Raw genomic sequence first — 115,343 nt, 5'->3', positions numbered from 1 at the left:
GGCGAAGTCGACTCCGGCGACTACCTGGTCGGCATCGCCGCCCCGGCCGCCCGCGCCCGACTGGCCCTCCTGCTCGACGAACGCGGCCTGCGCGCCGTCACCCTCGTGCACCCGCGCGCGGTGATCTCGCCGGAGACCACGATCGCCGCCGGCTGCCTGATCCAGGCCAACGCGCACGTCTCCAGCAGCGTCACGCTGGGCCTGCACGCGCAGGTCCACTACAACGCCACCATCGGACACGACGCCGTGCTCGACACACGCAGCACGGTGTACCCGGGTGCGAACATCTCCGGCAACGTGCACCTGTGCGAGGACGCCACCGTCGGCAGCAACGCGGTGGTCCTGCAAGGGCTGACCGTCGGCGCCGGCGCCTTCGTCGGTGCGGGCGCCGTGGTCACCCGGGACGTACCGGCGGGCACCACCGTGGTGGGCTCACCCGCTCGACCGCTGCGCCCGCGCGAGGAGCGGCTCAGCTGAGCCGAGACCGGAACCACGCGACCGTCTGCGCGAGTCCGTCCCGCAACTCGACCGGCTCCGCGGTCGGGAACAGCGCGCGCAGGCGCGACCCGTCGGCCTGCGAATCACGCACGTCGCCGGGCCGCGGCGGCACGTGTTCGACCTCGACCGACCGCCCGAGCACCTGCGTCAACAAGTCGATCAACGCGTTCAGCGAAGTCCGCGAGCCGAACGCCAGGTTGACCGGGATGTCCGAGACCACCCGGCGCAACACCGCGTCGGTGAGCACAGCAGAGACACTGCCGATGTTGGTGAAGTCACGCGTCTGTTCGCCGTCGCCCTGCACGGTCAGCGGCCGACCGGCCAACGCCGCGTCCACGAACCGCGGAATCACCGCCGCATAGGCGTGATCGGCCGGCTGGCCGGGCCCGAACACGTTGAAGAAGCGGAACGGCAGCACCGGCAGGTCGTAGCAGTTGCCGTACGCGAGCAGATACGACTCGGTGGCCAACTTGCTGACCGCGTACGGGCTCAGCGGCGCGGTGCGCATGTCCTCTCGCTTGGGCAACTCGCGATTGGCGCCGTACACCGACGACGAGGACGCGGCCACCACGTGGATGTTCCCGGCCCGTCGAGCCGCCTCCAGCACCTCCAGCGTGCCGGTCGCGTTGGCGTGATGGCTGGCCAGCGGCGCCTCCACCGACCGGGGCACCGAGGGCAACGCCGCCAGGTGCACCACCGCCTCCGCGCCCGCGAACGCGTGATCGAGCAACTCCGGCTCCAGGATCGATCCCTGATGGAACGTCACCTTCAGGCCGGCCAGACTTTCGAGCGACCCCGTGGAGAGGTCGTCGACCACGTGCACGTCGCGCACGACGTCGTGGTCCTGCAACGCGGCGGCCAGATTCGAGCCGATGAAACCGGCGCCGCCGGTGATCACTACCTTCACAAAGTCCCCCCGGACCATCGTGCGGAACCATCCCCGCCGGTGCCTGTGTTTCGAACTCCCCCAAGTCCGACCCGAGGCCGGCCCACCCCCGGTTCCCGCACTGTACCCACGGCCCGCTTCACGAGAGGGCAAAACCCGGACAACAGGCCGGAACGTGCGCCACACTTTCCCCTATCTCGGACCCGGGACACCGCCCCGGGAACGAAGTTGGGGTGGGGGACACTCATGAACATGCCCAGGCCACGGCTGCGCAGAGCAACGATTCCAACGCTGTTCGCGTTGTTGCTCGCGCTCACCGTCGCGGCTCCGAACACACCGAAGGCATCCGCGGGGCCCTGTGACGCACCGGTCACCAACGCGGTCGTCTGCGAGAACAGCAAGACCGGCAACGCGCGGACCGAATGGGACGTCAGCGGCGCCGGCAGCACCTCCATCCAGGGCTTCTCCACCGACATCAGCGTCAACGCCGGTGGCCAGATCAAGTTCCGAATCGACACCACCGCGAGTTCCTATCGCGTCGATATCTACCGGCTCGGTTGGTACAACGGCAGCGGCGCCCGCAAGGTCTACACGATCCCCGCCTCGGCGGTGACCCCACGTCAGCAGCCGAACTGCGACACCGACAACCTGGTGACCGGACTGATCGACTGCTCGAACTGGACCGACTCCGCGTCCTGGACCGTACCCGCCGACGCGGCGTCGGGCTACTACATCGCCAAACCCACGCGCACCGACGGCTCTTCGGGCGCGAGCCACATCCCGTTCGTGGTCCGCAACGACGCATCGCACTCGGCGCTGCTGATGCAGGCATCCGACACCACCTGGCAGGCGTACAACGCGTACGGCGGCAACGACCTCTACACCGGACAGCCGGTGGGTCGGGCGTACAAGGTCAGCTACAACCGGCCCTTCACCACGCGCGCCGACAACCCCGCGGACTCGCTGTTCAACGCCGAATTCGCGATGTTGCGCTTCCTGGAACGCAACGGCTACGACGTCACGTACTCGACCGGTGTGGATACCGATCGACGCGGCCAACTGATCAAGAACCACCAGGTGTTCCTGTCGGTGGGCCACGACGAATACTGGTCCGGCGCACAACGGGCCAACGTCGAGGCGGCCCGCGACGCGGGCGTCAACCTCGCCTTCTTCTCCGGCAACGAGGTGTTCTGGAAGACCCGTTGGGAGAACGGCGGGATCAACGGCAACGGCCCCGCCCACCGCAACCTGGTGGCGTACAAGGACACCCACGCCAACCAGTCGATCGACCCGCTCGGCCCGTCCGTGTGGACCGGCACCTGGCGCGACCCGCGCTTCTCGCCACCCGGTGACGGCGGTCGACCGGAGAACAACCTCACCGGCACCATCTTCACCGTCAACTGCTGTACGACCGACATGAACGCCAACGGCGCCGACGGCCGGCTGCGACTGTGGCGGAACACCCGCCTGGCCACCCTCGGCCTCACCGCACAAACGACGCTCGGAAGCGGAACCCTCGGCTACGAATGGGACTCCGACCTGGACAACGGCGCCCGACCCGCGGGCCTGATCCGGCTCTCCACCACGGTCAAGTCCGGCATGTCGGTGCTCCAGGACCAGGGTTCGACCTACGCCGACGGCAGCGCGAAGCACAGCCTGACCCTGTACCGCGCACCCAGCGGCGCCCTCGTCTTCGGCGCGGGCACCGTGCAGTGGGCGTGGGGCCTGGACGTCTACCGGGTCGGCGCCAACGGCACCGTGGACACCGCGATGCAGCAGGCCACGATCAACCTCTTCGCCGACATGGGCGTGCAGCCCGGCAGCCTGATGACCGGCATGGTCGCGGCCGTCAAGAGCACCGACACCACGCCGCCCGTCTCGACCATCACCGCGCCCACCAACGGCGGCAGCCTGCCCGCGCACAGCAACGTGACGATCACCGGCACCGCGACCGACACCGGCGGCAAGGTCGGCGGCGTCGAGGTCTCGGTGGACAACGGCGCCACCTGGCATCCCGCCACCACCGGCCGGGAGAGCTGGACCTACGTGTTCACCACCGGCCCGGGCGGCTCGCTCACCATCAAGACCCGGGCCACCGACGACAGCGCCCGCACCGAAACCCCGTCCGCCGGCGCCACCGTCACCATCGGCGGCCCGCCGCAACCCGTCGTGTGCCCATGCACGTTGTGGACGCCGACCGACCAACCCTCGTCCGGGCCCGACCCGGACACCGCCGCCACCGAACTCGGCGTCAAGTTCCAGCCCGACCGGGCCGGCTTCATCACCGGAATCCGCTTCTGGAAGGACGCCGCGAACACGGGCACCCACACCGGGACGCTGTGGTCCTCGTCCGGCACCCCACTGGCGACCGCCACATTCCCCGGCGAAACCGCGTCCGGCTGGCAGCAGGTGAACTTCGGCCAGCCCGTACCGGTCACCGCCGGAACCACCTACGTGGCGTCCTACCAGGCACCCAACGGCAGATACAGCGCCGACCAGGGCGGCCTGAGCGCCGCGCACATCCGCGGCCCGCTCACCGCGCCGGCGAGCAACACCGCGGGCGGCAACGGGGTGTACCGCTACGGCACCGGCTTCCCGACCTCGACCTGGAACGATGCCAACTTCTGGGTCGATCCGGTGTTCACCACCTCCGCCACCACCCCGACCGGCCCCGCACCCGTGGTCACCGTGACCACCCCGGCAAACGGAGCGATCACCGCCCCGGTCGGCGGCAACCTCACCGCGACCTTCGACCTCGCGGTACAGCCCGCGACGATCGTGTGGTCGCTCACCAAGTCGGACGACAGCACCGTCGCCGGCACCGCGAGCTACAACGCCGGGACCAGGACCGCAACCTTCGATCCGACCGCCGACCTGGCCCCGGGCACGTCGTACACGGTCACCCTCAGCGGCGCGCAAACCGCCGAGGGCACCCCGATGGCTCCCCGGACCTGGTCCTTCACCACGGCCGGCGGCACGCCACCGCCGACCTGCAACCCCTCCTGCACGATCTGGCCCGCCACCGCGACGCCGGCCGTGCTCTCCGACACCGACACCACCGGCATCCAACTCGGCGTCAAATTCAGCAGCACCGTCCCCGGCACGATCACCGGACTGCGGTTCTACAAGGGCCCCGGCAACACCGGCACGCACACCGGCACGATCTGGTCCACCCAGGGCAGCATCCTGACCAGCGCGGTCTTCGGCAGCGAAACCGCCACAGGCTGGCAACAGGTGAACTTCACCCAACCGGTCCAGATCGCCGCCAACACCACCTACGTGGCCTCGTATTACGCCCCCCAGGGCCGGTACTCCTCCACGGAGGGCGGCTTGACCGCGGCGGGCGGCACCGGGCCGATCAAGGCAGCCGCGTCCGCAAGCGTCGGCGGCAACGGCGTGTACGTCTACGGGACCGGCTTCCCCACCAGCACCTGGAACGACAGCAACTACTGGGTCGACGTCGTCTTCACCACCAACTGATCACAGCGGTACCGGGCTTCCCGACAGGCTCGACACCGGGCCCCGAAACCGACCGACCGACCGACCGACGCGCAGCGGTACCGGATCCCCCGAGCGGCCCGGCACCGAGCACCGAACCGGCAGCCGGCGGCATCGATCCGCCGGCCGCCGGCCTCGGGAGGGCACGGCGACCCGACTTCGGCGCGCCGTGCGCACCTCCCGACCACACGAACCGACCGTCATGCCATTGAGGAGCACCAACTCGATGAAGGCTGCCCGCGCCAAGACCAGATCGGGTCACCGACAGCGCAGAGGGACGTGGACGAGCATTGCGTTCGCCGCGATCGGCGCGTTGCTGTTCACCTTGTTCGCACCGATCACCGCGGCCCAGGCCGCGCCATGCAGTCCGTGCTCGCTGTTCGCCGGCGCCGCCCCGACCGGCGCCGTGACCGACACCGACGCGGTGGCCGTCGAGGTGGGGGTGCGCTTCAGGCCCGCCGGCAACGGCACCATCACCCAGATCAAGTTCTGGAAGGACGCCGGCAACACCGGTACCCACACCGGCCGGATCTGGAACACCACAACCGGCACCGCGACTTCGGTGACCTTCATCGACGAGAGCGCGTCCGGCTGGCAGACGGCGACCTTCACGCCCCCGATCCCGGTCGCCGCCGGGTCCACCTACATCGCCTCCTACGTCGCACCGGTCGGCCGCTACACGGTCACCGACAACTTCTTCGCCACCGACCACACCGTCGAACAACTCGTCGCCCCGGCGAGCAACGGCACCCAGGGCAACGGCGTCTACACCTACAACCCCGGCAGCGGCATGCCGACCGACTCCTACCAGGCCGGCAACTACTGGGTGGACGTCTCCTTCGTGCCCGGCGCCGACACCACGCCGCCCACGGTCACCCAGACCACACCGGCCGCGGGCGCCACCGGAGTGGCCACCGCCGCACCACTGTCCGCGACCTTCAGCGAGCCGGTACAACCCGCCACCGTGCAGTGGGCGGTCGGCCGAACGGGCGGCCCGGCCGTCACCGGCACCACCACGTACAGCGGCAACACCGCGACCTTCCAGCCCACCACGGCGCTCGCCGTGTCCACCGGCTACACCGTCACGGTCAGCGGCGCCAAGGACGCCGCCGGCAACACCATGGCCGCCAAGTCCTGGTCCTTCACCACCGGCACCGGCAGCAGCCAGTCCGTGGAGACCAGCATCTGGACCGGCCCGGTCAGCCCGAGCACGCCCAACCAGACCGACAACAACAGCGTCGAGGTCGGCGTCAAGTTCCGCACCGCCACCGACGGCCAGATCAAGTCGATCAGGTTCTGGAAGCTCACCGGCAGCACCGGCCCGTACGCGGTCAGCCTCTGGGACAAGAACACCCAGACCCGCCTGGCCACCGTGCCCAACGTGAACCGGACCGGCAGCGGTTGGCAGACCGTGGACCTGCCCACCCCGATCACCGTGCACGCCGGCGTCACCTACGTCGCGTCCTACTTCGCGCCCAACGGCAACTACCCGGCCAACACCGGCTCGTTCTCCCAGCCCGTCGGCAACTCGATGATCACGGCCCTGGCCGACGGCGTCGACGGCGGCAACGGCGTGTACAAGTACAACGCCGGCAGCGTCTACCCGACGGACAGCTGGAACGGCAGCAACTACTGGGTGGACGTGGTCTTCAGCACCAACGCCGAGGACACCGTCGCCCCCGCGGTCACCGACATGACGCCGACACCGAACGCCAACGGCGTGCTCTCCGGCATCCAGCCCTCGGTGACCTTCAGCGAACCGCTCAAGCCCACCGGCCTGAGCTTCGTGCTCAAGCGCAACGGCACGGTCGTGCCCGCCGAACTCGAACTCGACAACCCGACCACACCGACCCAGCTCACCCTCAAACCGGACGCCGAACTGGCCTACGGCACGCCGTACACACTCACCGTGAGCGGCATCAAGGACCGATCCGACAACGCCATGCCGGATGCCACCTGGAGCTTCACCACCGGCCAGGCCCCGCCGACGCCGCCGTGCGACGCGCCCAACACCGGCCCGATCCTGGTGATCAAGGCCGACTCCAACCCGTTCAGCTGCTACTACACCGAGATCCTGCGCAGCGAGGGCCTCAACTCGTTCGCGGTCAAGGACGCGAGCACGGTCACCGCGACCGTACTGAACGGCTACACCACCGTCGTGCTCGGCGACTTCGCCCCCTCGGCGCAACTGGTCACCGACCTCACCACATGGGTCAACGCGGGCGGCAACCTGATCGCCATGCACCCGCGCGCCGCCCTGGCCGGCCTGCTCGGCCTGGGCACCTCCGGCGGCTTCCAGGCCAACCAGTACATGAAGGTCGACAGCGGCACCGCCGCCGGCGCCGGCATCTACAGCCAACTGAGCATGCAGTACCACGGGCCGGCCGACGTCTGGACGGTCCCCGGCGGCGTCGGCACGGTCCGGGTCGCGGATCTGTACACCCGCACCGGCACCAGCCCGCTGGGCCCGGCCGTGACCACCCGCACCGTGGGCAGCGGCACCGCGTCCGCGTTCACCTACGACCTGGCCCGCTCGATCGTGCAGACCCGCCAGGGCAACCCGGCCCAAGCGGGCGTCGAGAACGACAACTTCTCCGACAGCGGCGGCCCGCTGATGCGCGCCGACGACATGTTCTACCCGGACTGGATCGACCTCAGCCGGGTCCAGGTCCCGCAGGCCGACGAGCAGCAGCGCCTGTTCGCCAACCTGATCGAGCTCGGCAACCGCGCCAAGGCCCCGATCCCGCGGACCTGGTACCTGCCCGGCAACGCCGCCACCGCCGCGCCCGACCTGCTCAAGGTCGTGATGGTCTCCACCGGTGACAACCACGGCCAGAACCTCAGCGACATGCAGGGCAGGGTGACCCGCTACAACAACAACAGCTCCGACCCGGCGTGCGCGAGCCCGATCGCCGCGCTGCGCGACGCCGCGGTACGGAACTGGAAGTGCATGCGCGGCACCATCTACGTCTGGGGCCCGGGGCCGCAGGGCACCCAGGCGCCCTCGGTGTCCGACGTCCAGAACTGGACCGCGCAGGGCTTCGAGATCGCCCGCCACGTGGACCAGAACGGCAGCTGCCCGCAACTTCGCGCGGGCGCGTCCCAGACGGACATCAACGCCGGGCTCGGCGCGGTGTACGAGAACAGCCTGGACGACTTCACCCGCTACGCGCCGCTGAAGCCGACCACCAACCGCACGCACTGCCTGACCTGGCCCGACTGGAGCTCGAACGCCGCGATCGCCCGGGCCAAGGGCATCCGGCTCGACACCAACTACTACTACATGCCGGATTACTGGAAGAACACGTGGGGCGGGCCGCTGATGAAGGCAAGCCCCGGCTTCTTCACCGGTTCCGGCTTCCCGATGCGATTCACCGACCCCAGCGGTCAAATGATCGACATCTACCAGGGCACCACGCAGATCAACGACGAATTCCAGCAGGTCTATCCGGACACGTTCGACCAGCTCGTCAACGGCGCCAACAACGACGGCTTCTACGGCGCATTCGTGATGAACAACCACACGGACTCGGCGAGCGCCAACGGCGGAGTGGGCAACGTGGGCCAGCTCGACATCGAGCAGGCACTGATCGCCTCGGCCAAGGCGAAGAACGTCCCGATCGTCTCGGCCAAACAACTGCTGGACTGGACGGACGCCCGAAACGCCTCCACGATCACCGGCCTCAACCGGGTGGGCAACTCGGTCACCTTCACGGTCAACCAGAACGCGGCCGCGACCAACCTGATGACGATGTTGCCCACCACCGGTTCGGGCGGCACCGCCCTCACCGCGCTCTCCCGCGGCGGCTCGGCGGTCACGTTCCAGAAGACCACCGTCAAGGGCATCGAGTACGCCGTCTTCGACGGGACCTCGGGCGCATACACCGCGACCTACGCCAATCCGGTCGCGCCGCAGATCGCCCAGGCCAAGGCGGCCCCGGCCGCGGACGGCTCGGGCACGCTGACCTGGACGACCGACGTGCCCTCGACCACCGAGATGCAGCTGGGTACCAAGCCGGACCAGTTGTCGATCACCCAGAAGAGCGTGGAGACCGCGGGCGAGCACAAGGTGGCCCTGGGCGCGCTCAAGCCCGACACCACCTACTACTACCGACTCACCTCGGAGAACGCGAAGGGCGAGCGCGGCGTCTGGCCCGCCCCCGACGCCAAGCCCGCGGAATTCCGCACCCCCAAGGCCGACCGCAAGGCGCCGGTGATCAGCGACGTCTCGGTCAAGACCTGGCCGGACGGCAGCGCCGACCTGACCTGGAAGACGGACAAGCCCACGACCACGTCGGTGCTTCTGGGCGACACCCCGACGTCGGTGCGCCCGGTGTACGCGGACCGGAAGCAGTCGACCACCGAGCACCACGCCAAGCTCGGCCACCTCGGCTCGGGCAAGACGTACGCGTACCGCCTCGCGGGCGTCGACGCGGCCGGGAACGAAGGCACCTGGACGGGCGGCGGCGGAAAGAAGAAGGACACCGCGCGGCTGGTGATGCCCAGGCCGGGTGTCGCCGAGACCGGCGCCTTCGACTTCACCAACGGCACCGTGTCCGGGGGAGCGGTGAGCGGCGATCGGCCGGACGCGCTCACCCTGGACAGGGCCGCGACCGGTACCTATCTGTCGAAGCCGTTGGACGCCGGCCGGATGGTGACCTGGCTGGCCGGTGACTGGCAGGCCGAGATCCCCAAGGGCAGCACGCTGCGGGTATCGGTGCGGACCGGCACGACGGCCGTCCCGGACGCGAGCTGGACGCAATGGAAGGACCTGTCCCGACCGGGTGACACGGTCGGCAGCGCGTCGCGATTCCTGCAATACCGGGTGGAGCTCACCGGCGACGGTCGCGCGCTTCCCACCCTCAAGGGAATCGGCTTCACCCACGACGGCACGGTTACCACCACGCCGCCGGTGACCGAGGCGGGACCGAACACGCTGCCCGGCCCGAAACCCGTGACGGGGAAGGGGCGTTGACCCTCGGCTGAGCCCGCGGGGACGGTACGCACGGCCGGGCCCGGAGCGATTTGGCGCTCCGGGCCCGGCCGTGTACTGTTGCGAAGTCCGCCCGGGAGGCGAGCAAATCCATGATCACCGATTAGGCGATCGGGAATGCGCTCCGCTAAAGTCTACGGGCGCCGCCAAATGCCTCGGGGAATGCAAATTCCCGACGCCCGAAGCGGTGAGCAAAGCAGGCCGGAAGGACTGCTAGGCTCAGCGGGCCGGAAGCGGAAGAAACGCAAGTTTCGAAAGCGGAAGGCACGAAGCGAAGGACGAAAAGCGGGTCGCAAGATCTGCTAGAGTCCGGGAGGCGGAAAACGCGGGAACGCGGTGGAAGCCGAAAGCGAGGAAAGCGAAGCCGCCGAAACGGTGTGCTAAGCTGGAAACGCGAAAGCGAAACAAAAGAAACACGGCAAAACAGCAACACAAGCTACACACTGAACGTTAAACGCCCGGAGGGCGCGGTTGACTCCGCACCGAAGGAAGCGTCCGTTCCTTGAGAACTCAACAGCGTGCCAAAAGTCAACGCCAAAGAAACACCCCCGGCGCTGAGCGTCTTCCCACTCGGGGAGCAGCGGTCAGTGTTGGTGGTTCCTTTGAAGAAAATCCTGGGTCCTGTCAGTGGGCCCAGGTCACAGCAAGGACGCCGGCGACATACCTGGATTATTCCTCCGGGAGAGTCGCCGCTCACTTATTGTGTTCCACCGGATTACCGGTGAACATCAATGGAGAGTTTGATCCTGGCTCAGGACGAACGCTGGCGGCGTGCTTAACACATGCAAGTCGAACGCTGAAGCCCTTCGGGGTGGATGAGTGGCGAACGGGTGAGTAACACGTGGGCAACCTGCCCTGCACTCTGGGATAACTTCGGGAAACCGGAGCTAATACCGGATAACATCCTCCTCCGCATGGTGGGGGGTTGAAAGTTCCGGCGGTGCAGGATGGGCCCGCGGCCTATCAGCTTGTTGGTGGGGTAGTGGCCTACCAAGGCGACGACGGGTAGCCGGCCTGAGAGGGCGACCGGCCACACTGGGACTGAGACACGGCCCAGACTCCTACGGGAGGCAGCAGTGGGGAATATTGCGCAATGGGCGAAAGCCTGACGCAGCGACGCCGCGTGAGGGATGACGGCCTTCGGGTTGTAAACCTCTTTCAGCAGGGAAGAAGCGAAAGTGACGGTACCTGCAGAAGAAGCACCGGCTAACTACGTGCCAGCAGCCGCGGTAATACGTAGGGTGCGAGCGTTGTCCGGAATTATTGGGCGTAAAGAGCTCGTAGGCGGCCTGTCGCGTCGGATGTGAAAACTCGGGGCTTAACCCCGAGCCTGCATTCGATACGGGCAGGCTAGAGTTCGGCAGGGGAGACTGGAATTCCTGGTGTAGCGGTGAAATGCGCAGATATCAGGAGGAACACCGGTGGCGAAGGCGGGTCTCTGGGCCGATACTGACGCTGAGGAGCGAAAGCGTGGGGAGCGAACAGGATTAGATACCCTGGTAGTCCACGCCGTAAACGTTGGGAACTAGGTGTGGGCGACATTCCACGTCGTCCGTGCCGCAGCTAACGCATTAAGTTCCCCGCCTGGGGAGTACGGCCGCAAGGCTAAAACTCAAAGGAATTGACGGGGGCCCGCACAAGAGGCGGAGCATGTGGCTTAATTCGACGCAACGCGAAGAACCTTACCAAGGCTTGACATACACCGGAAACATCTGGAGACAGGTGCCCCTTTTGGTCGGTGTACAGGTGGTGCATGGCTGTCGTCAGCTCGTGTCGTGAGATGTTGGGTTAAGTCCCGCAACGAGCGCAACCCTCGTTCTGTGTTGCCAGCATGCCCTTCGGGGTGATGGGGACTCACAGGAGACTGCCGGGGTCAACTCGGAGGAAGGTGGGGACGACGTCAAGTCATCATGCCCCTTATGTCTTGGGCTGCACACGTGCTACAATGGCCGGTACAATGAGCTGCGATACCGCGAGGTGGAGCGAATCTCAAAAAGCCGGTCTCAGTTCGGATCGGGGTCTGCAACTCGACCCCGTGAAGTCGGAGTCTCTAGTAATCGCAGATCAGCATTGCTGCGGTGAATACGTTCCCGGGCCTTGTACACACCGCCCGTCACGTCACGAAAGTCGGTAACACCCGAAGCCGGTGGCCCAACTCGCAAGAGGGGGAGCCGTCGAAGGTGGGACCAGCGATTGGGACGAAGTCGTAACAAGGTAGCCGTACCGGAAGGTGCGGCTGGATCACCTCCTTTCTAAGGAGCACATAGCCGAATGTGACCATCTGTGTCACACGGTTGCTCATGGGTGGAACGTTGACTATTCGGTCCGTGACTGGACCCTGATTCGCAAGTACTGCCCGCGAGGGCGTGGAAAGCGATGGCGGGTAAGGGAGCGGGTCGGGCACGTTGTTGGGTCCTGAGGGAATGGGCCCGGCCCCACAGTCTTCGGGCTGTTGGGGCTGGTCTGTTGTCTCGGGAAGGTTCCGATCCTCGGACGGTCTTCGAACCGCCAGTCGCAAGATTGGTAGGCGTGGCCATGGTGTCTGTGGGAATCGGTTGTTGTTTGAGAACTGCACAGTGGACGCGAGCATCTGTGGCCAAGTTGTTAAGGGCGCACGGTGGATGCCTAGGTACCAGGAACCGATGAAGGACGTGGGAGGCCGCGATAGGCCCCGGGGAGCTGTCAACCGAGCTGTGATCCGGGGGTGTCCGAATGGGGAAACCCGGCAGTCGTCATGGGCTGTCACCCGCACCTGAATATATAGGGTGTGTGGAGGGAACGCGGGGAAGTGAAACATCTCAGTACCCGCAGGAAGAGAAAACAACCGTGATTCCGAGAGTAGTGGCGAGCGAAATCGGATGAGGCTAAACCGGTCACGTGTGATACCCGGCAGGGGTTGCGTGATCGGGGTCGTGGGAGTGTGCTTGATCGGTCTGCCGGCCGGTCGGCGAGTCAGAAACCGTACATGTAGTCGAAGGACATGCGAAAGGTCCGGCGTAGAGGGTAAGACCCCCGTAGACGAAACATGTGCGGCTTGCTTGCGCATTTCCCAAGTAGCACGGGGCCCGAGAAATCCCGTGTGAATCCGGCGGGACCACCCGCTAAGCCTAAATATTCCCTGGTGACCGATAGCGGACTAGTACCGTGAGGGAAAGGTGAAAAGTACCCCGGGAGGGGAGTGAAATAGTACCTGAAACCGTGTGCCTACAAGCCGTGGGAGCGTCGTCATCCGCGTTTAGTCGTGGGTGGCCGTGACTGCGTGCCTTTTGAAGAATGAGCCTGCGAGTTTGCGGTGTGTGGCGAGGTTAACCCGTGTGGGGTAGCCGTAGCGAAAGCGAGTCCGAACAGGGCGATTGAGTCGCGCGCCCAAGACCCGAAGCGGAGTGATCTAGCCATGGGCAGGGTGAAGCGCGGGTAAGACCGTGTGGAGGCCCGAACCCACCAGGGTTGAAAACCTGGGGGATGACCTGTGGTTAGGGGTGAAAGGCCAATCAAACTCCGTGATAGCTGGTTCTCCCCGAAATGCATTTAGGTGCAGCGTCGTGTGTTTCTTGCCGGAGGTAGAGCACTGGATTGTTGATGGGCCTCACCAGGTTACTGAGATAAGCCAAACTCCGAATGCCGGTAAGTGAGAGCGCGGCAGTGAGACTGCGGGGGATAAGCTCCGTGGTCGAGAGGGAAACAGCCCAGAGCACCGACTAAGGCCCCCAAGCGTGCGCTAAGTGGGAAAGGATGTGGAGTCGCAGAGACAACCAGGAGGTTGGCTTAGAAGCAGCCACCCTTGAAAGAGTGCGTAATAGCTCACTGGTCAAGTGATTCCGCGCCGATAATGTAGCGGGGCTCAAGCGCACCGCCGAAGTCGTGTCATTCGTGCATATAGCCAAGCCTTCGTGGTTCAGGCGTACGGATGGGTAGGGGAGCGTCGTGCAGCGAGTGAAGTCGCGGTGGAAACCAGCGGTGGACGCTGCACGAGTGAGAATGCAGGCATGAGTAGCGAATCACACGTGAGAAACGTGTGCGCCGGATGACCAAGGGTTCCTGGGGCAGGCTAATCCGCCCAGGGTAAGTCGGGACCTAAGGCGAGGCCGACAGGCGTAGTCGATGGACAACGGGTTGATATTCCCGTACCCGCTACGATGCGCCAGCGCTGAACCTCGTGATGTTAAGGCCGTGAAGCCGCCGGGATCCTTCGGGTGAACGGTTTTGGTGGAGCCGCCGAACCAATCGGGTAGTAGGTGAGCGATGGGGTGACGCAGGAAGGTAGTCCAGCCCGGGCGGTGGTAGTCCCGGGGTAAGGGTGTAGGGCGTTGTGTAGGCAAATCCGCACAACACGAGCCTGAGACCTGATGCCGACCCGATTGTGGGGAAGTGGATGATCCTATGCTGCCGAGAAAAGCCTCTAGCGAGTGTCGTGGCGGCCCGTACCCCAAACCGACTCAGGTGGTCAGGTAGAGAATACTAAGGCGTTCGGGTGAACTGTGGTTAAGGAACTCGGCAAAATGCCCCCGTAACTTCGGGAGAAGGGGGGCCATTGTTGGTGAGGAGACTTGCTCTCCGAGCTGGTGGTGGCCGCAGAGACCAGCGAGAAGCGACTGTTTACTAAAAACACAGGTCCGTGCGAAGTCGTAAGACGATGTATACGGACTGACGCCTGCCCGGTGCTGGAACGTTAAGGGGACCGGTTAGCTCTTCGGGGCGAGGCTGAGAACTTAAGCGCCAGTAAACGGCGGTGGTAACTATAACCATCCTAAGGTAGCGAAATTCCTTGTCGGGTAAGTTCCGACCTGCACGAATGGCGTAACGACTTCTCGACTGTCTCAACCACAGGCCCGGTGAAATTGCACTACGAGTAAAGATGCTCGTTTCGCGCAGCAGGACGGAAAGACCCCGGGACCTTTACTATAGTTTGATATTGGTGTTCGGTTCGGCTTGTGTAGGATAGGTGGGAGACTTTGAAGCTTTGACGCCAGTCAAGGTGGAGTCATCGTTGAAATACCACTCTGGTCGTGCTGGATGTCTAACCTGGGTCCGTGATCCGGATCAGGGACAGTGTCTGATGGGTAGTTTAACTGGGGCGGTTGCCTCCTAAAGGGTAACGGAGGCGCCCAAAGGTTCCCTCATCCTGGTTGGCAATCAGGTGTCGAGTGTAAGTGCACAAGGGAGCTTGACTGTGAGACCGACAGGTCGAGCAGGTGCGAAAGCAGGGACTAGTGATCCGGCGGTGGCTTGTGGAAGCGCCGTCGCTCAACGGATAAAAGGTACCCCGGGGATAACAGGCTGATCTTCCCCAAGAGTCCATATCGACGGGATGGTTTGGCACCTCGATGTCGGCTCGTCGCATCCTGGGGCTGGAGTAGGTCCCAAGGGTTGGGCTGTTCGCCCATTAAAGCGGTACGCGAGCTGGGTTTAGAACGTCGTGAGACAGTTCGGTCCCTATCCGCTGTGCGCGTAGGAGTCTTGAGAAGGGCTGTCCCTAGTACGAGAGGACCGGGACGGACGAACCTCTGGTGTGCCAGTTGTTCTGCCAAGGGCATGGCTGGTTGGCTACGTTCGGGAGGGATAACCGCTGAAAGCATCTAAGCGGGAAGCTTGCTTCGAGATGAGGACTCCCACCAACTTCGGTTGGGTAAGGCCCCCGAGAGACGATCGGGTTGATAGGCCGGGTGTGGAAGCCCTGTAAGGGGTGGAGCTGACCGGTACTAATAGGCCGAGGACTTGTCCTCAGTTGTTACGCGTCCACTGTGTGGTTCCCGAACCGCAATCGGTTTCGGGGAACCCGTTTTGATAATTGAATCACCGCATGTGATTTCTGGTTCACCGAACGGCCCTATTGTTGGGTTCGATGGTTTTCCGGTGGTCTTGGCGGAGAGGAAACGCCCGGTCTCATTCCGAACCCGGAAGCTAAGCTCTCCAGCGCCGATGGTACTGCACTCGAAGGGGTGTGGGAGAGTAGGACGCCGCCGGAATTTACGTGTGAAAGGCCCATCCCGAACAGGGATGGGCCTTTTGCGTTTCCCGGGCAATCCCGGGGTTCCCGGGGATTCCCCGGGGGTGCGCCGGCTCTTGGGTTCCGAGCTGCAGTGCGGTTTCGGTGGGCTTGGGCGCGGGTGGCTTTGTGCTCACCGGTCGGCGTGGCCTGGTGGAGATCGGCCCGGTCCCAGGGTCACCGGCGGTCAGGAGCCCTGGGCTCCCCGGCAAGACACGGGTGTTGCTTGCCGGAAAAGCGCTGGCAACGGCGCGGTGGGATGGGCGGCCCGGTCAGGTCCGCCGGGGAACCTTCCCGAGTGGGTCGCGCGTTCTCGGCCGGCGGTCGCGCTTGGATGGGCAGCGGGTGGCTTTGTGCTCACCGGTCGGCGTGGACCGGCGGAGAACAGCCCGGTCCCACGGTCACCGGCGGTCAGGAGCCCTGGGCTCCCCGGCGAGAGACAGGCCTCGCCCGCGGAGAAAAGCGCTGACAACGGCGCGGTGGGATGGGCGGCCCGGTCAGGTCCGCCGGGGGGCCTTCCCGGGTGGGCCGGGTGTTCTCGGCCGGCGGTCGCGCTTTGGTGGGCAGCGGGTGGCTTTGTGCTAACCGGTCGGCGTGGACCGGCGGAGATCGGCCCGGTCCCGGGGTCACCGGCGGTCAGGAGCCCTGGGTTTCCCGGCGAGAGGCGGGTGTTGCCTGCGGAGAAAAGCGCTGGCAACGGCGGAGCGGGTGGGCGGCCCGGTGAGGTTCGCCGGGGAGCCTTCCCGAGTGGGCCGGGTGGTTTCGGCGTGCGGTGGGCGTTCGGTGGCGAGGGCGGGGGGAAGTGGGGCGGGGAGTGGGCGGTTTCGGTCGCCGGAGTGCGAAATCCCGCCCGCAGAACGCGTTTTCACCGGCCGGTGATGCAAAACCGCAGGCCGGCGAAAGACTGCGGGTTGGAAAGCGTCTCGGGATCCGGATCGGGACCCGCCAGGCCCCCGAAGGAGTCTCCTCCCGGCCGACCCGACCCGAAACGCCCACCGAAACGGCCCGACCCACCCGGGAGGGTCCCCCGGCGAACCCTTCGGGAGACACGCCGGGTGGAGACGCTCCCAGGGGACTGGGAGGGTCTCCACCCGGATCGCGGAACCGCTCCTGGCGCACCGATTCTCTCCGACCTGCGGTTTTGCGCGACAGGACGGCGAAAGCGCCTGTCGCGGGCGGGGTTTCGCACTCCGGCGACCAAAATCGCCCACTTCCCCTGCCCTCGCCACCGAACGCCCACCGCGCGCCGAAACCACCCGGCCCACTCGGGAAGGTCCCCCGGCGGACCTGACCGGGCCGCCCACCCCTCCGCGCCGTTGCCAGCGCTTTTCTCCGCAAGCAACACCCGCCTCTCGCCGGGAGGCCCAGGGCTCCTGACCGCCGGTGACCGTGGGACCGGGCTGATCTCCGCCGGTCCACGCCGACCGGTGAGCACAAAGCCACCCGCGCCCGACCCGACCAAGACGCACCGCACGCCGAAACGGCCCGGCCCACTCGGGAAGGTTCCCCGGCGGACCTGACCGGGCCGCGCACCTCTCCGCGCCGTTGCCAGCGTCTTTCTCCGCAGGCAACACCTGCGTCTCGCCGGGAGGCCCAGGGCTCCTGACCGCCGGTGACCCTGGGACCGGGCTGACCTCCACCAGACCCCGCCAACCGGTGAGCACAAAGCCACCCGCGCCCAACCCCACCAAGACGCAACCCCCACGTCCCGCCCACGCGCCCCCCGATTGCCCCGGCCCACACAACCTCATCCCCGACCGCCCCCACCCACGTCGCCCGTCGCCCGCCGCTCGCGGCTCGTACCCTCGAAGTCCCAGGTGCAGGTAACAGACCATGTTCGGGAAGGTGTGCCGGTGGTTGACTCACGGCAGGGCACAAGTAGCGGGAACAGCGGGAACAGCGGGAACAGCGGGGACGGCAGGAATAGCGGGAACAACAAGGCCCGCCAGGCCCCAAAGGCCGACGCGCCCGACGCCAACCGCGCGCCCGACGCCACCCCCGCGCCCCGCGGCGACATCGGTCTGTTCGGGCCCGATTCGGTGACCTGGCAGTTGCATGCCGATCCGGTGATGTGGGTGGCCGGTGTCCGGGCGCTCTACCTCCAGGCGCTGCATCCGCGGGCTGTGCGCGGGGTCGTGCAGAACTCCGATTTTCGCAAGGACCCCTGGGGGCGGTTGATGCGGACCGCGGACTTCGTCGGGGTCACGACCTACGGGACGCGGGCGGAGGCCGAGCGGGCGGGGGCGCGGGTGCGGCGGATCCATGCCGTGATCAAGGCGGTCGATCCGGACACGGGGCAGCCGTACCGCATAGACGAGCCGGAGCTGCTGCGCTGGATCCACTGTGCCGAGGTCGGGTCGTATCTGTCGGTCGCCCGCCAGGCCGGATTCCCGCTCACCGACGAGCTGGCCGACCTGTACCTGGACGAGCAACGCCGCTCGGCGGAGTTGGTCGGGCTGCCAGCCGACGAAGTGCCGGGCTCGTTGGTCGAGCTGGATCGCTACTTCACCGGGATCCGGCCCGAGCTAGCGATGTCCGACGAGGCCCGGAGCGTCTTCGACTTCCTGCGTCGGCCGCCGGTGCCGTTCGTGCTCGTGCTCGGCCGCGAGGTGTTGTGGCGCCAGGTCGCGGAGTTGGCGTATGCGGCGTTGCCGCGGTGGGCGAAGGATCTGTACGGGCATCGCGGGCTGCCGTCGGCGGTGGCCGGGCCCGGGCTCAAGGGGCTGCGTCGGGTCGTGGGGGCGGCGACGCCGGTGATTCGCGCGGTGTACCCGTCGCCGCACATCAAGGGCGCGATGGAGCGGCTCGGGCCCGAGGTCGAGCCGTCGGCCGCGCGGCTGCCCGAGGTCGTCGTTGTCACGCAGACCACAGCGGGGGAGCCCGCCAATAAGTAAGGTGCCCTTTCTTTCTGCGCGCGCTGCCGTCACAATGTCAGACATTGTCAAGTAACCGGGCAGCTCGAAGGGAACCGCACGTGGCGAACGGCTTCTGGGCCCATGCGCAGGCCAATCCGGACCGGCTCGCGCTGGTCGACCCCGATGGCGCCGAGTGGACCGCGGGGGAGTTGTACGCGGCGTCGAACCGGCTCGTGCACGGGCTGCGGGCGGCGGGTCTGAGCACCGGCGACGTCTTCAGTGTGATCCTGCCGAACTGCGCCGAGTACATCGTGGCGTACATGGCGGCGGCACAGGCCGGGCTGTACATGGTCCCGGTGAACCACCACCTGGTCGGTCCCGAGATCGCCTGGATCCTCGCGGACAGCGAGTCCAAGGTGGTGATCGGCCACGAGCGGTTCGCGGACACGATCGTCGCCGCGGCGGACGAGGCGAAGGTGCCCGCGCAGGCGCGGTTCGCGGTCGGCGCGGTGCCCGGCTTCCGGCCGTTCGCCGAACTGACCGAGGGCCACTCGGCGGAGCCGCCGGCCGAGCGCAGCGTCGGCATGACGATGAACTACACGTCCGGCACCACCGGCCGCCCGCGCGGCGTGCGCCGGCCGCTGTCCGGGGGATCGCCCGAAGAGGCCCGCTACGGCGGCACGTTGCTGATCTACGGCGTCAAGCCGCACGACGACAACGTGCACCTGGTCGGCTCGCCGCTCTACCACACCGCCGTGCTCCAGCACGCGCAGCAGTCGCTGCACATCGGCCACGGCGTGGTGCTGATGGAGAAGTGGCGGCCGGAGGAGATGTTGCGCCTCATCGACCGCTACCGGGTCACCCACACGCACATGGTGCCGACCCAGTTCCACCGACTCCTGCAACTGCCCGACGAGATCAAGGCCAAGTACGACGTGTCGTCCATGCGGCACGCCGTGCACGGCGCCGCACCCTGTCCCGATCACGTCAAGCGGCGGATGATCGAGTGGTGGGGGTTGTGCGTCGAGGAGTACTACGCCGCCAGCGAGGGCGGCGGTACGTTCTGCTCCGCGCAGGAGTGGCTGGATCGGCCCGGGACGGTGGGCAAGGCGTGGCCGATCAGCGAGATCGGCATCTTCGACGACGACGACAACCGGCTGCCGGCCGGCGAGATCGGCACCGTGTACATGCTGATGCGGGCCGGGAAGTTCCAGTACCACAAGGACGAGGAGAAGACCCGCAAGGGCCGGATCGGCGACTGGTTCACCGTCGGCGACGTGGGCTTGCTCGACGAGGACGGCTATCTGTACCTGCGCGACCGCAAGATCGACATGATCATCTCCGGTGGCCAGAACATCTACCCCGCCGAGATCGAGAGCGCGCTGCTGCGGCACCCCGCGGTCGGTGACGTGGCGGTGTTCGGGATCCCGCACGAGGACTGGGGCGAGGAGGTCAAGGCGGTCGTCGAGGCCAACGAGGGCTTCGTCGCCGGCCCCGAGCTGGCCGCGGAATTGCTCGCGTTCTGTGCGGAGCAGCTCGCCACGTACAAGCGTCCGCGTACCGTCGATTTCGTCGACGCGATGCCACGCGACCCGAATGGGAAGTTGCAGAAGCGGCGGTTGCGCGATCCCTATTGGGAGGGTCGCGAACGGGCGGTCTGAGACGGAATACGAATACACCGCCCGGGAATTCCCGGGCGGTGTATTCGGCGTTCTCCTCGACCCGCCGATCGGTGCGACGAATCTTTTCGAACCACGTTTCGTGTTCCGCGTTCGGTGTTCCGAGCTCCGCTAGGCGGATTCGGGCGCACTTTCCGGCGCGGATGCCACCGCGAGTGCCCATTGCAGATCGGGCTTTCCGGTGGGCGTGCGCACGGTCTGCTCGACGGTGCGCATGACCCTGGGCACCTTGTATCCGGCAATCTTGGTGCGGCAGTGCTCCTGGACGTCCGCCAGGCTCGGCGTGCGACCCTCGCGCGGCTGTACGACCACCGCGACGGTCTGGCCCCAACGTGGATGCGGGACGCCGACCACGATCGCGTCGTAGACCTCGGGGTGGGACTTGACCGCGCCCTCGACCTCCTCGGTGAAGATCTTCTCGCCACCCGAGTTGATCGTCGCCGAGCCGCGGCCCAGCAGCGTGATCCGGCCGTCGCCCTCCAGCCGGGCGTAGTCGCCGGGCACCACGTAGCGGGTGCCGTCGGGGCCGGTGCGGAAGACCTCGGCGGTCTTGACCGGATCGCCGAGGTAGCCGAGCGGGATGTTGCCCTTGCGGCCGAGTCGGCCCACGACCCCGGCGGGCAGCGGGTTGAGGTCCTCGTCCAGGACGACCGAGTCGGGGACCGCCTTGACGGTGATCCCGCTCTGCTGCTCGGTCTGCCCCTTGACCGCGACGCCCACGCCGTTGGCGCCCGACTCGGAGGCGCCGATCGCGTCGCTGACCACGATGCCCAGGCGCTCCATGAACTCCTCCTTCAGCGACGGCGAGAACAGCGCCGCGCTGGAGGACAGGGCGAACAGGGAGGACAGGTCGTACGACTCGCGCCCGTCGCGCGGTTCGGCGAGTGACTCCAGCAGCGGGCGGGCCATCGCGTCGCCGGTGATCAGGATGACGTTGACCTTCTCGGCGACCACGGTCTCCCACACGCTGTGGGCGTCGAACTTGTCGATCAGCACCACGCGGTGGCCCTTGGCCAGGTTCTGCAGCACTCCCCACTGGGTCGCACCGTGCATGAGGGGCGCGATCGGGAAGGTGGTCATCTGGCCGTTGCGGCCCTTCTCGACCATCTCCTCGGGCCGGGATATGCGCTGACCGTTGGTGGGGTCGATGCCGCCGCCGAGGGCGAAGATCACGTCCTCCTGGCGCCACACGACGCCCTTGGGCAGGCCGGTGGTCCCGCCGGTGAACAGCAGGTAGAGGTCGTCGGCCGAGCGCGGCTCGAAGTCGCGCTCGGCCGAGCCGGCCGCCATCGCGTCCTCGTACCGCACCGCGCCCAGCGACTCGGCGGTGACCCCGTCCGCGGCGGGCTCGGAGCCGTCCTCGACCACGATCAGGTGACGCAGCGAGGCGACCTTGGGCGCGACCTCGGCGACCCGGTCGGCGAACTGTCGCTGGAAGACCAGCGCGACCGGCTTGGCCTGGTCCAGCAGATAGGCCAGCTCATCCGCGACATAGCGGAAATTCACATTGATGCAGACGGCCCGGATCTTGTAGATCGCGAGCATCGCCTCCGCCCATTCGATGATGTTGAAGGCGTAGACCGCGACATGGTCGCCCGGCTGCACGCCGGAGTCCCGGAGGTGATGGGCGAGGCGATTCGCCCGCTCCTCCAGAAGGGCATATGTGCGGCGTTCACCGTTCGCGACGATCGCCTCGCGTTCGGGGTATTCCCCGGCCGCGCGCTCGAAGAGGTCGGCAAGGTTGAATTCCATGGGCGGAGCGTAAGGCGTGAGCCGGGCGATATTCCAGAGGCAATATCGTTTGGATGGCCTCGGGAAACTGTGACACTGTCGACCGCCGCGAACACTTGACTGCGGCAAAGATGTGGGCTGGGGGTCGGCGTGTCCGGCCGCCCGCGCCCACGCCCACGCCCGCGTCCGCGCCCGCGCCCGGCGTCCACGGCCGAAGCCGACAGCCCCGCCGCAGCCGCGATCAGCGCGGCGCGTACTCCCGCAGGCGCGGGCGCGCGCTCGCCGCCACCAGCGCCACGCACACCCCGAGCACGGCGATCGGCACCCACGGCCAGCCGGCGAGCGCGTCGTCGGCGCTGTCGGTGCGGTCCTCGAAGTCGGCCCGGGCGGCGTCCGCGACCCGGCCCAACGCCGTCTGGTAGTCGTAGAAGTCGAAGGCCAGGTTGCCGCGGCCGACCTTGGTGGCCAGGCCGACGGCGACATCCAGCCGGCCCTCGGCGACCGCCGCGCGCAGCGCCTTGTCGTCCCGGCGGAAGGCATCCAGGCGGGAGGCCACGCGCTGGTCGGGCACGTTCCGGTCCAGCTGTGCGGACTTGGCGGCGAAGCTCTCGCTGTACGCCCGGGCGCGATCGGGCAGGATCACGAACCGGCTCTCGTCCGCGTTCGCGTCCGAGGCGGTCGCCCGGGTCCTGGCCAGCTTCAGGAACGGGTCGAAAGCCTGCGTCTGTGCGTCGCGCAGCCGGGAGGCGTGGTCGGCGAACAACGCGGCGGCGGTGCCGGTGAGCGCGGCCACCGCGATGGTCACCGCGGCCAGCCCCGGCGCCAGGATGCGGTGGAACCGGCGGGCCCATCGGATCTGGCCGACGATCAGCACGGCCACCAGCAGGGTGCCGACCGCTCCGACCGCCAGCGCCGCCCAGCGCGCGTGCGTGCGGTCGGAGTCCGCATCGGAGGCCAGCTTCTCCTCGGCGCCGCGCCCGAGCGCGTCGGCGGCCGGCAGCAGATCGTCGTGCAACAGACTGGTCGCGCTCGCGAAGTAGTTGAGCGCGGCCAACGGCGGACGCCCGGCCGGGCGGTCCTGGACCTGCTCGTCGGCCAGCCGCGCCTGCGCGACATAGGCGTCGTAGCGGCCGAGTCCGTCGATCAGCGCCCCCACGGTCGCCACGGGCGCGCCGCCGACGGAGAGCATCTGGATGTCGGCGGTGATCCGCGAGCGCCGTTCGCGCATCTGCCGCAGCGCCAACTGTCGGTTGCCGACCTGCTCGTCCGAGCCGACCAGGAGCACGTTGGCGACCTGGGCGTCGAGATCGGCGAGCGCGAAGTACAGGTCCGCCGCGACGGCGGCCCGCGGGGCCGAGGTGTCGGCGACCTCGTCGAGCCCGGATCGGGCGTTGCCGGCACCGACCGCGATCACCGCGGCCAGGGTGACGATGCCGATCAGGACCAGCGTGACGAATCCGTACACCCGAGCCGGAACCGCGCCCACCTGTCGCAACCGGCGCGGTCGTATTCGCGGCGCCCGTTCCGGAGCCGGCGCGACCGGCGCGACCCGCGGCGGCGATGGCACGTACGCGGGCGTCGGGGGCGCGGGTAGGGCGGTCGGGGCGGCCATGTCGAAACGGTAGACAAACGGCGCGAAGAGCCAACCATGAACCGATGGCGTCGATGCGAAGGCCGAGTGAACATCCGTGTGTTCGAAGGGTGTTCGGAAGACGATGCGCTGCCGGTCGGGAAGCGGGCCGGGAAGGGGCTGCGACTGACGCTTGGTCAGGCCCCGGTTGCGCCCAGTTGTGTCACCCGCGCGGATGAACCGAGCGACGTGTGCCGGCTATGCCCCCCGTTGGCCGCATTGGTGACGGTCGGATTCGCACTGCGAAGGGCTGTTGCGGAGCACTCGTTGGCATGTAGCGTTATCCGCGGTTGCAGCAGTAGATGTAGTTCCCTCGCACGTCCAACGCCTGCGGACATCAACAGCCGTGGGCGTTTTTCGCTCCTCACAGCGAGGGCATCCCGGGGTAACGCGGGGAGTGGGACCACTCGACGGTTCGCGACCCGGGCATCACGAGGTGTGGTGTCCGTGGGTTACGTGAAGGAATCAAGACATGGCCACCGGTACGGTCAAGTGGTTCAACGCCGACAAGGGCTACGGCTTCATCTCGCAGGACGACGGCGGCGCTGACGTCTTCGTCCACTTCTCCGCCATTCAGACGAACGGCTACCGTTCGTTGGAGGAGAACCAGCGCGTGGAGTTCGAGGTCACGCAGGGTCAGAAGGGCCCGCAGGCCGAGATGGTTCGCCCGCTCTGAATCGGTCCCGCGGCTCCGGCAACGGACCGCAGACCTAGCAAGGCCCGCGCCCGTGCAGGGTGCGGGCCTTGGGGCGTTTCACGGGCGGTGTCGGCCTGGCGGCCGATCCACCCGCCTTCCCGTCGCGTGCGGCCGGGCCGTGGGTGTGGCCGGCGGCATGGTGAGGGGCCACTAGCATGTCTGTATGGGTTTCCTGCGCCGCCGCCCCCCGTCCGGGCCGGATTTCGACGTTCTTGCCATCCCCTTCACCGACTGGCCCGGCTCCGTGGTCGTGGCCATGTTGCCGGGGGAGGACGGCAGTTGCCAGGGAATCTTCGTGCGCTACGACCTGCTGGCCAATCGCGGCCCGGCGATGCTGATCGGCAACCTGCCGCCCGGCTCGCCCGCGCGTGAGGAAGGCGTCGGCCGGATCGAGGCCCAGCAGCTGGTCGCGGCCCTGGGCCACGAGGAGATGCCCGAGGAGCTGTCCACCGAGGACACCCCGATCATGCTCGGCGACGACCTGCTGATCATCCGCAAGGTCAAGTATGCGGAGGGGCGCCTCGCCTGCGTGGAATTCGACCGCAGCGACAACGTCATGGTTCGCATCGTGACCTGGGACCGCCCGATCACCGACGACGTGTTCCAGTTGCTCAAGCCGATCCCCGCGGACACCTTCGGCGGCTGAACGCCCGCACCCCGGCGGGCCGCGGGACCGGAGCAGCCCCGCGCCACCCCCGAAACCGCAACCTCCGCAGCAGTCGCATCACGTGGAGCGGGTGGATACCCCACCCGAGCCACGTGCATCGTGAACCCGGGCGTGACGCCGAAGCCGCGTGGACCCGTCGGGGCCGTGCGGCCACGAGCATCGCTACCGGGTGCCGATCGCCGCGCGGACGGCCCGGCGGACCATGCCGCAGTCGTCGTGCAGCCTGCGCAGGAGACGGCGCTGGTCCTCCCCGACGGGGCCCACGTCGTTGAGCCGGATCTCGCGGACGAGCACCAGCATCAGGTTGACCAGGAACGCATCGCGCGAGAGCGAGCCCGACTGTTGGGCCGTCTGGATGATCTGGCGACGGGTCATCGGGTCCCGGGCCAACAGGGTCCACAGGACCGCCAGGTCGTAGCCGGGCAGGTGGTAGCCGGAGGACTCCCAGTCGACCAGCGCCGCCCCCTGGGCGGTCAGCAGCACGTTGGACAGGACCGCGTCGCCGTGGCAGAACTGCGCCGGCACCCGGCTGAGACCGCGCAGGAGTTGGGCCAGGTCGCCGGCGTCGCGGTCGGTGAGCAGGCCGAGCTTGTGGTAGCGGTCCACGCGAGCCGGGTAGTCGAACGCGAGCGGGAACGACCCGGGCGGGGGCTTCCACCGGTTGAGCGTGCCGAACGCGTGCAGCACGGCGCGGACGTCGGCGCGGGCCATCGCGGTGCTCGGGTGGCGTTCGTTCGCGGCGGGCCGGCCGGCCACGTGCTCCATCACCAGGATGCGCCGTTCCGGGTCGGCGGCGATCAGCCGCGGCACCCGGACCGGTGGCCGCTGCCGGGTGAAGGTGCGGTAGGCGTTGACCTCGTGCCGAAAGCGCTGGAGCCAGTGTGCCGAGGGGTCGGTCAGATACTTCACCACGACCGGGCCGCGGCCGACCGAACCGGACAGCAGCAGGGAGCGTGGTGTCCTGCGCAGCACGGCACCCGCGGTGAAGCCGGGACAGACCCGGGCCGCGAGCGCGGCGACCGCCTCCGGACCCGGAATCTGCTGTGCCATGCGAGGTACTCCCGGGCCCGCTCCGCCGGCCGGGGCCGGACCGGTGGCGACCGCGGCGTTCGCCGCGACCACGGTGTTCGTCGACGCCACCGTGCCGGGCGCCGAACCACCGGAAGGCGTACGCCTGTTCGGGCCGGGTGTGCCCGGCCGTGAAGTCGCGGAACCGGGATTGGTCGGGCGGCCGGGGGTGGTGGACGTCGTGGATGACATGTAGACCTTCCTGCGCTGCCGATGAGTGGATCCGGCCGCGCGACGGGTGGGGGCCCACGTGCCGGATCCACCATCCACAACACTCCGAGATCCGGGTGGTGATCCACGTGGCGAGCCCTGGCGAACCATGGCGAATCGGAGCCGGCTGCTCCGGACCGGGCTAGCCTCGGTCCGGCAGCGACCTCCGACAGGACGCTTTCGAGCCACGGTCCCCACATCAACGGGCGGTTTGCAATGCGCCGGGAACCCAACACCAAACTCGTGGACCTCTTCGCCCTGACCGGGTGGTCCAAGGGCGAACTCGCCCGACTGGTCAACCGTCGGGCCGCCGCGATGGGCCATCCCCAGCTTGCCACGGATACCTCCAGGGTCCGGCGCTGGCTGGAGGACGGCGAGCGGCCCAGGGACCCGGTGCCCCGGGTTCTGGCGGCGCTTTTCACCGAACGGCTCGGGCGTGTCGTCACCTCCGAGGACCTCGGCCTGACCGGCCGCCCCCGGCACAACACGCAGGTGGTGCAGGAAGACCTGCCGTGGAGCACCGAGCGCACGGTGACCGCGCTGACCGAGTTCACCGGCATGGACCTGATGCTCAACCGACACGGCTTCACGGGCAGCGGGTTCGCGCTCGTCGCGGGTCCGGCCCTGGTGGCCAATTTCGATCGCTGGCTCAGCCCCGGGCTCGGCATGTCCCACCCGCGTGGCGCGCCGGCCGATCCGGTGTCGTACGGGCTCGCCGACGCGGGGCCGATCGGCGCCGAGGAGGTCACCGCGCTGGAGAACGCGGTCACCGTCTTCCGCACCTGGGACGCCGATCGCGGCGGCGGGCTGCAACGCAAGGCGGTGATCGGACAGTTGAACGAGGTCGGCAACCTGCTGACCTATCCCAATCCGCTGCCGATCACCCGCCGGCTGTGGAACGTGGCGGCCAACCTCGCCGCGCTGGGCGGCTGGATGTCGCACGACGTGGGCCTGGATCCGACCGCACAGAACTACTTCGTGATCGCGGCGCACGCCGCCCGGGAGGCGGGCGACCTGCCGCGCGCGGCCGAGGCGCTCTCCCGCGCCGCCCGGCAGATGGTGCACCTGGAGCGCCCGGCCGACGCACTCGCCCTGATCGAGTTGGCGCAGCGTACGGCGGGCGAGCGGGCGGGGGCGACCACCCGCGCGATGTTCCACACCGTGGAGGCATGGGCACAGGCCGCGCTCGGCCGGGCCGCGGACTGTCGGCGCTCCCTGGGCCGGGCCGAGGCGGAGTTCGGCCGATCGCGCCCGGAGGAGGATCCGGACTGGGTGGCCTTCTTCGACTCGGCCGACCTGCACGGCATGCAGGCGCTGGTGTACCGCACGCTCGCCGAGGTGGATCCCACGGCGGCCGGTCGGGCCCAGGAACACGCGGAGAAGGCCCTGGAGTTGCGGGCCCGCGGACACGAACGGTCCAAGACCTTCGACCTGATCTCGCTGGCCTGCGCGTGCCTGCTCGACGGCCAACCCGACCGCGGCGCACACCACGCGCGCCTCGCGGTCCGGGCCGCCGGCGAGATCGGCTCCAAACGCACGTGGGACCGCCTGGAGGTGCTCCGCAAACTCACCGACCGCTACCGCGACGTCCCGGACGTACACGCCTTCCGCCAGGAACTGGCCGAGGGCTCCTGAACCACGACCGAGGCCGGGGGAGGCCCGATCAACCCCCGCCCGCACGTGCGACCTCCGCGGCCGTCCCACCCGACGCAACGGGTGGGCGGCACACCCGTCCCGAGCCGAGCGAAGCGCTATCGCACGCAGACCGCCATCACACACGCGTCGTCCTCGTACCGGGTGTGCCCGAGCCGACTCAGCACCACGTCCACGCACGTCCTGGCGTCCGCGCCGAGCAACTGCGGCCCCAGGCCCAGGAGTGCGCGGACCGCCTCCTCCGTGCCGCGCCCGCGCCGCTCGACCAGGCCGTCCGTGAAGATCAACAGCACGTCTCCGGACGCCAGTTCGACCCGGGCCTCGACGAACTCCGGTTCGTCCAGCGCGCCCAGCAGCACACCGAACGGTGTCGCAAGCGCCCGACCCGACCCGTCCCGGTACAGCAGCGGCGGCGGATGACCACCCTGTGCCCAGGTCAACACCCGCTCCACCGGCTCGTATCGGGCACACACGGCGGTGGCCACCTTGTCCGCCGGCAGCGTGTGCACCACGATCCGGTTCAGCGCCGTCAACATCGCCGCGGGCCCCGCTCCGGTCATCGCCACCCCCTGCAACGCGCCGCGCAGCGTGGTCATCCCGGACGCCGCGGCGACCCCGTGGCCGGACATGTCGCCGACCGCCAGGAGCACCTCGCCGCCCGGCAGCGCGAGCGCGTCGTACCAGTCGCCGCCGACCTTCGAGTCCTGCTCGGCCGGGAAGTAGCGGGTGGCCACCTCGATGCCGGGCAGGCTGATCGGCCGGGTCCACCACGGCATCACCACCCGCTGGAGTTCGGCGGCGACCCGGTGTTCGGCGCGCACCAGCCGGCGCTGGGCCAGCAACTGCACCCGGGTCTCGGTCAACGCCTCCTGGGTGCGCCGTAGTTCGGTGATGTCGCGAAGCAACGCCCAGACCGCGTGCGGCCTCCCGTCCGCGCCGAGCACCGGCTCGCCGACGAACTGCACGGACACCCGGGTGCCGTCCGCGCGCACGATCCGGAACTCGCCCTCGGCGCCGTTCGCGTGTTCGAGCAGTTCGCGCACCAGGTCCGCGACGAACGCCCGGTCCTCGGCCGCCGCATGCCCGGCCAACTCGGCCAGCGGCAGCGGGCCGAGCGCGCGGTCGCGGCCGAACAGCGCGTACATCTCCTCGGACCAGCGCACGTCGTCGCGATCGAGGTGCCACTCGGCGCTGGCCACCGGACTCGAGCCCGGCGCCCGCGGCGGCGCGGTCCGGCGCTGCTCGGGCAACACCCCGTTCGGGTCCGGCTCGACGAACAGCCGGCGCAGATGCCGCCAGGGCAGCGCGGTGTTCTCCACGTCGCCGGGCGCGAACGGCGCGGCGGGCGGCACATCCGGTGGCCGGACCGTGCTGCGCGCCGGCGTGCTGGTCGCCGGGCCCGGATCGTCGGCCTGCCGATGCTCCGGGTCTTCGGTGTCCTGACTCAATCGGGCCAGATACTCCGCCGCCTGACCGAGGCTGCACGCGAGCAGGTCGCACAACAACGCCCGTCGATGCGCCTCCTCGACGGCCGCCGTGTCCTCGCCCGAGCCGGCGCCGAGGGGCACACTCGCGGATCCGCCGGCCGAGCCCGGGCGCGGGCCGAACCCGCCGCGCAGGGCGTCGAGTTCGGCGCGCATCCGGCCGATGTGCGCGAGCCATTGCGCCGGATCCACCACGAGGGGTCCGTCCACGGGGTGCTCGGGCCGTTCGCGCATCCGCTCGCGCTCCTCCGGACATGAGGTGGCAGGGTGCATTGACTGTCGCACATCAAGGGCCCGGACGCGGATGAAACCACGGGAACCGTGATGCTTGTGGCAGATTGCCCATTTCCGGTGTCCGGAGATGGCGAAAGGGGCCCGATCGCGACCGCGATCGAGCCCCCCTCACCGGCCTTGACGAGCAAAACCCGACGCGGGCTCGACTACTTCGAACAACGCGCGGGCGACACGCCGATCAGCCGAGTTCGCTGCCCAGGATGGAGATGAACGAGACCATGTCGCCGGGATATCCGCCGAGGTTGTGGGTCAGTGCGAGCTTGCGACCGTCCGCCGGGATCCGCCGCTCGGCCGGTGCCTCGTCGCGCAGCTGGAGCCAGGCCTCGAACATCATCCGCAGCCCGGACGCGCCGACCGGGTGGCCGAAGCTCTTCAGGCCGCCGTCCGGGTTGACCGGCAGCCGGCCGCCCAGGTCGAACGCGCCGGCCAGCACGTCCTTCCACGCGGTGCCGCGATCGGCGAACCGCAGATCCTCCATCAGGACCAGCTCGGTCGGGGTGAAGCAGTCGTGCACCTCGGCCATCGCCAGTTCCTCGCGGGGATTGCGCACGCCCGCCTGGCGGTAGGCGTCCTCGGCGCACGCGGCGATCTCGCGGAACGTGGTGTAGTCGTACTCCGGGTCGATCACCCCCGAGCCGTTGCCCGCCACCAGCGACAGCGCCTTGATGTACAGCGGCTTGTCCGTGTACAGGTGCGCGTCCTCGGCCCGCACCACGATCGCCGCCGCGGCGCCGTCCGCGACGCCCGCGCAGTCGAACACGCCCAACTGGCCCGCGAGTTTGGGCATCGCCGAGATCTTCTCCGGCGCGATCTCCTTGCGGAACTGCGCACGCGGGTTGCGTGCGCCGTTGTAGTGGTTCTTCGCCGCGATGTGCGACAACACCTCGCGCATCTCCGCCTCGGACACGCCGTACTTGTCGCCGTACGCGGGCACCACCATGGAGAACATCGCCGCCGCGGTGAGCGTGCGGGCGGTGCCGTCACCCGGGATCGGGAACGCGTTCAGCCCCTGGAAGCCGCCGTCCTTGACCTTCTCCACGCCGACCGCCATGGCCACGTCGTAGGCCCCGGAAGCCACCGCGTACGCGGCCTGGCGCAACGCGTCGGATCCGGTCGCGCACATGTTCTCCACGCGCGTGACCGGCTTGCCCTGCAACTGGAGCGGCTTGGCCAGGGTCAGTCCGGACATCCCCGACTGTGCGGTGCCCAGCCAGTAGGCGTCGACCTGCTCCTTGTCCACGCCGGCGTTCGCGAACGCCTCGGTGGTCGCCTCGATCAGCAGGTCGTCGGTGCCCCGGTCCCAGTGTTCGACGAAGGGGGTGCAGCCCATCCCGATGATGGCGACGCGGTCCTTGATGCCGTGCGATCCCATGCCTATGCCTCCTCGGCGGCTCGGGCGGTCCGCACGGGGCGGGCCTTCCAGAAGTAGTTGTGGATGCCGTCGGCACTGCCCAGCCGGCGGAAGGTCGGCTCGACCCGGTCGCCGATGGCCACCTCGGTCGCGTCCACGTCGGTCAACTCGATCGGCAGCCGACCGCCCACCCGTCGCCCACCACCACCCTTGTCGGAAGCTTCGCTCCCTTGAGGATCGTCGAAGTCCACGACCGCGAACACCACCGGTGGGCTGGGCGAGTAGGCCATCCGGTCCACGGTGAACGTCTTGACCGTGCCGAGCACGTCGGCGGTGGGCACCGGCTCCATGTCGTCCACATTGCCACCGGTCATCGACACGCGCTGCGGCGGCAGGTGCACGGCACCGCTCTCGCGATCGCGCGAGCCGACGAAGCCGTACTTCCACTCCACCGAGCGCACCGCGGCCGAGGACGAGGTGCGCGCGGGCTCGGGCCGGCGCGGCGGCTCGACCGGGAGCAGCCCGCGCCACGCCAGGTACTTCCCGTACGGCAGCGGCGCGCCGCCGGCGATCTGCTCGGCGACCGTGCGGGTGGGCCGGTAGGCCGCGAGCGCGTCGGTGGTGCGGAAGAGGAACACCTCGGCGCCGTCGGAGAGCACGACGAGCGCGAGGACCCGGCCCGGTTCGGCGTTCTCCAGCGTCGCGCTCAGCAGCAGCCCCGGGTGCGCCGCGCCGGTGTTGCCGACGGTGCCGGCCAGGTCGTCGCCCAGCACGCCCTCGCGCACCCCGAGCCGGCGACCCAGTCCGGCGACCGCGCGGCCGTGCAGGCCGGCGATCACCGCGTGGTCGACCTGGTCGGCGGTCAGCCCGGTGGCCTTGAGCGCGTCGGTCCACGCCTGCCGGCCGGCGGCGAGGTAGTTGTTCTCGCCGAACTTCTCCTCCCACAGCTTCGAGCGCACGTCCCCGGGAGCGCGCCAGCGGTCGACGAACTCGGCCGTGGTCGAGGCGCCGCCCAGATACTCGGCCAGCACCGGGCCGTCGGCCGGGCCGCCGACCAGCAGCGCGGCCGCGCCGTCGCCGCCGGCCGCCTCGTCGCCGCTGCCGGGCAGGCCGACCCGGATGTCCGCGCCGACCACGAGCGCGGTGCCGGCGCCGTCCAGGGCGAGCCGGAGCAGGCCGGCCGCGGAGCGCACCGAGCCGGTCGCGTCCATCGCGGGCACCGAGCCGTCCAGGCGCAGTGCGGCGTGCATCGCGGTCGCGTTGGTGCGGTCCGCGTACGCGGGCACCACCGTCGCGAACAGCAGCGCGCGCGGTCGGACGCCGGGCGTCGCGCGCAGCGTGTTGCGGGCCGCCTCGACACCCAGCGTGGTGGTGTCCTCGTCGAAGGAGGCCACCGTGCGGGTGCCCTTGCCACCGCCGGTGCCGGCCACGGCGGCGATGGTCTTGCGGTCGAGGCGCCGGTAGGGGAGATACGCCCCGTACCCGAGGATGCCGCGTCCCGTCGAAACTGCGGTTCCGTCAGTCGTCATTTCTCCGCTTCCGCCTCGTTCCACTTGGGGTTCGTCGCGTTCTTGCGTTGCCGGCCGGCCGCTCGGGCCGCCGTGCCGGGTGGGTTCGGGGGCGCGGGGTCGGCTACGGGGTCTCCAACCCGATCGCGCCGTCGGCCGCGAGGCGGTCGATCTCCGCGCGGGACAGGCCCAGTTCGGCCCCCAGGACCTCCGCGGTGTGTTCGCCGACCCAGGGCACCCGGGTCTCCGGGCCCTCGGCGACCCGGGAGAGCTTGACCGGGTTGCCCGGCGACAGGACCGGCGCCGGATCGCCGTCGGTGCGCTCCATCTCGACGATCATGTTGCGCTTGCGCACGTGCTCGTCCTCGATCACGTCGCCGGGGTTGTAGACGGGGCCGGACGCCACGCCCACCCCGCTCAGCGCCGCGCACGCCTGCAACCGCGACTTGTCCGCCGCCCAGCCCTCGATGCCCGGGCGCAGGATGTCCTCGATGTGGTCGAACCACTCCTGCGGACCGGCCAGGCGCGGGTCGCTCTTCCACTCCGGCCTGCCGACCAGGTCGGCGAGCGCCTCGAACATGTGCGGGCGCGCGCACTGGATCAGGAAGTAGCCGTCGAAGGCCCGGAACGAGTGGTTGATCAGCGGCGCCAGGCCGGGGTCCTTCAGGCCCATCGACCAGTAGCTGATGCCCGCGTCGTTGAGCGCGACCATGGCGTCGAACATGGAGATGTCCACGTACTGGCCGACGCCGGTGGCATCGCGGTGACGCAGCGCGGCGAGCACGCCGATCACCGCGAACAGCGCCGAGCCGGAGTCGCCGAGCGCACCCAGCGGGGACACCACGGGTGCGGTGTCCGGGGCGCGCTTGAAGTCGTACAGACCGGCCATGCCCTCGGCGACCGGGGCGTACGCGGGCCAGGACGCGTACGGCGATTCGGTGTTGCCGAAGCCGGACACCGAGAGGTAGATCGCGCGCGGGTTGACGGCGGCGATGTCCGCGAAGCCCAGGCCGAGCCGGCCGGCCGTACCGGGCTTGAAGTTCTCGCAGACGATGTCCGCCTTCTCGGCCAGGCGCAGCACGATCTCGCGGCCCTCGGGATGCTTGAGGTCGACGGTGACGCTGCGTTTGCCGAGGTTGTTGCGCAGGAAGGTGACGCCGACGCGACGGCCGAGCGGGTCGGTCATCATCGGCAGCGCGGCGCGCCCGGACTCGCCGACGCCGGGCGACTCGATCTTGATGACCTCCGCGCCCAGTCGGGCGAGCATCTGCGTGGCGTAGGGGAGGGCCTGCATCTGTTCGATGGCCAGGACCCGGATCCCGTCGAGCGGCTTTCCGAAGCGTTGCAGGTCGGCGCCTGCCACCTCTCCCACGCGCATGGTCACTCACTCCCTGTTGTGCGGTCGTACGTGTGCCGCGCGGTCGACCGGCCGGCCGAGCCTGCTGCAGCCGTGATGCCCGGGACCCGGCGAGATGCCCGTGGGATACCTCGTACGAGTGCCCAATAGTCGCGAGACAGGCACCTCGTCACCATAGCTGACGGGCAGTCAGATGAGCATGGGCCAAGCCCCGTGCCCCTCGTCACGCCCCACACCGGCATACCCACGCTCCGCCGCCTTCGCGCCGACGCCGCCGATCCCGTCGGCCGGGTCGGGCCGGGAGCGCCCGTGGGGGCGGCGGTGAGCGAGGGAAGCGGTATTGTTGGTTGAGCCATGCAGTTAACGCGTGGCGAGCGACAAGGGGGCGGTCATCGATACCGCGACGACACCGTGTGACGAGCCGACAGCCGGCCGCGCACCCGACGAACTCGGACGCGAACTCGCGCGTCTCATGCGGCTCTCGGCCGCCGCCAAGGCGCGCAGTCGCGCCGAGAGCGGCCCCGTGCCCGACGGGGGAGACCGGCTGCTCCTGGCCTACCTCGCGATGGAGGGACCCCGCCGGGTCACCGACCTGGCCGCGATGACCTACCTGGACGTGTCCACGGTCAGCCGGCAGATCGCCTCGCTGGTCCAGCGCGGCCTCGTCGAGCGCCGCCCGGACCCCAGCGACGGCCGCGGCACCATGCTCGCGGTGACCGAGGCCGGGGCCCAGGCGTTCGAGATCTACCGCAGTCGCCGGCAGGCCGAACTCGACCGGGTCACCCGCGACTGGTCCGCCGACGAACGCCGCACGCTCGTCCACCTCCTCGGCCGCTTCAACGACGACCTCGAACGCGAGCAGGCACCCACGCGCGACACCGCGCCCGGTGCACCGGAAGGCCGTACCGCATGACCGACAGCAAACCGCAGGCAGTGTCGGACCAGGCCGCGAGCGAAAGCGGCCTGAGTCACCGTCAGATCATGACGATCCTGTACGGCCTGATGGCCGGCATGTTCCTGGCGGCGCTCGACCAGACGATCGTCTCGACCGCGATCCGTACCATCTCCGACGACCTGCACGGTCTCAGCCAACAGGCGTGGGCCACCACCGCGTACCTCATCACCTCGACCATCGCCACGCCGCTGTACGGCAAGCTGTCCGACCTGTACGGCCGGCGCCCGTTCTACCTCGCCGCCATCACGATCTTCGTGGTCGGCTCCGCCGCGTGCACGTTCTCCACGTCGATGTACCAACTCGCCGGCTTCCGCGCCCTCCAGGGCCTGGGCGCGGGCGGTTTGATGTCGCTCGCCTTCGCGATCATCGGCGACATCGTCCCGCCCCGCGAACGCGCCCGCTACCAGGGCTACTTCCTCGCCGTGTTCGGCACCTCCAGCGTGCTCGGCCCGCTCGTCGGCGGCTTCTTCGCAGGCCAGGACGAGATCCTCGGCATCGCGGGCTGGCGCTGGGTGTTCCTGGTCAACGTGCCGGTCGGCGTGGTCGCCCTGCTCGTGGTCGCCAAGGTGCTGCACATCCCGCACACCCGCCGCCCGCACCGGATCGACTGGTTCGGCGCGGTCACCCTGGCCCTGGGCGTGGTACCGCTGCTGATCGTCGCCGAACAGGGCCGCGAATGGGGCTGGGGCTCGGGCACCGCGACCGCCTGCTACCTGATCGGCGGCATCGGCGTGCTCACCTGGATCCTGGTCGAGCGCCGGATGGGCGAGGACGCGCTGATCCCGATGCGCCTGTTCACCGACCGGATCTTCAGCCTCGCGTCGCTGATCGGCGTGATCTTCGGGATGGCCATGTTCGGCGGGTTCATGCTGATCCCGCAGTACTTCCAGATCGTCAAGGGCGCGAGCCCGACCAAGGCCGGCCTGCTGATGATCCCGGTCATGGTCGGCATGATGGGCTCGTCGATCATCTCCGGCCAGATCACCTCCAAGACCGGCCGGTACAAGATCTTCCCGATCCTGGGCACCGGCATCGCCGCCGTCGCGATGAGCCTGTTCGCGCTGTACGTCGACGCCGAGACCTCGCTCGTGACCACGAGCCTGTTCATGGTCCTGCTCGGCATCGGCCTCGGCCAGTGCATGCAGACGCTGATCCTGGTCGTGCAAAACGCCGTCCCGCCCCGGGACATGGGCGTGGCCACCTCGGCCGCGACCTTCTTCCGGCAGATGGGCGCGACCGCCGGCACCGCGGTATTCCTGTCCGTGCTGTTCAGCAACGTCTCCGGGGAGATCGCGAAGGCGTTCACCAGGGACGCCCGCACCCCCGCCTTCCGGGCCGCGCTGGCCGACCCCGCGGTACTCGCCGACCCCGCCAACGGGCCGGTGATCGAGATGGCCAGGAACCCGAACCCGGGCGGCGCGCAGGGCTCCGGCGTGCTGAGCGACTCCTCCTTCATCCAGCACCTCGACCCGCGCCTGGCCGCGCCCTTCAAGGAGGGCTTCTCCGAGGCGATGCAGCTGGTCTTCCTGATCGCCGCGTGCGTCATGGCGGTGGCGTTCGTGCTGGTCTTCTTCATCAAGGAAGTGCCGCTGCGCACGATGTCCGGCCTCCAGGCCAAGGCCGCCGCGGAGGCGGCCGAACTGGCCGACGCGCAGGCGGCGACCGCCGGCCCCGGATCGGCTCAGGCCGACCCGCAGCACGAACCGGCCGCCGCCGGGGCGAGCCCGGGTGCACGTCCCGGCCCGGGATCGGGCGCAGCCGCCGAACCGGGCGGTCGAACGCCCTCATCGGGCGCCGCCCCGGGCGCCGGCTCGGCCCGCTCCCCGGAACAGGACGCCCGACGCGCAGCCGGCCGCCGCTGGCCCGAACGCGACTGAGCACACCCGACCCGGGCCGCACACGCGGTACACACCGGCCGGACGGGGATGCCCACCCCGTTCGGCCGGTGGGGTGCGCCCATCCCATTCGGGCCGGACGGGTACGCGCACGCCGGACGGTGGGGTGCGCCCATCACGTTCGGCCGGACGGGTACGCGCACACCGGCCGGCCGGGTACCCGTACTGCCGGGGTGAGCACCCGAATCGGGGGCCGGGCGCCGGTGCTGTCGGTCGAGCACCCGCACTCGCGGGCCGAGCACCCGAACCGCGGGCCGGGCACCCGCGTGGCGGGCCGAGCACTCGAACCGTGGGCCGGGCACCCGCGTGGCGGGCCGGGCACCCGAACCGCGGGCCGAGCACCCGCATAGCGTGGCCGAGCACCGAACCGCGGGCCGATCGCAGCGCCGCAACGGCCGACGCCCGCCGCCCGTCGGCCCGGTCGTACCGGCTCAGGCGACCCGGCCCGCCCGCTGCCCGACGACCACCCGCCACGCCCACACCGCCGCGCCCACGTTCACCGCGGCCAGCGCCACGAACGTCACCACGGCCGCGTGCGCCGAGGCATGGGCGCCCACACCCGTCGCCGACAGGAACGTGGTGCCGTACGTGGCCACCCCCAACACCGCGCCGACCTGCATGAGCGTGACCAGTACCCCACTCGCGTCACCCGCGTGCTCGGCACGCACCCGACCCAGCGCGCTCGCCATCAGCGGCCCGATCACCGCGCCCTGGCCCAGGCCCATCGCGGCCAACCCGACCGCCAGCGCCACGCCGCCCTCCCGGCCGCCGTGCACCGAGGCCGCCAGGCCGACGTAGGACACGGACACCAGCGCGAAGCCCAGATACCCCACGTGCGCCCGAATCCGCTCCGGCAACCGCCCCCACCACAACCCGGAGATCGCGAACCCGATCGCGCACGGCACATAGGTCAGCCCCGCCCGCAACGGACTGTCGCCGAGCCCGGACTGCAGGTGCAACGCCAGGGTGAACAGGAACCCGTTGTAGCTGCCCACCGCGATCAGCAGCGCGATCCCGCCGGACACCAACCCGGGCGAGCGCAACACCGCTTCCGGCACCAACGGCGACCCGCCGCGCGCCGCCACCGCCCGCTCGACCAGCGCGAACACGCCCATCCCGGCGACCCCCGCCGCCAGCACCACCCAGCCCCACACCGGCCAACCCTGCTCGTGCCCCATCACCAGCGGCACCACCAGCGCGAGCATCGCCGGCGCCAGCACCAGCACGCCCGGCACATCCAGCCGGCCCCAACCCGGGCGCGCACCCGGATCCGGCCCGTCCCCGCCCAGCGCCCGCCACCCCACCACCAGCAGCAGCACCCCGAGCGGCACATTGACCAGGAACACCGGCCGCCACCCGGTACCGAACAGATCCGCGCTCACGAGCACTCCGCCCAGGATCTGCCCGACGACCGCACCACCGGCGATCGCCGTCTGGTACAGGCCCATCGCCGCGGCCCGCCGCCGTCCCTCGAACCGGCGCTGGATCAACGTCAACACCTGCGGCACCAACAACGCGGCACCCGCGCCCTGAAGACACCGGAAGACCACCAACTCGCCCGTCGACCCGGCCAGTCCACACGCCAGCGAGGCGAGCGTGAACAGCCCGAGCCCACCCAGGTAGGCCCGCCCGTACCCGAAGATCGCGCCCAGCCGCGAACCGGTGATCAACAACATCGCGTAGGCGATCGTGTACCCCGCGATGATCCACTGCAGCCCGGCCCCCGACGCATGCAGGTCCGAACGCATCACCGGCGCCGCGACATTGACGATCGAGGCGTCCAGCACCGCCATGAACTGGCCGGCCACCAGGACCACCAGCAACACGGTGCCCGCGGCCCCGCGCCGGTCTCTGCGCCGGTCTCTCGCCTGCCTCTGCTCCGACTTCTCGTCGGCGTCCCCGAGAGCGGAGGTCACCCGCTCCACGTCCCCCTCGCGTCGGGCGTCGCTGCCCGACATCAGATCCGTATCGTTCATGAGGACGACTCTGGTCCGCCGCCCGGTACCCGGACCAGTAGCCTGGTTATCCGGGTATAACCAGGCACCTGGCAATCGAGACCACCCGGGCGCAGGATGGACCGATGACCGGCAGCCCGCGCACCGACGCCGTTCCCGACACAGTCCCGCACACCGGCCCCGACGCCCTTTCCGACGGCGTATCCGACGGTCTTCCCGACCACGGCGGCCGAAGCCGAATCGGGATCACCGCCGAGCCGGGCAGCGCCGCCCGGGCCGATCCGCCCGACTCCGAGCGGGCCGCGCCGCAGTACGTCCGCCCCGCCCGCGCCGCCTCGCGCGCCGAACTCGGCGCCTTCCTGCGCAGCCGCCGGGAGCGGATCACCCCGGACCAGGTCGGCATCCCCGTCGGCCGGCGCCGGCGCACCCCCGGCCTGCGCCGCGAAGAGGTCGCCCAACTCTCCGGTGTGGGCGTCACCTGGTACACCTGGCTCGAACAGGGCCGCCCGATCAACGTCAGCGCGCAGGTCATCGCCGGCATCGCCCGTACGCTGCGCCTGGACGCCGTCGAATCGGAGCACGTCAAGCGGTTGGCCTGCGTAGCGAGCACGGCGACGCTCCGGGCCGAGAACGCGGTGGACGCGGACACCCGGGTCCTGCTCGACGACTTCGCCACGCTGCCCGCCGTCGTGATGAACGAGCGTTACGACGTGCTGGCCTACAACGAGCTGTACGCCAGGGTCTTTCCGGCGATGGTCGCCTGCCCCCGAGGCCGGCGGAACATGATCTGGGAGCTGTTCACCCGACCCGAGTGTTGCAACCCGTTCCACGAGTGGCTCCAGGAGTGCCAGGGTGTGGTCGGCGTGCTGCGCGGCACCTACGCCCGCAACATCGGCGATCCGGTCTGGACCGCATTCATCGACGAACTGGTCGAGGCCAGCCCCGAGTTCGCCAAAGCCTGGGCTGCCCACCCGATTTCGCTCACCCGCACCCGGGTCAAGTTCTTCCGCCACCTGGACGTCGGTGTCCTGCATGTGCGCGGCATCCCGACCGACCTGGTCGCCTCGCCCGGCCAGCGACTGAACGTCTACGTGCCGCAGGACGAGGAAACCCGCGAGCGCCTGACCCGACTCGCTGCCCCGGACTTCGTGCCCAGCGCGCCGCACGTGCACGCGGGCATGTGAGCGAGCACACGCGGGACGGTGGAGCCGGCCGGCACGGTGGAGCCGAGCACATGCGGGGCGTCGGGCTGTGCGCTGTGGGCGGATGAGCGGGACGGGACGGGACGGCAACCGTGGGCGTGGAACGTCGAAGGGCCGGTGGATCGCGATGATCCACCGGCCCTTCGATACTTCTGGTGCGCGATACTGGGATTGAACCAGTGACCTCTTCCGTGTCAGGGAAGCGCTCTCCCGCTGAGCTAATCGCGCGGGCGTCGTGCGTGACCTGCGTGGAGCAGGTACTAGGTACTGCCGTACTGCGTGTTCGGTTGTGCGGCGTGCGCGATACTGGGATTGAACCAGTGACCTCTTCCGTGTCAGGGAAGCGCTCTCCCGCTGAGCTAATCGCGCGGGAAGTTCACCCTCGGCACGGAGCCTTGGGTCTCTTGGAGGTGGAGACGGGATTTGAACCCGTGTAGACGGCTTTGCAGGCCGTTGCCTCGCCTCTCGGCCACTCCACCAAGTGAAGGAACCATAGTGGTTGCCCACCACATTCCTCTACTTCTTCCGAGCGGACGACGAGATTCGAACTCGCGACCCTCACCTTGGCAAGGTGATGCTCTACCAACTGAGCCACGTCCGCCTGTCGACCCGAGCCGCGTTTCCGCGTCCCGGCGACGTTGAGAACTTTAGCGGATCCGAGGGCCATCACAAAAACCGATTCCCCGCGGACCCCACCGCGCGACCCGCGCAACCTGCGAAAACGACCGAGGCCGGCTCGAACCACCAGGGTTCGAACCGGCCTTCGGCGCGGCTCGGCGGACCTCACGAGGGGGCCCGGCAAGCCCTCGACCGGGCCCCTTCGAGCCATCCTCGGGGCCGGACGAGCCGCCCCCGACTCAGCCGCGACGCTCCCCGGAGGGGGCGGGTTCGACAACCGGCGCCGTGGCTGTGCTTGCCTCTGCGGCGGGAACCGGGGCCGGGGCCGGCACCGAGGTGGGCTCTGCCTCCGGTTCAGCCGGCGTTCGGCCCTCGTTCCCGACTTCGTCCTTGCCCTCGCCGAGCGCTCCGTGCTCACCTTCGGTCTCGGTGACCGGTTGGACGACGGTCTCGGCTACTGGTTGGACGGCGGTTTCCGGAGCGGCGTCGATGGCGGGCTCGGTGACCGGTTGGACGGCGGTCTCGGAAGCGGACTCGACGGCGGGCTCGGCTACCGGCTGGACGACGGTCTGGGCTACCGGCTCGACGACGGTCTCGGAAGCGGACTCGGCTACCGGCTCGACGATGGTTTCCGAAGCGGGCTCCGCGGCCTTGGCCGGCTTGCCCAGGGACACCGGTTCCTGCGATTCGGCCACGGCGGGCGTCGAAGCCGGTTGGACGACGCCGGCGGTCGGCGCGGCGGTGGGCCGCGGCGGCGGGACCTGCTTGGGCCGCGCGGCCGGCGCCCCATCGACCGGCAGCACCGTCGTCACGTCGGCAGCAGCCGGCGCCTCGTGAGCAACCGGCGGCTCGTGAGCGGCCGGCGCCGGGGCAGCCGGAGCGGAGGAGGCCGGAGCCGGGTCGGGGGCCGCCGCAGACGCAGCCTCGACCGGTGCAACGGCCTCAGTCGCAACCGCAACCGCAGCCGGAACCCCCGAAGCGACCGGAGCCACAGCCCCTTCAGGAGCCACAGCCCCCTCGCCGGCCACGGCCCCCGAGCCAACCACCGTGGACGTCGGCGCCTGCGGCACCGGCGGAGCCCCCGGCGTACCCGGAACCGGCGGCACCGGCGGCGCGAAGTACTGCGCGCTCGGCGCCTGTGCCGGATAGGCCGCCCACGGCGTGGGCGCACCACCGAAGCCGGCCGGCATCCCGGGCATCCCGGGCATCGCGCCGGGGATGCCACCGGGGATCAGGCCCGACGCGAACGCCAGCGCCTCGCGCTCGTGCTGGAACGTGGTGATCCTGCGGACCACGAGAATCGCCGCGACCGCCGCCAGGATCAGCACGACATCCGCGATCCCGGACAGGAAGTCGATGGTCCGCAACCGGTCGGCGTCGGACAGCTCGATGTCCTCGTCGAGCGGGTAGGACAGCCGGCTCGCGAAGAACAGCACACCCGACGCCACCAGCAGCACCCACCAGGCCCACAGCAGCGGCAACCGGCCCGGCGTACGCCCGCCGCGCTCGGCGGTCCGCGGGTCGCTCGCGCGCCACACGTCGTGCAGGATCAGCTTCGGGAACCACAGGCTGACCACCGGCACCAGCCAGCCGCCGATCGCCCACCCGGTGGACAGGTGCTGCTTCGAGGGGCCGAACAGGTCCACGTTGGCGCGAGCCCGGTACATCCAGATGATGAACAGCACGGCCGTCGCGATCATCGACAGGACCAGGAACGCGGTCGCCGCCGCCACGAGCGAGTCCGAGTCCTCGGCCTTGGTGCGCAGCGCGTCGGTCATGCCGAGTTCGCCGGCGTCGGAGATCTGTTGCAGGACGTCCGCACGGTGGAAGAACGCCGCCGCGCACAGCGCCGCGAACACCGCGGACAGCGGCAGCAGGATGTACAAGGTCACGGCGAGTCCGCGCAGCGCGCGAAACGGCTGCGGCAGCCAACCCGGGTACGGCGACGCCGGATACGGGCTCGGCATGCCGTACGGGGTCTGCGGGGCGAACTGTCCCGGCGCGTGCGGATAGGCACCCGGGTACGCACCGGCCGGGGCGACCGCGGATGCCGGTGCGGCGTACGGATCCGGTGGCGCGGGAGCCGCGGGAGTGGCGGGAGCCGCGGCGGACCCGGCGAGCACGGGGGTCGCCCCGGTGCCGGGCTGCTGCGGCGCGGCGGCGGCCGGGACGGCGCCGCAGTACGAACAGCGGTCGGCCCGCGTAGACCAGGTGTCGCAGGCGGAACAGTGCACGGATGAACGTCCTTCGATCGCGTGGTGCCGTGGAGGCTTCGGGGGCCGGGACGAACCGACCGGGGGAGGTGCGGTCACCGGACTCGGGGCTGCCGGGTCCCTACCCACCGTGCCGCATCATGCCGTGCCCGACGGGCACTGGGGAACGCGGAATCCACCAGCGGCGGTTCCGGGCGCGTCGGGTACCCGGGCACGGGGCCTTCGAAGCCGCCGGTGCCGGGCCGTTCGAGACGTCGTGGCGTCCTTCCACACCCTTCTACAATGGACGATCTGATCCGCGCGCCGATCCGCCACAGGTGCCGCGGTCGCGACCCCGGAACGAACCAGTGAGTCAGCCACCTCCCCTCGCCCACCTCGGCGGGCGCTTGGCCACCGGCCTGCGTGACGTCACCCGTGACCCGGCCGCCCTGGACTCGCACGGGTTCTGGGCCGTCGTCGCCGACTTCGAGGGCGACCTGCTGTGCGCACGCTTCGACGAGGTGCGCCCGGCCCCGCTGCCGGCCGCGCCGTGGACCGGACCGCCCGCACACGCGTGGACCGACTCGCTCGGCGCCGACGCGTACCGCGCCGGGGTGCGCCGGATCCGCGAACACATAGCCGCCGGCGACGTGTACCAGGTCAACCTGTGCCGCCTGCTCAGCGCACCGTTGCCCGAGGACGCCGACATCCTCGGCCTGGCCGGCCGCCTCGCGCACGGCAACCCGGCCCCGTACGCGGGAGTGATCCGACTGCCCGCCCACGACGTGCACGTCGCGTGCGCGTCACCCGAGCTCTACCTGCACCGCGCCGGCGACCGGGTCTGGTCCGGCCCGATCAAGGGCACCGGCCGCACCGAGGCCGACCTGTTGCCCAAGGACCACGCCGAGAACGTGATGATCGTGGACCTGGTCCGCAACGACCTCGGCCGGGCGAGCGCGATCGGCTCGGTCACCGTGCCCGACCTGTGCGTGGTCGAGAAGCACCCGGGCCTGGTCCACCTCGTCTCCACCGTCGCCGGCACCCTGGCCCCGGGCGTGGGCTGGCCCGAACTGTTCGCCGCGACCTTCCCGCCCGGCTCGGTCAGCGGCGCGCCCAAGAGCAGCGCGCTGCGGATCATCGACGAGCTCGAACCGGTCCCGCGCGGCCCGTACTGCGGCGCGATCGGCTGGGTCGACGCGGACCGCCGCGAGGGCTCGCTCGCGGTGGGCATACGCAGCTTCTTCGTCCGGGACGGCCGCCTGTGCTTCGGCACCGGCGCGGGCATCACGTACGACTCCGACCCGCAGCGCGAGTGGGACGAGACCGAACTCAAGGCACACAACCTGCTCGCGGTGGCGGGGCGGGACTACCTGCCGGGACCCGAGCACGAGCGTGCCGGGCAGGATGCGCACCACGCGGATGTCCCGCGCACAGCGGACAACGCAGCGGACGACGCAACGGACGCCTCGGAGGGCGCATGAGCAGTATTTGGTTGAACGATCGCCTCGTCGACGACGAGCAGGCCGTGGTCCGGGTGGACGACCACGGTCTGACCGTCGGCGACGGCGTGTTCGAGACGATGAAGGCGACCGGCGGGCGGGCCTTCGCGACGACCCGACACCTGGATCGGCTGGCCCGTTCCGCGCGCGGTCTCGGGCTGCCCGCGCCCGACCTCGACCTGATCCGCCGCGCGTGCTCCGAGGTGCTGGCGGCCAACCCGCTGCCCGGCGTCGGCCGACTGCGGATCACCTACACGGGCGGACGCTCGCCGCTGGGCTCCGAGCGCGGCGATGCCCCGCCGACGCTGGTGGTGGCCCTCGGCGCGGCCAAGGCCCGGGGCAAGAGCACGGCCGTGGTCACCGTCCCATGGACCCGCAACGAGCACGCGCCGACCACCGGCCTCAAGACCACGAGCTACGCCGACAACGTGGTGATGCTCCGCTACGCCGCCGAACGCGGCGCGAGCGAGGCGCTGTTCGCGAACACGGCCGGCAACCTGTGCGAGGGCACCGGCTCGAACGTGTTCGCCGTACTCGACGGCCGCATCCTCACCCCGCCGCTGACGGCCGGCTGCCTGGCCGGTGTCACCCGCGCACTGGTCCTGGAGTGGGTCGGCGCCGAGGAGACGGACCTGCCCCTGGCCGCGCTCGCCGACGCCGAGGAGATGTTCCTGACCTCGTCGCTGCGCGACATCCAGGCCGTGCACCGCATCGACGAGCACACCCCGCCCGCATCCGGCCCACTCACCCGCAAGGCAATGGAAATCTTCACGGCCCGCTCCGCCGCCGACATCGACCCGTGACCCCGCCACCCGTTCTCGGCGTCGGCACGCCGAGAACGGGTGGACTGCATCCGCTGAGTGGTGAGCCGTGCGTGTGACTTCGGGGCGTCGAACGACCGCGGGCCGTTTCGGGAGGCGGGTGTGATCGTGCGCGTGGCTCCGGGGCGTCGGACATTGCGTGCCTGCTCGGGAAGCCGGCGTGATCGCACCCGTCGCTCCGAGGTGTCGGAGGTCGCGGACCCGTTCGCGAAGCCGGCGTGATCGCACCCGTCGCTCCGAGGTGTCGGAGGTCGCGGACCCGTTCGGGAAGCCGGCGTGATCGCACCCGTCACTCCGAGGTGTCGGACATTGCCTGCCTGCTCGGGAAGCCGGCGTGATCGCACCCGTCACTCCGAGGTGTCGGACATCGCGGACCCGCTCGGGAAGCCGGCGTGATCGTGCGCGTGGCTCCGACCAGGTTGGCCGGGGCCGCGCGCGGGCAGCACTGCCGGTAACGGGGCGCTGCGCCCGGGAAGGCGGGGGCCACCCGATGACCACCACTCTGCGACCGGCCGGACCCGGCCGTGACGGCGTGTACTCGATCTGCGCCAACGGCCGATCCGTGGGCGGCGTGCACCTGACCCCGCTGGGCCCGTGGGGCGCCGGCACCGGATGGATCCTGCACATCCAGGTGCTGCCGTCACGCCGTCGCCGCGGCCACGCATGCGTCGCGATGCTCGCCGCCGAGGAGATCATGCGCGGCCTGCGCTGCACCCGGATGGCGGCGGCCGTCCCCGAGGGCAACCGGGCGGCGACCGGCCTCGTCCAGGCATTGGGGTACGCCCCCGACAGCCGCCGCCTCGCGGCCCCCGTGCGCGCCACCGGACTCCCGCCCGGCGTACGGATGATGGACCCCGACGAACGCGACGCGTGGTGCGCGGCGGAACTGCACCGGTACGCGGCGGACCTGCGCGCGGCGGGCTGGGCGGCCCCCGTGGCGCAGGCCCGGGCACAGGCCCGGTTGGACCACCCCACGGCGCCCGCGCCGTACACGCTGGGCGAGGGCGCGGTGGTGTGGGTCGCGCACGGCGTCATCCTGGCGCTGACCGCGCCGACCCCGGCGGACGCGGCGACCCTGCTCCGCGCGGCCGGCCACGTGACGGCGGCACAGGGCCTGCACGAGGTGGCGATCGAACTCCCCGACGACACTCACGCGAAGGTCTGCACGGGGGCGGGATTTGCGCCGCGCACGCGTTATTGGGGGAAACCCATCCTGTGAGGGTCGGGCACATCCCTGATGCTGGGTGTACTCCACGGGGAGGAGATGGATCGGTAGGTGTCCTCCCCGAGTACCGAACCGACCGCCGATCGTGGCGTCCGGAGGCGGAGGAGACGACGATGGAGGAAGCACCAGGTCCGACAAGACCGACACAAGAACCGACACCGATGCTTCGAACGGCACTGATGCTTCGAACGTCACCGACGCGTAGGACGACGCCAACGCTTCGGATGTCACCGACGCATCGAACGGCACCGACGCTTCACACGTTTCGAATGCTTCGCACGAGGAGGAGGCCGAGCGCATGTCCGGCGCAGATGTGGTGACCGGCGCCCTGTGCATGGCGCTGACGGGTCTCGGCCTGGTCATCGCGGTACAGAAGGCACGCCAACGACGTTTCCTGAACGCGACGCGGTGGACCGCCGCGGCGCTGTTCCCGATCGGGCTGTACCTGACCGGCCTGGCCACGCTGGGCCGCCGGGTCGGCAGCGCGGCCGCCGACTGGGCGACCGATCTCGCCTTCGGGATCAAGGCGTGGGGCGGCATCGCGATCCTCGCGTTCGCCGTGATGCTGCTGATGATCACCCGCATGATCGGCCGCAAGAACCCGGAGTCGAGCGGTACGTCGGCTTCTTCCGCTTCGTCGCCCTCTTCGTTCTCCTCGTCCTCCGCGGATCTGGCCGCGCTCCTGGGCGGAGCCGGTGCGGACACCGGCGCGGGCGGCAGCGCGGGCGCAGCCCAGCCGAGCAGTCGGCAGCCGAAGCCGGCCGCGGCGCCGCGTTCCCGGCGCGCCGCGCGTGGTGCGGTGGACGACGAGTTCGCGGAGATCGAGGAACTGCTGCGCAAGCGCGGGATCTGAAGTCGGGGAATCCCGATTTGCGGATTACCGCCGGTTGTCGGCGGTTACCGAGAGGCGGGTTAAACACACGCTGTGCACAACAGGACACGCCACGAGATGGTGAATGTGAACGCATTCCCATGCCGGAAAATGTGTTCGACTGTGCGCTTTCTTTGCACCATGTGCGGATCGTGTACGTATTCGGATCGACCGATCGCGCGGCGTGCGCGATTCACCCGCCCGGCGGTCGCGGTTCGTCGTCCGGGCGGTCCCGCGGCTCCGACGTGAAAGCGCTCCGCCGCTCCCACCGTGTGGACGGTGGGTGCGGCGGAGCGCTGACGTACGTACCCGGCGCTGCGGACAGGGGCGTGCCCGCGGTTCCGGGAGCTCAGTTCTCGGCGAGAATCTGCGACAGTTCCCGGTCGAGGTCGAAGAAGCGATGCTCGTTGCCGGGGGCAACGGCAGCGTTCGTACGCTTCAGGAACGACTCCAGCGCCCGCGCGGGCGCTTCGAGCAGGGCTTCACCCTCGGGCGAGCTGAGGGCGATGCAGACGATGCTCTGTCCGTGGCTCCGGGAGGGCCACACACGAACGTCGCCGGTGCCGGACGGCTGACGCAGCCCATCGGCGAGAAGGTCGCGGGCGAAGACCCAGTCGACCGTCTCATCGGCACCCGTGTGGAAGGTCGCATGCACGGCGTACGGGTCCGACGAGTCGTATCGCAGCCCCGCAGGGACTGGCAATGAAGACTCGCTCGAGACGACGAGGCGCAGGTGCAGCTCACAGCTGACCGTGGTGTTCATAAGCGCCATGGCCTTTCGCTCAGTGTGCGCTCGGGGATTCGCACGTCGGCGTTCGCAACATCCCACCTGCGGACCTCTTGTAAACGTCTCTGCCCGATATACGGGCGTCTGGGTACTCCTTAAGAGCGATGCGGAGGTGTAACGTTCGCCCGCATGATTTCCGGAAGGGAACAGGCGTTCAGTTCATACCCGTCATGCCCGGGGCGAGTCCGCACCGTACCGTCGGGCCTGCATCGAACCTCTGCCCCCTTGTAGCGTTGTCAAGCCAGGCCGAGCCATGGTCGGCTCCGGCCGCAGGCCAGACGGAGGTGCCCGGTGAACGACGGCCGGTACGACGAGAGAGGAAGACCAAGGATGGACACGGGGGTCGCGGACAACAGCGCGCACGCCACACGAGAGTCCACCAGCGCCGACCAGGACGCCCCGAGCGGCCCGGCCGACAAGCAGGCGAAACCATTCGGCTCCCGCGCACCGGCCTTCGTCAAGCGCTCCAAGCCCTTGCACATGACCTGGCAGATCGGCGTCGCCGTGATCGGCTTCGCGATCATCGTCGGCGGCATCATCATGCTCCCGCTGCCCGGCCCCGGCTGGGCGGTCATCTTCCTCGGCCTGGCCGTCCTCGGCACCGAATTCGTCTGGGCCCAGCGCACCCTCCTGTGGACCAAGGACAAGGTCACCAAGGCCGCCAACCGCGCCCTCGACCCCAAGACCCGCCGCCGCAACATGATCATGCTCGCCATCGGCCTCATCCTGATCGGCGCAGCGGTGGCGTCCTACCTGTGGAAATACGGCATGGCCCTCCCCTTCTGACCCGGGAAGCGGGGCTCGAGCGGGCGGGCTCGCGCGCCTCCGGCCGCGGGACCCGGCCCCGGCTCCCGGGACCCGGCCTTGGTCCCGGGGTCCGGCCTCGACCCCGGGACCCTGCCCACCTCGACCCTCGATCGCGCGAGCCTCCCGCCCCAAATGCCTGATCCGGAGCCGCGACCCGACCCCCGAGAAGGGGTGGGCACAACCGCCCCCACACATGCGGTAATGTTCTCCCTGCGCCCGGGCGATTAGCTCAGCGGGAGAGCGCTTCGTTCACACCGAAGAGGTCACTGGTTCGATCCCAGTATCGCCCACACAGGTCAGAGCCCCGGATCACGAAAATGATCCGGGGCTTTGTCGTGCTGCCGGCAGCAAAGTACCGCAACGGGTGCCCCGGAAAGCCTTCGCCGAAGGTCAGTCGAGCCACTCGCCCAGGCTTCGCAGGGCCTCGCGTGTCTGTTCGTCCGGGGCCAGGGCGTAGATCTCCATCGTGACCCCGATCTTCGTGTGGCGCAGCACATCAGCGATGGTGAGGTATGTACCGCGCGGGCCAGCCCAGCCGGCCGGGGGCCACTTCCGAAACGCCAGGAGGGCGATGAGGCGTCGCCCCGCCGGTCGTTCCGGCTGAGACCGGCGTCACGAGGTGGCGAGGGGCCGCGGGGGCTGTCGGAGTCGTCGTGTGAAATGGGCGAGGGACGTTCGCTTGACGGCTTCGAAGGAGACAACATGGCCGTGTTCGACGACTTCGGTCGTCCGCTCGTTGCCGGCTTCACCGTCGAACCTACGCCGGGACACGCGGAATCTCACCACTACGACGTAGTGCTCGCGTCGGCAGGTGGAGGCAAGGGTGTGCCTCGGAACCGGGACTACACCCAGGCACTCGAAATACTGCTGCGCCGAATCGGTGGTCTGCACGGCCGGCTGCTCGATGCCGCGGTCGACAGCAGAGAGACCGCGCTCAAGAACCTTCCCTTGGAGGAGCGGCGTGTGCTCTCGCCGGCGTGGCATGCCGTCGACCTGTACACCGTCAAAGATTTCAAGGGACTGCGGTTGTCTCTGACGGGTCCGCAAAAGAAGATCGGAGCGAAGCCGGGTTCGAAAGGGGGCAATGAGCGCCGACGTCTTCGACTCACCGTGAACGTCCCGGCTGCCGGGAACGCCGAACGACTTGAGCAGATGCTCATCCGGCCGGAGACCGTCGAGATCTCGGATACCTTCGAAGAAGAGATCGACGCAGGGGCGGGGGCCGCCGATGGTCCCGACCCCACGCCGTACCGATCGGGTGCACCCGATGCCGACAAGCGTAAGTCGGCCCGAGGGCAGGGTCGTTCGTCGGATGGCGCGGCGAATCGAGCCGTCGAGATGCGGGCGATGCTGCTGGCCGAATCTCACTACCGCGCCGAGGGTTGGGTCGTGAGTGTAGTCGCGAACACCAGCAGTTGGGACCTCACGTGCCACAAGGACGGCATCGAAAAACACGTCGAAGTCAAGGGCATGACCGGCCCTCCTGAAGGTGTCTACCTGACTGCCAACGAAGTTCGGCACGCGCTCTCCTACCCGAACCCCGCTCTCTTCGTCGTTCACGGGATCACCGTGCACCGCTCCGGCGACACCGTCACCGCCGACGGTGGTACCGAACTGTGCTGGGACCCCTGGGCCATCGCTCTCGACCGAGCCACTGCGACTCAATACCACTACACCCTCGATGGCCCCACATAGGCGTGGTCGATCTCCCGGGTCCGTGCGCGCTGTCTCTGTGCGCCGAAGGACCTTGCCGCCGAGCAGGTGAACCACTGGGTGGTAGCGCGCTGTAGCCCTCAGCGACCTCAATGCGGGTAGTTCACACCGAAGAAGTCACTGGTTGGATCCCAGTATCGCCCAAACAGGTCAGAGGCCCGGATCATGAAAATGATCCGGGCCTCTGACGTATTTGCAGCCGTTTCATACGGCAGTGGGCGGGGTGCGAGCAGGGCGGCGACGAGTGGGGGCACGATAACGGGCCGATGGCGGTCGCACCGACGGCCTTCGACGTGTTCGGTGATCTTCGGAGCAGGTGCGGTGGGCGGGCATGGCGGCTTGGAGTGTTGCTTGGGGTGGGGTGGGGTGGTGGGGGTGTGGGTGTGGGTTTAGGAGTCTTAGGGGTGGGGCGGGGGTGTGGGGGTGTCACGTTCAGGTGTCGAAGTATTGACATGAGTTCTTGGGCGGGACAAGCTCCTGAGCACGTTGTGAGAGCGCTCTCATTGTTCAAGATTCGGCGCTCCCGGTGGTGTGTTTTGTGTTGCCGCGAATCGTTGATCGCACCGCCGCACTTCGGTACTTCCGCACGAAGCAGTCCGCTCTCCCCGTCCCGGATGCAAGGCATCAGGAGGTCTTCCCATGCGCACGCGCTACGTTCGTGGTCGAGTCAGGGCGTTGTCGGCCCTGTGTACCGCGCTGTTGGTCGGGTCAGTGCTCGCCGGGTGCGGGGGTGATGGGGATTCCGGCTCGGGCGACGGCAAAGTCACCCTGAATCTGGGGCTGTTCGGCACCTTCGGCTTCGAGGAGGCCGGGTTGTACGCCGAGTATCAGCAGACCCACCCGAACATCAAGATCGTTCAGCACGACACCGAACGCGAGGAGGACTACTGGCGTACGGTGCAGACCCGGCTCGCCGGTGGGGGCGGGATCGACGACATCCAGGGCATCGAGGTCGGGCGGATAGCCGACGTCGTGAAGAACCAGGCCGACAAGTGGATGGACCTGAATTCGCTGGGCCTTTCCGGCGGCACCGCCGAGTACCTGCCGTGGAAGAGCAAGGCCGCGACCACCGGCGACGGGAAGGTGTTGGGCGCCGGCACCGACACCGGGCCGATGGCGATCTGCTATCGCACCGACCTGTTCCAGGCGGCCGGACTGCCCACCGACCGCGAGGAGTTGGCCCGGCGCTGGTCCACGTGGGAGGGATACGTCGAAGTCGGAAGGCAGTTCCAGGCGAACGCGCCGAAGAAGACGCACTACCTGGACAGCGTGACCGGTCTGTACAACGCGATCATCGGGCAACAGGCGGTTTCGTACTACGACGAGGCCGGCAAGCCGATCTATGACACCAACCCCACGGTGAAGCACGCCTGGGATCTGGCCACGCAGGCCGCCGACGGAAAGATGTCCGCGGCCCTGCAGCAGTTCCAGAGCGACTGGAACCAGGCGTTCGCGGCCGACGGCTTCGCGTCGATTTCGTGCCCGGCGTGGATGATCGGATACATCAAGACCCAGGCCGGTGATGCGGGCAAGGGCAAGTGGGATGTCGCCCCGGGACCGGGCGGTACCGGTAACTGGGGTGGTTCGTACCTCGCGATTCCCAAGGGCGGCAAGCACCACAAGGAGGCGGCGGAGCTGGTCGCCTGGCTCACCGCGCCCGAGCAGCAGGCCAAGATGTTCCAGAAGCAGGGGAACTTCCCGTCCAAGACCGGCGCGATCGAAAGCATCAAGGCGACCACGGACGCCTACTTCAACGGTGCGCCGATCGGTCGGATCTTCAGTGCGGCGGCCGAGCGGATGCCGGTACAGATCACAGGAGTTCGGCACAACGACATCAAGGAGAACATCAGTACGGCACTGACCTCCGTGGAAGCACAGGGGGTCAAGCCCGACGACGCGTGGAAGCAGGCGCGCGACGCGGTCAAGAACGCACTCGCCGGCTGAGGGGGAGTTGGCTAGGCGCGGGTTGCGGTGCGCGGTATCTGATGCGCGGGCCGTGACGTGCGGGCCGCGATACGCCGCTGATCCCCGCGGTCTGCGGAACGGCATTTTGCGGACGGCCGGTTGCGGGTCACAGGTTACGAGCCTCAGGCGCCGAGCCGGTGACCTGCGACGCGCGACCCACCACCCGTAACCGGTGCCACGCCCGCGCAGCGCCCCGCAACCTTCGCCTCGCGCCCCGCGACCCACGCGAGACCCCACCCGAGACCCGCGACCGCGCGACCCGCGACCTCCGACCGCGCCACAAGCGCAGTCCGCGACGGACGGCCGTTGCCCGAGAGTTGCCGTCCGACGGCCGCGCCCGGTCCGATCCGGCACCGCCCCTCCGTGGCCCGGCCGTTCCTTCCCCGGTCGGGCCACCCGTCCCACCGTCCGCCCACCTCTCCCGGCCCGGAGTGATTTCGATGGCGGCACCACCCCCCGCCCATGCAGCCCAATCCCCCGGCGGTCTCCGGACCGAATCCCCACATCAGCTCCCGTCGAGCCCCGAAACCAAGGCACATCGACCCGTCATGACTCCCCGTCAACTCTGGCGGCGCCGGGCGAACACCGCGTCGCCCTACGCCTTCGTCGCGCCGTTCTTCGTCCTCTTCATCGCCTTCGGCCTGTTCCCGCTCCTGTACACCGGATACATCTCCTTGCATCGCGTGCGATTGCAGAATCCGGACGACATGACCTGGCTCGGGCTGGAGAACTACACCAACCTCTGGCACGACAAGTTCTTCTGGAAGGCGCTGCGCAACACCTTCACCATCGGGCTGATATCCACGGTCCCGCAGCTGTGCATGGCGCTCGGCCTGGCGCATCTGCTCAATCGTCGGCTGCGCGGGCGGACCTTCTTCCGGGTCGCGATCCTGATGCCGTACGCGACTTCCGTCGCCGCCGCGACGCTCGTGTTCGGTGGCCTGTTCGGGCGCGACTACGGGATGGTCAACTGGTTCCTCGGGATGTTCGGGGTCGACAACGTCGACTGGTACAACGGCACTTGGACCTCCCAGATAGCCGTCTCGACCATCGTCACCTGGCGTTGGGTGGGCTACAACGCGCTCATCTACCTCGCCGCGATGCAGGCCATTCCGCACGACCGCTACGAGGCCGCGGCGTTGGACGGGGCGAAGTCCTGGCATCAGTTCCGGCACGTCACCCTCCCGGGACTGCGGCCCACGATCGTGTTCACCGTCGTGGTCTCGACGATCGGCGCGATGCAGATCTTTGCCGAGCCGTTGCTGCTCCAGGGCGGCCCGATCGGCGTCCGGGGCGGGGCCTCGCATCAGTACCAGACCATCGGGCTCTACATGTACGAGACCGGCTGGAGCAACTACGCGCTCGGGAAGGCCTCCGCGATCGCGTGGACGACGTTCCTGATCATCCTTGTCGTCATCGGCATCAACGCGCTTGTCTCCGCGAGCCGTTCGCGCCGCGAGACCCGAGAGGGCCGCTGACATGGCACGCACGCCCGTCGCCGTACTTCGCCGGACCGTCCGCCCGACCGGCTCACAGTCGGAGGGTCCGTCGCCCGAACCGGCCGGAGGAAACGGCCGGTTCCGCCGCACGGGTCGGCCCGGTCGGTCCGGCCGTCCCCGTCGGTCCAAGCGCACGCGTCAACTGCACGGCGGGCCCCTGGTCTACCTGATCCTGGGCTTCGCGACGCTGCTCTCGGTCTTCCCGTTCTACTGGTCGATCGTCGCCGCCACCCGCAGCAACGCCGAAATCAACCACGTGCCACCGCCGTTCACGCCCGGCGGCAACCTGCTCGGCAACTTCGACAAGGCGCTCGACGAGGCCGACATCGTGCAGGCGTTGATCAACTCGACCATCGTGTCGGTCACGGTCGCGGCGGGCACCGTGTTGTGTTCGACGCTGGCCGGGTTCGCGTTCGCCAAACTGCGCTTCCGAGGCCGGGGCATCCTGCTCGGAATCACCGTGGCGACGATGATGATCCCGCCGCAACTGGGCCTGATCCCGCTGTTCATGATCATGGCGAAGCTGGAATGGGTGAACCAGCTCCAGGCCGTCATCCTGCCCACGTTGGTCACCGCGTTCGGCGTGTTCTTCATGCGGCAGTACCTGATGGAGGCGCTGCCGGACGAACTGATCGAGGCCGGCCGGGTGGACGGCGCGTCGTACGCGCGGATCTTCTGGTCGATCGTCATTCCGATCGCGCGCCCGGCGATGGCGGTACTCGGCCTGCTCACCTTCATGACCACGTGGAACGACTTCTTCTGGCCGATCATCGCGCTGTCGTCGAGCAACCCCACCGTGCAGGTCGCGATCAACTCGCTGGGTGGGGGATACGTACACGACCAGTCGATCATCCTGGCCGGGACGTTGCTCGGCACGCTGCCGGTATTGGTCGTCTTCGGCTTGCTCGGCAGGCAGATCGTCGGCGGCATCATGCAGGGCGCGGTCAAGGGGTGATCGTTCGAGGGCCGATCGAGCCGGGAGGGCCGACGTACCCCTACCCGGCGCGGATCGGCCCTGGCCGATCGGTCCGAGGACGGCGAGCCGATCCGGCGCCGATGAGCGCCGATGAGCGCCGATGAGCGCCGATGGGTGCCGAGCAGCGTCAAGCCAACCGGAGAAAGGGAAGCACCATCATGACCAACCACGCCCTGTCCACCCGCACAGCACCGACGAGCCTTCCCGTCGGCGGCTTCCCGCCCGGATTCGTCTGGGGCGCGGCCACCGCCGCCTACCAGATCGAGGGGGCCGTGGCCGAGGGCGGTCGCGCGCCGTCGATCTGGGACACCTTCAGTCGTACTCCCGGACGGGTGCACGCCGGGGACACCGGCGACGTGGCCACCGACCACTACCACCGCTATCGGGAAGACGTCGGGCTGATGTCCGAACTCGGCCTGGGCGCCTACCGGTTCTCCGTCGCATGGGCGCGGATTCAGCCCAGCGGCAGCGGTCCGGGCAACCCGGCCGGACTCGACTTCTACGACCGGCTCGTGGACGAACTGCTCGCGCACGGAGTGGATCCGTATCTGACGCTCTATCACTGGGACCTGCCGCAGGCCCTCCAGGACGCGGGCGGGTGGGGTGCGCGCGACACCGCGTCCCGGTTCGCCGAGTACGCGCGGATCGTCGCGGCCCGGCTCGGCGACCGAGTTCGTGACTGGACCACGCTCAACGAGCCGTGGTGCTCCGCGTTCCTGGGACACGGTTCGGGCGTACACGCGCCGGGACTGACCGATCCGGAGCTGTCCCTGCGTGCGCATCACCATCTGCTGCTCGCACACGGGCTCGGCGTGCGGGCGTTGCGGGCCGAACTGCCGGCCGGACACCGGATCGGGATCACGCTCAACACGGCCGCCGTACGCCCCACTTCGGACCGGCCGGCGGATCTGGACGCGGTGCGTCGGGTGGACGGCCTGGCCAACCGGATCTTCCTCGACCCGCTGCTGCGCGGGGCGTACCCGGCCGATGTGCTGGCGGACACCGCCTCGGTGACCGACTGGGCGTTCGTCCGGGACGGCGACCTCGCCGAGATCGCCCGACCGATCGACATGCTCGGGGTGAACTATTACACCCCCCTCCTGGTCGGCGGCGATGGCGGCGGCGAAGGCGGCGAAGGTGCTGACGCGGGAGCCGAGGTCGCCGGGCATCGTGACGACGGCCACGGTGCGAGCGCGTACTCGCCCTGGCCGGCCTGTGCGGACGTGCGGTTCACCCAGGCGCCCGGCGCGCGTACCGCGATGGGCTGGGGGATCGACCCGAGCGGCCTGTACGACGTGCTGGCGCGGATCCGGGAGGAGGCCCCGGACCTGCCGCTGATGATCACCGAGAATGGCGCGGCGTACGAGGACCATGTGGACGCGGCCGGCGCGATCGAGGATGTCGACCGGGCGGACTACATCGCCGCGCACATCGCGGAAGTGCGCCGGGCGATCGCGGACGGCGTGGATGTCCGGGGCTACTTCGTGTGGTCCCTGTTGGACAATTTCGAGTGGGCGTACGGCTACGCGAAGCGCTTCGGCATCGTGCACGTGGACTTCGCGACCGGTGGACGTACGCCCAAGTACAGCGCACGGTGGTATGCGTCGGTGATCGCCGGCAATCGGGAACTCCGGGCCGAGTCGGCGCGGGACGGGATGGGGAGCATTGACCAGCACTGACGGCCGGGGAGAGGCCGCACCGACGGCCGAACCGCCGACCCTGGAGACGGTGGCGGCGGTGGCCGGGGTGTCCCGGGCCACCGTCTCCCGGGTGATCAACAGCTCACCGAAGGTCAGCCCTCGGGTACGCGAGGTGGTCGAGGCGGCGATCGTGCGGACCGGATACGTGCCCAACCGTGCGGCCCGAACTCTGGTCACCCGGCGCACCGATTCGGTGGCGCTGGTCGTCCAGGAACCGGAGACCCGGCTGTTCGGCGACCCGTACCTGTCCGCGATCGTGCGCTCGGTGGGCACCGAACTCGCCGACACCGACCATCAGTTGGTGCTGATGATGGTGCGTACCCCGGCGCAGCAGGATCGGTTGGAGCGGTACCTGCGCGGCGGCCACGTGGACGGGGCGTTGTTGGTGTCGCTGCACGGGGACGACTCGTTGGCGGGTCGGCTGCACGACGCGGGCATCCCGGTGGTGGTCGGCGGTCGGCCGCTCGGCCCGGACGCCGACTTCGTCTACGTCGACGCGGACAACGTGGGCGGTGCGCGCGCCGCGGTCGAGCACCTGAGCGGCCGCGGTCGGGAGCGGATCGCCACCATCGCCGGACCGCAGGACATGTGCGCGGGTGTGGACCGGCTGCGCGGTTATCTGGACGCGGTGCCGGGGCCTGCGCTCGTTGCGCACGGCGACTTCAGTCGGGCCGGCGGGGCCGCGGCGATGCGGCGGTTGTTGGCGGAGGAGCCGGGGGTGGACGCGGTGTTCGCGGCGTCCGATCTGATGGCGGTCGGGGCGATGGCCGTGCTGGCGGAGGAGGGCAGGCGCATTCCGGAGGACGTGGCGGTGGTCGGGTTCGACGATGCGGACGTCGCGGGCTGGGCTGCGCCGGCGCTCACCACTGTGCGGCAACACGTGGCGAGGCAGGGGCGGTTGATGACGCGTCTGCTGCTGGAGCGGATCGGGGGCGGGGCGGTCGGCGACTCCGTGGTGTTGCCGACGACGTTGATCGAGCGGTCGTCGTCGTAACCCGCACCCACGGGGTTTCGGTCGGGCCGGAGGGGTTGGCTGGGCTTGGGCTTGGCTTGAGCTTGAGCTTGGGCTTTGGCGGGCTGGGGGTGGCTTCAGGCGCCGCGGGCCGGGCTGAGGGGTTTGGCTGGGGGCGGGGGTTGGTGGGCCTTCGGGGGCGTCAAGCGCCGGGCGGGCTGGGTGGCCTCACGCGCTGGGCCGGGCTGGTTTGGCCTCACGCGCCGGCGAGGCTGGTTTGACCTCAAGTGCCCGCCGAGGTGAGGGGATTGGCTGGGGCGGGGCGTTGCTGGTCTCGAGTGGCCTCTCGCGCCGGCCGGACTGATTCGGCCTCAAGCGCCTGCCGGGGCTGAAGGCTTCGGCTGGGGCGGGGCCTTGGAGGGCTTGGGGTGGCGTCAAACGCCTGCCGGGGCTGAAGGCTTCGACTGAGTCGAGGCTTTGCCAGGCTTGGGCGGCCTCAAGCGTCAGCCGGGTTGGTCCGGCGCCAAGCGCCGGCCGGCCCGAGCGTCCCTCGAACACCGGCCGGCTCGACGTCCTTGAGCGCCGGCGGCCTGATCGCCTCCGGCGTCGGCGGGGCTGGATTCCCCGGGCGCCGGCTGCCCCAACCGCTGCCGAACGCCTGACGCCCCGCCCGCTCCCAAACGCCCGACGCACCCGCCGGCTGCCCCAAGCGCTTGGCGCGTTGCCCCAAGCGCTTGACGCACCGGTTGCCCCCGAGGAGCGTCCCCGCCGCGTGGGTGTGTGAGGGCGGGGCGAGGGTGGTGGCTGTGGCCGTTGTTGGTGGATTGGGGGAGTGGCCACTCCTCCGGGGGTGCGCCGAAAGTGTGATGTCCAAATCGGGAAGTCGACACGATGATGAGGTCACTTTTCCGCGGATCAGGCCTCTGAGATGGGTGTTTTTCAGGCCGTATCACGTCAGGTGAGCGCTGGTGACCAGGACCCGATGTTCCGCCGGATGGGGTATCGCGCGATGATCTCCCGGTGACCGATACCTGTCTACCGATCCGCTGCGCGTGCGCGGGGGTACACCAGTGACCGGCGCCGGAACCGGCCTGTTGTTCTCTCCGTGGTTGTGGCTGGTGATGCCGCTGATCGTTTCCATCGACGCCGTGCTGCCGATCGTGCCGGGCGACGAACTCGTGATGGCCGCGGCGGCGGTCGCCGACGGTGACGTTCGGTACATCGCCCTGGTTCTGTTGACCGCGGGGATCGGTGCCTTCATCGGGGACCAGTGCGCCTACGCGGTGGGCCGCGCACGGCTGCGTCGCGGGGGCGACGCCGTGCTCGGGCCGCGCCGACAGAAAGCGATGGACCTGGCCCGAGGCGCGCTGGCCAAGGGCGGGATGTCCGCGCTGATCGCGGCTCGCTTCCTGCCCGGCGGCCGAACCGCGGTGAACATGCTCGCCGGCCGACTGGGCTATCCCCGCCCGCAGTTCCGCGCGGCGACGCTGGTCGGGGCGAGCATCTCGGTGTCGTACGCGATGACGGTCGGCACGTTGGCGGGACGCATCGTCGAGGACAGCCCGCTGCTGGTGGCACTCGGCGGAATGGCGCTGGGCGCCTCGGTGCCGTTGATCGTGGGAGTGCCGGCACGTGTCGTCCGCGAGGTCCGCCGCCGCCGCCATGTCGGCGAAGCAACGGCGACGGTGACGGCGACCGTCGAGGTCTGACCCGGCGGCGGCACTTCGCCATCGACCCCAGTGGGGCGCGGGATCACCATCGATCCCGCGCCCCACTCGCCTATCCGCCGACCGCAACGAGCTGTGCGGCCCGCCGCAAACGGTGTTCCCACAACGAGCCTTGCGCCGCACCGCGAACGGTGCACCCCGCCGCGACCCGTCCACCCGTCCCGCGCCGAGCCGAGCCGCGAACACCTCACCACCAGCGCGCCCACAAGTGCTACGCCGCCGCCCCACGCTCCGTCAGCATCGACCGCATCAGGTCGATCTCCGAACTCTGGCCCACCACCATCGTGTTCGCCAGATCCCGGACCTGCTGGACCTGGGCGCGCGCCACGCCCTCGCGGGCCATGGCCACACCCGCCTCGTGGTGCGTGATCATCAGCTGGAGGAACATCACCTCGGCGTCCTTGCCGTGCAACGTCGCCAGCTTGTCCAACTGCGCCTGCGTGGCCATGCCCGGCATCAGCTGGGTGTCCGCCCCGGCCGCCGGCGTGCCGTGCCCGGAGTGGCCCGGCATCGAACCCGGCGTCATCCACTGCATGACCGGCCGGGTCGAGCCGAGGGTGAGGCCCCACAGCTGGAGCCAGGACGCCATCCGGCCGATCTGCTCCTGCTGGGTCAGCGCGATGTCGTACGCGAGCTTGCGAGTCGCGTCGTCCTGGGTCAGGTCGCGGACCATCATCGCCATCTGTACGGCCTGCGCGTGGTGGGTGCGCATGTCGCGTGCGAACCCGGCGTCGACGGAATCGTCGGCGGGCGGGTTCGGCACCGCGGCCGGCGCCGGCCCCAGCGCACGGGTGGGCGCGGTCGCCGCGGCCGGTTTCGTCGAGTCGTCGGACGAACAGGCCGCCAGCGCGGGTACCGCGAGCAGCCCGGTCGCCACGATCAGCGCGACGCGTGCGCGGGGCCTCACGAGGTCGGCTTCCCGACCCCGCCCGTGCACGGCGAACCGGGCTCCGGAGTCTGCTTGCCTTCCTTGTACTCCTTGATGAACTGGTCCAGGCGCGGGTCGCTCGCGTTGTCCAGCTTCAGCTGCAGACCCCATGCCGAGGCGACGACCGGCTTGTCCAGCCCGTCGTAGGGGCTCAGCATCATGTACGTCTTGCCCTTGACCTTGGACTTGAGGATCTCCAGCTGGTCCGCGGGCAGATTCGACTGGTAGGTGATCCACACCGTGCCGTGCTCCAGCGAGTGCACACCGTTGCGGTTGGGGATCGGCGAGTCGTAGATCCCGCAGTTCTGCCAGACCGGGTCGTGCTCGCCGCCCACTGGCGGGGTCTGCTTGTAGGTGACGTCCTTGGGCTTGGAGATGTGCCCCTGTGACGCGGTGTACGCGGCCACCCCGGCTATGTCGCTCTTGGTGCTGGGGTCGGGCTTGACGTCGGCGATGACGTTGTTCGCGCTGCCCTTCTTGTCGCCGTCGTCGTTGGACGACATCACCACGGCGGTCAGTCCCGCCACCAGGGCGATGACCGCCGCGCCCGAGGCGGCGAAGATGATCGCCGAGCGGCGCTTGGCGGCCTTGCGCTCCTGCTCGCGCTGGGCGGCCACCCGCTCACGCGTTGCCGCCATTCTGGCCGTTCGCTGCGCCTTGCTCTGCTTCTTCGAGGTGTTGGGGGACTGTTGCCCCATGGCTCCGCCTTATTCCGATTCCGGATTCGTCTGTGGACCGTGCGAGGGTGTGCCGCGCGGATCACGTACGACTGACGCAGAGCACCGTCAGGTCGGAGGCGTCCTTGGCGGGCGTGGGCGCGAGCGCGATACCGATGGCGTCCGGTTCGGCCAGCCATGGCGGGAGCATCGAGCTGGGCGCGGGTGCGACCACCGGCGGCAGCGGCGGAACGGTGGCCGGCACACACGCGTGCGAGCGATCGCCGCACCGCCCCGAACCGTCGCCCTTGTCGTCCGGCCCGCCGTTGTCCCGGTCCTGGTGCGCGGTGTGATGGAAGGGACACACCGTCGGGATCGTCGCGGTCGAGGGCACCGACTCGGCGTGGATCGGGAACGCGCTGCCGAGCAGCGCGGCGCACGCCAGTACAGCCCCGGCCAACAGCCGGATCACCGGCCGCAGCGGGACTGCCAGCGAGGCCATCCGTTGCGTCACGGGCCCTATTCTCACCCGAACGAGTGGCCCTGTGGGAAGTCGGGGCACGATCTTTCGTCGTCGTGACGGGCACGGGACGGTGGATGCGAGGGTGCGGGCGTCTTCGCAGGTGTCTTGGCCGGCTTCCGCGCCGGCATCCCACCGGCGCCTGCGCCTCGGCGTGCCCACCGGGGGCCGGCGCCCGCCCGGGCCGGGGAAACCGAGGCAAGGTTCCCGCTCCCGGCTCGATAGCATCGGTGTGCGAGCGAGCCGAGCCCGGCCGCGCAGCACCCGCCAACCACATGTCAGGAGACGAACGGTGTCCGAAGCCCGAGTGACCATCAGCCGCGACCCGGACCGGGACGAGCGGGTGGTGACCACGGGCACTACGGCTGCCGAGCTCTTCGAGGGCGACCGCTCGGTGGTCGCCGCGCGCGTGGCCGGCCGGCTCGTGGACCTGGCGTACGTCCTGGTCGACGGCGACGAGATCGAGCCGGTCGGGATCGGCTCCCCGGACGGCCTGGACATCCTGCGCCACTCCGCCGCGCACGTGATGGCGCAGGCCGTGCAGGAGCTGTTCCCCGAGGCCAAGCTCGGCATCGGCCCGCCGATCAAGGACGGCTTCTACTACGACTTCGACGTCGAGACGCCGTTCCACCCCGACGATCTCAAGCGCATCGAGAAGAAGATGCAGGAGATCATCAAGCAGGGTCAGCGCTTCGCCCGCCGGGTCACCACCGACGAGGACGCGCGCGCCGAGCTGGCCGACGAGCCGTACAAGCTGGAGCTGATCGGGCTCAAGGGCTCCGCCGCCGAGGCCGCCGAGGGCGCCTCCGCGGAGGTCGGCGCCGGCGAGCTGACCATCTACGACAACCTGAACGCCAAGACCGGCGAGCTGTGCTGGAAGGACCTGTGCCGAGGCCCGCACCTGCCCACCACCCGCAACATTCCCGCGTTCAAGCTGATGCGCTCGGCCGCCGCCTACTGGCGCGGCAGCGAGAAGAACAAGCAGCTCCAGCGGATCTACGGCACCGCGTGGCCGAGCAAGGACGAGCTCAAGGCGTACACGACCTTCCTGGAGGAGGCCGAGAAGCGCGACCACCGCAAGCTCGGCGCCGAGCTGGACCTGTTCTCCATCCCCGAGGAGATCGGCTCCGGCCTGGCCGTCTTCCACCCCAAGGGCGGCATCATCCGCCGCACGATGGAGGACTACTCGCGCCGCCGGCACGAGGAGGCCGGCTACGAGTTCGTGTACACGCCGCACGCCACCAAGGGCAAGCTCTTCGAGCTGTCCGGCCACCTGGACTGGTACGCCGACGGCATGTACCCGCCGATGGAGCTGGACGAGGGCCAGAGCTACTACCTCAAGCCGATGAACTGCCCGATGCACAACCTGATCTACCGGGCCCGGGGGCGCTCGTACCGGGAGTTCCCGCTGCGCCTGTTCGAGTTCGGCACGGTCTACCGCTACGAGAAGTCGGGTGTGGTGCACGGGCTGACCCGCGCCCGCGGCTTCACCCAGGACGACGCGCACATCTACTGCACGCGCGACCAGATGGCGGGCGAGCTGGACTCGCTGCTGACCTTCGTGCTGAACCTGCTGCGCGACTACGGGCTCGACGACTTCTACCTGGAGCTGTCCACCAGGAACCCGGAGAAGTCGATCGGCACCGAGGAGAACTGGACCGAGGCCACCGAGACGCTGCGCCAGGCCGCGCAGAAGCAGGGCCTGGAACTGGTGGACGACCCGGGCGGCGCCGCGTTCTACGGCCCCAAGATCTCGGTCCAGGCCAAGGACGCGATCGGCCGCACCTGGCAGATGTCGACCATCCAGGTCGACTTCAACCTGCCGGAGCGCTTCGACCTCGAATACACCGCCTCGGACGGCACCCGGCAGCAGCCGGTGATGATCCACCGCGCGCTGTTCGGCTCGATCGAGCGCTTCTTCGCGGTCCTGCTGGAGCACTACGCGGGCAAGATGCCGCCGTGGCTCGCGCCGGTCCAGGTGGTCGGCATCCCGATCACCGAGGAGCACGTCCCCTACCTCGAAGAGGTCGCGGCCAAGCTCAAGGCGCACGGCATCCGGGTCGAGATCGACGACTCGGCGGACCGCATGCAGAAGAAGATCCGCAACGCGAACAAGTTCAAGATCCCGTACATGCTCCTGGCGGGCGACGAGGACGTACAGGCCGGCGCGGTGAGCTTCCGCTACCGCAGCGGCGAGCAGAACAACGGCGTGCCGGTCGACGACGCGGTGGCCGAGATCGTCAAGGCCGTCGGGGACCGCATCCAGATCTGACGCGGTGTCACCGGCCGCGGCCCGGGATCGCGCGACAGCGTGCGGTCACCGGGTCGCGGCCGGTCCCGGCCCACGGCATATGCTTCCTGGCATGACGAGCGAGCCCGAGATGCAGGACGGGGTTGGGGGGCCGGATGCCTTTGCCCGGCTGTGGACTCCCCATCGGATGGCGTACATCAAGGGTGAGAACAAGCCGTCGGGGCCGACTCCCGACGACGGGTGCCCGTTCTGCCGGATTCCGTCGCTGAGCGATGTCGACGGGCTCGTCGTCGCGCGGGGCGAGCAGGTCTACGCGGTGCTGAATCTGTACCCGTACAACGGCGGCCACCTGATGGTGGTGCCCTACCGGCACGTCGCGGACTACACCGACCTGGACGACGCGGAGACGATCGAGCTCGCCCGGTTCACCAAGCTCGCGATGGCCACCCTGCGCAAGGTGTCCGGTGCGCAGGGGTTCAACATCGGGATGAACCAGGGCCACGTCGCCGGGGCGGGGATCGCCGCGCACCTGCACCAGCACCTGGTGCCGCGCTGGGGCGGCGACACCAACTTCATGCCCGTGGTCGGGCACACCAAGGTGCTCCCGCAACTGCTCGCGGACACCCGCGAGATGTTGGCCTCCGCGTGGCCGGTCGACTGACCGGATCGGTCGGCACCCCGGGGGTGCGGGCGCGCCGCGGGCGGGGCGGGCGCGCTCGGAGCCGGTGGGCGGAGGCGGTCCGATGGCAGGATCCAAGCGGCTGTTGTCAAGGAGAAGAGCTTTGAGCGCACGACCGGTTCTCGTGTACGACGGCGACTGCGGTTTTTGTACCCGGTCGGTGGAGTTCGCCCGGAAGCACATCCCGTTCGATGCCGACGTGGTGGCCTGGCAGTTCGCCGAACTCGAGGAGCTCGGCGTCGAGCAGCACCGCGCCGAGCACGAGGTGTTGTGGGTGACTCCCGTGGGCACCGTGTACGGCGGCCATCACGCGGTGGCCAAGCTGCTGATGAACGCCGGCGGCCCGTGGGCGCTGGCCGGCGCCGCCCTGCGGGTGCAGCCGGTGAGTATCGCCGCGCACGGCGTGTACCGCCTGGTCGCGGACAACCGCGACCGCATGCCCGGCGGGACTCCCGCGTGTGCCATGCCGGCGCACCTGCGGCCGGACACCGTCACCGCGCACGGGTGAGTCGCGGGTTCGCCCTCGCGGTGGCCGCGGCGTCGGTCGCCGCGTACCTCGCGCTCGGCCTGTTCGGATCGGGCGACGCGTGGTGGCTCGGCGACCTGGCGGTGTATCGCTCGGGCGGAGCGGACGTGCTCGCCGGACACGGCGAGTTGTACACGGTCCGGCCCGGGCGGCTCCCGTTCACCTACACGCCGTGGGCCGGCCTGGTGTTCACGCCGCTGGCGTGGCTGCCGTGGGTGGCGGTCAAGGCGCTGGGCGTGGCGGCGAACCTGGTCCTGGTCGCGGTGGCCACATGGCTCGCCTGGGGGGTGGCCGGACTGCGCGGCGATCGGGTGCGGGCCACCGCGTTGACCGCCGCGGCGCTGCTGTGGACCGAGCCGGTGCAGGAGAACCTGCGCTTCGGGCAGATCAACCTGCTGCTGCTGGTGCTGGTCCTGTGGGACTTCTCCCGCCCGCGTGGGGCCCGGCTGGTCGGCGTCGGCGTGGGGCTCGCGGCCGGGCTCAAGCTGACGCCGGTGATCTTCATCCCGTACCTGCTGCTGACCGGACGGGTGCGCGAGGCGGCGACCGCGTTGGGGACGTTCGTCGGCACGATCGCGGTGGCGTTCGTGGTGCTGCCGCGTGAGTGCGTGGACTACTGGGGCGGACTGTTCTTCGACGATGCTCGGATCGGTCTGGCCCAGTTCCCCGGCAACCAGTCGTTGCACGGTGCGGTGGCTCGACAGTTCGGCGCGGACCCGGCGCCGGGCCTGCTGTGGCCACTGCTCGCGACGGTGGTGGCGGCGCTGGGGATGACGCTCGCCGTGCGTGCCGCGCGGCGCGGCGCGGAGCTCACCGGCATGGGACTGTGCGCGTTGACCGCGCTGTTGGTGTCGCCGATCTCCTGGACGCACCACTGGGTGTGGGCGCTGCCCCTGGTGATCCTGCTGGTGGATCGGGTTCGGCGGACCCGGGCGTGGCCGGACGTGGTGGCGCTCGCCGCCCTGTGCGCCCTTGCGGCGGCGTATCCGATGGACCGGCCCCGGGTGGCCGGCGTGCTGCCCGCCGGACTCGTGTGGACGGTGCCTTTCGGCGACGATCGCGAGCTGCACCTGCGGGGGTGGCAATTGCTCGCGGGCAACGCCTATGTGATCGCGGGTGTGTGCGTGCTGATCGGTTGTCTGATCTCCTGGGTGATCGCCGACCGGGACGGGTCCGGATCTCACCCGTTTGCCCGGTTCGGCGCCGCTCGCCGATCAGCGGATCGATCCGGTTCCCAGGGTTTGGTCCCGTAGGCGCGGACGCCCTGCGCGGCCCACGGCTCCACAGCCCGCCCGTCTCGGCCGTATACCCCCTGCGGCCTGCGATCGCACCGCCCAGCGGTGGCCATCCAAACCGGCGTTCGTAGACTTGTCCTATGTTCCCGCGGGGCGTCGAGCGCTCCGCGGACCTTCGTGGCAAGGCGGTACCGGATGCACGGCAGGGCCCGCCGGATCGGCATATCCACCGCGATACTCCTGCTGTGCACGCTGCTGGTGTCGACGCTCACCAGTGCCACCAAGGGTCCGCGCCCCACCGGCCCCCTCCTGATGGGTGGCGTCGCCGGCGAACCCGGTGCGCTGCAGATCGTGCCCACCGACGCCCCCGCCCGACCGCCCACCGCCGCGGAGCGCGCGTGGCTGGACGCCGGGCACGTGCCGGGCGATACCGCCGGTCGCCGGGACATGGCCGAGCGGGCCCTGCGCGATCTGCGGCTGCTCACCCGACCGGACGGCGCGGTGACCGCGTCCTGGCACAGCTTCTGGTCCAACGTCTGGCCGCGGGACGGAAGTTGGGTGGCCGCGGCGTACACCGCGACGGGACACCCCGACGATGCCCTGCTCGTCCTTCGGCACCTGGCCGGTCTGCAACGCGCAGACGGGACGTGGGAGGCGCGCTATACGGTCGAGGGGATCGCCCCCGACCGGCGCGAGGCGCAGCAGGACGGCAGCGGCTGGATGCCGTGGGCGGTGTGGTTCTGGTACGTCGCACAGGACCCGAACGCCCCCGCGACCCGCGCGGGCCTGGCCGAGTTGTGGCCCGCGGTGCGTGCCGCCGCCGATCATGTCGCTGGAAGTCTGCAACGGTCCGGGCTGCCGCCGGCGGGCCCGGACTACTGGGAGAAGCGCACGGATCAGATCACCCTGGGTACCGCCGCGCCGCTGCTGGCCGGCCTGCGCGCCTCCGCCGACCTGGCCCGCCGGATGGGCGACCCGGCGGCGAATCGGTGGTCCGCCGCCGCGTCCCGGCTCGACACCGGGATCCGCACCTGGTTCGGCGCGTACGGCTATCAGCGCACGCCGAGCTCCTCGGGCGGTGAGGACAGCGCGGTGACCTGGCTGGGGCCGCCGTTCGCGGGTCCCGATGCCAAGGTCGACTCGGCCGTGCGGCGCACAGCCGACCGGCTGACCCTGCCCAACGGCGGTGTCCTGCCCGGTCTGGACTGGGCCGGCGACCCGTCCACCGCGTGGACGCCGGAGACCGCGTCCTTCGCGCTGTACGACGCCGCGTCGGGACATCCGGCGGCGGCCGCTCGTCGGTTGGACTGGCTCGCGGCGCACCGCACCGCCTACGGCTCGCTCCCGGAGAAGGTGGCCGCGGACGGCACGCCGGCTTCGGTGGCGCCGCTGGCCTGGACCGGCGCCGCGGTGCTGCTCGCGCTGGTGGCTACGGAACGAGCACTGCCGGCTCCGCCTGTGTGACCGATCGCTGGGGCCGAACCCGCCGAAGGCCGGCCCGCAGCCTCGCGTCGACCTTCTCCCACGGCACGAACGCGGTGAAGCAGATCACCGTCGGCAGGAAGTGGATCTCGATGCTCAGGTACGTCAACAGGTGGAAGCCCAGCCAGAAACACACCGCGAAGAACAGCCACCAGCGGCGCAGCACCAGCATCACCGGCGCGAGCAATTCGGCGATCATCATCACCCACTGGCCGAGTTGGAGCAGTAGCGGATGGTCCTGGAGGGGTCGGGCGAACCCGGTCCCGCGTCGCTCGATCGCCCAGTAGAAGGTGGCGCCGGTCACCCAGCGGAAGCCGGACTCGCGGATCTTGGCCCAGGCCGCGAAGAAGTAGCTCAGCACCACCGACATCTGCATGCACCGGATCACCCAGCCGGCTCGCTCGTCGCTGTGCCGGTCCCGAAATCGGGCTCGTCCGGCGGTGGGCAGCAACCACAGCGTGACGGTGATGGCGAAGTGATCGTGGTCGATCTTCCCGTAGGACATGTAGACGAATTCCCACCACGTGAACGCCACCGCCATCACCGTGCCGGACAGCCGGGGCAAGATGCCGAGCGCGGCGATCGGCGCGCCGATGAACATCACCATCCGCAGCGTCTCGGCCAGGGCCGGGGTGGGCACCGGCAGTTGCAGCGTCTCCGCCAGCCAGACCGGCTGGTACAGCGACGCGGGCAGGTGTGCGTTGCCCATCGTGCCCTTGGTCAGCGCGGTGATGTCGTACAGCACGAAGAGGTAGACGAACAGCCGGATCCAGGCGATCCGCAGGACCGGGACCGAGGGGTACCACCAGCGTCGGGCGGCCCGGACCCAGCCCGCGGCGCCCTCCGCTGCGGTGCTCACTTGACCTCCCACTGGGTCAGCGTCTCGGTGAAGCGGCGTTCCTCGGCGGCGTCGCGCAGCACGACCGTCTCGCGCATCAGATAGAGCCGCAGATAGTGCGGATCGTGCGGGTAGCGCTCGCGTTGGTTCTTGGCCAATTGCTGGAGCAGGCTCGGATCCTGGAGGAACTTCCAGAGCTGGCCCTCCAACTGGGCGCGGCTCATGCCCGAATGCGCCATCGGGATGTGGATGCGCCTGCCGTCCGTGGTGTCGGCGTCGACGTAATTCGACTCGATCACGCCGTTGGGATCGGTGCGGAACGCGTACTGGGTGAGCGGGCCGAAGGGGAACGCCATGTCGGTGCCCCAGATCGCGCCGCGCAACAAGGCGCCGAAAATCAGTACGGTCACCACCGCGCGCCAGCCCAGGCGGAAACCGCGGGATGTGCGCGGACGTCGTGTCGAGCCTTCGGACCCCCGATTGTTCACCCGCATATTGAACGCCATCCGCCGGGCACCCGGCACCTCGGGTGTGCGGCGGATGGCGGATCGCGGCACTAGTCGTCGGGCTGCGAGGTGACCTTCGCCGCGAGTTGCGGGGGCATCGGGTCGTGGCGGCAGTAGGCGCGGGAGAATTGGCCGGTGCCGTGGCTGATCGAGCGGAGGTCGATCGCGTAGCGGCTGATCTCGATCTCCGGGACCTCGGCGCGGATCAGGGTGCGGCCCGAGCCGGTCGGTTCGGTGCCCACCACTCGGCCCCGGCGCGAACTCAGGTCGCTGAGTACGCCGCCGACGTACTCGTCGGAGACGGTGACGCGTACCTCCGAGACCGGTTCGAGCAGGTGGATCCGGGTGGCTGCGGCGGCCTCGCGCAGCGCCAGCGCGCCGGCCATCTGGAAGGCCATGTCGGAGGAGTCGACCGAGTGCGCCTTGCCGTCGGTCAGCGTCACGCGCAGGTCGACCATCGGATAGCCGGCCGCGACGCCCTTCTCCATCTGCGCCCGGACGCCCTTCTCCACGGAGGGGATGAAGTTGCGCGGTACCGCGCCGCCGAAGACCTTGTCGACGAACTCGAAGCCGGATCCGCCCGGCAGCGGTTCGACGTCGATCTCGCAGATCGCGAACTGGCCGTGTCCGCCGGACTGTTTCACGTGTCGACCGCGCCCGCTGGCCTTCTCCGCGAACGTCTCGCGCAGCGAGACCTTGTGCGCGACCGCGTCCACCGCGACGCCGTAGCGGCTGCGCAGCCGGTCGAGGAGCACCTCGACGTGCGCCTCGCCCATGCACCACAGGACCAGCTGGTGGGTGTCGGTGTTGTGCTCCAGGCGCAGCGTGGGGTCCTCGGCGACCAGGCGGGCCAGCGACTGGGAGAGCTTGTCCTCGTCGGCCTTGCTGTGCGCGCGGATGGCGACCGGCAGCAGCGGGTCGGGCATCATCCACGGCTCCATCAGGAGCGGATCGTCCTTGTCCGAGATGGTGTCGCCGGTCTCGGCCCGGGTCAGCTTGGCGATCGCGACGATGTCGCCGGCGATGCCGCGGTTGAGCGAGCGCTGGTGTTTGCCCAGCGGGATCGACATCGCGCCGATCCGCTCGTCCAGGTCGTGGTCCTCGTGTCCGCGATCGGCCATGCCGTGTCCGGAGACGTGCACCGTCATGTCCGGGCGCAGCGTGCCGGAGAAGATCCGGACCAGCGAGATCCGGCCCACGTACGGGTCGGACGTCGTCTTGACCACCTCGGCCGCGAGCGGGCCCTCGGGGTCGCAGGTCAGCGGGTCGCGGGGCTTGCCGTCGGGGGTGGTGACCGGCAGCACCTCGTGCTCGGGCGGTGCCGGGCAGGCCCGGACGATGCCCTCCAGGAGTTCGATGGTGCCCAGCCCGTCGGGGGCGACCGCGAGCACCGGGTAGAACGAGCCGCGGGCGACGGCCGTCTCCAGGTCGGCGATGAGCGTGTCGACGTCGATCTGCTCGCCGGAGAGGTAACGGTCCATCAGGGACTCGTCCTCGCTCTCCGCGATGATGCCCTCGATCAGCCGGTTGCGGGCGTCCTCGATCAGCGGCAGGTGCTCGGGGTCGGGGTCCAGCGTTCGGCGGGTGCCGGAGGAGTAGTCGTAGACCCGCTGGGTGAGCAGGCCCATCAGGCCCGCGACGCCCTCGTCCTCGCCGTGCAGCGGCAGGTACAGCGGCAGCACGGTGTCCGAGTCGGGGTCGCCGAACACCCGCTGGCAGATCAGCACCATCTCGTCGAAGTCGGCGCGCGCCTGGTCGAGTTTGGTGATCACGATCGCGCGGGGCATGCCGACCGAGGCGCACTCGTCCCAGAGCATCCGGGTGGAGCCGTCCACGCCGTCGGCGGCCGAGACCACGAACAGCGCGGCGTCCGCGGCGCGCAGGCCCGCGCGCAGGTCGCCGACGAAGTCCGCGTAGCCGGGGGTGTCGAGCAGGTTGATCTTCACGCCCTCGAATTCGACGGGCGACAACGACAGCGCCACCGAGCGGTGCTGGCGGTGTTCGATGTCCTCGAAATCGGACACGGTCGTCCCGTCCTCGACGCGACCGGCCCGGGGAATCGTCCCGGTCGCCACGAGCAGGGACTCCACCAATGTCGTCTTGCCCGCCCCCGTGTGGCCCACCAGCACCACGTTGCGCACCGAGTCCGGGCTCGCCGGCGCGGTTACCCTGCCGACGGTTCCGGCGCTAGCTCCGGATTTGTCCGCCATGTGCCACCTCCTGGTTGTCCATGTCGTGCGGTCGTCGTCGACGTCCCCGTACGCACAGGTGCCAGGGCCTGTCCGTCCGATTCCGGCGGGTCCGTCGAGATCGGACGGACAGGCTCTTGTCGGTCGTCGGTACGCCAACGTCCGCAAATCGATTCCTGAACGGCAGCATTGCCCCGACGTCCGACCGAGTACAAGTGTCCCCGCCGGATGCGCTGTTCTCCAACGCGGCACGCCCGGGTACGGCACGCCCGGGCGATGGGGGGCCCGGGAGGTGCGACCGCGTCAGTACGATGGGCGCACCAGGCGGGTCGAGTCCCTCGGATCCCCCGCCGCCCCGGCAATCCTTCGGGAAGGCGATGCTCAACAAATACGCTCGTGCCTTCTTCACGCGTGTGCTCACCCCGTTCGCGAGTTTTCTGCTGCGCCACAACGTGAGTCCGGACACGGTGACGCTGATCGGCACCCTCGGGGTGGTCGTCGCGGCGCTGGTGTTCTTCCCGATCGGCTGGTTCCTCACCGGCACGCTGGTCATCACCGCGTTCATCTTCTCCGACCTGGTCGACGGCAACATGGCGCGCCAGTTGGGCCGCTCGACCAAATGGGGGGCCTTCCTGGACTCCACGCTGGACCGGGTGGCGGACGCCGCGATCTTCGGCGCGCTGGCGATCTGGTTCGCCGGTGACGGCGACAACCTGCGCATGTGCATCCTGGCGATCTTCTGCCTCGGATCCGGCCAGGTCGTGTCGTACTGCAAGGCCAGGGCCGAGAGCCTGGGCCTGGCCTGCGACGTCTCCGGGCTGATCGAGCGTGCCGAGCGGCTGGTCATCTCGCTGGTGGCGACCGGCCTCGACGGACTGGGTGTCCCCTACATCCAGGAGGCCGCGCTGTGGTTCATCGCGGTGGGCAGCCTGATCACGGTCTTCCAGCGGATGATCGCGGTGTATCGCTCGGCATCCGCGATCGACAACGCGGTGTCCGGGGGTGACAAGGCATGACCGACCTCGGGCAGCGGCTGGCCGACACCGGGTACGCCCTGGGCTGGTCCGTGGTCAAGCGGTTGCCCGAACCGGTCGCCACCGCCGCCTTCCGGCGGATCGCCGACCTGGTCTGGCGGCGGCGCGGCGGCGGCGTGCTCCAACTGGAGGCCAATCTGCGTCGCGTGGTGGGGCCCGATGCCACGCCCGAGCAACTTCGCGCGCTCTCGCGCGAGGGCATGCGCTCCTACCTGCGCTACTACCAGGAGGCGTTTCGGCTGCCGGTCTGGGACCGGCAGGCGGTGCTGGCCCGGATGGAGTGCGACCTGACCCTGATGGACGCGTGCAGCGCCCGCGGCAAGGGCGTGATCTTCGCGCTCCCGCACATGGGCAACTGGGACCACGCCGGCGCCTGGATCACGCTCAAGGGCTATCCGTTCACCACGGTCGCCGAACGCCTGAAGCCGGAGTCGCTGTACAAGCGCTTCCTGGACTATCGCGAGTCGCTGGGCATGGAGGTGCTGCCGCTCACCGGCGGCGAGGGCAACACGTTCGGCACGCTGGCGCGCCGGCTGCGCGAGGGCCGGCTGTTGTGCCTGCTCTCCGACCGCGACCTGACCGCCGGCGGCGTGCCGGTGACCTTCTTCGGCGAGCGGACCCGGATGGCCGCGGGCCCGGCGGCGCTGGCCGTGCAGACCGGCGCGGCGCTGATTCCGGTCACCCTGCACTGGGAGGGCACGGTCCTCCAGGGCACGCTGCATCCGGAGATCGAGGTGCCCGCCGAGGGCACCCGCCGGGAGAAGATCGCGGTGATGACCCAGCAGGTCGCCGACGCCTACGCCCGGGGGATCGCGCGCGACCCGCAGGACTGGCACATGCTCCAGCCGCTGTGGCTCGCCGATCTGGACCAACGCCGGCTCGCCCGGATCGGGGAGGCCAAGTGAGGATCGGCGTCGTGTGCCCCTACTCGTGGGACGTGCCGGGCGGTGTGCAGTACCACGTGCGGGACCTCGCGGCGAACCTGATCGCGCGCGGACACGAGGTGTCGGTGCTGGCGCCGGCGGACGACGACACCCCGCTGCCGGACTACGTGGTGCCGGCCGGGCGGGCCGTACCGGTGCGCTACAACGGCTCGGTGGCCCGGCTCAACTTCGGCTTCCTGTCCGCCGCGCGGGTGCGTCGGTGGATCCACGACGGGCACTTCGACGTGCTGCACATCCACGAACCGGCCACGCCCAGCCTGTCGTTGCTCGCGTGCTGGGCCGCGTCCGGCCCGGTGGTGGCCACCTTCCACACCTCCAACACCCGCTCGCGCGCGATGATCGCGGCCTACCCGATTTTGCAGCCGGCGCTGGAGAAGATCAGCGCGCGGATCGCGGTCAGCGAGTACGCGCGCCGCACCCTGGTCGAGCACCTCGGCGGCGACGCGGTGGTCATCCCCAACGGTGTGGACGTCGGCTTCTTCGCCGACGCCCCCGTGGAGCCGATGTGGCAGGGCACCCCCGAGGCGCCCACCATCGGCTTCATCGGCCGGATCGACGAGTCGCGCAAGGGGCTGCCCACGCTGATCGAGGCGTTCCCGCGGATCGTCGAGGCGTTCCCGGGCGTGCGGCTGCTGGTGGCCGGGCGCGGCGACGCGGAGGAGGCGGTGCAGGACCTGCCGCAGGCGTTGCGCGGCCAGGTCACCTTCCTGGGCATGGTCAGCGACCTGGACAAGGCCCGGCTGCTGCGCAGCGTGGACGTGTACGTGGCGCCCAACACCGGGGGCGAGAGCTTCGGGATCATCCTGGTCGAGGCGATGTCGGCGTCGGCGCCGGTGCTGGCGAGCGACTTGGACGCGTTCCGGCAGGTGCTGGACGGCGGGCGCGCGGGGGAGTTGTTCGCGGTGGAGGAGGCCTCGGCGCTCGCCGCCGCCGCGATCGCGCTGTTGCGCGATCCGATGCGCAGGCACGCGCTGCGGGAGGTCGGGCGCAAGCATGTGCAGCGTTACGACTGGGAGACCGTGGGGACGGACATCCTGGGCGTGTACGAGACGGTCACCGCGGGGGCGCCGGCGGCGTGAAGCCGGCCCGGCCGGCGTCGGAGGCCGGTGCGGGGGCGGGGCATAGGGTCGCCGGGTGATGACTGTCATCTGGATCCTGCTGGCCGTGCTCGCGGTCGGCGTCTATCTGAGCTGGACCGCGGGGCGGCTCGACCGGTTGCATGCGCGGGTGGACTCGAGCCGGGCCGCGTTGGACGCGCAGTTGTTGCGGCGTTCGGCGGTCGCGCAGGAGATCGCCACCTCCGGGCTGCTCGATCCGGCCTCCTCGCTCGTGTTGGCCGGCGCCGCGCACGAGGCGCGCAACGCGGCCGAGGACGAGCGCGAGGTCGCGGAGAGCGACCTGACCCGCGCGCTGCGGTTCCTGTTCGAGGACCCCGCCCAGGCGGAGGACCTGCGGGCCCGGCCCGGCGGCGCGGAACTGGTCGCCGAACTGCAGACCGCGGTGCGGCGCGTGCCGATGGCCCGGCGCTTCCACAACGACGCGGTCCGCGGCGCCCGCGCGGTGCGCCGGCACCGGTTGGTGCGCTACCTGCGGCTCGCGGGCCATGCCCCGTACCCGGTCACCTTCGAGATGGACGACGAGGAACCGCGCACATTGCAGCCCGGTGGTTCCTGACGAGAGCCACGCAAAGGCCACCGTGGACAGATTGGCCCGGGTAATTCGCCGGGGTGGCATGACATTAGGATCCACATCACCCGTACGATGGAGCCAACCGTCGTCGTTCGCATCTGTGTGAGGTCATCCGTGTCCACCACCCCCGCAAGCCCCCAGACCGGCACCGACCTGGTCAAGCGCGGCATGGCCGAGCAGCTCAAGGGCGGCGTGATCATGGACGTCGTCAACGCCGAGCAGGCCAAGATCGCCGAGGACGCGGGCGCGGTCGCCGTCATGGCGCTCGAGCGCGTGCCGGCCGACATCCGCAAGGACGGCGGCGTCGCGCGCATGTCCGACCCGGACATGATCGACGGCATCATCGGCGCCGTGTCCATCCCGGTGATGGCCAAGGCCCGGATCGGCCACTTCGCCGAGGCCCAGGTCCTGCAGTCGCTCGGTGTGGACTACATCGACGAGTCCGAGGTGCTCACCCCGGCCGACGAGTCGAACCACATCAACAAGTGGAGGTTCACCACTCCCTTCGTGTGTGGTGCGACCAACCTCGGCGAGGCGCTGCGCCGGATCACCGAGGGTGCGGCGATGATCCGCTCCAAGGGTGAGGCCGGCACCGGCAACGTGGTCGAGGCGACCCGGCACATGCGCACCATCCTCAAGGACATCAAGCAGCTCTCGGTGCTGGACGAGGACGAGCTGTTCGTCGCGGCGAAGAACCTCCAGGCGCCGTACGCGCTGGTCAAGGAGGTCGCCGAGGCCGGCAAGCTGCCCGTCGTGCTGTTCACCGCGGGCGGCATCGCCACCCCGGCCGACGCGTCGATGATGATGCAGCTCGGCGCCGAGGGCGTGTTCGTCGGCTCGGGCATCTTCAAGTCCGGCGACCCGGCCAAGCGGGCCAAGGCGATCGTGGACGCGACCCTGCACTTCGACGACCCGGACGTGATCGCCAAGGTCTCGCGCGGTCTGGGCGAGGCGATGGTCGGCATCAACATCGACACCCTCCCGGCCGAGCAGCGCTACGCCGGCCGCGGCTGGTAGTTCGCGCCGTCGAGTCCCTCGCGTCTCGAACGGCACACCGCGCGCCCGCGAACAGCACGTCGCGCACTCGAACAAGCTGTGAGCCGGGCCCGGACGCGATCGCGTCCGGGCCCGGCTCGGTACCTACGACCGGACGAGGTTGACGTGTCCACCACTCCCATCATCGGTGTCCTCGCCCTCCAGGGCGACGTGCGCGAACACGCCATCGCGCTGGCCGAACTCGACGCGATCGCGCGCCCGGTGCGCAAGGCCGAGGAGTTCGCCGAGCTCGACGCGCTGGTCATACCCGGCGGCGAGTCGACCACGATGTCCAAGCTCGCGGTGTCCTTCGGGCTGTTCCCGGCGCTGCGCGAGCGGGTCGCGGGCGGCATGCCGGTCTACGGCTCGTGTGCGGGCATGATCATGCTCGCCGACAAGATCCTGGACGGCCGCGAGGACCAGGAGACCGTCGGCGGGATCGACATGATCGTGCGGCGCAACGCGTTCGGCCGGCAGAACGACTCGTTCGAGGCCGACGTCCCCTTCGCCGGCCTGGCCGGCGGCGACCCCGTCCACGGCGTGTTCATCCGCGCCCCGTGGGTCGAGTCGGTGGGCGCCGAGGTCGAGGTGCTCGCCCGACTGACCGCCGAGCCGTACGCGGACCGCGTCGTCGCGGTACGCCAGGGCAACCTGCTCGCCACGTCCTTCCACCCGGAGCTCACCCCCGACCGGCGGGTGCACGCGTACTTCGTGGACATGGTCCGTGCCACGCTCTGAGTCCGCGCGCCGGTAGGATCTTCCAGCCTGTACAGGCCCGTGCAGTGCACCCGCGACCCGAAGGAGTAGAGGCGGATGTCCGGCCACTCGAAGTGGGCGACCACCAAGCACAAAAAGGCCGTCATCGACGCCAGGCGCGGAAAGCTCTTCGCCAAGCTGATCAAGAACGTCGAGGTGGCGGCGCGCACCGGCGGCGGTGACATCGCCGGCAACCCGACGCTCTACGACGCCATTCAAAAGGCCAAGAAGTCCTCGGTCCCCAACGACAACATCGACCGCGCGGTCAAGCGCGGCTCCGGTGCGGAGGCCGGCGGCGCCGACTACCAGTCGATCACGTACGAGGGGTACGGACCGAACGGTGTCGCGGTGCTGATCGAGTGCCTCACCGACAACCGCAACCGCGCGGCGTCGGACGTGCGGGTCGCGATGACCCGCAACGGCGGCTCGATGGCCGACCCGGGCTCGGTGTCGTACATGTTCACCCGCAAGGGTGTCGTGATCGTGCCGAAGAACGACCTGAGCGAGGACGACGTGCTGGGCGCGGTGCTCGATGCCGGCGCCGAGGAGGTCAACGACCTCGGCGACACCTACGAGGTGGTCAGCGAGGCGACCGACATGGTCGCCGTGCGCACCGCGCTCGTGGACGCCGGGATCGACTACGACTCGGCGGACGCCAACTTCATCCCCAGCGTCTCGGTCGAGCTGGACGAAGAGGGCGCACGCAAGATCTTCCGACTGATCGAGGCGCTGGAGGACAGCGACGACGTCCAGGAGGTCTGGGCGAACTTCGACGTCTCGGACGAGATCATGGAGAGCATCAACGCGGAATAGTCGCGATCCGCGAACGCGCGTGGGGCCGGCGGCAACTGCCGCCGGCCCCACGCGCGTTCGAGTCCCTGCCTACGGGTTGGTGTTTATCACGTACAGCAGGAAGCCCACGTACCACCCGGCGAACGCCGCCCCGGCGACCAGCACCGAGATCACCACGCCGCGCGGCCACTTGGCCATCAGCCGGGCCAGCGGCAGCACGATGGTGAAGGCCGGCAGCATGAAGCGCGGCTTGGAGTGGAAGAACCAGCCGTTGCTCGTGGTCAGCGCCAGGAACATCACCACGCCGCCGTACACGTGCACCGGCAGCGGGATCCGGCGGTCCCGGAAGGACCAGATCATCAGGGCCACGGACAGGATGATCACGAACGTGCAGACCACGTAGATCGGCCGACCCAGGTGGGTGAGGTATCGGGCCATCCACTGGACGGTGCTTATGCCCCAGTCGAACCGCAGGTTGAAGGCCTTGTCCTGGATCCACACCCACCCGTCGGGGCGACCGGCCAGCCAGCCCACCCAGGCGATGAAGCCCACGCACGCCAGCGGCGAGACCAGCGTGGCCAGCACCGGCCGGCGGGCCTGCGGGGCCAGCAGCCCGACCCGGGTGCCGTCCTCGCGGCGGCCCAGCACGATCGCCAGCGCGGCCACGCCCATGGCCGCGACCAGGCCGAAGGCGGTGTTCCGGGTCAGGCCCGCGAACAGGCACAGGGCGCAGGCCGAAGTCCACTGGCGGCGCACCAGGGCCAGCAGACCCCAGGACGCGAAGGCCACGAACAGCGCCTCGGAGTAGACCATGGTGAGCACCATCGAGCCCGGCGCGACGCCCCACAGGAGCGCGAACAGGGTGGCCACCTTGTGGTTGCCGGTGAGTTCGCGCCCGAGTGCGTACAGCCCCCAGGCCGCCACCACGCCGGCCGACACGGTGACGACCATGCCGGCGTTGAGCGCGGACAGGCCGGTCACGTTGCCGACGAGGCGGACCGCCCAGGGGTAGCCGGGGAAGAACTCGACGTTGGTCCAGTACGGCTTGCCGGCCGGCGAGACCGGGATCTTGTCGACGTAGCCGAAGTCCGCGATGTCGCGGAACCACACGCCGTCCCACGAGCCGACCATGGACCAGAACGGCTTCCCGGTCGCCAACGCCATCACGCCGAGCACCGCGAGGTTGATCGCGCGCGCGAGCAGGTAGCCGAGTACCGCGGTGCGGGCCGGGCGGAAGGAGGCGCTCGCGCGGTGCGCGAAGTCGACGACGCCGGCCCGCAGGCGGTCGGGGAGACCGTCGGCGAAGGCGCCGTCGGCGGGCGCCGGCATCCTGATCGCACCCTTCTCGGCGGCCGGCGGGGTCTCGGCGACCGGCATGGACGGCGACGGCATGAAAACCTTCCGGGCGGCGAGCGAGGGCAGTCTCCAACCGACCCTAGCGTCGCCTGTGCGGGCTCCCGCGCGGCGACCGGGCCGCTTGGGCAACGATCGTCACAGGGCTGTCATCGGGGTGTTATCGACCGGGACAAGCGTACGTGTCGCTCGAACGAGTGATCACGGAGTGGCGGTACCGAGGGGATCGGCGCGGCTGCACTAGGGTTTGCCTGGGCGAACAGGTGTTCGCATCGGGTGGTGCTCGGCGCGCATGCCGGCTGCCGGCCCGGCGACGCCGAGGGGACGAGCGGGACGAGAGGGGCGCGGCATGCGGGTCTTGGGGGTCGACCCCGGTCTGACCCGATGCGGCGTCGGCGTGGTCGACGGCGCGGTCGGCAAGCCGCTGCGGATGATCGAGGCGGGCGTGGTGCGCACCCCGGCCGAGGCGGCCATCGACGCCCGGCTGCTGGGCATCGAGCAGGGCATCGAGGAGTGGCTGGACCGGCACCGGCCGGACTGCGTCGCGGTCGAGCGGGTGTTCAGCCAGCACAACGTGAGCACCGTGATGGGCACCGCACAGGCATCGGCCGTCGCGATCGTGTGCGCCGCGCGGCGCGGCCTGCCGGTGACGCTGCACACCCCGAGCGAGGTCAAGGCCGCGGTGACCGGGAGCGGGCGCGCGGACAAGGCCCAGATCGGCGCGATGGTGACCCGTATCCTGCGTCTGGACGGCCCGCCGAAACCGGCGGACGCCGCCGACGCGGTCGCGCTGGCGATCTGTCACATCTGGCGCGGCGGCGCCTCCGACCGGCTCGCGGCGGCGGTGGCCGCAGCGCGCACCCCCGCCGCGCGGCTGCCGCGCGGCACCCGCCGATGACCGGATCCGCTCGCCGGCCGCCTTCGACGACCGGGCCCGGCAGGACCGACGTCGGGGCGACCGGCCCACGTACCACCGACCAACCAGGAGCACTCGGGTGATCGCGTTCGTCTCCGGAACCGTGGCCGGACTCGGCCCGGACACCGCCGTCGTCGAGGTCGGCGGGGTCGGCCTGGCCGTGCAGTGCACGCCCACCACGCTGGCCACGCTGCGCGTGGGGACGGCGGCCCGACTGGCCACGTCGCTGGTGGTGCGGGAGGACTCGCTCACCCTGTTCGGCTTCGCCGACGACGACGAGAAGCGCACGTTCGAGGTGCTGCAGACCGCCAACGGGGTGGGGCCCAAGCTGGCCCTGGCGATGCTCGCCGTCCACAGCCCCGACGCGCTGCGCGCGGCGGTCGCGGGCAAGGACGCCAAGGCGCTCACCGCCGTGCCGGGGATCGGCCCCAAGGGTGCGCAAAAGCTGCTCCTGGACCTGAAGGACAAGCTCGGCGCACCCACCGGCGCGGGCGGCGCGCTCGGCGTCGGCGCCCCGGTGAGCGCGGGCTGGCGCGATCAGCTGCACGCCGCGCTGGTCGGCCTGGGCTATGCCACGCGCGAGGCGGACGACGCGGTCGCCGCGGTGACCGCCGAGGCGGAGGCCGCGGCCACGCCCGACATCGGCGCGCTGCTCAAGGCGGCGCTGCGCGGCCTGAACCGCAGATGAACCGGCGCAGGCGACCCGTCGCCCGGCGCGGCACCACCGTGTCGCCCGGGTCGGGCAGGATGAGCGCAGGCCGCACGAACACGACCATGGGCGGAACACGATGACGCAGGACGGCGAACGCCTGGTGACCGCCGCGGCGGACGGCGAGGACCAGGCCGTCGAGGCCGCGCTGCGGCCGAAGAACCTCGACGAGTTCATCGGCCAGGAGCGGGTGCGCGAGCAACTGTCCCTGGTGCTGACCGCGGCGCTGGGCCGCGGCGGCACCGCCGATCACGTGCTGCTGTCCGGTCCGCCCGGGCTCGGCAAGACCACGCTGTCGATGATCATCGCGGCCGAGATGGGTGTGCCGATCCGGATCACCTCCGGCCCGGCCATCCAGCACGCCGGCGACTTGGCCGCGATCTTGTCCTCGCTGTCCGAGGGCGAGGTGCTCTTCCTCGACGAGATCCACCGGATGTCGCGGCCCGCCGAGGAGATGTTGTACATGGCGATGGAGGACTTCCGGGTCGACATCATCGTCGGCAAGGGCCCCGGCGCCACCGCGATCCCGCTCGACCTGCCGCCGTTCACCCTGGTGGGCGCGACCACTCGGGCCGGTTTGTTGCCGCCGCCGCTGCGCGACCGGTTCGGCTTCACCGGCCACATGGACTTCTACGCACCCGCCGAACTCGAACGGGTGCTGAACCGCTCGGCACGGCTGCTCGACGTCGAGCTGTCCGCGGAGGGCGGCGCCGAGATCGCCGGCCGCTCGCGCGGTACGCCCCGGATCGCCAACCGGCTGCTGCGCCGGGTCCGCGACTACGCGCAGGTCCGGGCGAACGGCAAGGTCGATCGGGACATCGCCGCCCGCGCGCTGGACGTGTACGAGGTGGACGCGCTGGGCCTGGACCGGCTGGACCGGGCCGTCCTGCAGGCGCTGACCACACTGTTCGGCGGCGGTCCGGTGGGCCTGTCCACGCTGGCCGTGGCGGTCGGCGAGGAGACCGAGACGGTCGAGGAGGTCGCCGAACCGTTCCTGGTCCGCAGCGGTTTCCTGGCCCGCACCCCGCGCGGTCGGGTGGCCACCGCGAAGGCCTGGCTGCATCTGGGGCTGAACCCGCCACAGGGGGCGCTGCCTGGGCAGCACGGTGCACAACAGAGCGTGTTGTTCGACAACGGGGCCGTGACCGGTAAGGATGCAACCGAGTGAGGCCGGTGCGTGTCGGGAACGCACGCGGTCGGTAGTCGTTGTTCCTGTAGTAAGTACCCGTCTAGACTCCGCCGAGGCTGCCGCACCGTGGCCGGCCGAGTGTCACCGTCCGGGCCGCCGAGCGGCCTTGGGAAGGAATCGTTTCAAGCCGTGGACCCGCTTACCCTCCTCCTGCCAGTAATCATCGTCGTGGTGTTCTACTTCCTGATCATCAAGCCCGGGAAGGCACGCCAGCGACAGGCCATGGAAACGCAGAACTCGCTGGTCCCGGGCGCCGAGGTCCGCACGATCGCGGGGCTGTATGCGACGGTCACCGAGGTGGAGGACGATTCCGTCATCCTTGAGGTCGCGCCCGATGTGCACTGCCGCTTCGTCAAGAGCGCCATCGCCGCCGTCCTGTCCTCCGGTGACGACGCCGACGACGAGCACGAGCACGAGCACGAAGACGACGCCGAGGCCGGCGACGACGTCGTGAAGCTCGACAAGAAGCCCGAGCCCGTCGAGGACTCCGCGGCCGAGGACACCAAGACCGTGGACGTCACCAAGACCGAGGGCGCGAGCAAGGCGTCCGAGGCCGGCGACCGGCTGCGCAAGGACGACAAGCAGGACTAGTTCGGCTCGTGGTGGGTGCGGTGGTCCTCGGACCACCGCAGAGCAATACAGTCATGTGACCGGGGGTGACACCCCGGATACGACAGCGTCCGGCGTCCTGCCGGGCGCCGTGCCGTGCCGGCGGACGTGGCCAAGGCCCGTCCGCGGCGGCATCGAGAGGGAGATTGGGCGAAGGTGGCAGCACCGAAATCGAGTTCCCGAGGGCACCCGGGACGGGTCCTTGCCTTCATCGGGGTCGTGATCGTCGCGCTGTACGCGATCATGTTCTCGACCGGGGACAAGACCCCACGTCTGGGCATCGACCTCGCGGGCGGCACCAGTGTCACGCTCACCGCCAAGGCCGACCAGGGCCGCAACGGTGCGGTCAACAAGTCGAACATGCAGACCGCGGTGGAGATCATCCGCCAGCGCGTCAACGCGTTCGGTGTGTCCGAGGCGGAGGTGCAGACCGAGGGCGACCGCAACATCGTCATCAGCATCCCCAAGGGCAAGAACGAGAAGGAGACGGCGGAGCAGGTCGGCCAGACCGCGAAGCTGTTCTTCCGCCCCGTTCTGGAGGCCACGGCATTCACCCCCCAGGGTGGGACCAAGCTGCCGCTGACTCCGCCGTCGACGCCGTCCGCGAGCACCCCGCCGGCAAGCACGCCGCCCGCGAGCACGCCGCCCGCGGCCGAGTCGGGCAAGCCGCAGGGCCGGGTCATCCCGAACCTGAAGGACGCGTCCGGCGCCCCGACCCCGCCGCCGTCCACGCCGCCCGCGAGCACCCCGCCCGCGACGCCTCCGGCGAGCACCCCGCCGGCCGGAGCCGACGCGAACGGCATCACGCCCGAGCTGCGCGCGAAGTACGCCAACCTGGACTGCTCCCTCCCGGAGAACCGCGGCCTCGGCCCGGTGCCGGCCCCGGAGGACCAGCCGACCGTGGCATGCAGCCGCGATCAGGGCGAGGGCGAGGAGAAGTACATCCTCGGTCCGGTGCTGATCCCCGGCACGGACGTGGACTCCTCGAAGGCGCAGCTGCCGCAGAACGGCAGCGTCGGCGGCTGGGAAGTCGAGCTGAAGTTCACCGACGCCGGCACCAACAAGTTCACCAAGATCACCGGTGACCTGGCGGCGGGCAAGTACCCGACCAACCGCTTCGCGATCGACCTGGACGGTGTGGTCGTCTCCGCGCCGTCGGTGAAGGCGGAGATCCCCGGCGGCAGCGCCGTGATCTCGGGCAACTTCACCCGCAGCTCGGCCAAGGACCTGGAGAACGTGCTCAAGTACGGCGCGCTCCCGCTGTCCTTCACCAAGAGCGACGTGACCACGGTGTCCGCGTCGCTGGGCGGTGACCAGCTCCGGGGCGGTCTGATCGCGGGTGCGATCGGCATCGTCCTGGTCATCCTGTACTCGCTGTTCTACTACCGGGGCCTCGGCCTGGTGAGCATCGCGAGTCTGGCCGTCTCGGCGGCCCTGACCTACGCCATCATGTGTCTGCTCGGCCGAAGTATCGGCTTCGCACTCAACCTGCCGGCGGTGTGTGGCGCGATCGCCGCGATCGGTATCACGGTGGACTCGTTCATCGTGTACTTCGAGCGGATCCGGGACGAGATCCGCGAGGGTCGCACGTTGCGACCCGCCGTGCAGAAGGCGTGGCCCCGGGCCCGGCGCACCATCCTGGTGTCCGACGCGGTGTCGTTCCTGGCCGCCGCGGTGCTGTACGTCGTCTCGGTCGGCAAGGTCCAGGGCTTCGCGTTCACCCTCGGCCTGACCACGCTGCTCGACGTCGTGGTGGTGTTCCTGTTCACCAAGCCGCTCATGACGATCCTCGCCAAGCGCAAGTTCTTCGCGGACGGCCACAAGTGGTCCGGCCTCGATCCCGAAGCGCTCGGTGCCAATCAGCGCCAGTCGTACCGCAGCCGTCGCCCGCGTGGGCGCGCTGCCGGCGTCAAGGAGGCGTGATGAGTCGCTTCGGTGACATCAAGAACATCGGCGTCCGGCTGCACCACGGCGACGTCTCGTTCGACTTCGTCGGCCGCAAGAAGTTGTGGTACTCGATCTCCGCACTGATCCTGCTGCTCGCGGTCGGCGGTCTGCTCGGCCGCGGGCTGCACCAGGGCATCGAGTTCAAGGGCGGTTCGGTCTACACGATCGAGCACACCTCGGCCTCGCAGAGCGACGCCCGCAAGGCGGTGGAGCCGTTCACCGACGGCACGGACGCCATAGTGCAGAAGGTCGGCGGCGACGGCCTGCGGATCCAGATCGCGGAGTCGGACGCGGACAAGACCAAGGAGGTCGCGGCGGCCATCGCCAAGGACCTCAAGGTCGCGCCGGACAAGGTCAACACGCAGGTGGTCGGTCCCAGCTGGGGCAAGGAGATCTCCAAGAAGGCCCTGCAGGGCCTGGTGATCTTCATGATCCTGGTGGTGATCTACCTCACCTTCGCCTTCGAGTGGCGGATGGCCGTGGCGGCGCTGGTCGCGCTGATCCACGACATCGTGATCACCATCGGTGTGTATGCGCTGGTGGGCTTCGAGGTGACGCCGGGCACGGTGATCGGTCTGCTGACGATTCTCGGTTACTCCCTGTACGACACCGTCGTGGTGTTCGACACGGTCAAGGAGAACGCCAAGAACATCACCAAGCAGACCAAGCTCACCTACAGCGAAGCGGCCAACGCGGGTCTGAACCAGACCCTGGTGCGCTCGATCAACACCACGGTCGTCGCGCTGCTGCCGGTGGCGTCGCTGCTGTTCGTCGGTGGCGGTCTGCTCGGTGCGGGCATGCTCAAGGACATCGCGCTGTCGCTGTTCGTGGGCCTGGCCGCCGGTGCGTTCTCGTCGATCTTCATCGCCACGCCGATCCTGGCGGACCTCAAGGAGCGGTCGCCGGAGATGCGACAGCTGGCGAAGAAGGTGGCCCAGCGCCGGGCGTCCGAGGCGAAGGCGGCCCAGGCCGCCGAGGGCTCCGGGATCCCCGCGGATCGGGCCGAGGGTCACCCGGACGTGGACGGGGCCGGCGAGTCGGACGACGACGAGACCGTACCCGCGCAGGGCGGTGCGCCGCGTGCGGGCGCCTCGCGCGGTCGGGCGCGCACTCGTCCCGGCGGCAAGAGGAAGCGTTGATGGCCGACGAGGCGATGCCGGACGAGGAGCTGCGCAAGCTCCTGGAGAGCCGGATCCGGGACGTGCCGGACTGGCCGCAGCCGGGCGTGGTGTTCAAGGACATCTCCCCGCTGCTGGCCGATCCGGTCGCGTTCGCGGCCCTGGTCGACGCGCTGGCCGAGCGCTGTGCGGGCCGGGTGGACAAGGTGGTCGGGATCGAGGCCCGAGGCTTCATCCTGGCCGCGCCGGTGGCCTACCGTGCGCAGGCCGGATTCGTTCCGGTGCGCAAGGCGGGCAAGCTGCCGTGCGCGACGTTCGCGCAGTCCTACGAGCTGGAGTACGGCTCGGCCACACTGGAGGTGCACCAGGACGCGTTCGAGCCCGGTGACCGGGTGCTCGTGATCGACGACGTGCTCGCCACCGGCGGGACCGTCGAGGCCACGATCGACCTGGTCAGGCGGGCCGGCGCGGAGGTGGTGGGGGTCGAGGTGCTGCTCGAACTCGGCTTCCTGAACGGCCGGGCGCGGCTCGCGCCGGTGCTGCCGGAAGGCACGCTGGAGTCGTTCATCGTCGTGTGACACGCCGCCGAAAGCGTGTCGACGGAGGCCGGAGGCGCCCCTGGTGGGGAGTCTTCGGCCTTCGCCGTTGCGGCGGCTGCCGTTCCGGATGGCCGAGTCGTGAGGGCGTGGGTCAGTACGATGGAAGTTACGTCATCTGTGGGAGGAGTTCCCTTGCCGGACGAGGTCGCGCCCGTCGCGTCGTCCTCGGGGGATGCCGTCGAACACGCGGCTCCCTCGGACGACGCCACACGTGCCACACCGGGCCCCTCGGGCCATCCTCCGGTGGGCGCCGGAGGAGCCGACGAGGCGGTGACCCGTGCCCGGCCCGACGCCGAGCCCGCGGAGCCGGTGGCGACGCCGGCGGACGCTCCCGGGCGGGCCCCCGCCGAGCGCCCGGCCGCGGCCGGACCGAGCGCCGCCGAGCCGGCCGCCACCGAGCCGAAGGGCGTCGAGCCGACGGGTGTCGAGCCGAAGGGCGCCGGATCCGGCGGGGCGCGAGGGAGCGAGGCACAGGCCGCCGCGTCCTCCGAGGACAGCGCCGACGGCCCGCGCGGCAGCGACGGCCACAGCGGCCCCGCCGCCGGTGCGGCCGGGCCCGAGGCCAGGGGACCCAGGCCGGCCGCGAAGGCCGCGCCGAGCCCCGCGGGCGCCTCGCGCGGTGGCGGCACCGAGCGCTCGCGCTCGCTGCGGGTGGACGGCCCCAGCCGGGTCCGCGCGCGGCTGGCCAGGCTGGGCGTACAGCGCAACAGCGTGTACAACCCGGTCCTGGAGCCGCTGCTGCGGGTGGTGCGGGTCAACGACCCCAAGGCCGACCTGCGCCAGATCGAGCGGGCGTACACCACCGCCGAGCGCTGGCACCGCGGCCAGCGGCGCAAGAGCGGCGACCCGTACATCACCCACCCGCTCGCCGTCGCCACCATCCTGGCCGAGCTCGGGATGGACCCGCCGACGCTGATGGCCGGGCTGCTGCACGACACCGTCGAGGACACCGACTACGGGCTCGACGCGCTGCGCCGCGACTTCGGCGACACCGTGGCGATGCTCGTGGACGGCGTGACCAAGCTGGACAAGGTCAAGTTCGGCGAGGCCGCACAGGCCGAGACCGTGCGCAAGATGGTCATCGCGATGGCCAAGGACCCGCGGGTCCTGGTGATCAAGCTCGCCGACCGGCTGCACAACATGCGCACCATGCGCTACCTCAAGCGGGAGAAGCAGGAGCGCAAGGCCCGCGAAACACTGGAGATCTACGCCCCGCTCGCGCACCGCCTGGGCATGAACACGATCAAGTGGGAGCTGGAGGACCTGGCGTTCGCCATCCTCTACCCCAAGATGTACGACGAGATCGTGCGCCTGGTCGCCGAGCGGGCACCCAAGCGGGACGAATACCTGGCCCTGGTCACCGACCAGGTGCAGGGCGACCTGCGCTCGGCGCGGATCAAGGCCACGGTCACCGGGCGGCCGAAGCACTACTACTCGGTCTACCAGAAGATGATCGTGCGCGGCCGCGAGTTCACCGAGATCTACGACCTGGTGGGCATCCGGGTCCTGGTCGACTCGGTCCGCGACTGCTACGCGGCGCTGGGCACCATCCACGCGCGCTGGAATCCGGTGCCGGGGCGGTTCAAGGACTACATCGCGATGCCCAAGTTCAACATGTACCAGTCGCTGCACACGACGGTGATCGGCCCCGAGGGCAAGCCGGTCGAGTTGCAGATCCGCACCTTCGACATGCACCGCCGGGCCGAGTACGGCATCGCCGCGCACTGGAAGTACAAGGCCGAGGCGGTCGGCGCCAAGGGCGCCGCGAAGACCGACACCAAGCCCGCGCGCAAGGGCGAGAACCCGGCCAACGACATGGCCTGGCTGCGCCAGCTCCTGGACTGGCAGCGGGAGACCGAGGACCCGGGCGAGTTCCTGGAGTCGCTGCGCTTCGACCTCTCCAGCCAGGAGGTCTTCGTCTTCACGCCCAAGGGCGACGTGATAGCGCTGCCGGCCGGCTCGACGCCGGTCGACTTCGCCTACGCGGTGCACACCGAGGTCGGACACCGCACGATCGGGGCCCGGGTCAACGGGCGGTTGGTCCCGCTGGAGAGCCGGCTGGACAACGGCGACCTGGTCGAGGTGTTCACCTCCAAGAGCGAGACCGCGGCGCCCAGCCATGACTGGCTCGGCTTCGTCAAGTCGCCGCGGGCCCGCAACAAGATCCGCCAGTGGTTCTCCAAGGAGCGCCGCGAGGAGGCGATCGAGCAGGGCAAGGAGGGCCTGACCCGGGCCATGCGCAAGCAGGGCCTGCCGTTGCAGCGGCTGATGTCCGGCGGCGGCGACACCCTGGTCACCCTCGCGCACGAGCTGCGCTACCCGGACATCTCGTCGCTGTACGCGGCGATCGGGGAGGGGCACGTCTCGGCGCAGAACATCGTGCAGCGCCTGGTCGAGTCGCTCGGCGGCGAGGAGGGCGCCTCGGAGGACCTCGCCGAGGCCACCCGGCCCACCACGACCCGCCGCCGGCCGCGCTCGACCGGGAACCCCGGAGTCGTGGTCAAGGGCGTCGACGACATCTGGGTCAAGTTGTCCCGCTGCTGCACGCCGGTGCCGGGCGATCCGATCATCGGTTTCGTCACCAGGGGCAACGGCGTCTCGGTGCACCGGCAGGACTGCGGCAACGTCGAGTCGTTGTCCCAGCAGTCCGAGCGGATCGTCGACGTCGAGTGGGCGCCGACCGCGTCCTCGGTGTTCCTGGTCGCCATAGAGGTGCAGGCGCTGGATCGTTCGCGGTTGTTGTCGGACATCACCCGGGTGCTGTCCGACCAGCACGTGAACATCTTGTCCGCGTCGGTGGCCACGACCCGGGACCGGGTCGCGGTGAGCCGGTTCACCTTCGAGATGGGCGATCCGAAGCACCTGGGGCATGTGCTCAAGGCGGTGCGCGGGGTCGAGGGCGTGTTCGACGCGTATCGGGTGACCAGCGGGCGGCAGCAGTAGGCCGGTCGCCGCGCGGAGGGCTTGGCGCGCACGCGCGGGCGGCGTAGCCGAGCAGGTCATGCCGGGCCGGCAAGGGTCGGCGCGCACGCGCGCACGGGGCGGCGCCGGGAGTGATCCCGGCGCCGCCCCGTGCCCGTCGTGGTCGGCTCGGCCGCGTTCGGTCGGGTCGAGCGGGTTCGGCGAGTTCGGCGTGTTCAGCCGCGGGGGCCGCGCCAGACGGTCATCGAGACCTTCCAGTACTGGCTGGGGCCCGTGGTGGACGGGATCTCGTTGATCCGGACAGTGCCGACCAGGCCGTTCTTGGTGTCCTTGGTGCAGATCACCGAGCCCACCTTGAGGTAGGTGAACGGCAGCTGGTTGTTGCTCGCGTACCGGGTCTCGCCCAGGCAGGTCTGGAAGTCGCTGGGCTGCCCCGGGTCGAGCAGCACCATCTCCCTGCCCTGGATGTAGTTGCCGTCGCTGTAGAAGTACAGGACGCCCGCCGTGTCGTCGCTGCTGCAACTGCCCTTCCACGTGGTGGTGTAGCTCAGGCCGACGCAGTAGCCGTTGGGTACGTCCAACTGCCGCTCGAACAGCACGCCGCCCTCGGCCACGCCGCCGGCGGTGGCGATCGCGGTCGCGCTCTCGCCGGGGCGGGCCGCGATCGACGGCGCGCCGGTGGCGGTGGAGGTGGAGGTCGGGGCGCCGGTGCGTTTGGCGCTTGTGGTGGCGGACGGGGTCGGCGTGGCGCCGGCGGGAGCGTTCGGGCTCGGGGTCTGCGACTGGGATCCGGTCTTCGCGGCGGGGGACTTGTCATCGTCGTTGTTGCGCAGGCCGATCGCCAGGCCCGCGCCGGCTGCGGCCAGGACCAGCACGGTGACCGCCGCGATCAGCGCGCGGCGCTTGCGGCGGCGGCCCACGGTCGGGTCCTTGGGCGGACCGGGCGGTTGCTCGTTGACCCGGCGGGTGACCTCGGCGACCAGGGTCGGCGGCAGCCAGCCCTCGCCGATCTGGAGCCGGGTGCCCTCGGAGGCGACCCGACACAGCTCGATCACCTCGTGCGGGGTCGGCCGCCGCTGCGGATCCTTGTCCAGGCAGCGTCGTACCACCGGCAGCAACTGCGCGGGTACGGCGGACAGTTCGGGTTCCTGATGGACCACGCGGTAGAGCACCGAGCTGTCCGTGCCCTCGCCGAACGCGGACATCCCGGTGGCCGCGTAGGTGGCCAGCGAGCCGAGTGCGAAGACGTCGGTGGCGGGCTTGGAGGGCAGGCCCCGCGCCTGCTCGGGCGCCATGAACGCCGGGGTCCCGATGCTCATCCCGGTCCGGGTGAGCGGCGTGGCGTCGGCGGCCCGGGCGATGCCGAAGTCGATCACGCGCGGGCCGTCGGCGGCCAGGATCACGTTGGACGGCTTGAGGTCGCGGTGGATCACACCCGCCCGGTGCACCGACTGGAGCGCCTCGGCGACGCCGGCCATCAACACCAGGACGGTCTCCGCGGGCAGCGGACCGTGCCGGTAGACGGCCTCGTAGAGGGACGGGCCCGGGACGTAGGCGGTGGCCAGCCACGGCTGTGCGGCTTCCGCGTCGGTGTCGATCACGGGGGCGGTGTACAGGCCCTGGACGCGCTGGGCGGCGGCCACCTCCTGGCGAAAGCGCCGGCGGAACTCGGGGTCGTCGGCGAACTCGCCCCGGATCACCTTGATCGCGACGGGCCGACCACCGGGCGTGTAGGAGAGATACACCCGCCCCATCCCGCCCGAGCCCAGCCGGGCCCGGAGCAGATAGCCGCCCACGGTGCGCGGGTCGTCGCCTTCCAGCGGCGCGAGCACGGCCCGGTCGGGGCCGTCCCAGGAGGGCACGACGGGGGCGCTGCCGGCTTCGCGCGCAACGGCGGAGGAGCGCCGGTCGGAGGGCCGCTCCACGACGGGCGGCTGCACGGTGGCGGGCTCCCCGGCGGAGGCGGGGGCCTGGCGGTGGGCGGCCAGGTTGGGATTGGGCTGGGTGGGCTCGACGGCGGGCCGGCGGAGCGGGGCGATGGGTTCGTTGGGTGCGGGTGCGGGTGCGGGTGCGGGTGCGGGTGTGGGTGGGGGCGTGGGGGCGGTGAGCGGGTCGGCGGGGGGCCGGATGGGCTCGGGGGACTTGGCCTGTGCGGGTTGGTCAGTGGCGGCGCTGGTTTCGTCCGACGCGGACGGGGAGGCAGGGGCGGTTGCGGCCGGGGGCGTCGGGGTGGTGATCGGGGCCGGTGTCGGGGTCGGTCGGGCGGGCCCGGTGGGTGAGTCGCTTTGGAGGGCTTCGAGGATCGGGGCGACGGTGGTTTCGTCGGATGTGGACGTGGACGCCTGCGGGGGCGTTGGGGTGGTCGTCGGGGCCGAGGCGGGCTGCTGGGTGGGTTCGGGGGAAGTGGCGGGTCCGGCGGGGGAGTTGCTTTGGGCCCCCTCGTTGCTCGGCGAGAGGATGGTTTCGCCGGACGCGGACGCGGGTGCGTGCGTGGCCGGGGGCGTCTCGGTGGCGGCTCCGGCGGGGGCCGGTGGTTTCGGCGGAGAGGCCGGCGCGGGTGGCGATGCGGGCGTCGGGTCGGCCGCCGGTGCGGTGGCGGCGGGAGTCGTGCTCGGCTGCTCGGAGGGCGGAGCGGTGGGCCTGGCGGGGGCCGCTTCGGCCGGAGGCGCGGTGGGCGGCGTCGGCGGAGCCTGGGGCGGCGGCGGGGGCGTGCCGGGAGCGGCGGCCGAGGGCGGGGTCGCGGGCGCGGCCGGGTAGACCGGAGGCGGCGGCGTGTTCGGGGCCGGCGGCCGGCCGATCGAGGGGGCGGCGCTCGGCCGAGGCGGCGGCGGGGGCGAGGACGGCGCGACGGGAGTGGCCTCGGGAGCCGGGCCGGCCAGATGGGCCGCGGCCACCTCGCGCCACTTGGCCTCCCAGCCGGTGGGGACCGCGCCGCAGGCCGACACGATCGCCATCGTGACGGTGAGCGAGGGCAACATCGCCCCGGACAGCGCCGCCGCCAGCACCGTCTCGTTGATGCCCGCGCGCCGGGCCAGTTCGGCGGCCGGCACCTCGCCCGCCGCGTCCCGGATCGCCCTCAGCGCGGCGGCGAATTCGATCAGCGGATCTGGCTGAGACATGGGTGCTCCCCCGTACCTGATTCCTGAACCGGTGGTGATTGCGGGTCACATGATGATGGATCGCATGGCTCGAAAGCACCTCGGTCGCGAAACCGGAAGCAACCCGTAGCCATCACCTGCCGGCGCCGAACCCCCGCGACTCGCGGCCCCGTTCGCCCGCCCCGAACACACTCGCGAGCACCGACGCCGGAACAACGTGGGCGGGCGGCGTGTGCGGATGTGGGAAAACGGGCGGACCCGGGTCGGCGTGTTGCCGGCCCGGGTCCGCCCGTACCTTGTGTTCGCCGCCGCGCGGATGCGCGGCTCGCTCAGCCGGAGAACTCCTCCAGGGCCTTGTTCGCCTCGGCCAGCCACTCCGCGCGCGCCGCGATCGATTCCTCGGCCTCGCGCAGCTTGCGCTCGTTCCCGGCCGCCCGGGCCTTCTCCGCCTGCTGGGTCAGCTTGTCGATGGACGCCTGGATCTGGTCCACCGCGGCCTGCGCCCGCGCCCGAGCCTCCGGGTTGGTGCGCTTCCACAGCTCTTCCTCGGCCTCGCGGATCGCCCGCTCGACGCTCTGCAGGCGGGCCTCCATCTTCGGCCGGGCATCGCGCGGGACGTGGCCGATGGCCTCCCAGCGATCGTTGATCGAGCGCAGCGCGGCCCGCGCCGCCTTGACGTCCGTCACCGGGACGATCGTCTCGGCCTCGACGAGCAGCAGCTCCTTCGCGGCCTGGTTCTCCCGCTGCTCGGAGTCGCGCTCGGCGAACACCTCGCTGCGCGCCGCGAAGAACACGTCCTGCGCGGCCCGGAAGCGCTGCCACAGCTCTTCCTCGACGTCGCGCTGGGCCCGACCGGCGGCCTTCCAGTCGTTCATCAGGTCGCGGTAGCGCGCCGCGGTGTCGGTCCACTCGGTGGACGTCGACAGCGCCTCGGCCGCCTCGACCAGCTTCTCCTTGACGCGCTTGGCGCTGTCGCGCTGCCCGTCCAGCTCCGCGAAGTGCGCCTTGCGGCGCTTGGCGAAGTTGGACCGGGCCTGCGAGAACCGGTGCCACAGCTCGTCGTCGGCCTTGCGGTCCAGCCGCGGCACGGCCTTCCACGCGTCCACCAGCGCGCGCAGCCGCTCGCCGGCCGGACGCCAGTCCGTGCTCTGGCCCAGCTGCTCGGCCTCGGCGACGATGCGCTCCTTGGCGCTCTGCGCCTCCTCCTGCGCCTTGGCGCGGGTGGCCTTGCGCTCCTCGCGCTTGGAATCCACCACGGTCACCAGCGCGTCCAAACGCTTGACGAGCGATTCCAGATCGCCGACCGCGTTCGCGTCGACGATGCTCGCGCGCAGGCGCTCGATCGCGTGGTGGGCGTCCTTGGGAGCGAGGTCGGTGGTCCGTACCCGCCGCGCGAGCAACTCCACCTCGACGGCGAGCCCCTCGTACTTGCGCCGGAAGTAGGCCAGGGCCTCGTCCGGGGAACCCGCCTGCCACGAACCGACGGAGCGCTCACCGTCCGCCGTCTTGACAAAGACGTTTCCCTGCTCGTCCACGCGGCCCCACGGGTCGCTGCTCACAGCGGCCTCCTTCGATGCTGAATGCGGCGCACTTTACACAGGACCCCGGGGCGCGGGCCGGGCCGAGTCCCGGGAGTCGCCGTGGAACATGCGTCCGGTCGGTTGCTACTTGGCCACGGTCACGCTGTCGAGGACCACGTTCTCGTGCGGCGCACCGTCGCTGCCGCCGTCCGCGGTACCCGCGGCGGCGATCTTCGCCAGCACGTCCATCCCGCCGGTGACCTTGCCGAACGGGGTGTAGTTCGGCGGGAGCTTGCTGTCCCCGGTCACCAGGAAGAACTGGCTCCCGTTGGTGCCCGGGCCCGAGTTCGCCATCGCGACGGTGCCGGCCGGGTAGGCCGCGGTGCCGTCCGGGCCCGCCGTACCGAGATTCTCGTCGACGAACTTGTAGCCGGGGCCGCCGGTGCCCGTCCCGGTCGGGTCGCCGCACTGGAGCACGGCCAGACCGCCAGTGGTCAGCCGGTGGCACTTGGTGTGGTCGAAGAACTTCTTGCCCGCCAGGAACGCGAACGAGTTCACCGTGTGCGGCGCCTTCGCCGCCTCCAGCGCCACCGTCACCTCGCCACACGTGGTCTTGAGGGTCATCGTGTACGCCGCCTTGGTGTCGATCGACATCGCGGGCTCGGTGGCGAACTGCTCCTTGGTCGGCTCACCCGGAGCCGGTGCCGCACACGTCTTCGGCTTGGCGTCGGGGGCCGGCGACTGCGGCGCCGAGGGCTGGGTGGTCGGCGTGTTCGACGCACCCGCGTTCGTCGACTTGTCGTCGTCGTCATTCGCCGCCACCGCGAGCCACGCCCCGCCACCGGCCACCACGACCACCGCCGCGACCGCTGCGATGACCTGGTTGCGCCGGCGCCGACGTGCCTGTGCGGTCCCGCGTCGCTGCTGCTGGCGCTCGAACTTCTCGCGCGCGAGCTGCCGCTGGCGCTGCTGTTTGGTGACCACCGCGTGCTCTCCTGGATTCGAACGGACTCGATGACGGACTCGATGTGGATGGACTCGACCCGGACGCCCGACGGCCGAACGAGGGCCGGGGGAGGCCTCCCGGTGCCGTGACGGGATCCGTGCACCGGCCCCGACCTGCGGTGATCCCACAGGCCCGGAACCGACCGCAGCTCGCGCACAGTCTAGGCACGCACCCCCTGAACCGGTTCGCGATCCGCCCCCGCGCGCCGGTAGTCTCGTACCTGATTCCCACGTCCGCCGCATACTTCCGTGCTTGCCCCGCCGCCGGAAGACCCCGAGACCGAGAGGACGAACGTGATCGTCGCCGGGTTCCCCGCAGGGTCCTTCCAGACCAACTGTTACGTGGTCGCCCCTGCCGCCGGTGAGGAATGCGTCATCGTCGACCCCGGGCAGGACGCGTTCGACGGCGTACAGGACATCGTCCGCGAGCACCGGCTGCGCCCGGTGGCCGTCGTGTTGACGCACGGACACATCGATCACATGTTCTCGGTGGTGCCGGTCTGCGCCGAGCACAAGGTGCCCGCGTGGATCCACCCGGACGACCGCGACATGCTCTCCGATCCGGCCAAGGGCCTGTCGCTGGGCGTGGGGCAGCAGCTGTTCGGCGGGATGACCTTCACCGAACCCGAGGACGTGCGCCTGCTCACCGACGGCGCCGTGCTCGACCTCGCCGGCCTCGAGCTGACGGTCCATCATGCGCCCGGCCATACACAGGGGTCGGTGGCCTTCGGCACCCAGGGAAGCGCGGACATCCCGCCCATCCTGTACTCGGGTGACCTGCTGTTCGCCGGCTCCATCGGACGCACCGACCTGCCCGGCGGCGATCACGCGCAGATGTTGCGCTCGTTGTCCCGGGTGTGTCTGCCGCTGCCGGACGAGACCGTCGTCCTGTCCGGCCACGGCCCCCAGACGACGATCGGCCGCGAGCGCGCGAGCAACCCTTATCTGCAAGAGCTGACGCCGCCCGCGGGACCGCACCGAGGAATGTGACGGATTTTCATACCGTGAGTACCTTCAACGCCCCCAAGGGCACCTTCGACATGCTTCCGCCGTACTCGGAGACGTTCAACCGGATCCGGATCCAGTTCGGCCTGGAGCTGCGCGACGCGGGTTTCCAGTACATCGAGACCCCCACCTTCGAGGAGACCGGCCTCTTCCTGCGCGGCGTCGGCGAGTCCACCGACATCGTGACCAAGGAGATGTACACGTTCGAGGACCGCGGCGGCCGCTCGCTGACGCTGCGCCCCGAGGGCACCGCGGCCGTGATGCGCTCGGTGCTCCAGCACAACCTGTACGCCGGCCGACTGCCGGTCAAGCTGTGGTACTTCGGCTCGTACTACCGCTACGAGCGCCCGCAGGCCGGCCGCACGCGCCAGTTCACCCAGGTCGGCGCCGAGGCGATCGGCAGCGACGATCCGCTGGTCGACGTCGAGATGATCGCGCTCGCCGCCGAGGGCTTCATGAAGCTGGGTCTGCGCGACTTCCGGCTGCTGCTCAACTCGCTCGGCTGCCGCGAGTGCCGGCCGGTCTACCGCGCCAAGCTCCAGGAGTTCCTGCGCGCGCTCGACCTGGACGCCGAGACGCACGCGCGGATCGAGATCAACCCGCTGCGCGTGCTCGACGACAAGCGGCCCGAGGTGCAGGCGCTGATCGCGGACGCCCCGCTGATCACCGACCACCTGTGCCAGGCGTGCGCCGAACACCACACGTTCGTGCGCGGCATGCTCGACGAGTTGGAGATCGCCTACGAGGACACCCCCAGGCTGGTCCGGGGCCTCGACTACTACAACCGCACCACGTTCGAGTTCGTCCACGACGGGCTCGGCGCGCAGTCGGCGATCGGCGGCGGCGGGCGCTACGACGGCCTGTCCGAGGACCTCGGCGGCCCCGACCTGCCCTCGGTGGGCTGGGCCCTGGGCATCGGCCGCACGATGCTCGCGATGGAGGCCGAGGGCCAGGCCGTGGAGACCCCGGCCGACTGCGACGTCTACGGCGTCGCGATCGGCGACGCGGCCCGGCGCGCGGTGTTCGGCATGATCACCCAGCTGCGGATCGAGGACATCCCCGCCGACATGGCCTTCGGCGGGAAGAAGCTCAAGGGCGCCATGAAGGCCGCGTCGCAATCCGGCGCCCGCTACGCCATCGTCGTCGGCGATCGTGACCTCACCGAGGGCGTCGCCCAGATCAAGGACCTGGCGAACGGGGACCAGACCCCGGTCCCGCTCGACCGGGTCGTCACCGTCTTGAAGGAGAAGCTTCAGTGATCCGCACCCATGACGCCGGGACGCTCCGCGCCGAGCACGCCGGCCACACCGTGACGCTCGCCGGCTGGGTGGCCCGGCGGCGCGATCACGGCGGCGTGGCGTTCGTGGACCTGCGGGACGCGTCGGGCACCGTACAGGTGGTCTTCCGCGACCTGGCGACCGTGCACAACCTGCGCTCCGAGTTCTGCGTGAAGATCACCGGCGACGTGCGGGTGCGCCCCGACGGCAACGAGAACACCGACATCCCCACCGGTGCGATCGAGGTCGTCGTGGACGACTTCGAGATCCTCTCGGAGGCGGCGCCGCTGCCCTTCCCGATCGAGGAGTACACGCCGGGCACGGTCAACGAGGAGGTGCGGCTCAAGCACCGCTACCTCGACCTGCGCCGGGCGCCGATGGCGCGCAACCTGCGGCTGCGCTCCAAGGTGACCCGGGTGATCCGCGAGGTCATGGAGGACCACGACTTCCTCGACATCGAGACGCCGTACCTGACCCGCTCCACGCCCGAGGGCGCCCGCGACTTCCTGGTGCCGGTGCGGCTCCAGCCGGGTTCGTGGTACGCGCTGCCGCAGTCGCCGCAGCTGTTCAAGCAGCTGCTCATGGTGGCCGGCATGGAGCGCTACTACCAGATCGCGCGCTGCTTCCGGGACGAGGACTTCCGGGCCGACCGGCAGCCCGAGTTCACCCAGTTGGACGTCGAGATGTCCTTCTGCGACGCCGAGGACGTCCTGGCGCTGACCGAGAAGCTGATCGCGCGGGTGTGGCGCGAGGTGCACGGCGTGGAGATCCCGCTGCCGCTGCCCCGGCTGCCCTACGCCGAGGCGATGGCGCGTTACGGCTCGGACAAGCCGGACACCCGCTTCGGCTGCGAACTGGTCGACCTGACCGCCTACTTCGAGGGCACGTCCTTCCGGGTGTTCCAGGCCGAGTTCACCGGCGCGGTGGTGATGCCCGGCGGCGCCGCGCAGACCCGCAAGGAACTGGACGGCTGGCAGGACTGGGCCAAGGCGCGCGGCGCGCGCGGCCTGGCGTACGTGCTGGTCGACGCGGAGACCGGCGAACTGCGCGGCCCGGTGGCCAAGAACCTGTCCGAGGAGCACCTGGCCGGACTGGTCGAGGCGACCGGCGCGGCCAAGGGCGACTGCATCTTCTTCGCGGCGGGTCGGCGCACGGCCTCGCTCGAACTGCTCGGCGCGGCCCGGCTGGAGATCGCCCGCCGCGGATCGCTGATCGACGAGTCGAAGTGGAACTTCCTCTGGGTCGTCGACTTCCCGATGTTCGAGCCGATCGAGGACGCGGCCGGCAACCACCAGGGCTGGCACGCGATCCACCACCCGTTCACGGCGCCGACCGCGGAGTGGCTCGACGGGTTCGACAAGAACCCGGGCGAGGCGCTGTCGAACGCGTACGACATCGTGCTCAACGGGACCGAGATCGGCGGCGGTTCGATCCGTATCCACCGTCGGGACGTGCAGGAGCGCGCGTTCGCGGCGATCGGGATGTCGGAGGAGGAGGCGCAGTCGCAGTTCGGCTTCCTGCTGGACGCGTTCGCGTACGGGCCGCCGCCGCACGGCGGGATCGCGCTGGGGCTGGACCGGTTGGTGGCGCTGCTGGGCGGGGCGGACAGCATTCGCGATGTGATCGCCTTCCCGAAGACGGCTTCCGGTGGGGACCCGTTGACCGGGGCGCCGTCGCCGATCACGGTGCAGCAGCGGCGGGAGGCGGGGATCGACGCGAAGCCGAAGTCGGGGTCGGGTGAGGGCTCGGGGTCGGGGTCGGGCTCAGGTTCGGGTTCGGGCTCGGGTGGCAAGGCGGACAACGGCTAGGGTGCCGAGAAGGCGTGACTTCCTTCGAGCGGGCGCGTTGGGACGGTCGAAGTAGTAGCCGCCCCATGTTGTTTGTGGGGACGGTTCGGCGCCGGCGTCTCGGATGCACTCCGCTTCGCCGTCGGGCCCGCTCGTGGTGATCGAGGGCGGTCGAGCCATTGGCTCGGCCGCCCTTCGGCGTTGCGGTCGCCGTTGCTGCCGCTGCCGCTGCCGCTGCCGTTGCGGTTGCGGTTGCCTTTGCCGTTGCCGGATTTGTCGACTCGGTGGAGTAGCCGAAACGCTTCTGCACAGGCTCGGAGCAGCGGCGCCGAAGCGTGCCTACCTTGGAAGTCGAGCCGGTGAGGGCCGGTTCGTACGACCTCGGGGAGGCCGACATGGCGGTGGAGCTGACGAAGCGACGGGTGCCGGCGGAGTACGTGACGCGGTCCGTCGTGCTGGGGCGCGGCTGGACGCAGGGTGCCATCGTGCGCTTTCTGGCCGAGCCGGACGGGACGCTCGCCAACCTGCGCTATCGGGGATCGCCACCGACCCGGCTGTACGCCATGGCGCGGGTCCAGGCGATCGAGGGCACGCGCGAGTGGCAGGAGTGGTTCTTCGCGTCGCGGCGACGGCGGGCGGGGGTGGTGGCGGATCCGGGAAGTGTGGTCGGGGCCGGCGAGCGGGGTGAGCCGCCGGTGGCACCGGCGGGAGCGGTGGCCGGCCCGCTCGACGGCGGTGTGCCCGGCGATGGTGGCGGCGGGGCTGTTGTCGAGGGTGCGCGTGGTGGTGGTGGGCAGGCGGGCGGAACGCGTAGGGATGATGCGGCCGTTGCGGTCGGCGCACATGTCGGAGCCGAGCGAGATGCTGGGGTGGGTCGAGGTCGGGACTCGAAGGACTCGAAGAGTTCAAGGGGCTCGAAGGGCTCCAACGGCTCCAACGGCTCGACTGGCTCGAATGGCTCGAAAGGGGAGGTCGCATGAGCCACACCGTGCACATCAATCCGCTGCGCTGGTTCACCGATGGCGAGGGTGGCCTGGAGTTCGTCGAGTCGTTCGGCACGCCGGTGCCGGCCGACCTGCTGGAGGAGGCGCGTGCCGCGTCCTATCCGGAAGTCGGCGACGTGCTGGCGGTGTTGCGTGCCGAAGGGTTGTCCGCGCGCTGTTGGTTCACCCTGTGGGTCGACGGTGCGGAGGTGCCGGATCCGTTGCCGGCGCGGCCGGGGGCGGCCGATGGCGACCACCTGGGCGGGTTCGCGGTGGCGGTCGCGGGGGAGCGCAAGCGGATCGGGACGGACGAGCCGGCGTCCGGGCTGACCTTCCGGGCTCCGGGGGCGGGCGCGGCGGAGCGGGCGGTGGCGGCGCTGGCCGAGGCGTTCGGTCCGCAGGTGATGTGGGCCGGGGATGTCGGCGACGTCGTGGTGGTGCCGCCCGGGCTGACCGCGGCCCAGGTGCGGGCGCGACGGGCGGGGTGCGACATGGCCGATTCGTGAGGGATCTGCCCCTGTTCGTGGGGGCGGCCGATCTGGGAGCGTAGGCCGGGGAAGCCCCCGTGAGGGGGCGGCCACCCGACTCGCTCGACTGCTGGGAGCCCTCGCCATGCCCTTCTCGCTGTTCGGTCGCAAGAAGTCGAAGCCGGACTCGTCGGCGGCTGCCGCGCCGCCCGCCACCGCACCCTCGGCCACCGTGCGCAGCGGCAGCGGCTCGGCGGTCTCGCTCGACAAGATCGAACGCTCCGCCCCCGGGTTGGTCAGCCTGTACAAGGCGGCCGGGGTCAGCCTGGAGAAGAACCGACTGGCGGGTGTGCGTGCCGCGGTCTACCTGGTGCTCGACCGCTCCGGCAGCATGGCGCCGTTCTACAAGAACGGCAGCGTGCAGGCGCTCGCCGACCGGGTGTTGGCCGCAGCCGCGCACTTCGACGACGACGGCTCGGTGCCGGTGATCTTCTTCGACACGAAGGCGTACCGGGCCGAGGAGATCTCGCTGGACAACTACGGTGGCCGGATCGCCGCGCTGCACAAGAAGCTCGGCCATATGGGCACCACGGACTACGTGTCGGCGATGGAAGCGGTGATCGCGCACTATCGCTCGTGTGGTGCGACCGACCCGGCCTTTGTGATCTTCCAGACGGACGGGGCGCCGAACAACGCCAAGGCCGCGGAGAAGGCCATCTGCAAGGCGGCCGAGTTGCCGATCTTCTGGCAGTTCATCGGCTTCGGCCGGGACGAGTTCCGCTTCCTGCACCGTCTGGACGACCTGCCCGCCCCCAAGTACCGCGTGGTCGACAACGCGGGTTTCTTCGAGGCCGGTGCGGACCCGCGGCGCATGCCCGACGCCGAACTGTTCGACAACCTGATGAACGAATTCCCGGAGTGGCTCCAGACGGCGAAGGCCGCGGGGGTTCTTCGCTGACACGGCGCCGCCCCCACCGGTGGCCCGGGCGGGTGGCGCTGGTCGACGCCGGCGCCACGGCCGGGGACGCCGGAGCCGGCGGCCGGGTGGGCCGACTTCCCCGTGGAAGGCAGCTTGAGCCGTCCCGCCGCCGCCGGCGCCGATGGGGACCGGGAGAGCCGCTTCGCCCGGGTGAGCGCGGCCTCGGACACGCCGTGGTTGCCACCACCGATGTCGGCGTACGGGTGGCCGTACTTCGGGCCGCCGGCCGCGGGTGCGGCGTCGCGCTTCCGGGCGTTGGCGTCGGCTGAGGGCGCATTGCCGGTCGGGTGGTGTGTCTCTTGTGCGGCGGTGATGTCGGTGGAGGGGCGCGTTGCTGTCCGGGTGGTGGCCCCGGGGGAGGGCTGCGTCGCCGTCCGGGGTGTGGCGTCGGCTCTCGTGGGGCGATGGCGGCGGTGGTCGGGTGTGCTTGTCGGCGGGGCGTGTTGCTTGTCCGGGGGGTGGCGTCCGGCTCCGGGCGCGCTGCCGTCCGGGCGGTGGTGGCGTCGGCTTTCGTGGGGCGATGGCCTCGGTGGTTGCGGGGCGTTGGTGTCGGCGGTGGGTGTGTTGCCCGTCTCGGGGGTGGCGTCGGCTGGGGTCGCACCGCCGGCTGGTGGTGGTGGCGTCGGCACTTGTGGTGTGGGGCGCACTGCCGTCCGGGTGGTAGCGCGCGTTGGTTCTTGTGGGGCGTTGGTGTCGAGGGTCGGATGTCGCCCTGGCGTCGGTGGGCGTGTTGCCCGTGCGGGGGCGGCGTCGGAGGCAGGGCGCGGACCGCCGTCTGGTCGGTTGCGGGGTTGGCTTTGGAGTGCACCGCCGTGGGGGCGGTGGGGTGACGTCGGGTCTCGCGGCGTGATGGTGTCGGTGGAGAGGCGCATCGGTGTCCGGGGGTGTGGCATCGGCGGTCGTGGGGAGGTGGTGTGGGGCTGGGAGCCGGGGCCCGGGGCCGGGAGCCGGAGCGGGGTCTGGGGGCCCGGAAGCGCGCACTTTGCCCTGCCGGCGGTGGGCGCGTTGCCCGGCCGGGTGGTGGCGTTGGCCCCGGGCGCGCTGCCCTCCGAGCGGTGGTGCATGGGCTCTGGCGGGGCGGTGGTTCGGCCGGCCGTCTGGGCGGTGGTGGTGTCGGCTTTCATGGGGCGGTGGCTTCGGTCGTTGCGGGGCGACGGTGTCGGCGGTGGGTGGGTTGCTCGTCCCGGAGGCGCGGCGGGTGTGGGTGCGATGACCCGTCCCGGAGGCGGCGGCGGGTGTGGGGCGGGTTGCCGGCCGGGTGTGCTCACCGGGGCTCGGCGCGGCGCGCCTCGTGCGGCGACGAGCGGTTGTGTGCAAGGGGAGGCAGGGGGTGCTTGGGAGCGCGTCCCGGGCCGGTCGGGAGTCGGTGGTGAGGGTTAGGGTCGGGGGGTGGATTCCGATCTCTTCACCGCTGCCGCCGAGGCCCGGCAGGCCAAGGACCCCTCGCTCGCGCCGCTGGCCGTGCGGATGCGCCCGCGTGACCTGGACGAGGTGGTCGGTCAGCGGCACCTGCTGGGCGAGGGGTCGCCGCTGCGCCGGTTGGTGTCGTCGGACAGTCGGGTCACCGCGCCGTCCTCGGTGATCCTGTGGGGGCCGCCCGGGACCGGCAAGACCACGCTCGCCTACGTGGTCAGCCATGTCACCAAGCAGCGTTTCGTGGAGTTGTCGGCGATCACGGCAGGGGTCAAGGAAGTGCGCGCGGTGATCGAGGACGCGCGTCGGCAGGCCGGTGCGCAGGGCCGCGACACGGTGCTGTTCCTGGACGAGATCCACCGCTTCTCCAAGGCCCAGCAGGACTCGCTGCTGCCCGCGGTGGAGAACCGATGGGTGACGCTGATCGCGGCGACCACGGAGAATCCGTACTTCTCGATCATCAGCCCCCTGCTCTCCCGCTCCCTGCTGCTGACCCTGGAGTCGTTGACCGACGACGACCTGCGCGAGGTCGTGCACCGCGCGCTCGGCGACGAGCGCGGACTCAAGGGCACGCTCACCCTCGATCCGGACGCCGAGGAGCACCTGCTGCGCATCGCGGGCGGTGACGCGCGACGGATCCTGACCGCGTTGGAGGCGGGTGCGGGATCGGCGGCCGACAAGGGCGAGGACACGATCACGCTGGCCACGCTGGAGAGCGCGGTGGACCGGGCGGCGGTGCGGTACGACCGGGACGGGGACCAGCACTACGACGTGGCGAGCGCGTTGATCAAGTCGATCCGGGGCTCCGATGTGGACGCCGCGCTGCACTATCTGGCGCGGATGATCGACGCGGGGGAGGACCCGCGATTCATTGCCCGGCGGCTGATGATCTCGGCGAGCGAGGACATCGGAATGGCCGACCCGACCGCGTTGCAGGTCGCGGTCGCCGCCGCGCAGGCGGTTGCGCTGATCGGCTTCCCCGAGGCGCGGATCACGCTGTCCCAGGCGACCATCCACCTGGCCCTGGCGCCGAAGTCGAACGCGGCCTATCTGGCGATCGACGCGGCACTCGGCGACGTCCGAAAGGGGCTGGCCGGCCCGGTGCCGGCACACCTGCGCGACGGCCACTACAAGGGCGCGGCCAAACTCGGTCACGCGCAGGGCTACGTCTACCCGCACGACGTCCCCGGCGGCGTGGCAGCCCAGCAATACGCCCCCGACGCCATCCACGGCCGCACCTACTACGAACCCACCCGCCACGGCGCCGAAGCCCGCTACGCCGACATCGCCACATGGACCCGATCCCGCCTGACCAACACCACCCCCACGGACGAATAACCCACCCGGCCCCCACCCGCCCAAGCCCTGCCGGCCCACAGCGGCCGACAGGTGACGGCCCACCATCCAGGCAGCGCTCGCCGATACGCCCCACCCGCCGGCATCACGCCCGCCCGTGTTGCGCCCGTATCCGCCGCGCCGCCGGCGCCCCGAGCCGTGCGCCGCATCCGCGGGCGTGGTGCCCTGGTCTGCGCACAGCCGTTCGTCGTCGCCCTCGCCGGCGTCACCCCCGTGTACGACCCCTTGCCTGCCTGCGCGGTGCCGCCGTTGCCTGCGTTGCACTCGGCGGTCGTGCCACATCGGCCTGCACCTGCTCGCGTCGCGCTCGCGCGTGTTGCGCTCGTTTACGTCGTGCCGTATTTGCCCGCCTTGCGCTCAGCCGGTCACGCTGCATCGGCTCGCGCACCCGCTTGCGTCGCGTTCCGTCCTGCGCGCGCACATGCCCACCGTTACGCTCCCGCGTGTTGCGCTCGCTACCCGGCGCCTGTCGGTGTTGCGGCGTCTACCTGCATCGATCTCGGTCGTCGGTGCCGCACGCGCGCGCACCCGCCTGTGTCGCGCTTGCTTGCGCCACGCATGTTGCCCCACGCCTGCCCGCGTTGCGTCCGGACGGCGCGCGCACTCACTCGCGTGGGCCCCCTACGCCGTCTCGCTTGCGCCGCGCATTGCCCGCTTGCGCCCTACCTGTCCGCCTTGCCTCTGTCATCCGGGCTGCACCTCTACGTGCTGCCGTGCGGCCGCTCACCCGTGTGTGTCCTTGGGCCGTCGATGGGTCCCGTTGTCGGCGCCGCACACGCGCCTGCTTGCCTGCGTTGCGCTCGCTTGGGTGATGCCGGCCCCGTGCCGCGCTGCTTTTGCCTGCGTTGCGTTGTACCGGGCTGCGTTGTGCTCAGCGTCGGTGTGGCATCCGTGCATGACCTGTTCGTCTTGTGCCCTGCTTACGCGGTTTCTGGCTGGGCCGCGCTGTACTTGCCTGTGCTGCGCCGTACTTGGCCTGCGTTGCGCTGAGCCGTCCGCGCCGTATCCGCGCGCGTCGTGCCCCGGTCTCCGCGCCCGTTCGCCCTCGCCCCCGCCCGTGCCGTGCTCGCCCGTGCCGCGCTCGCCCGTGCCGGGCTTGACCACGTCGCATCGTGCGCGTCGCGCCTGCTGGTGCCGAGTTCGGCCCCGCGTTGCGGCCGTTCGTGCCGGGCCCGGTTCGTGCTCGGTGTGCTGGTCGTCCGGGGGGTGGATTTTGGGGTCGGTCGTGTGGGGGACTTTGGGGCCGTGCGGCGGGGGTGGGGCGGCGCGGGGAGGGCCGTGGGATGTATGTGGGCGCCGTACCGGTGGGGGACGACCTGCGGAGTGGGGGCGGTCGAGGATGGCGGTATCCCATTGCTCGGCTCGGTTTCCGGGGGCTGCCCATGTTTCGTTTCGCTCTGCGCAACGTCGTCGCGCACAAGGCCAGATTGGCGATGACCGCCGTCGCCGTGCTCCTCGGGGTCGCGTTCGTCGCCGGCACCCTGGTCTTGTCGGACACCTTGGGCCGGGCCTTCAAGAACACCGCGTCCAGGAGCTTCGCCGACGTTTCCGTCGCGGTGATCGACGACAACGTGGACCGCGCCGGATCCCGGGAGCACGGCCGTCCGGATCCCGCGCTCACCGAGGACACCCTCACTCGGTTGCGCGCGCTGCCGGGAGTCGCCCGGGCGCGCGGAGTGCTGGAGGGCTTTACCGGTGTGGTCGACCGCGACGGCGACCTGCTCGGGTCCGGGTGGACCACCATCGGGACCAACTTCGTGCCGACCGCCGGCGGAGCCGACCCGCGCTTCCCGATGCGGGCCGGGCGTGGGCCGGCGAACGGCCGCGAGATCGCGTTGGATGCGCGGAGTGCGGACAGGGCCGGCTTCCGGGTCGGCGACACCGTACGCGTCGCGCTGAGCGGTCCGATGGTGGAGACCCGGCTGACCGGCGTGTTCGGGACCGACGACCCGCGGGTGTCGGCGGGCGGCTCGCTGGTCCTGTTCGACACCGCCACCGCGCAGCGGCTGTTGTTGGCACCCGGCCGGTACGGCGAGATCGACCTGACCGCGGCCCCCGGTACGAGCGAGACGGCGCTGCGCGACGCGGCTGCGCGGGTGTTGCCCCACGCCGACAACCTGCGGGTGGACTCCGGGCGGGCGCTCGCCCGAGAGCAGATGGACCAGATCGAGGCCGGCACTCGGCAGATGACCATCGCGCTGCTCGCGTTCGCCAGCATCGCGCTGTTCGTCGCCACGTTCATCATCGCCAACACGTTCACCATGCTCGTGGCCCAACGCACCCGCGAACTGGCCCTGTTGCGCGCGGTCGGTGCCCGACGCGGACAGGTCACCCGGATCGTGCTGTGCGAGGCGGCGGCGGTCGCCGTGGTCGCCTCGCTGCTGGGCCTGGCCGTCGGGATCGCGCTCGCGGGCACGCTGCGGTCGCTGCTGGAACGGTTCGGCGCCCACCTGCCCGCCGGCCCGCTGATCGTCGAGGCCCGCACGATCGCGGTGGCGCTGCTCGTGGGCTGCGGGGTCACCCTGCTCGCCGCCTGGCTGCCGGCCCGGCGCGCGTCCCGGATCCCGCCGGTCGCCGCACTGAACACCGTCGAACAACCCGCCGGCCACGGCGGCCTGCGCGGTCGCAGCGTCGTGGGCGCGCTGGTGACGGCCGCCGGCGCGGCGCTCACCGGGTACGGCCGTTCCACCGCCGGCGACGGCGGCCGAGTGCCGGTGGCCGTCGGGGTGTTCCTGGTCCTGGTCGGCATCCTCCTGCTCACCCCGCTGTTGTCCCGGCCCGTGATCGGGGCGAGCGCGCCGTTCCTGGACCGGCCGTTCGGCGTGGCCGGTCGGCTGGCCCGCCGCAACGCCGTCCGCAACCCCCGCCGTACCGCCGCCACCGCGTCGGCGCTGACCATCGGGCTGTGCCTGATCGCGGGTCTGACCATGCTCGGCGCATCGATCCGGCAGGCGGTCGAGGAGCGGGCGATCGCCGAGGTGGCGGCCGACTACCGGATCCAAACGGTCAACGGCGCGCCCGTCGACGCGAGCGTGCTCGACGCGGTCGCCCGGGTGCCGGGGGTGACCGCGATGTCCCCGCTGATCCGGGACACGGTGACGCTGGACGGCCGCAACACCGCCGTGATCGGCGTGGATCCCCAGGGAATCGAACGACTGCTCGCGCTCGGCGGCACGGCCGACGCCGCGGCGGCGCTGCGCCGGGGCGAGATCCTGGTCACGGCGGCCACTGCGAAGCAGCGCGGCTGGCGGATCGGGTCCGTGGTCCCGATCGGCTATCCCGACGGCACCCGGGGGCGCGTCACCATCGGCGGATTCCATGGCGATCTCGAACAGTTGACCAAGGTCACCGTGCCGGCCGCGCTCGTACAGGCGCATTCCGCGCACCGCGACATCCGGTCGATCATGGTGCGCACCGCCGGCGGCGACGACGCGCGGACCACGCGGACGATCGAGCGGGCGATCGGCGACAACCCCTTGATCGTGGTCGAGGACCGCACCGACATCCGGCAGTCCATCAGCCGCAGCGTCGACCTGTTGCTCAACATCATGTACGGGCTGCTCGCGATGGCCGTGCTGATCGCCGTGCTCGGCGTGATCAACACGCTGGCCATGTCGGTCTTCGAACGCCGGCGCGAGATCGGGATGCTGCGCGCGATCGGCCTCGACCGCTCGCGGGTGCGCACCATGGTCCGCCTCGAATCGTTGGTGATCTCGGTCTTCGGCGCGGTACTCGGGGTGGCCGTGGGCACGTTCCTGGCCTGGGGGATCCTGGGTCCGCTGCGGAGCAAGGTGCCGAATCTGGTTCTGGTCGTCCCGTGGCCCGCCGTCGCCGGATTCCTCGCCCTCGGGGTGGGCGTCGGCATCATCGCCGCGGTCTGGCCGGCGCGTACCGCGGCCCGCGCCGACGTGCTGGCGGCCATCGGCACCGAGTGAGCGACGTACGCGCCACCGCTGTCGTCACCGAGTGAGCGACGTACGCGCCGCCGCTGTCGTCACCGAGTGGGTGGCGTGCGCACTACCGCCGTTGGCGCCGTGTGGGTGAGGTACGCACGCCGTCCTCGGCACCGTGTGGGTGACGTGCGCACGACCGCCGTGGCACCGTGTGAGCGTGATCGGCGCGTCCGGGCCCCGCGACGGGGCACGCCCGGCGTCAACTCACCACCGCGCGCAGCCCGTCCGGGTCCGGCGCCGTCATCGCCCGGGCGATTCCGGGGTCCGGTGTTCCGGTGACGGCGCCCACCACGGTGCGGCGGATCAATTCGGTCCAGGCCGGGGCCCGCCGCATCATCGCGTGGCCGTCCGGGAGTTCGAAGCGGCAGACCCGCTCGGACACCTCCCGGGCGGCCAGCGCGTAGCGATGCGAGGCCGTCGGGCTGGTGGTGTGGTCGGCCGTGCCGTGCACGATCACCACATCGCGGCCGGCGAGTTGGGTGTACGGCTCGTCGTCCTCGATCCACGGCGCGAGGGCGCAGACGGTACGCACACTCTCGTGCTCGGCCACGCGCAACGCGGTACGGCCGCCCATCGAGTGGCCGACCAGGGTGACCTCGGCGTGCGGATAGCGGGTACGGATGCCGTCGAGCGCCCACCACGCGTCCTGGACCGGGTCGTGATCGGGCTCGTTCCAACCGCGCACCCGGTAGCGCAGCAGCCAGGTCGCGGCGCCCTCCGCGCGGGTCGCCCGATGGACGCTCCGGGCGATCGGCACCATCCGGCGATAGGCCAGGTTGCGGGTCGACGCGGGTTGCCGACTGCGCGCACGACCGCCGGGCAGGATCAGGACGACCGCGCGGACATCCGTCCCACTCGGCGGCGACCACGTACGCAGCGCGGCGAGCGGCCCGGTGGATGCGTGCGCGTCCGGCATGCGGAGCCTCCATGCTTCTTGCCGGTCCGGCGGCCCGGACCCCGTCATCGACCCGAGGCGGCGGATCCCGACCACCAACCCCAAACCCCGAACGCCCCCGCCTCCCACGTCGTTCCCACCATCACGCCAACACGAGCAAACTCCCACCGCGCTGGGGGACGCCGACGCCGAGGCGGTGGACCAGCCGAGCACGGACCCGCAGCCGGCGATGCGCACTGCGGGGTGCGCGCTGGGGGCGGCCGGCTGGTCAAGGCGGAGCTTGCGTCGATCGGGGGCCACGGAACGTGCCCTCCGCCCGCACGGGTCGATCACGTACCGGAATCCGAATCTGCGCCGCGGAACAACGTGCCGGAACCGACACCAAGCACCCGTGCTCGCTCCGGCCGCCGAGCGGGTCTCGGTGGCGGCGCGGTGTGGTGGCCGGGGTGGATCGTGGCCTTGAGGATGGTCGGTTGAGCCAACGTGGCAAGGCCGGCGAGCCGCACGTCGGTTGCGGTGGCGGAGCGGCTGTCGGCGGTGTGGTGAGTGGCGAGTGGATCGGCCGGCTTGTGGGCCTCGATCGGGGTCTTGAGGCTGGTTCGTTGGGCCGCGTGGAATGGCATGGCCTGACCGGCGTCGGGCGCAGTGGAGGTGGAGCCTGTCGGCGACGGTGGTGCGCTGTGGCGGTCGGCCTGAGGTGGGCGTGTTGTCGGGATGTGCGCCCAAGTCGGGACCCTGGGCCGTTGTCGGCCGGGCGCGTGGGTCGTGAGTGGCCGACTGTGGTGTCGGGGCTTCGAGGAGGGCGGCTTGTCGGGCTGGAGTTCCAGGGCTGACGTCGGGTCCATTGCACCGCAACACGCCACGAACAACTCACTCGAGACCAGGGTCGACGACACACCCGCCGTCAGCCCCGCCACACCGCCCGGCGAAGCGCGCCGAGATCCCGGCTCGGGCGCTTACCCACAGCCACCACACGCCCGACCGCCACCGCCAACAGCGGCTCCGCAGCTGCACGCTGCACGCGACGCCCGGCCTGCGCCGTGCGCATAGGGCCCTGGTCCCGGGTGGGTCGGCGGCGGCGGTGTTGCGGCGCTACGGCCGGGGGCGGTCGTCGATCGCGACTTCGGGTTGCGAATTTCGGTGTCCGGTGGCCGAGTCGCGTGCGGAACGTGGTCCGACACCGCCGGTTGGCCTTCGAGGACGGCAAGCCGGTCCGGGGGACGGTACGCGTGTGGGTCGGAGGCGCGCTGAAGGTCGGGGAAGCCCGATGTGCCGTGTACGCGATTCGGGGCAGGCTGTCCGGGACCGGCTGCGGCTTGGGGTGCACGTACGGCGAGGGGAGCGGGATGAGTCTGGGGAGCGTGGTCGTCACCGGGGCGGCCGGGCGGATCGGGACGGAGCTGCGCAAAGGCTTGCGTGGTGCGGCGAAGCGGTTCGTGCTGCTTGATCTGGTCCCGCTGCGGCCGGAGCACGCGGGCGAGGAGGTGCGCGTCGTCGACCTCCTGGACGCGCCGGCCGTCGAGGCCGCGCTGGCCGGCGCGGATGCGGTGATCCACCTCGGCGGCATTCCGAACGAGGCGCCGCTCCCGGAACTGGTGCAGGCGAACGTACTGGGCACCCACAACGTGCTGGAGGCCGCCCGACGGACCGGCGTGCCCCGGGTCGTCCTGGCCGGCAGCAATCGGGTCACCGGCTTCCACCCCGTCGGTCGGCTCACCGCTCCGGACGACCCGGTACGCCCTGACGGCCTGTACGGCGTGAGCAAGGTGGCCGTGGAGGCGCTGGGTCGGCTGTACGCGGACAAGTTCGGCCTGTCGGTGTTCTGTCTGCGGATCGGCAGCTTCGAGCCGGAGCCCGTCGAGCCGCGCCACCTGGCCACATGGCTGAGCCCACGCGACTGCGTCGGCTTCTTCCGAGCAGCCCTGGACGCCCCGATCGCCGCCGGCTTCACCACCGCCTACGCCGTCTCGGCCAACACCCGTCGCTTCTGGACCCTGCCCACACCCGCCGAACTGGCCTACACACCCGTCGACGACGCCGAGCGATACGCCGTCGCGATCCCAGGCGCGGCCACCCCCGCCGACCCGGCCGCCCCACAGGCGGGCTCCCTCGCCGATCGAGAGTTCACCCTGCGCCACCTCCGCCCCTGATCGCGCACGGCTGCGCCGCGACCGGCCGGCCCCGGTCGCCTGCCTGCGCCTGGACGCCGAGCGATACGCCGCAGCCGTCCCCGGCGCGGCCACTCCCGCCCCCGACTGCCCCTCACCGACCGAGAGGGCATCCCGCGCCGATTTACGCCCCTGACGGCGTGGATGTCCGGTGGATTCACGCCGACCCGATCGCCCTGCGGTCCTGTTCTTTACTGCGCCTGATGAGGACTCCCCGCGCCGGTTCCGCCCTAGACAGCGCGGGTGCGGTGCGGCCGATGGCCGATGGCCGGCGCCTGACGGGCCTGGATGTCGGGTTTCCGCCGCCGCTGTCGCGGGTGCGACCGCCCTTGCCGATTCGACCGCTCCCAAACCGGTCCCCTGGCCGACCGAGAGTTCACCCCGTGCCGACCCCGCCCTGACAACGCGGGCGCCGGGGCGGGCTCGGCGTCCCGGTGCATGGCCGGCGCCGTTACACGCCCCGGGCGTCGGGCTCCCCCCGCCGTCCGTCCCGCGCAGACGCAGAAGCGCGTCGGTCGGCAGCGCAGTCGTCCCGATCCGCCCGCGCATTCGCGCCCACCCGCAGGCGCACACGCACCCCGCAACAGACCGCACCCGCGCTAGGCGGTGCCGTTCTTTACCCTCGCGTGCCGTGCCGTGCCGTGCAGTGATCCGTAGCCGCGCGCACGCGCTTACATCGCAACGCACGCGCACCCGTACCCACCTCGCATCCGGCCAGAATCACGTGGCACGCGCGTCGTCCCGTGCACGCACAGGCCCACCTCCGTCGCCCGGCCCGCGCCCTCGCTCGCCTGCGTTCCCTCCGCACAGGGGCCGTCACCGCCGTCGAGCACTCCCGCTCGCCGTGCCGCCACCGACACAGACCCGGATACCGTCACCGACCCGGACACCAACTTCGCCACCGGCCCGCAACCCCGCGACTGCGAAGCGCCCCGCGACCGCCAAGCGCAGCGCGTCGTAGCCCCCACCGCACCCCCCGGGCACCCGTCAGAAGCCTCGGGTGCGTTTGGAGGCCGGGCGCATTTCGCGGCCGGTGCGCGGTGGTGGGGACGGGAGGACGAAGCGGGCTGCCTCGGAGCCGACGTTGACGCCTGCCGCGAGGGCCAGGGCCAGGGACGCCGCGTTGACCAGGCTGCGCCAGCCGGTGTCGGTGTGGCCGAGGGCGAGCCCCAGCATGCCCTGATACATCGCGCTGCCCGGGAGCATCGGGCCGATCGCCGGGATCACGTACGGCAGCGCCGACGTCCCGTGCCACCGGGCGAGCAACTGCCCGAGCAGCCCGAGCAGTCCCGTCGCGACGGCGGTCGCGAGCACCGGTGCGGCGCCTGCCTCGCGCAGCACCTGGAACACCGCCCAGCCGACCGCACCGCCCGCCGCCGCGACCGGCAGCAGCACCCGTCGCACCTGGACCAGCACCGCGAAGGTCATCGACACCGCGCCCGCCGCGAGGAGTTGCACCGCGCGGGGGTTGGCATTGAGGTTGAACGTGCCCTCGACGTTGAACTGCACGCCCACCTGGTCGCCGATGTAGATCACGATCGAGATGCCGACGATGATGCCGACGATCAGGTAGAAGACCTCCAGCAACCGGGCGGCGGCGGTGATGTAGAAGCCGGTCAGCCCGTCCTGGACCGCGGCGACCAGGGCTCGCCCGGGCAGCAGCGCGAACAGCCCGCCGGTGACCACGGCGTAGGGATTGATGCCGACCCCGACCTTGATCATCCCCACCGTGATCGCGGCGGCCGGCATCGAGGCGAGCACGAACTGGTAGAACTCCGGGACCCCTCGGTCGGAGAGCAGCTGCGCGAGCCGCTCGCCGATCAGTGCCGCGACGCAGGCCGCGATGGCCACGATCACCCCGCCACCGACCATGACGCTGGCGAAGGCCGCGATCAGACCGGCGGACAGCAGCAGCAGGTTGCGCGGATACGGGTGCCGGTTGCGGCGGATGTCGGCGAGCCGGTGGTACGCCTCCTCCAGGGTCAAATCGGCGCCGGTGATGTCCGAGACCAACTGGTGCGCCTCGTCGAGCCGGGTGTAGTCCACCGCGCGCCGGCGGACCACCCGTTCGCCGGTGACCGGCGGTTCGACCAGGGACGGCTGGTAGGACAGGGTGATCGCGACGAAGGTCACATTGGGCTGGCAGCGTTCCAGGCCGTACGCGTCGGTGATGCCGAGCATCGCCGCCTCGACGTCCTCCCCGCCCTCGCCGCTGGCGAGCAACAGTTCGCCGGTGCGCAGCGCCAGGTCGAGCACACGCGGGACCGAGGGGCCGGCCTCCGGCTTCTCCGGGGCGGGCACGATCGGGATGCTCGCGGTGTGCCCGCTGAATCGCAACTGGGTGCGCAGCCGGTCCTGCCACGGGCTGGCCCCGGATCGGGGCGCGGGCCGGGTTTCCGGCTCCCAGGGTGCGCGGGGGTTCGGATGGTCGCGGCCTTCCCCGTTCGCCGGTTCCTCCGGCCTGTGCCGCGAATGATGCTCCGACACCCCGTGTGGTCCCTTCCGCCGTGCGCGATGCGGTCGTTCCGCGTCGGCGGTCTCCTGCCCGGTCCGCCGTGGCGATCCGCCCGGGTGGATCGCCACCCGTTGCCGCGACCGGAAACGTTAGCCGGTCCCGGGTGCCCGACACGGCACACCACGACGCGGCCGGGCACGCGGCCCACGACGACCGCGCTCGACCGATCCCGGACCGGGAGACTGCCCACCCAAGATCGCATCATGCGACCCGCATCGCATGACACGCATCATGCGTCACCGGAAGACGCGGACACGCGTCCTGCGCCACGAGCCACCTCACGCCCCAAGCGTCATGCGCCACCACACACATCAGGCGACCGGGGGAGGCGGCCGAGAAGCACACATCTCACGACACCGGAAGGCCGCCCGAGAGCCACACATCACGCGACACGGGAAAGCCGCCCGAGAGCCGCCCGACCCGAACCGAACCAGCCCCATGCGACCCCGACCTCACCCGACCCACCCGGCCCGCCATCACCCCTGCCCCTGCACCCCGCCATGCACCCCGTGCAGCAACCGGCGCAGCGCCTCGCCCAGTTGCATCGGCCCCGCGACCGGCGTCTCGAAATCGAACCGCACGTCACACGTACGCTCCGGCCCGCCCGTGCGCAGCCGGATGCCGTGTCGGTCCAGCGACACCGGCGCGACCCGCTCGTCGCAGGCCGGCGCGCCCGCCAGGCTCGCCAGCCGGCACAGGTCGTTGCCGTGCGCGGCGGCGAGGTGCTGGAGCAGTTCGGCCTCGTGGCCGGCCAGCGGGTCGGGCCGGGCGTCCGCGTACTCCTCCGGCTCGACGTGCCCGGTGCCCCACAGGTCGTCGACCAGCACTTCGCCGACCTCCAGACGCACGATGGTGCCCGCCCGCAGCGATGCGGTGGGGTCGGGGGCCTGCTCGGCCAGCCGGGCGGCGGCCTCGTCGGCGTCGGAACCGGTGGGGATGGTCAGCCAGCCGGCGATCCAGCAGTGCGCCCGGACCCGGTGCGGCACGGCGACCGGTGCGACGTCCACCAGGTGCAGCACGGCGGCCACGTCCTCGCGCGAGGTCAGTACGACCGCGGCGGTCTCGCCCGGGACGAGCAGCAGCAGCGAGCCGTCCGGCTCGACCGCCCGGGCGGCCGGGACCACCTGCTCCTCCCGGTCGCCGGGCAACTCCAGGGTGGCCGAGCCGGCGAAGCCGGCCAGGGTGCGGGCCCGCTCGGCGATCTGCGGTCGTCGGGAAGAGACATCGGTACGCCCGGCGTTGGCCTCGGTGGGAACAGACATGGCGTCCTCCAGGTGTGGCGCTCGTTTGCGACCCCCGTGCGGGCTACCGAACGCGTCGTCGTTAAGGTTAGGCTTACCTAAGTGCACCGATCTTGGCAAGGCGACCCGCGTCACGGCGGCCCGAGCGAAGGCGGCCCTCGAAGGGCCGCCGCCACCGCGGCCGACCGCGCGACGGCGAGCCGCGCACAGGCGGCCCACCAGGACGACCCACACCGAAACATGCCCGCACGGAGGACCCGACCTTGAACCAGACCCGACCCAAGATCCGGCGCAGCCGTGCGCTCGGTGTGGCGCTCACGCCCAAGGCCGCGAAGTACCTGGAGAACCGGCCGTACCCGCCGGGCGAGCACGGTCGTGGTCGCAAGCAGTCCTCGGACTACAAGACCCGGTTGATGGAGAAGCAGCGTCTGCGCTTCCAGTACGACATCTCCGAGGTCCAGATGCGGGCCGCGTTCGACCGCGCCAACAAGCACTCCGGCAAGACCGGTGACGAGCTGGTGGTCGACCTGGAGCGCCGGCTCGATGCGTTCGTGTTGCGCGCGGGCTTCGCGCGCACCGTCTACCAGGCGCGGCAGATGGTCACCCACGGCCACATCGAGGTCAACGGCGGCAAGGTGGACAAGCCGTCCTACCGGCTCAAGCCCGACGACATCGTCGCGGTGCGCGAGCGCAGCCGGACCAAGCCGCTGTTCCAGGTGGTCCAGGCCGGCGGGTTCGCCGCCGCCGAGACCCCGCGCTACATCGAGGCCCGCCTGGACAAGCTGATGGCGCGCCTGGACCGGCTCCCGCAGCGCCGCGAGGTCCCGGTGATCTGCGACGAGCAACTGGTCGTCG

Annotated in this window: 78 protein-coding genes, 5 tRNA genes and 3 rRNA genes (2 of these 86 running past the window's edge); 58 read left to right on the top strand and 28 right to left on the bottom strand. The window is 70.4% G+C overall.

Annotated elements, in window-relative coordinates; genetic code table 11:
- Nucleotides 1–477, top strand: partial view of a NeuD/PglB/VioB family sugar acetyltransferase gene (locus ACZOOI_RS03800; protein ID WP_465279391.1) — the 3' portion only. It extends 141 nt beyond the left edge of the window; 477 of the gene's 618 nt are visible here — the last part of the coding sequence; its start codon lies off the left edge, out of view; the stop codon is at nucleotides 475–477.
- On the opposite strand, the gene ACZOOI_RS03795 is transcribed toward ACZOOI_RS03800, so the two are convergent.
- Nucleotides 470–1,405 carry an NAD-dependent epimerase/dehydratase family protein gene (locus tag ACZOOI_RS03795; RefSeq protein ID WP_465279390.1) on the bottom strand — a complete coding sequence of 312 codons (936 nt, stop codon included), beginning with the start codon at nucleotides 1,403–1,405 and terminating at the stop codon, nucleotides 470–472. The two genes, ACZOOI_RS03800 and ACZOOI_RS03795, sit on opposite strands and share 8 nt — an antisense overlap.
- A gap of 231 nt (nucleotides 1,406–1,636) precedes the next feature.
- Here ACZOOI_RS03795 and ACZOOI_RS03790 point away from each other — a divergent pair, with 231 nt between their 5' ends.
- The 7 genes from ACZOOI_RS03790 to ACZOOI_RS03760 all read left to right on the top strand — a co-directional run bounded on the left by ACZOOI_RS03790 (nucleotide 1,637) and on the right by ACZOOI_RS03760 (nucleotide 20,377).
- The gene (locus tag ACZOOI_RS03790) at nucleotides 1,637–4,864 is read left to right on the top strand and encodes a N,N-dimethylformamidase beta subunit family domain-containing protein (RefSeq protein ID WP_465279389.1); all 3,228 of its coding nucleotides are present in this window, start codon (nucleotides 1,637–1,639) and stop codon (nucleotides 4,862–4,864) included.
- Between the two features lie 244 nt (nucleotides 4,865–5,108).
- The gene (locus ACZOOI_RS03785) at nucleotides 5,109–9,857 is read left to right on the top strand and encodes a DUF4082 domain-containing protein (protein WP_465279388.1); all 4,749 of its coding nucleotides are present in this window, start codon (nucleotides 5,109–5,111) and stop codon (nucleotides 9,855–9,857) included.
- A gap of 746 nt (nucleotides 9,858–10,603) precedes the next feature.
- A 16S ribosomal RNA gene (locus ACZOOI_RS03780) occupies nucleotides 10,604–12,127 on the top strand.
- A gap of 342 nt (nucleotides 12,128–12,469) precedes the next feature.
- Nucleotides 12,470–15,598, top strand: a 23S ribosomal RNA gene (locus ACZOOI_RS03775).
- A gap of 126 nt (nucleotides 15,599–15,724) precedes the next feature.
- Nucleotides 15,725–15,841 (top strand): 5S ribosomal RNA (gene rrf, locus ACZOOI_RS03770).
- The 16S, 23S and 5S rRNA genes sit together here, the layout of an rRNA operon.
- Nucleotides 15,842–17,876: 2,035 nt before the next feature.
- Nucleotides 17,877–18,755 (top strand): oxygenase MpaB family protein, encoded by an 879-nt coding sequence (locus tag ACZOOI_RS03765; protein WP_465281105.1) that lies wholly within the window; start codon nucleotides 17,877–17,879, stop codon nucleotides 18,753–18,755.
- A gap of 80 nt (nucleotides 18,756–18,835) precedes the next feature.
- Entirely contained in the window at nucleotides 18,836–20,377 is a 1,542-nt protein-coding gene (locus tag ACZOOI_RS03760; RefSeq protein WP_465279387.1) for an acyl-CoA synthetase, read from the top strand.
- A 129-nt stretch (nucleotides 20,378–20,506) separates the two neighbouring features.
- On the opposite strand, the gene ACZOOI_RS03755 is transcribed toward ACZOOI_RS03760, so the two are convergent.
- Together ACZOOI_RS03755 and ACZOOI_RS03750 are read right to left on the bottom strand one after the other, a co-directional pair.
- Nucleotides 20,507–22,147, bottom strand: a complete 1,641-nt coding sequence (locus tag ACZOOI_RS03755) for an acyl-CoA synthetase (RefSeq protein ID WP_465279386.1) — start codon at nucleotides 22,145–22,147, stop codon at nucleotides 20,507–20,509.
- Between the two features lie 220 nt (nucleotides 22,148–22,367).
- Entirely contained in the window at nucleotides 22,368–23,738 is a 1,371-nt protein-coding gene (locus ACZOOI_RS03750) for a hypothetical protein (RefSeq protein ID WP_465279385.1), read from the bottom strand.
- A 490-nt stretch (nucleotides 23,739–24,228) separates the two neighbouring features.
- Between ACZOOI_RS03750 and cspE the strand changes: the two genes are divergently transcribed.
- Together cspE and ACZOOI_RS03740 are read left to right on the top strand one after the other, a co-directional pair.
- Nucleotides 24,229–24,432, top strand: a complete 204-nt coding sequence (cspE, locus tag ACZOOI_RS03745; protein WP_020557813.1) for a transcription antiterminator/RNA stability regulator CspE — start codon at nucleotides 24,229–24,231, stop codon at nucleotides 24,430–24,432.
- A gap of 184 nt (nucleotides 24,433–24,616) precedes the next feature.
- A complete protein-coding gene (locus tag ACZOOI_RS03740; protein ID WP_465279384.1) occupies nucleotides 24,617–25,099 on the top strand; it encodes a hypothetical protein in 483 nt (160 codons plus the stop codon).
- A 183-nt stretch (nucleotides 25,100–25,282) separates the two neighbouring features.
- Here ACZOOI_RS03740 and ACZOOI_RS03735 read toward each other — a convergent pair whose 3' ends face one another.
- A complete protein-coding gene (locus ACZOOI_RS03735) occupies nucleotides 25,283–26,170 on the bottom strand; it encodes an aminoglycoside phosphotransferase family protein (protein WP_465279383.1) in 888 nt (295 codons plus the stop codon).
- Here ACZOOI_RS03735 and ACZOOI_RS03730 point away from each other — a divergent pair.
- Together ACZOOI_RS03730 and ACZOOI_RS03725 are read left to right on the top strand one after the other, a co-directional pair.
- A complete protein-coding gene (locus tag ACZOOI_RS03730; RefSeq protein WP_391587635.1) occupies nucleotides 26,169–26,384 on the top strand; it encodes a hypothetical protein in 216 nt (71 codons plus the stop codon). The two genes, ACZOOI_RS03735 and ACZOOI_RS03730, sit on opposite strands and share 2 nt — an antisense overlap.
- 230 nt (nucleotides 26,385–26,614) lie before the next feature.
- The gene (locus ACZOOI_RS03725) at nucleotides 26,615–28,033 is read left to right on the top strand and encodes a DNA-binding protein NsdB (protein ID WP_465279382.1); all 1,419 of its coding nucleotides are present in this window, start codon (nucleotides 26,615–26,617) and stop codon (nucleotides 28,031–28,033) included.
- 116 nt (nucleotides 28,034–28,149) lie between these two features.
- On the opposite strand, the gene ACZOOI_RS03720 is transcribed toward ACZOOI_RS03725, so the two are convergent.
- The 4 genes from ACZOOI_RS03720 to ACZOOI_RS03705 form a co-directional block, all read right to left on the bottom strand.
- Complete coding sequence (locus ACZOOI_RS03720; RefSeq protein WP_465279381.1) at nucleotides 28,150–29,769, bottom strand: PP2C family protein-serine/threonine phosphatase; 1,620 nt, start codon at nucleotides 29,767–29,769, stop codon at nucleotides 28,150–28,152.
- 238 nt (nucleotides 29,770–30,007) lie between these two features.
- A complete protein-coding gene (locus ACZOOI_RS03715; protein ID WP_465279380.1) occupies nucleotides 30,008–31,201 on the bottom strand; it encodes an acetyl-CoA acetyltransferase in 1,194 nt (397 codons plus the stop codon).
- A 2-nt stretch (nucleotides 31,202–31,203) separates the two neighbouring features.
- Nucleotides 31,204–32,709, bottom strand: a complete 1,506-nt coding sequence (locus ACZOOI_RS03710; protein WP_465279379.1) for an OB-fold domain-containing protein — start codon at nucleotides 32,707–32,709, stop codon at nucleotides 31,204–31,206.
- Between the two features lie 103 nt (nucleotides 32,710–32,812).
- Nucleotides 32,813–34,066, bottom strand: coding sequence for a CaiB/BaiF CoA transferase family protein (locus ACZOOI_RS03705; protein WP_465279378.1), 1,254 nt, complete (start codon nucleotides 34,064–34,066; stop codon nucleotides 32,813–32,815).
- A 346-nt stretch (nucleotides 34,067–34,412) separates the two neighbouring features.
- Between ACZOOI_RS03705 and ACZOOI_RS03700 the strand changes: the two genes are divergently transcribed.
- Both ACZOOI_RS03700 and ACZOOI_RS03695 read left to right on the top strand, forming a co-directional pair.
- A complete protein-coding gene (locus ACZOOI_RS03700) occupies nucleotides 34,413–34,958 on the top strand; it encodes a MarR family winged helix-turn-helix transcriptional regulator (protein ID WP_465279377.1) in 546 nt (181 codons plus the stop codon).
- Nucleotides 34,955–36,877, top strand: coding sequence for an MDR family MFS transporter (locus tag ACZOOI_RS03695; protein ID WP_465279376.1), 1,923 nt, complete (start codon nucleotides 34,955–34,957; stop codon nucleotides 36,875–36,877). The genes ACZOOI_RS03700 and ACZOOI_RS03695 overlap by 4 nt, the downstream gene beginning before the upstream one ends.
- A gap of 449 nt (nucleotides 36,878–37,326) precedes the next feature.
- Here the strand turns inward: ACZOOI_RS03695 and ACZOOI_RS03690 are convergent, their stop codons facing one another.
- The gene (locus tag ACZOOI_RS03690) at nucleotides 37,327–38,871 is read right to left on the bottom strand and encodes an MFS transporter (protein ID WP_465279375.1); all 1,545 of its coding nucleotides are present in this window, start codon (nucleotides 38,869–38,871) and stop codon (nucleotides 37,327–37,329) included.
- Between the two features lie 104 nt (nucleotides 38,872–38,975).
- On the opposite strand from ACZOOI_RS03690, the gene ACZOOI_RS03685 reads away from it, so the two are divergent.
- The gene (locus ACZOOI_RS03685; protein WP_465279374.1) at nucleotides 38,976–40,034 is read left to right on the top strand and encodes a helix-turn-helix transcriptional regulator; all 1,059 of its coding nucleotides are present in this window, start codon (nucleotides 38,976–38,978) and stop codon (nucleotides 40,032–40,034) included.
- A 171-nt stretch (nucleotides 40,035–40,205) separates the two neighbouring features.
- Here ACZOOI_RS03685 and ACZOOI_RS03680 read toward each other — a convergent pair.
- The 5 genes from ACZOOI_RS03680 to ACZOOI_RS03660 all read right to left on the bottom strand — a co-directional run bounded on the left by ACZOOI_RS03680 (nucleotide 40,206) and on the right by ACZOOI_RS03660 (nucleotide 42,904).
- Nucleotides 40,206–40,280, bottom strand: a tRNA-Val gene (locus ACZOOI_RS03680).
- A gap of 69 nt (nucleotides 40,281–40,349) precedes the next feature.
- Nucleotides 40,350–40,421, bottom strand: a tRNA-Val gene (locus tag ACZOOI_RS03675).
- Nucleotides 40,422–40,457: 36 nt separating this feature from the next.
- A tRNA-Cys gene (locus ACZOOI_RS03670) sits at nucleotides 40,458–40,531 on the bottom strand.
- A gap of 49 nt (nucleotides 40,532–40,580) precedes the next feature.
- Nucleotides 40,581–40,653, bottom strand: a tRNA-Gly gene (locus tag ACZOOI_RS03665).
- A gap of 256 nt (nucleotides 40,654–40,909) precedes the next feature.
- A complete protein-coding gene (locus ACZOOI_RS03660) occupies nucleotides 40,910–42,904 on the bottom strand; it encodes a DUF4328 domain-containing protein (RefSeq protein WP_465279373.1) in 1,995 nt (664 codons plus the stop codon).
- A gap of 326 nt (nucleotides 42,905–43,230) precedes the next feature.
- Between ACZOOI_RS03660 and ACZOOI_RS03655 the strand changes: the two genes are divergently transcribed.
- From ACZOOI_RS03655 to ACZOOI_RS03640, 4 genes are all read left to right on the top strand, one after another.
- Nucleotides 43,231–44,343, top strand: a complete 1,113-nt coding sequence (locus ACZOOI_RS03655) for a chorismate-binding protein (RefSeq protein ID WP_465279372.1) — start codon at nucleotides 43,231–43,233, stop codon at nucleotides 44,341–44,343.
- Nucleotides 44,340–45,164: an aminotransferase class IV gene (locus ACZOOI_RS03650; RefSeq protein ID WP_465279371.1), complete on the top strand. Its 825-nt coding sequence runs from the start codon at nucleotides 44,340–44,342 to the stop codon at nucleotides 45,162–45,164. The genes ACZOOI_RS03655 and ACZOOI_RS03650 overlap by 4 nt, the downstream gene beginning before the upstream one ends.
- 508 nt (nucleotides 45,165–45,672) lie before the next feature.
- Nucleotides 45,673–46,401, top strand: coding sequence for a GNAT family N-acetyltransferase (locus ACZOOI_RS03645; RefSeq protein ID WP_465279370.1), 729 nt, complete (start codon nucleotides 45,673–45,675; stop codon nucleotides 46,399–46,401).
- 304 nt (nucleotides 46,402–46,705) lie between these two features.
- Nucleotides 46,706–47,260 (top strand): hypothetical protein, encoded by a 555-nt coding sequence (locus ACZOOI_RS03640; protein ID WP_465279369.1) that lies wholly within the window; start codon nucleotides 46,706–46,708, stop codon nucleotides 47,258–47,260.
- A 367-nt stretch (nucleotides 47,261–47,627) separates the two neighbouring features.
- Here ACZOOI_RS03640 and ACZOOI_RS03635 read toward each other — a convergent pair whose 3' ends face one another.
- Nucleotides 47,628–48,041, bottom strand: a complete 414-nt coding sequence (locus ACZOOI_RS03635; RefSeq protein ID WP_026218464.1) for an SsgA family sporulation/cell division regulator — start codon at nucleotides 48,039–48,041, stop codon at nucleotides 47,628–47,630.
- 354 nt (nucleotides 48,042–48,395) lie between these two features.
- On the opposite strand from ACZOOI_RS03635, the gene ACZOOI_RS03630 reads away from it, so the two are divergent.
- The 9 genes from ACZOOI_RS03630 to ACZOOI_RS03590 all read left to right on the top strand — a co-directional run bounded on the left by ACZOOI_RS03630 (nucleotide 48,396) and on the right by ACZOOI_RS03590 (nucleotide 59,386).
- Nucleotides 48,396–48,851 carry a TIGR02611 family protein gene (locus ACZOOI_RS03630; RefSeq protein WP_465279368.1) on the top strand — a complete coding sequence of 152 codons (456 nt, stop codon included), beginning with the start codon at nucleotides 48,396–48,398 and terminating at the stop codon, nucleotides 48,849–48,851.
- Between the two features lie 239 nt (nucleotides 48,852–49,090).
- Nucleotides 49,091–49,162 (top strand) — tRNA-Val (locus ACZOOI_RS03625).
- 412 nt (nucleotides 49,163–49,574) lie between these two features.
- On the top strand, nucleotides 49,575–50,567 hold the full coding sequence (locus ACZOOI_RS03620; RefSeq protein WP_465279367.1) for a protein NO VEIN domain-containing protein: 993 nt from the start codon (nucleotides 49,575–49,577) through the stop codon (nucleotides 50,565–50,567).
- Between the two features lie 657 nt (nucleotides 50,568–51,224).
- The gene (locus ACZOOI_RS03615; protein ID WP_465279366.1) at nucleotides 51,225–52,529 is read left to right on the top strand and encodes an ABC transporter substrate-binding protein; all 1,305 of its coding nucleotides are present in this window, start codon (nucleotides 51,225–51,227) and stop codon (nucleotides 52,527–52,529) included.
- Nucleotides 52,530–53,098: 569 nt separating this feature from the next.
- On the top strand, nucleotides 53,099–54,028 hold the full coding sequence (locus ACZOOI_RS03610; protein WP_465279365.1) for a carbohydrate ABC transporter permease: 930 nt from the start codon (nucleotides 53,099–53,101) through the stop codon (nucleotides 54,026–54,028).
- A 1-nt stretch (nucleotide 54,029) separates the two neighbouring features.
- Nucleotides 54,030–55,004, top strand: coding sequence for a carbohydrate ABC transporter permease (locus ACZOOI_RS03605; protein WP_465279364.1), 975 nt, complete (start codon nucleotides 54,030–54,032; stop codon nucleotides 55,002–55,004).
- A 179-nt stretch (nucleotides 55,005–55,183) separates the two neighbouring features.
- The gene (locus tag ACZOOI_RS03600; protein WP_465279363.1) at nucleotides 55,184–56,704 is read left to right on the top strand and encodes a glycoside hydrolase family 1 protein; all 1,521 of its coding nucleotides are present in this window, start codon (nucleotides 55,184–55,186) and stop codon (nucleotides 56,702–56,704) included.
- Nucleotides 56,691–57,719, top strand: coding sequence for a LacI family DNA-binding transcriptional regulator (locus tag ACZOOI_RS03595; protein ID WP_391587594.1), 1,029 nt, complete (start codon nucleotides 56,691–56,693; stop codon nucleotides 57,717–57,719). The genes ACZOOI_RS03600 and ACZOOI_RS03595 overlap by 14 nt, the downstream gene beginning before the upstream one ends.
- A gap of 1,028 nt (nucleotides 57,720–58,747) precedes the next feature.
- The gene (locus ACZOOI_RS03590) at nucleotides 58,748–59,386 is read left to right on the top strand and encodes a DedA family protein (RefSeq protein WP_465279362.1); all 639 of its coding nucleotides are present in this window, start codon (nucleotides 58,748–58,750) and stop codon (nucleotides 59,384–59,386) included.
- Nucleotides 59,387–59,615: 229 nt separating this feature from the next.
- Here ACZOOI_RS03590 and ACZOOI_RS03585 read toward each other — a convergent pair whose 3' ends face one another.
- From ACZOOI_RS03585 to ACZOOI_RS03575, 3 genes are all read right to left on the bottom strand, one after another.
- A complete protein-coding gene (locus ACZOOI_RS03585; protein WP_465279361.1) occupies nucleotides 59,616–60,311 on the bottom strand; it encodes a DUF305 domain-containing protein in 696 nt (231 codons plus the stop codon).
- Nucleotides 60,308–61,030: a DUF3105 domain-containing protein gene (locus tag ACZOOI_RS03580; RefSeq protein WP_465279360.1), complete on the bottom strand. Its 723-nt coding sequence runs from the start codon at nucleotides 61,028–61,030 to the stop codon at nucleotides 60,308–60,310. The genes ACZOOI_RS03585 and ACZOOI_RS03580 overlap by 4 nt, the downstream gene beginning before the upstream one ends.
- Before the next feature lie 61 nt (nucleotides 61,031–61,091).
- Nucleotides 61,092–61,502 carry a hypothetical protein gene (locus ACZOOI_RS03575; RefSeq protein ID WP_465279359.1) on the bottom strand — a complete coding sequence of 137 codons (411 nt, stop codon included), beginning with the start codon at nucleotides 61,500–61,502 and terminating at the stop codon, nucleotides 61,092–61,094.
- Nucleotides 61,503–61,800: 298 nt separating this feature from the next.
- Between ACZOOI_RS03575 and thrS the strand changes: the two genes are divergently transcribed.
- The 5 genes from thrS (at nucleotide 61,801) to ACZOOI_RS03550 (ending at nucleotide 67,663) form a co-directional block, all read left to right on the top strand.
- Nucleotides 61,801–63,780, top strand: a complete 1,980-nt coding sequence (gene thrS / locus ACZOOI_RS03570) for a threonine--tRNA ligase (RefSeq protein WP_465279358.1) — start codon at nucleotides 61,801–61,803, stop codon at nucleotides 63,778–63,780.
- 79 nt (nucleotides 63,781–63,859) lie between these two features.
- Nucleotides 63,860–64,420, top strand: a complete 561-nt coding sequence (locus ACZOOI_RS03565) for an HIT family protein (RefSeq protein ID WP_391587587.1) — start codon at nucleotides 63,860–63,862, stop codon at nucleotides 64,418–64,420.
- A 121-nt stretch (nucleotides 64,421–64,541) separates the two neighbouring features.
- On the top strand, nucleotides 64,542–64,946 hold the full coding sequence (locus tag ACZOOI_RS03560) for a thiol-disulfide oxidoreductase DCC family protein (RefSeq protein WP_465279357.1): 405 nt from the start codon (nucleotides 64,542–64,544) through the stop codon (nucleotides 64,944–64,946).
- Entirely contained in the window at nucleotides 64,943–66,217 is a 1,275-nt protein-coding gene (locus ACZOOI_RS03555; RefSeq protein WP_465279356.1) for a glycosyltransferase 87 family protein, read from the top strand. The genes ACZOOI_RS03560 and ACZOOI_RS03555 overlap by 4 nt, the downstream gene beginning before the upstream one ends.
- Before the next feature lie 177 nt (nucleotides 66,218–66,394).
- Nucleotides 66,395–67,663 (top strand): glycoside hydrolase family 15 protein, encoded by a 1,269-nt coding sequence (locus ACZOOI_RS03550; RefSeq protein WP_465279355.1) that lies wholly within the window; start codon nucleotides 66,395–66,397, stop codon nucleotides 67,661–67,663.
- Here the strand turns inward: ACZOOI_RS03550 and ACZOOI_RS03545 are convergent.
- From ACZOOI_RS03545 to ACZOOI_RS03535, 3 genes are all read right to left on the bottom strand, one after another.
- Complete coding sequence (locus ACZOOI_RS03545) at nucleotides 67,629–68,540, bottom strand: hypothetical protein (RefSeq protein ID WP_465279354.1); 912 nt, start codon at nucleotides 68,538–68,540, stop codon at nucleotides 67,629–67,631. The two genes, ACZOOI_RS03550 and ACZOOI_RS03545, sit on opposite strands and share 35 nt — an antisense overlap.
- Nucleotides 68,537–68,929 carry a hypothetical protein gene (locus ACZOOI_RS03540; RefSeq protein WP_465279353.1) on the bottom strand — a complete coding sequence of 131 codons (393 nt, stop codon included), beginning with the start codon at nucleotides 68,927–68,929 and terminating at the stop codon, nucleotides 68,537–68,539. Before ACZOOI_RS03540 ends, ACZOOI_RS03545 begins: the two co-directional genes overlap by 4 nt.
- A gap of 146 nt (nucleotides 68,930–69,075) precedes the next feature.
- Nucleotides 69,076–71,235 (bottom strand): elongation factor G-like protein EF-G2, encoded by a 2,160-nt coding sequence (locus tag ACZOOI_RS03535; protein ID WP_465279352.1) that lies wholly within the window; start codon nucleotides 71,233–71,235, stop codon nucleotides 69,076–69,078.
- A 290-nt stretch (nucleotides 71,236–71,525) separates the two neighbouring features.
- Between ACZOOI_RS03535 and pgsA the strand changes: the two genes are divergently transcribed.
- From pgsA to ACZOOI_RS03500, 7 genes are all read left to right on the top strand, one after another.
- A complete protein-coding gene (gene pgsA, locus ACZOOI_RS03530; RefSeq protein ID WP_465279351.1) occupies nucleotides 71,526–72,230 on the top strand; it encodes a phosphatidylinositol phosphate synthase in 705 nt (234 codons plus the stop codon).
- Nucleotides 72,227–73,153: a phosphatidylinositol mannoside acyltransferase gene (locus ACZOOI_RS03525; protein ID WP_465279350.1), complete on the top strand. Its 927-nt coding sequence runs from the start codon at nucleotides 72,227–72,229 to the stop codon at nucleotides 73,151–73,153. The genes pgsA and ACZOOI_RS03525 overlap by 4 nt, the downstream gene beginning before the upstream one ends.
- Nucleotides 73,150–74,271: a glycosyltransferase family 4 protein gene (locus ACZOOI_RS03520; protein WP_465279349.1), complete on the top strand. Its 1,122-nt coding sequence runs from the start codon at nucleotides 73,150–73,152 to the stop codon at nucleotides 74,269–74,271. Before ACZOOI_RS03525 ends, ACZOOI_RS03520 begins: the two co-directional genes overlap by 4 nt.
- 58 nt (nucleotides 74,272–74,329) lie before the next feature.
- Nucleotides 74,330–74,866, top strand: coding sequence for a LemA family protein (locus tag ACZOOI_RS03515; protein WP_355542609.1), 537 nt, complete (start codon nucleotides 74,330–74,332; stop codon nucleotides 74,864–74,866).
- 87 nt (nucleotides 74,867–74,953) lie between these two features.
- Nucleotides 74,954–75,898 carry a pyridoxal 5'-phosphate synthase lyase subunit PdxS gene (gene pdxS / locus ACZOOI_RS03510; protein WP_391587577.1) on the top strand — a complete coding sequence of 315 codons (945 nt, stop codon included), beginning with the start codon at nucleotides 74,954–74,956 and terminating at the stop codon, nucleotides 75,896–75,898.
- 144 nt (nucleotides 75,899–76,042) lie between these two features.
- Nucleotides 76,043–76,654, top strand: coding sequence for a pyridoxal 5'-phosphate synthase glutaminase subunit PdxT (gene pdxT, locus ACZOOI_RS03505; RefSeq protein WP_465279348.1), 612 nt, complete (start codon nucleotides 76,043–76,045; stop codon nucleotides 76,652–76,654).
- Between the two features lie 75 nt (nucleotides 76,655–76,729).
- Entirely contained in the window at nucleotides 76,730–77,485 is a 756-nt protein-coding gene (locus ACZOOI_RS03500) for a YebC/PmpR family DNA-binding transcriptional regulator (RefSeq protein WP_391587575.1), read from the top strand.
- Between the two features lie 69 nt (nucleotides 77,486–77,554).
- On the opposite strand, the gene ACZOOI_RS03495 is transcribed toward ACZOOI_RS03500, so the two are convergent.
- Complete coding sequence (locus tag ACZOOI_RS03495) at nucleotides 77,555–78,856, bottom strand: mannosyltransferase family protein (RefSeq protein ID WP_465279347.1); 1,302 nt, start codon at nucleotides 78,854–78,856, stop codon at nucleotides 77,555–77,557.
- 310 nt (nucleotides 78,857–79,166) lie between these two features.
- On the opposite strand from ACZOOI_RS03495, the gene ruvC reads away from it, so the two are divergent.
- The 8 genes from ruvC to ACZOOI_RS03455 all read left to right on the top strand — a co-directional run bounded on the left by ruvC (nucleotide 79,167) and on the right by ACZOOI_RS03455 (nucleotide 88,847).
- On the top strand, nucleotides 79,167–79,715 hold the full coding sequence (gene ruvC, locus ACZOOI_RS03490) for a crossover junction endodeoxyribonuclease RuvC (RefSeq protein WP_465279346.1): 549 nt from the start codon (nucleotides 79,167–79,169) through the stop codon (nucleotides 79,713–79,715).
- Nucleotides 79,716–79,812: 97 nt separating this feature from the next.
- Nucleotides 79,813–80,421 (top strand): Holliday junction branch migration protein RuvA, encoded by a 609-nt coding sequence (gene ruvA / locus ACZOOI_RS03485; RefSeq protein WP_465279345.1) that lies wholly within the window; start codon nucleotides 79,813–79,815, stop codon nucleotides 80,419–80,421.
- A gap of 100 nt (nucleotides 80,422–80,521) precedes the next feature.
- The gene (gene ruvB / locus ACZOOI_RS03480; RefSeq protein WP_391587571.1) at nucleotides 80,522–81,610 is read left to right on the top strand and encodes a Holliday junction branch migration DNA helicase RuvB; all 1,089 of its coding nucleotides are present in this window, start codon (nucleotides 80,522–80,524) and stop codon (nucleotides 81,608–81,610) included.
- Nucleotides 81,611–81,760: 150 nt separating this feature from the next.
- Nucleotides 81,761–82,222 (top strand): preprotein translocase subunit YajC, encoded by a 462-nt coding sequence (gene yajC / locus ACZOOI_RS03475; protein WP_465279344.1) that lies wholly within the window; start codon nucleotides 81,761–81,763, stop codon nucleotides 82,220–82,222.
- Between the two features lie 174 nt (nucleotides 82,223–82,396).
- Complete coding sequence (gene secD / locus ACZOOI_RS03470; protein ID WP_465279343.1) at nucleotides 82,397–84,163, top strand: protein translocase subunit SecD; 1,767 nt, start codon at nucleotides 82,397–82,399, stop codon at nucleotides 84,161–84,163.
- A complete protein-coding gene (gene secF, locus ACZOOI_RS03465; protein WP_465279342.1) occupies nucleotides 84,163–85,326 on the top strand; it encodes a protein translocase subunit SecF in 1,164 nt (387 codons plus the stop codon). The genes secD and secF overlap by 1 nt, the downstream gene beginning before the upstream one ends.
- Nucleotides 85,326–85,883, top strand: a complete 558-nt coding sequence (locus ACZOOI_RS03460) for an adenine phosphoribosyltransferase (protein ID WP_465279341.1) — start codon at nucleotides 85,326–85,328, stop codon at nucleotides 85,881–85,883. The genes secF and ACZOOI_RS03460 overlap by 1 nt, the downstream gene beginning before the upstream one ends.
- A 120-nt stretch (nucleotides 85,884–86,003) precedes the next feature.
- Nucleotides 86,004–88,847: a RelA/SpoT family protein gene (locus ACZOOI_RS03455; RefSeq protein ID WP_465279340.1), complete on the top strand. Its 2,844-nt coding sequence runs from the start codon at nucleotides 86,004–86,006 to the stop codon at nucleotides 88,845–88,847.
- A gap of 194 nt (nucleotides 88,848–89,041) precedes the next feature.
- Here the strand turns inward: ACZOOI_RS03455 and ACZOOI_RS03450 are convergent, their stop codons facing one another.
- The 3 genes from ACZOOI_RS03450 to ACZOOI_RS03440 form a co-directional block, all read right to left on the bottom strand.
- The gene (locus ACZOOI_RS03450; protein WP_465279339.1) at nucleotides 89,042–91,945 is read right to left on the bottom strand and encodes a protein kinase domain-containing protein; all 2,904 of its coding nucleotides are present in this window, start codon (nucleotides 91,943–91,945) and stop codon (nucleotides 89,042–89,044) included.
- A 308-nt stretch (nucleotides 91,946–92,253) separates the two neighbouring features.
- Nucleotides 92,254–93,483 carry a DUF349 domain-containing protein gene (locus ACZOOI_RS03445; protein ID WP_465279338.1) on the bottom strand — a complete coding sequence of 410 codons (1,230 nt, stop codon included), beginning with the start codon at nucleotides 93,481–93,483 and terminating at the stop codon, nucleotides 92,254–92,256.
- A 105-nt stretch (nucleotides 93,484–93,588) separates the two neighbouring features.
- Entirely contained in the window at nucleotides 93,589–94,428 is an 840-nt protein-coding gene (locus tag ACZOOI_RS03440) for a peptidylprolyl isomerase (protein ID WP_465279337.1), read from the bottom strand.
- A 315-nt stretch (nucleotides 94,429–94,743) separates the two neighbouring features.
- Here ACZOOI_RS03440 and ACZOOI_RS03435 point away from each other — a divergent pair, with 315 nt between their 5' ends.
- From ACZOOI_RS03435 to ACZOOI_RS03400, 8 genes are all read left to right on the top strand, one after another.
- Nucleotides 94,744–95,439, top strand: coding sequence for an MBL fold metallo-hydrolase (locus ACZOOI_RS03435; RefSeq protein ID WP_391587562.1), 696 nt, complete (start codon nucleotides 94,744–94,746; stop codon nucleotides 95,437–95,439).
- A gap of 14 nt (nucleotides 95,440–95,453) precedes the next feature.
- Nucleotides 95,454–96,713 (top strand): histidine--tRNA ligase, encoded by a 1,260-nt coding sequence (gene hisS / locus ACZOOI_RS03430; protein WP_465279336.1) that lies wholly within the window; start codon nucleotides 95,454–95,456, stop codon nucleotides 96,711–96,713.
- Nucleotides 96,710–98,539 carry an aspartate--tRNA ligase gene (gene aspS / locus ACZOOI_RS03425; protein WP_465279335.1) on the top strand — a complete coding sequence of 610 codons (1,830 nt, stop codon included), beginning with the start codon at nucleotides 96,710–96,712 and terminating at the stop codon, nucleotides 98,537–98,539. The genes hisS and aspS overlap by 4 nt, the downstream gene beginning before the upstream one ends.
- Nucleotides 98,540–98,913: 374 nt before the next feature.
- On the top strand, nucleotides 98,914–99,498 hold the full coding sequence (locus ACZOOI_RS03420) for a hypothetical protein (protein ID WP_465279334.1): 585 nt from the start codon (nucleotides 98,914–98,916) through the stop codon (nucleotides 99,496–99,498).
- Nucleotides 99,495–100,007, top strand: a complete 513-nt coding sequence (locus tag ACZOOI_RS03415; protein ID WP_391587558.1) for a hypothetical protein — start codon at nucleotides 99,495–99,497, stop codon at nucleotides 100,005–100,007. Before ACZOOI_RS03420 ends, ACZOOI_RS03415 begins: the two co-directional genes overlap by 4 nt.
- Before the next feature lie 106 nt (nucleotides 100,008–100,113).
- On the top strand, nucleotides 100,114–100,926 hold the full coding sequence (locus ACZOOI_RS03410; protein WP_391587557.1) for a vWA domain-containing protein: 813 nt from the start codon (nucleotides 100,114–100,116) through the stop codon (nucleotides 100,924–100,926).
- Between the two features lie 1,410 nt (nucleotides 100,927–102,336).
- On the top strand, nucleotides 102,337–103,698 hold the full coding sequence (locus ACZOOI_RS03405; protein WP_465279333.1) for a replication-associated recombination protein A: 1,362 nt from the start codon (nucleotides 102,337–102,339) through the stop codon (nucleotides 103,696–103,698).
- Between the two features lie 1,400 nt (nucleotides 103,699–105,098).
- Entirely contained in the window at nucleotides 105,099–107,651 is a 2,553-nt protein-coding gene (locus ACZOOI_RS03400) for an ABC transporter permease (protein WP_465279332.1), read from the top strand.
- Nucleotides 107,652–107,868: 217 nt separating this feature from the next.
- Here the strand turns inward: ACZOOI_RS03400 and ACZOOI_RS03395 are convergent, their stop codons facing one another.
- The gene (locus ACZOOI_RS03395) at nucleotides 107,869–108,585 is read right to left on the bottom strand and encodes an alpha/beta hydrolase (protein WP_465279331.1); all 717 of its coding nucleotides are present in this window, start codon (nucleotides 108,583–108,585) and stop codon (nucleotides 107,869–107,871) included.
- Nucleotides 108,586–109,910: 1,325 nt separating this feature from the next.
- Here ACZOOI_RS03395 and ACZOOI_RS03390 point away from each other — a divergent pair.
- Nucleotides 109,911–110,714, top strand: coding sequence for an NAD-dependent epimerase/dehydratase family protein (locus ACZOOI_RS03390; protein WP_465279330.1), 804 nt, complete (start codon nucleotides 109,911–109,913; stop codon nucleotides 110,712–110,714).
- Nucleotides 110,715–111,719: 1,005 nt separating this feature from the next.
- Here the strand turns inward: ACZOOI_RS03390 and ACZOOI_RS03385 are convergent.
- Together ACZOOI_RS03385 and ACZOOI_RS03380 are read right to left on the bottom strand one after the other, a co-directional pair.
- Nucleotides 111,720–113,033: a threonine/serine exporter family protein gene (locus ACZOOI_RS03385; RefSeq protein WP_391587552.1), complete on the bottom strand. Its 1,314-nt coding sequence runs from the start codon at nucleotides 113,031–113,033 to the stop codon at nucleotides 111,720–111,722.
- Nucleotides 113,034–113,723: 690 nt separating this feature from the next.
- On the bottom strand, nucleotides 113,724–114,509 hold the full coding sequence (locus ACZOOI_RS03380) for a DUF2470 domain-containing protein (protein ID WP_465279329.1): 786 nt from the start codon (nucleotides 114,507–114,509) through the stop codon (nucleotides 113,724–113,726).
- A gap of 242 nt (nucleotides 114,510–114,751) precedes the next feature.
- Here ACZOOI_RS03380 and rpsD point away from each other — a divergent pair, with 242 nt between their 5' ends.
- Nucleotides 114,752–115,343, top strand: partial view of a 30S ribosomal protein S4 gene (rpsD, locus tag ACZOOI_RS03375; RefSeq protein WP_465279328.1) — the 5' portion only. 17 nt of this gene lie beyond the right edge of the window; 592 of the gene's 609 nt are visible here — the first part of the coding sequence; it begins with the start codon at nucleotides 114,752–114,754; the stop codon falls past the right edge of the window.

The organism is Embleya sp. L77 (assembly GCF_055557415.1).
The sequence above is the reverse complement of the archived record's forward strand: the minus strand, read 5'-3'. Positions and strand labels throughout refer to the sequence as shown.

Coding starts and splice junctions, on each gene's coding strand:
- ACZOOI_RS03790 (WP_465279389.1), top strand. CDS start 1,637: ATGCCCAGGCCACGGCTGCGCAGAGCAACGATTCCAACGCTGTTCGCG.
- ACZOOI_RS03785 (WP_465279388.1), top strand. CDS start 5,109: ATGAAGGCTGCCCGCGCCAAGACCAGATCGGGTCACCGACAGCGCAGA.
- ACZOOI_RS03755 (WP_465279386.1), bottom strand. CDS start 22,147: ATGGAATTCAACCTTGCCGACCTCTTCGAGCGCGCGGCCGGGGAATAC.
- ACZOOI_RS03750 (WP_465279385.1), bottom strand. CDS start 23,738: ATGGCCGCCCCGACCGCCCTACCCGCGCCCCCGACGCCCGCGTACGTG.
- cspE (WP_020557813.1), top strand. CDS start 24,229: ATGGCCACCGGTACGGTCAAGTGGTTCAACGCCGACAAGGGCTACGGC.
- ACZOOI_RS03740 (WP_465279384.1), top strand. CDS start 24,617: ATGGGTTTCCTGCGCCGCCGCCCCCCGTCCGGGCCGGATTTCGACGTT.
- ACZOOI_RS03730 (WP_391587635.1), top strand. CDS start 26,169: ATGCGAGGTACTCCCGGGCCCGCTCCGCCGGCCGGGGCCGGACCGGTG.
- ACZOOI_RS03735 (WP_465279383.1), bottom strand. CDS start 26,170: ATGGCACAGCAGATTCCGGGTCCGGAGGCGGTCGCCGCGCTCGCGGCC.
- ACZOOI_RS03725 (WP_465279382.1), top strand. CDS start 26,615: ATGCGCCGGGAACCCAACACCAAACTCGTGGACCTCTTCGCCCTGACC.
- ACZOOI_RS03720 (WP_465279381.1), bottom strand. CDS start 29,769: ATGCGCGAACGGCCCGAGCACCCCGTGGACGGACCCCTCGTGGTGGAT.
- ACZOOI_RS03715 (WP_465279380.1), bottom strand. CDS start 31,201: ATGGGATCGCACGGCATCAAGGACCGCGTCGCCATCATCGGGATGGGC.
- ACZOOI_RS03710 (WP_465279379.1), bottom strand. CDS start 32,709: ATGACGACTGACGGAACCGCAGTTTCGACGGGACGCGGCATCCTCGGG.
- ACZOOI_RS03705 (WP_465279378.1), bottom strand. CDS start 34,066: ATGCGCGTGGGAGAGGTGGCAGGCGCCGACCTGCAACGCTTCGGAAAG.
- ACZOOI_RS03695 (WP_465279376.1), top strand. CDS start 34,955: ATGACCGACAGCAAACCGCAGGCAGTGTCGGACCAGGCCGCGAGCGAA.
- ACZOOI_RS03690 (WP_465279375.1), bottom strand. CDS start 38,871: ATGAACGATACGGATCTGATGTCGGGCAGCGACGCCCGACGCGAGGGG.
- ACZOOI_RS03685 (WP_465279374.1), top strand. CDS start 38,976: ATGACCGGCAGCCCGCGCACCGACGCCGTTCCCGACACAGTCCCGCAC.
- ACZOOI_RS03650 (WP_465279371.1), top strand. CDS start 44,340: ATGAGCAGTATTTGGTTGAACGATCGCCTCGTCGACGACGAGCAGGCC.
- ACZOOI_RS03645 (WP_465279370.1), top strand. CDS start 45,673: ATGACCACCACTCTGCGACCGGCCGGACCCGGCCGTGACGGCGTGTAC.
- ACZOOI_RS03640 (WP_465279369.1), top strand. CDS start 46,706: ATGTCCGGCGCAGATGTGGTGACCGGCGCCCTGTGCATGGCGCTGACG.
- ACZOOI_RS03635 (WP_026218464.1), bottom strand. CDS start 48,041: ATGAACACCACGGTCAGCTGTGAGCTGCACCTGCGCCTCGTCGTCTCG.
- ACZOOI_RS03630 (WP_465279368.1), top strand. CDS start 48,396: ATGGACACGGGGGTCGCGGACAACAGCGCGCACGCCACACGAGAGTCC.
- ACZOOI_RS03620 (WP_465279367.1), top strand. CDS start 49,575: ATGGCCGTGTTCGACGACTTCGGTCGTCCGCTCGTTGCCGGCTTCACC.
- ACZOOI_RS03615 (WP_465279366.1), top strand. CDS start 51,225: ATGCGCACGCGCTACGTTCGTGGTCGAGTCAGGGCGTTGTCGGCCCTG.
- ACZOOI_RS03610 (WP_465279365.1), top strand. CDS start 53,099: ATGACTCCCCGTCAACTCTGGCGGCGCCGGGCGAACACCGCGTCGCCC.
- ACZOOI_RS03605 (WP_465279364.1), top strand. CDS start 54,030: ATGGCACGCACGCCCGTCGCCGTACTTCGCCGGACCGTCCGCCCGACC.
- ACZOOI_RS03600 (WP_465279363.1), top strand. CDS start 55,184: ATGACCAACCACGCCCTGTCCACCCGCACAGCACCGACGAGCCTTCCC.
- ACZOOI_RS03580 (WP_465279360.1), bottom strand. CDS start 61,030: ATGGGGCAACAGTCCCCCAACACCTCGAAGAAGCAGAGCAAGGCGCAG.
- ACZOOI_RS03565 (WP_391587587.1), top strand. CDS start 63,860: ATGCTTCCTGGCATGACGAGCGAGCCCGAGATGCAGGACGGGGTTGGG.
- ACZOOI_RS03550 (WP_465279355.1), top strand. CDS start 66,395: ATGCACGGCAGGGCCCGCCGGATCGGCATATCCACCGCGATACTCCTG.
- ACZOOI_RS03535 (WP_465279352.1), bottom strand. CDS start 71,235: ATGGCGGACAAATCCGGAGCTAGCGCCGGAACCGTCGGCAGGGTAACC.
- pgsA (WP_465279351.1), top strand. CDS start 71,526: ATGGGCGCACCAGGCGGGTCGAGTCCCTCGGATCCCCCGCCGCCCCGG.
- ACZOOI_RS03525 (WP_465279350.1), top strand. CDS start 72,227: ATGACCGACCTCGGGCAGCGGCTGGCCGACACCGGGTACGCCCTGGGC.
- ACZOOI_RS03515 (WP_355542609.1), top strand. CDS start 74,330: ATGACTGTCATCTGGATCCTGCTGGCCGTGCTCGCGGTCGGCGTCTAT.
- pdxS (WP_391587577.1), top strand. CDS start 74,954: ATGGAGCCAACCGTCGTCGTTCGCATCTGTGTGAGGTCATCCGTGTCC.
- ACZOOI_RS03500 (WP_391587575.1), top strand. CDS start 76,730: ATGTCCGGCCACTCGAAGTGGGCGACCACCAAGCACAAAAAGGCCGTC.
- ACZOOI_RS03495 (WP_465279347.1), bottom strand. CDS start 78,856: ATGCCGTCGCCGTCCATGCCGGTCGCCGAGACCCCGCCGGCCGCCGAG.
- ruvC (WP_465279346.1), top strand. CDS start 79,167: ATGCGGGTCTTGGGGGTCGACCCCGGTCTGACCCGATGCGGCGTCGGC.
- ruvB (WP_391587571.1), top strand. CDS start 80,522: ATGACGCAGGACGGCGAACGCCTGGTGACCGCCGCGGCGGACGGCGAG.
- secF (WP_465279342.1), top strand. CDS start 84,163: ATGAGTCGCTTCGGTGACATCAAGAACATCGGCGTCCGGCTGCACCAC.
- ACZOOI_RS03460 (WP_465279341.1), top strand. CDS start 85,326: ATGGCCGACGAGGCGATGCCGGACGAGGAGCTGCGCAAGCTCCTGGAG.
- ACZOOI_RS03455 (WP_465279340.1), top strand. CDS start 86,004: ATGGAAGTTACGTCATCTGTGGGAGGAGTTCCCTTGCCGGACGAGGTC.
- ACZOOI_RS03450 (WP_465279339.1), bottom strand. CDS start 91,945: ATGTCTCAGCCAGATCCGCTGATCGAATTCGCCGCCGCGCTGAGGGCG.
- ACZOOI_RS03420 (WP_465279334.1), top strand. CDS start 98,914: ATGGCGGTGGAGCTGACGAAGCGACGGGTGCCGGCGGAGTACGTGACG.
- ACZOOI_RS03415 (WP_391587558.1), top strand. CDS start 99,495: ATGAGCCACACCGTGCACATCAATCCGCTGCGCTGGTTCACCGATGGC.
- ACZOOI_RS03410 (WP_391587557.1), top strand. CDS start 100,114: ATGCCCTTCTCGCTGTTCGGTCGCAAGAAGTCGAAGCCGGACTCGTCG.
- ACZOOI_RS03400 (WP_465279332.1), top strand. CDS start 105,099: ATGTTTCGTTTCGCTCTGCGCAACGTCGTCGCGCACAAGGCCAGATTG.
- ACZOOI_RS03395 (WP_465279331.1), bottom strand. CDS start 108,585: ATGCCGGACGCGCACGCATCCACCGGGCCGCTCGCCGCGCTGCGTACG.
- ACZOOI_RS03390 (WP_465279330.1), top strand. CDS start 109,911: ATGAGTCTGGGGAGCGTGGTCGTCACCGGGGCGGCCGGGCGGATCGGG.
- ACZOOI_RS03380 (WP_465279329.1), bottom strand. CDS start 114,509: ATGTCTGTTCCCACCGAGGCCAACGCCGGGCGTACCGATGTCTCTTCC.